The organism is Pedosphaera parvula Ellin514 (genome assembly GCF_000172555.1).
GTDB lineage: Bacteria > Verrucomicrobiota > Verrucomicrobiia > Limisphaerales > Pedosphaeraceae > Pedosphaera.
The window spans coordinates 57,672-173,014 of record NZ_ABOX02000010.1 but is presented as its reverse complement, the minus strand read 5'-3'; the positions used below and the strand labels follow the sequence as shown (position 1 = coordinate 173,014).

Below are 115,343 nucleotides of genomic sequence, written 5' to 3'. Positions count from 1 at the left end.
TGGATGTTGCGACCGGTTTCATCCCAGGTGCCGAAGGTGCCGGTGGCGACGTTTTTCTTCACGCTTTCGGTGGAGCGACCAAGGAAGGAGAATTCCCAATCATGAATGGTGCCGGCACCGTTCGTGCCGAGGTGGGTGATCCAGCCGAGTTCCATCAAGGCGTTCATGATGGGTGCGCCACCGTTTTTGATGATGTGGGCGCCGTAAAGCAACATGACGCTGGCGCGCTTCTTGTGGGCCGTGGCGATGCTTTTGGCTGTTTCCCGAACCACCTGCATGAGGTTGTTGGGAAGAGCGGGCGGGGGAGCGTCGAGATTGATGAGCGTGTCTTCGATGGTGGCTTCGCTGAGCCGTTGCTCGAGGGGAAACACCTTGAGTTGCTTGAGGTCGAGTGGGGTGGGGAGCTTTTTCATCGCTGGAGAATCATTTTGAGCAGTGTGGCGGCATCCCGATAGTCCGGAATGACGACGTCGGCTCCCGCTTTGAGGAGTTGCTGGCGTTTGTGGGGGTCCATTTTGCCTGAACCATTATCGTCCTCATCGCTGGCTACCGCAACCGCCAAACCGCCAAGTTCGCGGGTGTGGAAGATTTCCACGGGACCATCGCCGAAGGAAAGGAGGTGGTGGCCTTCGATTTTTTCGTCGCGCAGGAGGCGGTCGAGGACAATGCGCTTGGAGAGTTCGTTGGAATCCGGGCGGCTGCCGTAAATGTGTTGACCGAAATAGTGAGCCAGGTTGAGCAAGGCGGCTTCCTCCTTGACGCGGTGTTCGATGGTGCCGCTGAGGATGATGAGCTTGATGCCTTGTGCGTGGAGTTGGTCGAGGAACTTGCGCGCGCCGAAGACGACAAAATCATCCTTCGAGGCGCGGCCAGTCAAAATGAGGTTGGTGCGCTCTGCGATGATCTGGTCGAGGCGGGATTGATAGTCGTGCAAGAGGGCTTCGGGAGAAGGAGATTGGGCACCGCGAGCGTGGACGAGTTCGGCGAAGCGGTTGGTCTGGAAGATGGTAGGCTTGCCGTTGAGCGAGAGAATTTCACCGAGCAGAAAATTATGGATGGTAGCTTCGGTTTCGCCTGGAATAGTGGGGTAAAGCGGGCGGAAAAGTTGATACATGAGTTCCGGCCAACCGTGGCGCAGCCAGGAGAGCGTGCCATCGAAATCGAAGACCACATGGCTGATTTGCGGGCGGGGAGAAAAGCTGGGGGTGAATTCAACCGGGCCAGTGAACGTTGGCACAGAAAACATTTGCTCGTCAGTAAAGAGAATTTTGCTTAAAAGTCAATGACGCGACCTCCTATGGAAACGAATAATTATAATTCTGATCGACGCACTTTTATTAAAACTGTGGCCACGGCAAGCGCTGGAATAGCTTTGGTGGGGACTGCTGAAGCGGAGAGTCAAACTCCCAGCGGAGCCAAAACGGGGATCAAGCTGGGTTTTGACAACTTTTCCATCCGGGCGATGGGATGGAAGGCACCCGAGTTGCTGGATTATGCGGCATCGTTGAAATTGGATTCCATTTTGATTTCTGATTTGGATGCGTATGAGAATTTCAGCGAGTCGTATTTGAAGGATGTGAGGGCGAAGGCGAAGGATGTGGGAGTGCAGATTCATGCGGGAACGTGGAGCATTTGTCCGACTTCGAAGTTCTTTAAAAATAAATGGGGAACGGCGGATGAGCACCTGGCATTGGGGATTCGAGTGGCGCAGACTTTGGGGTCGCCAGTATTGCGGGTGATCTTGGGGATGCAGGATGATCGCAAGACCGAAGGCGGGATTGAGGCGCGCATCAAGGACACGGTGAAGGTGTGCAAGGCGGGGCGGAGCCGGGCGATGGATGCCGGGGTGAAGATTGCGATCGAGAATCATGCAGGTGACATGCAGGCGTGGGAACTGGTGAATTTGATCGAGGAAGCAGGGAAGGAATATGTCGGGGCGACGCTGGATGCCGGGAATGCGACCTGGACGCTGGAAGATCCGATGGAGAGTTTGAAGATTTTGGCGCCGTATGTGTTGTCGACCGGATTGCGAGATTCAATGGTTTGGGAGTACGCGGATGGTGCGAAGGTGCAGTGGACGGGGACCGGTGAGGGATTAGTCGATTGGAAAGTTTATTTTAAAAAGTTTGGGGAGGTCTGTCCCGGTGTGCCGGCGCATTTGGAGATCATTTCAGGATTTTCAAAGGAGTATGCTTATTTGAAGCAGGAGTTTTGGCAGCAGTATCCGAAGGCCAGGGCGAATGATTTCGCGAAGTTTTTGATGATGGCGAAGCGTGGGCATGCCATTGAGCCACATCATTCAGCCGACAAAACGGCAGAGCAGGAATATCAAAAGAGTGAGTTGGAGCGGAGTTTGAAGTATTGTAAAGAAGTGCTTGGGCTGGGATTGCGCTAGCCGGCACTGAATTTGTTGTAATGATACCGAGGTTGAAGCTCAGGATACTGAGCATGTTGTTCACGGTTGCCCTGGTTGTGGCGATTGGTTGGCTGGTAACGCGCGAGCCTAAACCGGTGCCGACGTGGAGTTTGCCGGATGGCTCGGTGATGTCGCTGGCAGGGGTGACATACGGAGCGAAGCATAAGCTGCGGTACGATAACCGCTGGCAGGATTATGCGGCGGCCTTACTGCCGTCGAAGTGGCAGGCGGGATTGGGTTCAAGAATTGCATCGCACAGACCGAGTGGTTCGAATGCGGTTGTCGTCTGGTTGTGGCAGGATAATACGGCGAAAAATAGCACCATACCGGGGATGTCGGTGTATCTGGCGACGGCGGATGATAATGGATTGGAGGGACAAGTGCAGTATGGTCCCGATGACTCGTATTCGTTACCAAATGGAAAGACGCTCACAGGTTGGGAGTTAAGGCAGATTCCACGGACGTCGAAGGAAATTGGAGTTCGGATTTATAGAACCCTGGGAAGTCATCTGGAGCCGGTGGGGGAGTTTAAGATTCCCAACAAATCGCGAAAGCCTGGTGTGGCATGGAAGGCGGAGGCGTTGCCGGCGACCCGAAAAACGAATGAATTGGAGGTCACACTGGTCAGATTGAAAACTGGATTGACCGGACTTGAAGCGGGAATAGGCAAGGAGAAAAATGCCAAGGCGTATACCCTCGCGGTATTCGAATTAAAGGATAAGGGGGAAGTAACGAAGAAATGGCAGGTTACGGGGATTGAGGCAGTTTCTCCGAATGGGGAGTTTCGCGAGGGGGAAAGTTCCAACAGTTCGTGGAAGGGGCAGCAACAGTATTATTTTTTTCCAGGAGCATTGTGGCTGGATGAGCCGGCGTGGAAGTTGAAAGTGCAGGTGACACGGTCGGAGGATTATCCGGCGGAGGAGCTTTGGACGATCAAGGGTGTGCCGGTTCCCGGTGAAAAGGGGATTGTGAAGTTTCAGGCGCAAACAAATATTTACGGTGCGGAAATCGGTTTTCAAGGGGTGAGCGCTGCCGGGGCGAAGGTGCCGGAGGACTGGATTGAATTTCCGCGTGAAACCGGTCTGCACGTGGTTGCGCCAAGTTCGATGTCAGACACGCATCTGAAACTAATCGAGGTGAAGGATGATCAAGGAAGAAAGGTGGAAGTACGGGGTGTTTTCAGCGTGGGAAGCACGGGAGGGCGAGGGGCAACATTGAGGGAGATAAATTACGCGTTTGGAGTTCAGATTCCGAAGGATGCGAAAAGTTTGGATGTGACGTTTGCGTTTACGAAGAGTTGGGAGGTGGAGTTTTTGGCGGAGCCGGTGATGGGGGATTAGTGTTGCGTGTTGCGTGTTGGTTCGCGGCAGTGCGGGTGAAATGATTTTAGAGTTCTGGTGGGCAAGGCTTGAGCGGAGCTAGCTTTGCTTTCGATAAAAGAAACAGCGACGCGGTGTGGCCGTGCCGCTGTTATAACATTTCTCAAAATGAATGTCGGAAAGGGAGCGAGCTGTTGGCCGCCTCATGGGTTGGGGGGCGTGGGAGTCACCCGAGGCGGCGCGGAGTCCGGGCGCATCTTCCCTCACCCCGCCCTCTCCCATGCGCAAAGGGAGAGGGTGACCACGTCTGGCAGCGCATGGTTGATTGGGCATGATGGTGCGGATTGCCATTAAGGGTTGAGTTCCCATCAGAGCACAACCCTTTTTTGACATTCTTTTTGGAGTACGGTCTAATCGAAAGTTGTTCCAGGCAGGGACAATCAGACGTCGCAGATCTGGACGCCTTGTTTGAGGGAGGCGAGGACGTCCTGGCGGGCGGGGATGAATTCCTGGGCGACGTGGCCTTTGAAGCCGGTCTCGATGATGGCTTTCATGATGGCGGGATAATAGAGCTCCTGGGAGTCGTCGATCTCGTGGCGTCCGGGAACGCCGCCGGTGTGGTAGTGGCCGAAGTATTGGTGGTTATCCTTGATGGTGTGGATGACATCGCCTTCCATGATTTGCATGTGGTAGATGTCGTAAAGGAGTTTGAAGCGGTCGGAGCCGACTTTTTTGCAGAGTTCAACGCCCCACTTGCTGAGGTCGCACATGTAATCGTGGTGATTGACCTTGCTGTTCAGCAATTCCATGCAGAGGGTGACTTTATGCTTTTCGGCAGCGCTCATGATGCGTTTGAGGCCCATGGCGCAGTTTTCGAGACCTTGTTCGTCGCTCATGCCTTTGCGGTTGCCTGAGAAGCAGATCATGTTCGGAAAACCGGCTTCGGCTACCTTGGGGAGGTTTTCTTCAAAGTAGGTGACGATCTTGTCGTGGTTTTCGAGGCGATTTAAGCCGCTGGTGATGCCGCCGGGAACACCGCTGACCATGGCGCAGATAAGGTCGTGCTTTTTGAGGGTGGGAATGTCCTTGATTTCGAGGAGTTCGACGGATTGAAGGCCCATTTCCTTGCCGGATTTGCAGAGTTCCTCGAGGGGAACATCCTTGTAACACCAGGCGCAGACGGAATGATTGATGTGGCCTTTGAGATCTGGTGCGGCGGCAGCGACGGCGTTGTCGGCGGCGGTGAGGCGTTGCGACAGGGCGGCAGCGGCCGCGATGCTGGCGGCGGTGCCGGCGAGTTTGGTTATAGCGGAGCGGCGGGAGATCGGGGAGTTCATAGTACGGTAGATACTACTTGGAGAGGCTGGGGGCAAGGAAGAATTTAGGGAAAGTGTTGCGTGTTGCGTGTTGCGTGTTGCGTGTTGCGTGTTGCGTGTTGCGTGTTGCGTGTTGCGTGTTGCGTGTTGCGTGGGGCGGTTTTTCTGGTGGCATGGGTAATTCGGTAAAAAAGTTTGTGCTGAAGTTGCAAAATGGATTCTGACTGCATACTCTCCTGCGCGCGAAATGGGAAGCCGGGGCGAACCGGATGGGGATGAACCTGATGAATTATCGGCGGGTACGCCGTGAACTTGAAAATTGAGTTGTAAATTAACGAAGTAAATCATGAAGAAAATCAAAGTATCTGAAATCACCAATGAAACGATCCGCAAGGTTGCTGAAGAGAAGAAGGTGAGCTACGGCTTTGTGGTCGCCGTGGATAATCTGAATCCGGAGTCGAAGCTGTATTATTTTCCGTGGGGGCAGGAAGTGATCGATGAGGCGGGCACGGCTTTTTGGCCTGATGCTCCTGAGTTTGCGGCGTTGAAGACGCGCATTACGACGAAGCCGATGACGGTGATGGATGTGATCAAGGCTCTGCGCGCGGTGGAAAACAAGAAGGCCGTGGTGAAGATCAAGGTGGGAGAGACGCAATCGGCCTTGAGCAGTATTGTGAGCGGTGAGGGGACGTTGGTGTTGTCCTGAGTTTGGGGTAATGGTCTTGGGGGCGTGAAGGCTCCCAAGACCGGTTTGGGGGAGTGGATTTTATCCGCGAATTTCGCGAAGGGGCGCGAATTGGGAGACAGAGAATGCAGGGGAGAGTTCAGGGTGCCATTAAATAGGAATTGAGTGATATGTCGTTTTCTACTGCAACTATTTTCGGTAAGCGGACGATGAACCGCATTGATGCCCGTGACTATGTCGAATGGGCGGTGGAAAGACTGGTGCAAGGCAAGGATGGTTATCATCTGCGGATTTTGGCGGGGCTCGATCCCATGGGGAGTATTTTTGAAGCTGAGGAACACTTTGGTCAGGTTTTACGGGAATTGGGAATTCCGGAGCCTGATGAGGCAGGAAAGTTTAGGGCGTATGCCTGTGATCTGGCGGAACGGATTGTCGCGGGAACTTTGGAGGCAAAGGTGGGGCTCAAAGAACTTTATCGAATATGTGTCGCTACCAATTATGGTTCAGAATTTATGGTCTGGCTTTATTTGGATGATGCACTTGATAATATTGAGGCTGGTGTTTATCCACATACCTACGAAAAGGCGACGGCGGAAAATTTCAATGAGTTAGTCAAGATGGAGGCGAGGCGGTTTGTGGATGGGATAAAAAAGGAGAATGGAGGCGAACCCTGAACTTTGGTGAAGTGTACATGAGTAGAGGCTGGCGAGGGGTTGAGGTGTGTAAAGAATTGGCGAGGATAATGGGGATGCGCTGGATTGGGTTGGTGGGTTCCGCTTCGGGTTGCGTGTGTTGAATTGTTTGGAATCGTGGGCCGAAGCGGGTCCGTTATTTTGCCTGTGGCTATAAACTTTCGGTCCTACGGACCTTCGGAGATTGCGCGTTGGGTTGGAGTGCGTCTGGAGAGTTTGATTTTCAAGGGGTGGTTAACTGTTTTGCGAAAGGAGACAGGGAGCACGGTTCGCGATGATTGGTTCAATTGGCTCCATGGCGCAGGTTGCCGTCGTGGACGTTCTTAACCGGGAGGGATCAGTTGTATCGGGAGTTGCCATGCAGTTTTGCGACTGGCGTAGATACTAATGGCTGAAGCCGCGGTGTTAATGATAGAATCCCAATTATGAGGTTTTTGATTCGTCAGCCCTGTAAGAGATGGACTGACGATTTTTTGAGGTGGTGGTTTTATGCCCACAAGGTTAAACATTTTGTATGAATTTTAAATATCTCCTAGTGCTTTTTTGCTGGCTGGCCGGGAGTGTTTTTGGTGCGCCATTTTTTAATCCCATTGTGAGCAATGGGGCGGATCCGTGGGTGGTGGCCAAGGATGGATTTTATTATTACACGCAAACGACCGGTGCTTCGGTAAAGGTGCGACAGACGAGACGGATAGCCGGGGCGATTGGGATTAGCAACACCACGGCCACGACGGTATTCACGCCGTCGGCTCCCTATAACCAGAACGTGTGGGCACCGGAGCTGCATTATCTCCAGGGGAAATGGTACATTTATTATGCGGCGGATGACGGGACGGATGCCAATCACCGGCTGTACGTGGCGGAAGCATCGAGTCCGCTGGGGCCGTACACGCTTAAGGGAAAGATTGCTGATCCTTCAGATTGCTGGGCGATTGACGGGACTGTGCTGGAAAAGGACGACGGGACGCTCTACCTGGTATGGTCGGGTTGGACGGGGGCGACGCATGGGAATCAAAATATTTACATAGCTCCCATGAGCAATCCATGGACCATCAGCGGTCCGCGGGTGAATCTTTCGACGATCGCATATTCCTGGGAGTATCCGAATTCAACATTCGTGAACGAGGGACCGGAAATTCTCAAACGTAACGGCAAGACGTGCATTGTTTATTCAGCGAATGGGACTTGGACGGATAATTATTGCCTGGGATTGATGGTGAACACGGATGGTAATTATTTGAATGCGGCTTCGTGGACGAAGAATTCCAGCCCGATTTTTAAAACTTATGTGGGTGCCGACGGCGCAGTGTATGCGCCGGGTCATTGTGGCTTTACGCATTCCCTGGATGGGACCGAGGATTGGATTATTTACCATGCGGCGCAGTATCAAGGGGCGGGTTTCACCCGGGATGTGCGTGCGCAGAAATTTACCTGGCTTGCAAACGACACGCCGAACCTGGGGCAGCCGATTCCTCCCGGAGTGCCGGTGGCGTCGCCTTCTGGTGAAGAGCGGGCGTTGGAGAGTGCGACCTTGCTTTCAGATGGCCGATTGGCGGTGTGCACCGTGCCTACGAACGGCGTGGTGCAACGGAATTTTCGGTTGCCGGGTACCGGGAGTTGGAGTGGGTGGGGCAGCCTGGGCGGCAGTGGTTTCAAAAAGATTTCGACCGTTCGTTACAATGATGACCGGCTGGCGGTGCTCGGGATAGGGAGTGATGCGCGTGTGTGGCTGAATGCGGAGATGAGTTCCGGCGGTGCGTGGATGGGGTGGGCGTATCTGGGGGGACCGGCGTTCAGCGAAGTGAAGGGGGTGATTTATTCCGACCAGCGGTTGGCTGGGGCGGCAGTGGGAGATGGAACAGCGATGTGGCTTAATTCCCAATCATCCACGAACGGAAGCTGGGGTGGGTGGGTGAGTTTGGGAGGGAGTAATTTTTGGAATGTTGACCTGGTGAAAAGGCTAGACGATCGACTGGTGGTGCTTGGGGTGGGGAGCACAGACGTGTGGATCAATGCGCAGGCGACGGTCAATGGCAGTTGGAATGGATGGCAGAGCATTGGTGGAACAAATTTTAATTATGCGAGGATGTTGTCGCGGCCGGATGGCCGGTTGGCAGTGTTCGCGGTGGGGAGCGGGACGGCAGCGTGGATTAATTCGGAGCTGACGCCGGAAGGTGCGTGGTCCGGTTGGACGAGCCTGGCAGGAAGTGTTTTGACGCGGTTGGAACCGATTTTGTTGTCGGACGGCCGCATGGCGGTATTCGCGACGGGGGATTATAGCGCAGTGACGGTGAACCAGCAGGCAACCGTTAATGGGGCTTGGAGCGGTTGGGTGACGGTGGCGGGATCAGGATTTGGTTCGACTACCGGTGTGCAGATGCCCGATGGACAGTTGGCAGCCCTGACTCACAATTTTGGCACTGCTGAATACTTTAACCAGCAAAGCGGTCCCAGTCATATTTGGGGCGGTTGGAGCGCGCTGGTGGGCGGGGCGGAGGCGCCGAAGTTAAGCTGTTCACAGGCTGGGGACAGTGTCACGTTGCAATGGTCCACCAATGTTTCCGGTTTCAAGCTGGAACAATCCGTGCAGACGGTTCCTTCCTCATGGGGTGCGCTCACTAATGTTCCGACGGTTGTAGGTACCAATAATTCGGTCACGCTGACGATTGATCCGGCGGGAAAAGTTTTCCGGATGCGTCATCCATGAACGGAGAGAAGTTTTCACGCCAGAAGCCTTAATGGTCGAGGATTTGGAACTTGATCGAGCTTTTTGGATTTTTGGAGATTCATAGGGCTGCGGGCGTAGATGGCGGAGAGGGAGTCGAGGAGGGTGCGGAGGGAATCGGAGGTGCGGCCGCGTTGCCAGACGACGAACAAATCGAAGGTGGCTTCGGGGTCCGCGATGGGTACCATGGCGAAGCAGGCGGTCATGTGTTCCTGCATGTCGGCGGAAAGCAGAGTGACGGCGCCTTCGTTGGAAACGAGTTCGAGTGCTTCGGGCAGGTTGGTGGCGTCCTGAATAAAGCGAGGTTTGAAACGACCAGTCTTGCGGCAGAGTTGGGTGAACCAGCGATTGTAGCCGGGCAAATCTTTTTCAGAACCGCCGACAAATCTTTCGTCCTTGAGTTGTTTCATCCAGACGTTTGGTTTGCCGGCGAGCGGGTGGTCGGTAGGAAGGACGGCCAGCATTGGCAAGGTGGCGAGCTTTTTAATGTGAAAGTCGCGTGACAGGTTGCCTTCCAGGGGAGTCATGGCGAGATCGATTTCGCCGCGTCGGAGTCCGGCGATTTGCTCGCCGGGAGTGAGGTCCAGGAGTTTGAGTTTTAATTTGGGATGCTGTTTTCGCAGCGCAATCAGGGCGGGTTCGAGAAATTTTTTGGCGGCGGAGGCGATGTAGCCGATGCGTAGTTGTTCATTTTCCCCGCGCAGCAATCTTCTGACCTCGCCCATGGCATCATCGAATTGCGCCAAGGCCGGGCGGAGTTTGTTGATGGCCGCGTAGCCGGCGCTAGTGGGTTTGACGCCGGCGGAGGTGCGTTCCAAAAGTCTTCCGCCCAGATCGTGCTCCAGCGCCTGCATCTGACGGGTGAGGGCGGATTGGGAGATGCGGAGGCGCGCGGCGGCCCGGTGAAGACTGCCTTCTTCGACCACCACGAGAAAGGAACGGAGTTGCGCAAGCATGCCATATGGTGATGCAAAAAGTGCATCACTGCAATCACCAACGTGCATTATGCAGGAGGAGAGGAGGCGCGTAGGCTGGGGAGTATGAATACAAAACGCGAGAGCAAGCAAATTGGATGGGCAAACATTGGATTGTGGGCGTTGCAGATATTTCTGGCGCTGGCCTTTTTGGCGGCGGGTTCGGCGAAGTTGTCCGGACAACCGATGATGGTTGCGGTATTTGACAAGGTTGGGGTGGGGCAGTGGTTTCGCTATCTCACCGGGGGCATTGAAGTTATTTCGGCGGTTCTGTTGCTGATTCCACGGACGACCGCCTTCGCAGCGTTCACCCTGGCGGTGACGATGACGGGGGCTGTGTTGGCGCATCTATTGGTTCTTGGCGGGTCGCCTGTGGCCCCTGCTGTGCTCCTTGTGTTGGCACTGGTTATTGCATGGGGACGCAAGACGAGGCGTACAAAGGTGTTGGCCGGGGAACTGCAACAAGCCTGATTACGAATTTAGATTCACGAAAGAACAATCAATCGAAACCTGAAAAATAAGAAGTTATGAACACTACATTGAATCGCGAACAACTGATCAGCCAACTCAATTGGCGCTATGCGACGAAGGAATTTGATACGCAGCGCAAGATCAGCCCGGAAGATTGGGCGACGCTTGAGGATGCGCTGGTGCTTACGCCATCGTCAGCTGGTTTGGAACCGTGGAAATTTGTTGTGGTAGCTGATCCGGCGAAGAGGCAGGAGCTTATCGGGGCATCGTGGGGGCAGCGGCAGATTGTTGAAGCTTCGCACCTGGTGGTGTTCGCGGCGAAGACGAATCTGAGCACACGTGATGTGGATGCTTATATTGACCGGATTGCCAAGACGCGCGGAGTTCCGGTGGAATCGCTGGCCGGATTTCGTGACATGATGATTGGAGGCATCATTCAAGGGAAGCATGATGTTGCGCGGCAGGAATGGGCATCGCGGCAGGTTTATATCGCGCTGGGAAATTTCCTGAACAGTGCGGCGGTGCTGGAAATCGATGCCTGTCCGATGGAGGGTTTTGATCCGGTGAAATATAATGAAATTCTTGGGCTGACTGAAAAGGGATTGAGCGCGGTGGTGGTGGCCGCGGCTGGATATCGGGCGGCTACGGACAAATATGCGGCCTTGAAAAAAGTGCGGTCACCGAAGAACGAGGTGGTGGTGAGGGTTTGAGGTGAGTGAGAAACTGGCAAGAATGACTGGGATAGGTGGCGGTGGGTGCGAGGGGACAATTTCATGGATGGTTTTCCATCTTGAGGCAAGTTGTTTCAGCGCGTTTTGTTCAGGTCATCCAGTGCCACTTGGAGGGCCTTGTTTTGTTGTTCCAATTCCACCAGCCGCCTTTCCATAGGCGCGACTGCTTCCTGAATTTGCTCGGCTGTGAAACGGGGAGTGATGTGCTGAGGGCAATTCCAATCGAATGCTTCGATACGAATCACAAACACTCGCTCGATCACCGCCTTATACGCCGGATCGCGGATCCTTTTGATCCATTCGGCTGCCTGCTCACCTTCAAAGATATCGGTGTAGCCCAAAATCTTCAGGCGTGTCTGCGCAGGATAGTCCATCAAAAACAGAGCCACGCGATTGTCGGTCGTCAGATTGCCGGCGCTGACGAACTGCCTGTTGCCAGAAAAATCAGCGAACGCGATCGTCCGCTCGTCGATGACCTTCAGAAAACCCTTCGGACCTCCCCGATGCTGAACGTAAGGCCAACCGCCTTGTCCAACGGTCGCCATGTAGAAGCTATCGCGCTCTGCAATGAACGCGGATTCCTCCGGACCCAGCTGATCCGGTGAAACTGAGGACTGCTCCAGCCTTGCGTATTGCCGGCGGCTGCCATACCGCGACTGCAAGGCCTTGACGACCGGACTGAACATCAATGATGCGAACCTTCGTGTCATGACCCCTAGTATATCCGAGGGCCGCCTAAATTACGAGCCGGTTGGTTGGGACTGCGAAATGCTGCTCATGAAGGAAGGTTTCGATCAAATTGGCAATCTCGTCGCCGTGGGTTTCGAGTGCAAAATGACCGGTATCCAATAAATGGGTCTCAACGTTCTTCAAGTCGCGCGCGTAGGGTGCGGCACCTTCAGGTGGAAAAATAAAATCATTCTTTCCCCAGGTAATCAAAGTTGGCGGCTGCTGATCCCGAAAGAAGGCTTGGAATTCGGGATAGAGAGGGACGTTGGTCCGGTAGTCGTAGAACAGGTCCATTTGGATGTCTCTATTCCCGGGACGGTCCAGCCCGAGCTGATCCAAGGTCCAGGTGGTTGGATCCAGCAAAGTCAGGTCAGCGACGCCGTTTTCATATTGCCAGCGTGTTGACTTTGGATCGACCAAGACGTGGAGCGCTTTGCGATTTTCGGGTGTCGGGTTGGCCCAGTATTTCTTGATGGGATCCCAGAACTGCAAGAGGCCTTCGTCGTACGCGTTGCCGTTTTGTATAATGAGTGCCTGCACACGATCGGGATGTCGCAACGCGAGGCGGTAGCCAATCGGCGCGCCGTAGTCCATCAAGTAAAGTGAGTATTTGGTGAGCCCCAGTTTTTCCACGAGTTGCTCTATGACATTCGTCAGATTCTCGAACGTGTATGCAAAAGCGTTATGGTCCGGCATGCTGCTTTGGCCGAAGCCGGGATAATCGGGGGCTATCAGGTGGAATGAGCCGGCAAGGCGGGGGATGAGATTGCGAAACATGTTTGATGACGTCGGGAAGCCATGCAAAAGCAGGATAACCGGCGCATCCGCCGGGCCGGCCTCGCGATAGAAGATGTCCAATCCATTCAAAGTAGCGTGTTTGTAATGCACGCGGTTTTGTTCAGAGGTAGATGTGCGGTTGGTTGCGATTTTCATAATTCGGAGTAGTTGTTTTGCCGTTAATGGTGCGGTTGTGCTTGTGCTCCTTTATTTTGCGCTGGCCTGTATCTGAGGACCAACGACGGCGTTTTTCACACCTTTGATATTACGCTCTGGCCAAAGAGTTCGTTTCGCAAGGGGAATGTCTCTTCTTAAGAATTATTATCACCATCATCCAGGTGCAAGAGGCGAGGGGCGGCGCTCAAACAGCAGTCGCCAGATATTCAGATGAAAATACAGAATGATCAGAATTTGAAACTACTTTGCGAAATACTGGCACACTTTAAAACCGTCCTGGTATTCAGTTTCGACTTTTATCCAAATCGTGGTGATAACGAACAGGCATTGCGGAGATAGAATACTAATATCTCCGTCAGCACGGATTCCGATTTTGCGCGGTGTGCACGCGGTAAAGATCGAACGCGGGTCCGAAGGGTTCAGGTTTGAAGGGGCCGGTTTCGCCCGATCAATCACGGCAAGGCCAGACGGTAGGACACGTTGGTGTTGGCCGGGTCAATGGGAACCACGACATGATTGGTTCCCGTCGTATTCGGCACATCAAACCAATTCGAGCCAAGACCGTTGGTCTGGACTTGCAGACGCCCACCCGCGACTGGCCAGGAGATGTCGAGGCTGTTGCCCGACAACTTGGCCACCAGGCGGCGCAGCGAGGCCAATTTGTAAACGATCCCGCCGGTCCCGTTTGCCGAGGTGTTGGTCACGAGCGCGTACAGCTCGCCATCAGCATCCTGCCCGAAGCCATGCACGGTGAGGCCGTTTGGCAAAACCGCCGAACCGCCAAACTGGGGCAATGGAAATGCCTTGATCAGACCGGTCTGAAGATCGGCGTAAAAGATACGGCCATCCGCCCGCACGGGGGCTGTTTTCAGGGCCAGGTCGCCGAAGATATATTTCCCATACAACTCCGGAATCGCACTGCCGCGATAAACGAAGCCGCCAATAATGGAGATGCCATCATTGTGATCGTATTCCAGTGTCCCCAAGGTGCCGGAAATCGGGTCGATGAGACCCGCGGGACTTCCCGGGCTGCGATTTCCTGGCGGAGCCCCGATGGTGCCAGCGGCCCCGGCCGGACCGTTGGTGCGGTTGAAAAGGAAATCTCCTTCCTTGATCGGCCAGCCATAATTGCCGCCCATCACGATGCGATCAATCTCCTCGACGTTGTTTTGGCCAACGTCGGAGTGAATCAGGTCGCCAGTAACGTGGTCGAAGGAAAAGCGATAGGGATTGCGCATTCCATAGGCGTAGATCTCCTTCAACTGGCCCGGCCCTTGGAACGGATTGTTGGCCGGGATGCGGTATTGGCCGTTGGCACTGATCGGATCCGAACTGCCGGGCGTCAGGGCTGGGTTGAGCGGGTCAAACCGCAGGAATTTACCCAACGGTGTGCTCAGGTTCTGGGCGTTGCCGCCCGGCACGATGTGGCTCAATCCGACATCGTTGGCATCGCCGCCATCGCCCAAGGCGAGATACATGTAGCCGTCCGGGCCGAAGGCGAGCGTGCCGCCGTTGTGATTGCCCGCGTTCTTGCCAAAGGAGATGACCTCGCGGCGCGACGTAGGATCAACGACACTGGCGTTCGTGGACGAAATCTTCCACTCGTTGACGACGTTCTTATAGTTGTTGGTGGCGGTAGTCGGGACGGGGTAAGTAGGCATCGTTGCTGCCGGTATTTGTTCGCTGTTGTAGGTATAGAGCGTACGATATCCGGGGCTGGCCGGATTGGTGTAACCAGGATGAAAGGCCAGTCCGAGGAAACCGCGCTCGTCGTTGGCGTTGGTCCTTACCAGCGGCGGCGACACGCGGCTCTGAATGTCGAGAGCCGGTTCAGGGAGCATGGTGCCGTTCTGGATGACTCGCAGCAATCCGTTTTGCTCGATCACGAACAGGCGGCTGTGGTCACCCGGAGGGTTGATGGCGTAGTCGGGCGCGGCCAGGCCGGTGGCAATGGGCTGCAGGAGGAGGCTGATGTCCCCGTTCGTAATCGGTGGCAGGTACCTGCCCATGGTTACATGTACAGGTGCGGAGGTCGCTTTGGCGCCGAGATTGTCCGAGGCCACTGCAGTCAGCGTATGCAAGCCAACCGCAAGGCTGGCCGTGACGCTGTACGGACTGTTGGTGGCGTTGCCCAGTGACAGGAGTCCGTCGAAGAACTGGACGTTCGTCACGGCCCCATCCGTATCGCTGGCGGAGGCCCGGATGGACACCGCAAGGGAACTGCTCAGGATGGCATTGTCAATCGGGTTGGTGATGGTCACGCTCGGCGGCGTATTTCCGTTACTGACCGTCACATTCACGACGCTGGACGTGGTGGAGAGACCGAGGTTGTCCGTGGCCACCGCCGTGAGCGCGTGGCTGCCGGCGGAGAGAGCGGCCGTCACGGTGTAAGGAATGTTGTTGGTTCCGCCAAGAAAGGTTCCGCCGTCGAAGAAGGATACGTTCGTCACGCTGCCATCCGAGTCCTGGGCGGTGGCAGTAATGGGAACAATTGCTGGCGCGGTGAATGATGCGCTGTTGGCCGGTGAGCTGATGGCGACGGTGGGCGGCACATTAGCCGCCGCCGGTGTGGAGCGGTCATAAGTAAAACCACCGGCGAAGTGTCCGCCCAGGTAGGTAAATTTAAGCGAGAGATAAATGTCATCTGATTTTAGATGAAGAACCAGTTGCTGGCCGGGCAGGTTGATCACTGGATTTCCTGCGCCGGCGGTCTCCCAATCGGTGTAAGTCAAGGTTGCGTAGTCGGCGAGTGAGCCCACCGCCCATTCGGTATCGGCAGGGCTGAAATTATGGGTATAAGCCGTTTCAGTGACGCCGTTAAACATGCCCGAGGAGATTGCGCGCGTGAGCGAGACGTTAGGCGTAAGTTGATCTCGATTTGCGGCCTGGGTCGGGTCGGACGCTGGTTGATTGTAGGTGATCACCGGGCCGTTCCAGACGGTAGCCGCACGGCTGCTCAGAGGACTGAACAACGCGATACAGCAAAGACCCATGAGTATGTAATTGGTGTGCGGTTTCATTTTGCGCCTTCTATTTTCAACTAATTTCGACAACCGGGAATATGGACTCATGGCATGTAAGAGGAACAAACATTGGATTTGTTCCCCCGATCCGTTCTTTTTTGGAGATGGTGGATATCGTCACCGCAACTGGCGGTTGCCGCTGAGGTTGTTAACCTTCGCATATGATCGTTTACAAGTATGCCTATGCAGTGTGTCTTGGAAGCAGAATATTTACAGAAAATATGCTATGGTGAGAAAACGGGCTGAGCGGGGATTCGTCAAGAGGGTTTTCCCTACTTGGCTCGGAGAAATCGATGCCGGACGCAGGATGGCGGGAAAAGTGAATTATGAACGAGAAAGATACTGTGTTGATAACGGGTGTCTCCTCCGGCATTGGGAGGGAGACGGCACGACTGCTCTCCGAACGAGGCTTTCGCGTTTTTGGGACGGTGCGGAACCGACCTCCAGCCAACTCAGCAATTTCCGGGGTTGAAACGGTAATGATGGATGTGACGGACGAAGGAAGTGTGGGGAATGCCGTGCAATTCGTCCTGCAGCAGACTGGTAAGATTCACGCATTGATTAACAATGCTGGTTATGCGCTGGCTGGCGCGCTGGAGGAAACGAGCATCGAGGAAGCGCGGCAGCAGTTTGACACTAATTTCTTTGGAGTGTTGCGGATGATCCAGGCCGTCCTTCCGACAATGCGACAGCAGGGTTACGGTCGCATTGTGAACATCAGTTCGGTAGCGGGTTTTCTGCCTCTGCCTTACCGGGGGATGTATGCCGCGAGCAAGCACGCCCTGGAGGGTTACACCGAAGCGCTGGACCACGAGATCAGGCAATTCGGGATTCGAGCGTTGCTGATTGAACCCGCATTCACGAAGACCGAAATCGAAAGTCACGGCAAGGCCGCGTCCACGGTGCTGGACGTTTATTCAAAGCAGAAACAACGAGTGGCAGAGAGCATTCAACGCCAGATTGCCAAGGGAGATGATCCGCGGGCGGTGGCCGAAGTTGTTTATCGCGCGCTCATTGCCCCATCGCCGCACCTCCGTTACCCGGTCGGCAGCGGCGTGGGGTTACGGCGACTGCGGAGCTTCGTGCCGGAGCGGATGTTTGACAGGAGGTTTTCCAAACAGTTTCACCTGGATGAAGCCACCCAGAGGTGAATGAAGGTGGTTCTGTGCTGATAAAGGCAAAACAACCATTGAAATTGTGTCTGCTGAATTTTTAAAATAAACGTAATCTCAACCAAGATCCCTATGCCCACACTGATCCGTTTCCACAAGACCGGCGGCCCGGAAGTTCTCCAGTATGACCAGGTACCGGCTCGCGCACTGCAATCCGGAGAAATCCGGCTGAAGGTCGAGGCCATTGGTCTCAATCGTGCGGAAGTCATGTTCCGCGCGGGGCAGTATGTCGAAGCGCCGGTGCTGCCCTCGATGCTTGGCTACGAAGCTGCCGGCGTGATCGAAGAAGTTGGCCCCGATGTAAAGGGTTTGAAGCCGGGCGACCGCGCGGCAAGTATTCCCGGATTTTCGATGACTCGCTACGGGGCGTATGGCGATTCGGTGGTGCTTCCCGCTGCCCTCATGGCCAAGACACCAGACCGTGTGTCCTCGATCGAAGCTGCCGCTTCCTGGATGCAATATTGCACCGCTTACATGCTCATTGAATATGGTGGGATGAAGCGCGGGGATACCGTCCTGATCACCGCCGCAGCCAGCAGCGTTGGATTGGCGGCAATCCAACTGGCAAATGTGGTTGGCGCGAGACCGATTGCCACAACCAGGAACGCGGACAAGGTGCAGGCCTTGCTTGAGGCAGGAGCAAGCGCGGTCATCAACACGAAGGAAAGCAATCTGGTGGAGCAAATGCGCCAATTGACCAATGGGAAGGGAGCGGACATTATTTTTGATCCGGTTATTGGGCCACAGTTGGAGGCATTGTGCGAAGCCGCCGCGCCGTCCGCTCAAGTTTTTCTCTATGGATTGCTGGATCCGCGGCCGGTTCCATTTCCCTTGATCACAGCGCTTACGAAGGATCTCACGTTTCGTACCTATAAGATGTCGCTGCTCACGGGAAATCCAGAACGTCTGGAACACCTGAAGGCCTGGATAACTCAGCAGCTCGAAAGCGGGGCGTTAAAGCCGAAGATCGCGCGTGTATTTCCCTTTAAACAAATGGTCGAAGCACATCGTTACATGGAATCGAGCGAGCAGATCGGCAAGATTGTAGTCAGCGTGCCGTGAAGCACCCTGACCACAATCGAAACCACCGCATCTGCTTATTACAAGTTATTGGGGAGGATGTAACTCAAGGACCACGGCGCTTTTGTCGCCGACGCGAAGTCCACGGTTGTAAGGATCATATCGGCATCGGTTACGATGCCCGCGGCAGGCTGCTTCAATTCAGCTGCCGTGCCGCGGCTTCTTTCGCCATGAGTTTCGATCAGCCCTACGAACATCCGGGGAAGACATTGAGGGGTTGGCCGGTTTCGAGGAAGGATTTCATGCTGGAGAGCACGCGTGGCCAGCCTCCGGAAACCTTGGCAGTCATGGTCGAACCAGGCTTGAAGTCGCCATGTTTTACCGTGAGGCAGACCACGTCTTTCATAGGCTCAATTTCAAAAGTCACGCGGGAAACATCCGCTGCGTTGTCAGGATCCACCCAGGTCAACACCAAACGTTTTGGCGGTGTGCTTTCCAGGACCTCGCCGACCACCATGACTTCACTCCTGTCATCCCCATCAACGTGCTGCCATTTGGACCCTTTCTTCCAGTCGGAGACATTCTCATTACCTGCCCAATACTTCCGGGCGAATTCGGGTTTGGTAATGGCGGCCCACAGGTTTTCCGGGGTCGTGCGAATATAAGTCACATAAACGAGTTCAGGCTTTTCCATAGTGTTATTCTTTCTGGTTTTCTTCGAGACCCTTTTTGAGATCGCTCAAGGCCTGAAGGCGATGGCGTTCATACTTGCTAATCCAACGCTCGTAGATCTCGTGCAGCGGCGTCGGATTGAGGTAATGCAGTTTTTCACGTCCGTGCCAGACGGTGGCGACAAGATTCGCCGCTTCGAGCAAGGCCAGATGCTTGGTGACAGCCTGTCGCGTCATGTCGAGGTGGGCACACAATTGGGTCAACGTCTGGCCATTGTTCTGGTGCAACTCATCGAGCAATTTGCGACGGCTTTCGTCAGCCAAAGCCTTGAACACTGCATTCATCACACACTTAGAATGTGCAACTATATGGTTGCCTGTCAAGGCTGCTCATTGAGTCGAGGTTTAATCGTGTTTTGGCAATTTGATGAGGTATGAACAATGGACTGATCGGTTCAGAATCATTGAGAGCACAAGGAGCGTCATTAATTTGGTTTGCCCCTCCTCAGCCACGCGCCGCATCTTCTTCTCCGCGAGCGTCTCGACCACTATTCCCGGAAGTTCCACGTGGTGATTTTAATTATTTAATCCCGGTTGTTTCGTTGGCTGGAAATTGAGTGGGCGCCATCGAGTGCCTTGTTCTGAGAGGCGAGCCGGGACAGACGTTTCAGCGCCAGGCAGAGCAGCGTGGCGACGCACAGGATCAGCAGCGATGTCCGAAGGTTGGATGCACTTGCAACCGAGATGCCGACGCCGCTGAACAGCGCCACATACGCCGCGACACAAATGGGACATTTGGGCAGCAAGACCAGCGTGGCGCCTGGAATAATCCAACCGGCGATCTCACCGCCACGCCGCCAGCGCGACGCGGGCCGAGGAGGGTTCTCGCGGGCCTGCGTCGCTACCTGGCGGCAGTGGCAAGTCTTCACGCGTGCGCCTCCGCCGAGTGGCAACACGAGTTGGCGTTTTGCGGAAGGGGCCCGTATTCGTCGTGGCGGCGAATCCAGAAGCCGGTTTCATTGCGCCCGAGTGGTGCGCGGTCGAGCCATTGGTACAAGCCCCAGAGGCCGTCCAGTCCACGCGCATAGGTGGAATAGGTGTGGTAGACGACACCGTCCTCGAGCACGAACGCGCTCATGCCGGGAGTCTCCCGGATGTAGGTCGCCCAGTCCGTGCCGACGCTTGCCGCGAGCTTCGTTCCGGCTTCGGTCACCGCGCTCGCGGCGATCTCGTTCGCGCGTGAACTGACTCCACTCTTGCGGAAGTTGTACTCGATTTCTCCCGAGCGCTGCTGCTCCTGAGTGTATGAGACGTTGAAATCGAGGTTGAAGTTGGTGCTGGACGACGACGCCCAGGGAAATGTCCAGCCCATCCGCCGCTTGTACGCCTGCAACTTCGCGAGCGGCGCGCGCGACACCGCGCAGAGCGTGACATCATGATTCGCGAGGTGGACGACGGAGCCGTTGAAGCCGTCCGCGATTGCCGAGCAGGACGGACAGCCCGCCTGGTAGTCGGGGCCGAACATGAAGTGATAGATGAGAAGCTGCGAGCGTCCTTTGAAGAGATCGGCGAGGAATACCTTGCCGTCGTCCGTCTCGAAGCGGTACTCCTTGTCGATTCGAACCCACGGCAGCTCCTGTCGCCATTGCGCCAGTTCGTCGCTGCGTCGCGTCAGCGCCTTCTCGGCCTCGAGGAGTTCCTTCCGGGCCGCAATCCATTCTTCTCGCGAGACTACCTTGTGTTTTGGCTGCAGACTTACCGGCTCAGACTTCGTTGTTTTTGTACTCATGTTTTTCTTTCCCTGGCTGATCCCGCGACTGCGGGACCGGCCGTTTGTTTACTGTTGTTTGTTTGTTTGCTGGTTGCTTGATTCTTTTAAGACTCACGCTTCATGATGCGGCTCCTCTTTGAGTGGGCTTCCCGCAATCGCTGGCGTGTCCGGCCCAGGAAACCTTGGTTGTCATGGTTGCTCTTGTGCAACTCATCGAGCGATTTGCGAGGGCTTTCGTCAGCCAGAGCTTGAACACTGCATTCATCTGAGATGAATATGCAACCAAATGGTTGCATGTCAAGCGTCATTAAGTGAGTGAGTAAAGTAATGGCAAAAAATAACGGGGATGCGCCTGATTGCGCTGATGGGTGCCGCTTCGGGTTGCCTGGATGGAACTATTTAGAATCGCGGGCCGAAGCGGGGATTCTTTTGGGGATTGATTCCTATAGACATGCCGACCCTACGGGCCTTAAGAAAGTCGCCGGTTTGCCCAGGTCAGATAAGTAAAATGTGGGCTGGAATGACGGTTTGACGAAAGCCATTCGCAAGTCACTCGAAGGGCCTTTCTTGCCAAAACTTTCCCGACTTCACTTAGGATTGCGGCTTCGCGGTTGTCTTCAGAACCAGACACCCATATCCAACGTGTAAATCCAACCCTTATTACCCGGCGAGAAAGGCAACGCGATGTTGCCAGCGGGTGCCTGAGATTCGAAGAGTGCCTGGAAATTCACCCGCATTTCCTTGCGCTGGAAGGGAAACGCTGTCAAGCCGAAGCCCAGCTCCCAGGGGCTGCCATATTGACCGAAGACTTTTGAAGGTGCGAAGTAGGCCTGCAACACCTTTGGCACGATCATCTTTGACGCCTGCAGCTGGAACCCATGGTCGAAGACGTTGTCGACAGGGATGGCCCCCCCCGTCACGTGAAAATTATCCAGACGTCGGAAATAATATTCGCCTTCGAGCGACCAGCCCTTGTACTTCATCCCCGCCTCCAGGTCCACCATCTGATATCTAAGCTCTTGGATACTGCCTGAAGTTCCAAACGGGTGAGGGCTGAAGATCAGTGTGCCATCCGAAAGGAAGAACTGGGTATTCTCGAAACCGTTTTCCTGGGGCTGAGATTGCGCAGACTCAGTGCTGTGGGTGTAATGGACACCGAAGAGCGTCGCCAGTTCCTGGTGTTCTTCATAGTCGCCAAATCCGAGGGTGGGCCCGAATTCTCCGGTGGTCGGCAGCCACCATAGGGCGGTCGCAACTGTATCCAGTTTGTTGTCCAACTGGGCCCCGCTGACACCCAACGTGCTGAGATTGTTTACCAGCGCCACTTTATACTGGAGGCGGGGAGGGGCAATCTTTCCTTCGAGCATGATCCCCGTCGAGTAGGAACCCCGGAAGAACTCATCTGCCATCGTGCGGTGATCGATTTTAATCCAATTCGGGAATGACTGGCTGGTGCTGCGCGTCGTCGGAACTGAGAAAATACCGCCCCTAAAATTCAGCCATTCATAGAATGAGTACGTTGCGTTTCCTCCGACATTGATCTGCGTTTGCTCGCCCATGGAACTATTTTGCGTCCAAACCCAGAATTGGTAGTCAAACCGCTCATCAAATAACCATCCCCGGAACATGATTTGCTCCCGGTTCAACTGGAAGTCCTGGCGCTGCTGGACTGGGTGGGTGCGCCCAAAAGCGTCAGTGTAACTGGGATCTATTCCAAGTTTGTTCAGGTAACGCAGATAAGTAAGAACGCCGAAACCCAGTTCCCCGAGGGGCCCGCGAGCGAGAACGAATCCCTTTCCAGGCTCATAGGGACCCCAGAACTTGGCCCAGCCCTCGGCCTTTGCACCTGCTGAAGGCATTGGCTCTGGCGGAGGCGGGGAGGTTGCCACTTGGGGCGCAGTTAGATCCGTCACCTGATTCGTGGTCGCGACAGGTTGCTGAGCGACGGGTTGTGGGGCGATTGTATCCTTGGACTGGGGAGCGCCCAGTTCCACTTCCAGTGCCTTCATCCGGGCATCGAAATCCCCAAGCTGCCGCTGCAGGTCCTTCTTCATGGACTGGAGTTCCTGCAGTTGCCGTTCTATACGTTCCCGCTTCTGGGCGTCAGTGGATGATTCCGGAGTCGTCTGCGCCTGCATCAATCCGGGCGTGAAAAGCAGGAACGGCAGCACCGCGATTATCCCCAACCGTCCAGAAACCCTCAACCCTTTCCTGGCGAAGTTCATAGTATTGGGGTTAGTGCACGCGTGACGACGCAGAACGGGAGGCGCGTTTCCGGCGGATATGCCGGGATGGCTGAGTTGCCCGGGAACGCCGGGATGGACGGCTCCGATGTTTCGGTTTTCCATTTCCGTTCCCATTTGGGGAAATTGCTTCTTCCTTGGGCATCGCGGGTGGGACGGCTGCTTTTTTGGGCGCCTTCGGTGGGAGGTCGAAAACACGAACACCCGGGATCTCCGCTGCAGGAAACGTCCACTCGCGATTGGCCAGTGAAAGGCGGATCGCCTCCACGCCCCCCGCCCAGCGCTCGTTGACGGTCGCACGAGAAAACTCCGCGTCTTTCCATTGTCCGGAAGTGGACCGATGGGTATCGGTCAGAAAAGCGACGGTCCACTTGCGGTCGTCGTATTGCGTAGCGATCCGCATCACGTCGGGATTGTCTTTCAGATGAGCCGGCATTTTGGCCAGCAAGCGTCCGATGGAGGCACGCAGCTCGCCAATCTCCCTGAGCCGGTCCGTGCTGAACCGCTGCTTGCTGGAATACTGAATGTCCTTGATGCGCTCCAGCACCTGAACCATGTCATGCGGTTTCTCACCCTTGTTAGGAAAGAGATTGACCTGTACGATGAGGGCAGTGGTCAGTGGCTTTTGGTCCCAGACGTAAGTGATCGGCGTGTTGGAGACGAGGCCGCCGTCCCAATACTCCTCGCCATCGATCTCCACTCCGGGAAATGCGGGTGGCAGTGCACCGCTGGCCATCACATGCCTGGATGTGATCCGGATATCCCGCGTATCGAAGTACTTCGATTCACCCGTACGCACGTTCGTTGCCCCGAGGGACAATCGCATCTTGCCTGAATTGAGCAGGTCGAAATCGACGAGCTCTTCCAGTGTTGGTTCGAGTGGGGAGGTGTCGTAGAAACTAAGCTCGTTGGGAGATGCCGACGGCATCAGCAGTGGGGATGGATGGCGAGGCACGTAGAACCCTGGAATGCCACACGTCGCTCCGCTCAAGACACTCAGGCGGTCCAGAAACGGCCGAATCGGGTCGAGCACTGGAGGAGGCGTCAGCGGGGCGTAGGCCGACACGCGGTACCAAAATTCGCGCAATCGTTCGACGCGGCGTTCGGGCGGATTGCCAGCGATGATGGCGGCGTTTATAGCTCCAATTGAGATGCCGACCACCCAGGTTGGCAACATGCCGGCCTCGGCCAGAGCTTCGTAAACGCCAGCATGATAGGAGCCCAAGGCGCCGCCACCCTGCAACAGCAGGATTTCGTGGTCAAAATGACTTCGTTTTATTGTTCGCTGCTTCATGGGAATAAGAGTTGGAGAGATCGCGGTCAAATTGAATTGTCTTTTGCTACCCGCTTCGTTGCGGCTGGCGATCTCTCTCCTGTATTGCAAGACGATACGCAGGCTGGTGTGGCGGAAGATATGGGGTTTTGACCCCAGGCTGAGGCTGGTCGTGAGTCTGGAGATCCTGAGTTATACCGAATGCCAAAATCAATTTCCGAAATGGGGAAAAGAACCGGATGAATGAAGGCGATAAGCCTGATGAACGTGGAGACTGAGAATGGCATGGCCTTGGGGCAATAGTATCTACACAAGTCCGGCAAGTGGCTGTAGTGCGGGTCGAAGGACGCTCATGGGTTGTTGGGTTGGAGACTTGCAGGTGAGAATGCTGCGACCCGGAAAGCGGGGGTTGCGCCATCCTGTTCCGCTTCGGATGGCGGGAGTTGAAAGTTGGCATCGTGGGTCGAAGCGGTTTTTTAGGGGAACGTGTTCCCAGGCCTGCGCCTGCGGCTCCGACCTGGGCTAAGATAAAGCCGGCCCTTTGGGCCTGAAGAAATGGAGGCTCGAGCGAATCGGTACGCTTCGTGCAATTTTCCGACTTGTGTAGATACTCATGCCTTGGGGAGGAGGAATTTCGTTAGTCGTTGGTGCAGGGTGTTTTTGATTTGAGGCGGCGTCGTCGTTGTCGGCCTTCTCAAACCAAAATGCCTCCTGCCCATCCGGAAATTTCTTTCGGCATGCGGTATAACACTCCCTAGCCCTCGCAGCATTTCGGGCTTATTCACAGTTGATGAAAGGCGAAAGCTTTTATCAATAGGAGAAGCATGGATGACTCGGAGCATGGGATTGTAATCGTTGGAGCGGGTCCGACGGGGCTGGCTTTAGGCGCGGAACTGAAACGGATCGGTGTTTCTTCACTGATTCTGGATCGGCTTGCTGTCGGTGCCAATACTTCGCGCGCTGCGGTCATTCATGCGCGCACGCTGGAGGTGTTGGAACCGCTGGGAGTGACTGCCGAATTGCTTAAGGAGGGAATCGTTATCCCAACGTTTCGTATTCGAGATAGGAGTCGCATATTGGCCAGCGTCAGCTTCGCGGATCTGCATACAAAGTATCCATTCACTCTGATGTGTCCCCAGGATTGCACCGAGGCGATTTTGGCGCGGCGGCTTGAATCACTTGGGGGTGTTGTGCAACGTCCCTGTGAAGTGGTGGAGATCCGCCCCGGTGAAAATGAGGTGGAGGTGCAATTTAAAAGTGGCGGGGAGGTTAGAACCATGCACGCACAATGGGTGGTGGGTTGTGACGGTATGCACAGCATAGTCCGCGAACAGGCCGCGATTCCGTTTCTGGGCGGCGCTTATGAGGAAAGCTTTGTGCTGGCTGACGTGGAGATGGATTGGCCTCTCGGCAGGGAAGAGGTGAATTTATTCTTTTCGGGCGACGGGTTGGTGGTTGTGGCGCCACTGCCCGGCAATCATTTCCGCATTGTGGCGTCGGTGACAGAGGCGCCGCCTGAGCCTTCGATTGCAGACTTTCAGCAGATTCTGGAGGAGCGCGGGCCGGAGAAGGGTGCCATGACCATTCATCGAATGGCGTGGTCGTCTCGATTTCACGTCCAGCACCGGATTGCCAAGTCTATGCGGCAAGGGAGAGTCCTGCTGGCTGGCGATGCGGCGCATGTGCATAGTCCTGCGGGCGGCCAAGGCATGAATACAGGGATTCAAGATGCCATCGCGCTCGCTGGTGCGTTAAAAGTAACGCTTCAAGGAAATGTCACCGCCCTGGATGCATGGGAGGAGAAACGGTTGGAGATTGCGCACTCAGTCGTGAAAATGACTGATAGAATGACGAAGATGGCGACGGCTTCGTCGTCTGGCGTAAAGATTTTACGCAATGCGGTGGTGAGCATTATCGGGCATATTCCGTTTGCGCAACATGCGTTGGCGGAGAAGTTGTCGGAGTTGGATAATAGATGAGGGGGAATGGATAATTTGGAGGGTGGGACGGGGGTTGCGGCGGTGCGCACGGTGAGTGTCATTACTTTGGTTTGGCCTTTTCCTTTCGTTTCTGGAGCAAGCCCTTTTTCGAAGGGAATCCGAAGGCCACTTCTTTTCAGCTAACCTGGACAGTAGTTAAGCAGCGTTGTAGCAAAATGTGTCGAGCGGATAAAGGGTTCAATGTTTCAGCCGATAGAATCTTTGCGAGTTTGTTGCGGTTGCATCGACATTCGTCCAGGCTCCGGTGTTGTCCGAGAAGTTGGTGGAGAGGTTGAGCCACAGCCCGGTGGTCAGGTTCGTGGTGTACTGGAGAATGTATGGAGTATTCGTCATTCCCAGCCACGTGAGCGTAGCGGTTCGAGGATTGGAACCACTGGTCCGAACGCTTGAAATAATGCCGCCGGGCGGGAGGAGTGGCAGGTTACTCATGCGGAAAACGGTTCCCAGTCCGCCAATACCCCCGTCCGTCGCTGTGCCGTAAAAATTGCCATCGCCACCGGGAGTTAACGCCGCATTTGCATAGTATCCGCTCGGATAGAAGCTATACTCTGCCGAGTCATCCGCTAAATTGAAATTCGCAACCGATGTGAACTGGCCGCTGGGCGTTATTTTGAAAATGGTCCCGCCACCGTTGTAACCGCCCCATGTAGTCGTACCGTAGAAACACCCATCGACCCAGGGCGTCAAACCCGCGTACGGAGCAGAACCATCGTAATAAGAGTCGAGATCATGCAACGTGGTAATTATACCCGCGGGTGTAACACGAAACACGGTCCCGTCAGAACTATAGCCTGACGTGGTACCATAGAAATTACCATCGCTACCGAGGACCAACGCGCCATACGGAGCGGCCCCGTTGGTATTGTCATCGAACGAAACCAGTGAGGTTAATACGCCATTAGTCGTCACTTTATACACGGTTCCCCAACCACCATTCGTTCCGCCATTTTCCGTCGTGCCGTAAAACGCGCCATCATTGCCCAAGGTCAATGCTGCGCGTGGATTGGCTCCATTGGTGTTGCTGAAGGAGGCGATGACGGTCAATAATCCGTTGGTGGTGACTTTGAAAACTGTTCCCAGGTTGCTGGCCCCGCCTCGATAGGTCGTGCCGTAAAGGTTTCCGTCACCTCCGAAAATCAGGCCGGCATAGGGATTCGCTCCATTGGTTGAGTAAAACGTGGCAAGCATCGTCTGCCCTTTGTTCGTTGTATATTTGAATATCGTGCCATAATTGCTGATGCCGCCTTGATACGTCGTTCCGTAAAACTCGCCGCTGCTGCCGAGAGTCAATCCGGAATAAGGAGTTCCGCCGTTCAGGCCGCCGAAATTCAGCAGTGTGGTAAACGAGTTATCCGTTTTTTTGACTCGAAAGATTGTTCCCCAACCTCCAGCGTCGCCGCCGGCTGAGGTTGTTCCATAGAAATTCCCGTCTGTTCCAACCGTCAACGCCGCATTGGGATTGGCTCCGTTGCAGACAAAAGATTTCAACGTCGACAGACCCCCGTTTGTGGTCACTTCAAAGACGAGTCCATAGCCGCCAAGGCCGCCACCAGGGGCCGTGCTATAAAAGTTGCCGTCGCTAGCCAGGGTCAACCGGCTGTTGGGCGATGCCCCGATCGTCATATTAAACGAAAGCAGAGAAGTCATCGCCCCATTGGTCGTGATTTGGAACATTGTACCACGGCCGATGCTCCCTCCCCCCGCCGTCGTTCCATAGAAATTTCCGTTGGTTGAGAGCGTCAGGGGCCCCACCGGATACGCGCCATTCGAATTATTGAAGTAGAATAGTGTCGTTAATGCTCCATTCGTGGTTACCTTGAAGATTGTTCCAAAATCACCGGGGCCGCCATGAGAAGTGGTGCCGTAAAGTTGCCCGTCCTTGCCCAGCGCCAGTCCGGAACGTGGATATGCCCCATTGGTGTTGTTGAAGGAGACCAGTGAAGTCAATGTTCCGTTCGGCGTAATTTTAAATACTGTTCCGTAATTGCTGGCACCGCCGCGATAGGTCACGCCATACAGATTGCCGTCATATCCAAAGGTCAACTTCGAATCACCGGCAGGATTGTCTCCATTCGTGCCAGCGAATGATGTCAGCGTGGTCAAAACCCCGCCGGGGGTGATTTTAAACACCGTGCCAAAATTGACGTAATTTTCGCCGTCAAAGCCACCCCAGTATGTCGTCCCGTAAAAGTTGCCATCTGCCCCCAGAACGAGGCCATTGGGACTCTGGCCAGACTCCCATCCGTAGAAATTAAACAGAGTCACCAGCGTGCCGCTGGTCGTCACTCGAAACACTGTTCCCGCGTTATTTGTCCCCCCGTCATAGGTCGTGCCGTAGAGATTGCCGTCGTTTCCCAACGTCAGCCCGGAGCGGGGATAGGAGCCATTGGTGCCATTGAAAGAGACCAACGTGGTCAAAGCACCAGTAAAGGGAGTGAACTTAAAAACCGTCCCATAGCCATTGGTGCCCCCTTGCGACGTTGTGCCGTAAAAATTGCCATCCGCAGCCTGCACCAGGTCGCCTTGCGGAGTTAGTCCATTGGTGCCAACGAATGCAAACACGGGCTCCGGTTGAAGTGTCTGAGACCGGGCAATTGCCAGGGTGCAGGCGAAAAAAAGGCCTGCGAATAAATGTTTCATCATGAATGATCCTCCGCTGACTACACACGCGCGGCGCATGGTTTTCAACTACTTTTGTATAGAGGAATGCTATTTTGCCAGCATTGTCAACACCAACCCCGCGCAGCATCCGATTTTTTGAACGGGACTCGAAGGGCAGCGAGGACATTAAAAAATAGGATGGAAGATGTGTGGGCGCGGCGGATGGCGAGTTTCGAATTTCGAATGAAGATGCTCCGCCTTCCGTTGCTCGGCGGCTACGGGGGACGAGGTTGGAGAGGGGATTTTGGCGTGGTGGAATCCTTCGGTTGGGCTGGGAGGAGCAGGTTGGCGTGTGGGGCCGAAGGTGTTCAAAACAATCATTACCCGGGGCTCAGCACTGTAGAGACCAGTGCTTCACCCCGGGCTATAACGTGGGCGGGCTTTCAGCCCTTTCCATAGAGCCTCTGGGGCGAGGCTGGAGGGGATTTTGGGGTGGTGGAATCCTTCGGTTGGAGTGGGAGGAGCAGGTTGGCGTGTGGGGCCGAAGGTGTTCGAAACAACCATTACCCGGGGCTCAGCACTGTAAAGACCAGTGCTTCACCCCGGGCTGTAACGTGGGCGGGCTTTCAGCCCTTTCCATAGAGCCTCGGGGGCGAGGTTGGAGGGGATTTTGGCGTGGTGGAATCCTTCGGTTGGGCCGGGAGGAGCAGGTTGGCGTGTGGGGCCGAAGGTGTTCGAAACAACCATTACCCGGGGCTCAGCACTGTAGACACCAGTGCTTCACCCCGGGCTGTAACGTGGGCGGGCTTTCAGCCCTTTCTATAGCGCCTCGGGGGACGAGGCGGAGAGGGGAATTGTTGGGAATGTTGGAGGACGGAGGGGACGGATGCAGAAAATTCGAATGGCGATTTTTGAGTTTTGAATGGAAAGGGTGAGTTGGTTGAGTGTGATTGCCTGGGGAGAAATGTGATCCGGCTCACACCGGGATGCTACGGGGTATTGAGGCCTGGCGGTGGGATGGAGTCGTGGGTCGCGTGCGCGAAGGGGATCGCGAAGCAAGGTTAGAGACTCCTCACGTCGTCTCCTACGCGAGAGAACGTGCCTGGCGGTTGGATGGAAGTCGTGGGTCGCGTGCGCGGGTTGGGGTGAGGGGAGTGGTTAGATCGTGGGCCGTGTTTTCGGCGTGTGGCGTGTGGACGGACGCAGAAAATTTCGAATGGCGATTTTGAATTTTGAATGGAAAGGGTGAGTTGGATGAGTGCGATTGCATGGGGAGAAATGTGATCCGGCTCACACCGGATGCTACGCGGTATTGAGGCCTGGCGGTTGGATGGAGTCGTGGGTCGCGTGCGCGAAGGGGATCGCGAAGCAAGGTTAGAGACTCCTCACGTCGTCTCCTACGCGAGAGAACGTGCCTGGCGGTGGGATTGGGATTGTGGGGCGCGTGCGCGTATGGAGGCGAAGTTGGGCGGGCACCGAAGTCCGCCCTATCGAGCCAAAAGGGTGGTTGTGATTAGCTGGCGAGTTTTTGGTAGCGGTCGGTGACGTAGTCCCAGTTGATGATGTTGAAGAAGGCGGCGACGTAGTCGGGTCGGCGGTTTTGGTATTTCAAATAGTAGGCGTGTTCCCAGACGTCGATGCCGAGGAGCGGGGTGTGGGTGAGGTTGGTCCCGTAGCGGCCCTTGAGGGCGTCGGCACCGGCGGTGGTGCCGGGTGCGCCGAGGCCGAGGGAGATGGGGGTGTCCTGGTTGGCGGTGGAGAGGATGGAGAGATGTTTGTCTGTTCCGATGACGAGCCAGGCCCAGCCGCTGCCGAAGCGTCCGAGGGCGGACTTGGTGAGTTCGTCTTTGAAGCCGGTGAAGTTCATAAAGTATTTGTCGATGGCCCGGGCGAGTTCGCCTTTGGGTTCGCCGCCACCGTTTTTGCTGAGCATTTGCCAGAAGAGGGAATGGTTGTAGTGGCCGCCGCCGTTGTTTTGGATGGCGGTGCGGACGGTTTCGGGGAGGGCGTGAGGATTATTGAGGAGTTCTTCGAGAGATTTTTTCTCGAGGTCGGGGTGGCCGGCGAGGGCTTTGTTGAGATTGGTGACGTAGGCTCCGTGGTGTTTGTCGTGATGGATTTCCATTGTCTTCGCGTCGATGTGGGGTTCGAGGGCGTCGAAGGCGTACGGCAATGGCGGGAGGGTGAAGGGGGCGGTGCTGGTGGGGACGGCGGCGATGGGGGTGTTGGTGTCGGCGGCAAGTGCGGGGAGGATGGTGGCACAGGCGGCGGTGGCGATGGCGGTGGTTTTGAGAGCGTGGCGTCGAGTGATCATAAGTAAACCCTTTCGGTTAAAAGCTGATTTCTGCGGATACCCTGTTTCCCAGAGGTCAATTGGTTGAGGGAAGATAGACGATGTGGGTGGCGGGTGGCAAGTGCGGGGAAGGAGGGTTTTGGGGGAGCCAAGTGGAATTGAGAGGTCAGCCGAGTTTCTTCAGAATTTTTTTGTGGGCGCTGGGGAAGGGGAGTTGGTGGAGTTCGGCGAGGGTCTTCCATTGAGTAGGTAAATGGGTTTGAGTGTCTGGATTGGCGAGGGTGGCGCGAAAGACTTGGAGTGTGATGCGGTAGCGGGTGATGGTGTGCTTGATGGTGCAGAGTGGAGTGGGGGAGTGTAAAGTAAGGCGAAGAGGATCGATTTGTGTGGCCGGGGTGGGATGAGGGAGGTCGGGGTTTACTTCGAGGTTGGGGAATTCCCAGAGGTGTGCATTGACGACACCGGCGGGGCGTTGGGTGACGAGGAAGCGGTGTTGATGTTCGATAACGAAGGCGAAGAATTTTCGTTGGGTTGCGGCAGTGCGTTCGCCGAGGTTGGGAAGCGATTCGACTTTGCCAGTGTGGTGGGCGATGCAATCTTGACGCACGGGACAGATGAGACATTGCGGTTGGCGTGGGGTGCAGATCAGAGCGCCGAGTTCCATCAGGGATTGATTTAAATGAGAGCAGGCTGAGGGGTGAGACTTGTTATTATTTGAATTGCTTGCAGAGACGACGAGAGCTTCGGCGAGGGACCAGAGTTGTTCGTTGGTGATTTTGTCACGGGGATTTTCTGCGATGCCAAAAAGTCGGGTGAGGACGCGGATGACATTGCCGTCGAGGAGAGGCTTGGGTTGATTAAAGGCAATGCTGGCAATGGCGCCGGCGGTGTAGCGTCCGATGCCTTTGAGAGCGAGAATGGAATCGAAGTCGCTCGGGAATGAGCCGTCGTGCCGGGACATGATTTCCTGCGCAGCTTGTTGCATATTGCGAACGCGGGTGTAGTAACCGAGGCCTTCCCAGAGTTTGTGGATGCGTTCGGGAGCGGCTTCGGCGAGAGATTGGATGGTGGGCAGGTTTTGCATCCAATGTTCCCAGTAGGGGATGACGGTTTTGACCTGGGTTTGTTGGAGCATGATTTCAGAAACCCAGATGGCGTAGGGATCGCGGGTGCGGCGCCATGGGAGGTCGCGAGCGCTTTGTGAAAACCAGTGGAGCAGGGCGGAGGCGAGGGCGTGGATCTTCAAATCCTTTTGGGAAGGCTTGGGCTCGACATTCGGTTTAGCGCGGCGGACACTTTTGCTGCTCACAGTTGCGAAGATTAAGGCAAACCCATAGGATGACACAACGCTGTGAAACCAATTACCAGTCATACCTGCAAATTAACCGATGCTCAAGCGAAGGCGCTCGAGGTTTATTTGAAGTCACATGACTTCGAACTTCGGGAAGTGCCGTACGCGCGATTTGCCGGGGCCAAAAAGGATCTCAATGTGGTTTTCTACGAGAGTGGGAAGCTCGTTTTGCAGGGGAAGGGGACGCAGGATTTCATTGAGTTTGTGCTGGAACCTGAAATTTTACAGGAGGCCAAGCTGGGTTACGAGGAGGTGCTGAATCCTGAGTTGCTGGCGCCCAGATTGGGTGTGGACGAAAGTGGCAAGGGTGATTTTTTTGGGCCTTTGTGCGTGGCAGGGGTGTATGTAAATGAATCGGTCGTGAGGGCATGGAAAGAGGCGGGGATTCGCGATTCAAAGAACATTTCCAGTGATAAGAAGATCCGGGAGCTGGCCGAACTCATCCGCGAAACCCCCGGCTGTGTGACGACTGTGGTGCCAATCGGAAATGAGGCATATAATAGGCTTTATGCGAAAATGAGGAGTGTAAATACCCTTTTGGCTTGGGGGCACGCACGGGTGATCGAGAATTTAATGGGACGGCAGCAAATGATGAAACCGCCTCCGATTCGGGCGATTAGCGACCAATTTGCTGCGAGCAAAGATACTGTGGCGAAGGCGTTAATGAACTTGGGCCGGCAAGTTGAGTTGGTGCAAAGGCATAAAGCGGAAGAGGATATAGCAGTCGCAGCGGCTTCCATTTTAGCCAGAGATGAGTTCGTGAGCCGACTAGGGACTTTGGAAAAGCAGTATGGAATGGGGTTTCCCAAGGGGGCTTCTGTTCTGGTTGACAAAGCAGCAAAAGAATTTGTCAGCCGTTATGGGAGTGAGGAATTGACGAAAGTGGCTAAGATGCATTTTCGCACGGCCTTGCGCGCGCAAGGGTTGCCAGAACCCCCAAAAACCGAGTGGCGGCGAGCTTCCTCTTCTAAGAACAAAGAAAAGGACTAAAAAAGTGCACAGAAGTGATGAAAAAGCGATTGACAGTCGTTATTACCCCAAGTAATTTCGATTTCAGTCATTGGGCCGTAAGACGAAAAAAATCATAGCCCCGGCAAGTTTTTTCGGTAATAAAGCTTGGGGAATGGTTTTTTGTCGCTTTTGTGTGTCAGGATTATAAGGTCATTTATGGCCATGCCCATGTAGCTCAGTTGGCAGAGCACGTCCTTGGTAAGGACGAGGTCATCAGTTCAATCCTGATCATGGGCTCCATTTAAATAGAAGCTGAATAGAGAAAAGTAAAAAATAACACCAGGAGATCGAGTAATGGCAAAAGAAAATTTCAATAGAACGAAACCGCACGTCAACGTCGGAACGATTGGTCACGTTGACCATGGTAAATCCACTCTTACTGCCGCCATCGTGGAAGTGCAAAACCGCAAAGGTTTGGCTCCGAAAATCTCCTACGCTGAAATCACTAAGGGCGGAACTGTGCGCGATGAAACCAAGACAGTAACCATTGCTGTTTCTCACGTGGAATACGAAAGCGCCACCCGTCACTACGCTCACGTTGACTGCCCTGGACACGCTGATTATGTAAAGAACATGATCACCGGTGCTGCGCAGATGGACGGTGCCATTCTGGTGGTCAGCGCTGCTGATGGTCCCATGCCTCAGACCCGCGAGCACATTCTGTTGGCTCGTCAGGTCGGTGTGCCTGCAATCGTGGTCTTTTTGAACAAGGTTGACCTCGTTGATGATCCGGAATTGTTGGATCTCGTCGAAATGGAAATTCGTGACTTGTTGAACAAGTATCAATTCCCAGGCGACAAGACCCCGGTTGTTCGTGGTAGCGCCACTGCCGCCATGGCTGCGAAGCCTGAAGGTGAGAAGGCTATCCAGGACTTGTTGGACGCTGTTGATGCCTTTATTCCGCTGCCGACTCGCGAAGTCGACAAGCCGTTCTTGATGTGCATCGAAGACGTATTCAACATTGAAGGTCGTGGAACCGTGGTGACTGGTCGCGTTGAACGCGGTGAGTTGAATCGTATGACCGAAGTTGAAATCATAGGACTTGGCGAGACTCGCAAGACCACAGCAACTGACATTGAAATGTTCCGTAAGCTGTTGGATAAGGCCAGTGCTGGTGACAACGTTGGCGTGCTTTTGCGCGGCACCAAGAAGGAAGAAGTTGAGCGTGGCATGGTTTTGGCCAAGCCAGGCACAATTAAGCCCCATACCAAGTTCAAGGCTGAAGTATATGTGCTCTCCAAAGAAGAGGGTGGTCGTCATACTCCGTTCTTCAACAAATATCGTCCTCAGTTTTACTTCCGCACCAGCGATGTCACTGGAAATGTGACCTTGCCTGAGGGAGTTGAAATGGTGATGCCTGGTGATAACGTTTCGGTTGAAATCGAGCTTATTGCCCCGGTCGCCATGGAAAAAGGACAACGTTTCGCCATCCGTGAGGGTGGACGCACGATCGGTGCCGGTCGTGTGAGTGACGTGGTCGTTTAAGTTTTGGCTTGAGCTTATGGAGCGTGGGAGAGTATTCTCCCACCTCCTTTTTTGTCTGGTTTGAAACTTAGAGATAGCCACTCTCAAACAGACGAGTAGGGCGGTAGCTCAATTGGTAGAGTAGCGGTCTCCAAAACCGTCGGTTGGGGGTTCGAGTCCCTCCCGCCCTGCCAAAACTGAAGTCGGAGGGGTGGCAGAGTGGTCGATCGCGGCGGTCTTGAAAACCGTTAAGGTGTAACAGCCTTCGGGGGTTCGAATCCCTCCCCCTCCGCCAAGTGTAAGCGTAAGTGTAAAGACTGTGAATAATAACTATTTTATTTATATCTGGATCGCCATAGCGGTTGTGGCCTTCGCGATTTTGTGGAAGCAAGGCCAGTTGTTGCGGCTGTCCAACTACATCCAGGAAACCCGGGAGGAGTTGAAGAAGTGCACTTGGCCGACTTGGGCGGAGCTGAAAGGTTCAACTCTGGTGGTGATGATTTGCATCGCGTTGATTGCCATCTTCACGATTGTGGTTGACTTTGTTTTTGCAAGTTTCGTCCGCTGGGTTTCATAAAAAGGATATCATTATGCGAAGCCAGTGGTTTGTAATACATACTTTGTCCGGACAAGAGCAAAAGGTTAAAGAGAGCATTGAGAAGCGGATTAAAGCCGAGGAGATGGAAGAATACATCAAGGAAGTCCTCGTGCCGATGGAAAAGGTTGTTGAAGTTCGCAACCAGAAGAAGACGGTGTCCACCCGCAAGCTCTGGCCCGGTTATGTCTTCGTTGACATGGCGCTCTTGGACGAAAACAAGCGCATTATCGAGAAACCTTGGTATTTCATTAAAGAGACCCAGGGGGTGATCGGTTTTGTTGGTGGTGAGCCACCTACGCCGACTCCAGCGGATGAAGTCGAGTCCATCAAGTCGCAGATTTCTGACTCGGAAGAGCGCGAGAAGCCGAAGGTCAATTTTGAAGTAGGTGAGACGGTCAAAATCAATAATGGACCGTTCCTTAATTTCAGCGGCGTAATTGAGGAAATTGAGCCCGAGCGCGGCAAGTTGAAGGTAACGGTCAATATTTTCGGTCGTAACACGCCGGTGGAATTAGAATACTGGCAGGTAGAAAAAGCTTAATTAGAGATTTTATGGCAAAGAAGATTACTGGACAGATTAAATTGCAAATTCCTGCCGGGCAGGCAAATCCGGCACCGCCCGTTGGTCCTGCTTTAGGTCAACACGGCGTGAACATCATGGCGTTTTGCAAAGAATTTAATGCGGCTACAAAAGCAGATACTGGTCTCGTCATTCCGGTGGTGATCACCGTTTATCAAGACAAGTCATTTACCTTCATTACCAAATCTCCACCCGCTTCTGTTCTGCTGAAGAAAGCTGCTGGAATTACTTCCGGTTCCAAGACGCCCAACAAGGAAAAGGTTGGCAAGGTAACGCGTAAGCAGGTCTTGGATATCGTAAAGTTGAAGCTCAAAGATTTGAACGCGTCTTCCGAGGAAGCTGGTTTTCGCGTTGTAGCTGGAACTGCCCGCAGCATGGGCATTGACATTGTCGGTTAAATTCAACCGCGGGAGAGCTCATAACTCGTTTGCACCGCTCAAATAAATGCCAAAGAAATACAGTAAGAGATATAGGAAAGGCCTCGAGTTGGTAGATGCAAAGAATCACTACCCCCTCAAGAATGCCGTGGAAGTGTTGGCCAAGTTCCCGAAAGCCAAATTCAACGAAACGGTCGAGGTTGCTTTCAGGCTAGGCGTCGATCCCAAACAATCGGACCAAATGGTTCGTGGCACAGTTCCTTTGCCTCATGGCAGTGGAAAAACAGTGAAGGTCCTTGTTTTCGCCAAGAACGGTGCCGCGGCTGATGCGGCTCGTGCAGCAGGAGCTGAGTTTGTCGGGTATGAGGAAATGATCAAAAAGTGCGTCGAAGGATGGACTGACTTTGATATTGCCATCGCTACTCCTGAGTCAATGGTCGAAGTTCGTAAGTTGGGTAAGGTGCTGGGGCCTCGCGGTTTAATGCCTAATCCCAAGACTGGCACTGTAACTGACGACACTGCCAAAGCGGTGAAAGAAGTTAAAGCGGGCCGCGTTGAGTTCAAGCTGGATAAGTCTGGTAATGTTCATGTTCCCGTTGGAAAGGCCTCCTTTACGCCCGCCCAACTCGCGGAAAATGCCCGTGCTGTTATTGAAGCGGTTGCCAAGGCCCGTCCATCAAGCGTAAAAGGCTCTTATCTCCAGAGCTGCACGCTGTCTGCTACCATGAGTCCGCCCGTGCGCATTGATTTGCGTGAGTTTGTGGCGACTGTTTAACCCTTAATTTCACAAGAACATGCGTGCTGAAAAGAAAAACATTACTCAAGAATATCTTTCCCGCCTGAATGCGTCGCCCTTCTTTATTGTGGTGAACTATCAAGGCTTGAAGGTGGGACCGATCACTGATTTGCGCAAACGCCTGATTAAGGCTGGAGCTGAGGTCCACGTGGTCAAAAACTCATTATTCCGCATCGCCGCCAAGGAAGCCGGTGTGGCAGATTTGAATGGCGCTTTGACCGGACAGATTGCTGTAATTACTGGTCAGAAGGACGTTTCTGCAGCTGCCAAGATCGTTAAAACCTTTAGCAGCGAGTTTGAGAAGCTGAAAGTTAAATTCGGTTATTTGAACAATAATCGATTGGAAGCGTCTGACTTGTCTGCGTTGGCAGATTTGCCGTCCATCGAAGTTCTCCGTGGCAAATTGCTCGGCGTTCTGCAAGCCCCGGCCTCTACGTTGGTGGCCTTGCTCAATACGCCAGGAAGCCAGCTAGCTCGTGTTTTGCAAGCCCGAGTAGACAAAGGAGCGTAATAGGGTATAATTTAGGGCTTTTGCAGCCCGAATGATTTCGGTCCCATTCTAGCCGATGGGATCGAAAATAACAAACAACAAGGTAAATCGTCGGCTTGCAGGCAGTAGGCTTAATGCATCCATGGCCGTGGATGGCGACGAGACTGAAAGGTTAACATGGCTGACTTAGCAACACTCGTAGATCAACTCGGAAAATTGACCGTTATCGAAACCGCAGAATTGGTTAAGCAACTGGAATCCGCCTGGGGCGTTACTGCCGCAGCTCCCGTTGCCGCAGCTGCCGCACCTGGTGCTGGCGGTGGCGCTGCTGCTCCTGCAGCAGAAGCCAAGACTGCCTTTGACGTGATCCTCGTCTCGGTTCCTGCCGACAAGAAGATCTCTGTCATTAAGGTTGTTCGTGAAGTCAAGGCTGGCCTCGGTTTGGCTGAAGCCAAAGCATTGGTGGAAGGTGCTCCAAAGCCCGTGCTCGAAGGTGCTCCAAAGGCGGATGCAGATGCCGCCAAGAAGAAGCTGGAAGAAGCTGGCGCCAAGGTCGAAGTCAAGTAATCGTCCTTTTATATTCAGGGCGGTAGGTTCATTCCTACCGCCCTGAATCGCCTGCAAGACTGATTTTTACGCCGGTACACTTGCAAACTGAATCGGAAGAAGCAGATTAAAGAAGATTTACAATCAAAACTGCGATGAGCGGTTTTAAGTCTGGCAAGAACTCTGTTGAACGCAGGGTGCTTGCCTTCTGTCGTTTATTGAAAACAAAATGTCGGGCAGTGTTGTCCGGCAATTATTAAAGGTCCAAATGCCATCGAGAGTAACTGAACGCATCAACTTCGGGAAAATTAAAGAAATCATCGCCCCGCCTAACCTTATCGAGTTGCAAACCAACTCGTACAAGGAGTTTCTGCAGGCTGAGGTCGCCCCCTCCAAGCGGAAGAACCTGGGATTACAAGCCGTCTTTACCGAGGTTTTCCCAATCGAAAGTTATGATGGCAAGTGTGTGCTGGATTTCCATAGCTATGAGATTGGCGAACCTAAACTCGACTGGCTGGAATGTTTGCGTGAGGGATTAACTTTCGGCGCTCCATTATACGTTACTTTTCTGCTCAAAGAGGAGAAAGGAACCAAGGAAGAAAAGGTTTTCATGGGCGAATTGCCCCTGATGACGCCTCAAGGCACCTTCGTTATCAATGGTGCTGAACGAGTTATCGTCAGCCAGTTGCATCGCTCGCCTGGATTAGCCTTTGAAAAGAGTATCCATCCGAACGGCAAGGAACTTTTCTCCTTCCGCATCATCCCAGACCGCGGTTCCTGGTATGAAGCACAATTTGATACCAGCGACCTGCTTTACGTCTATTTGGACCGTAAGAAACGCCGCCGTAAATTTTTGACAACGACTTTCTTCCGCGCTTTGGGTTATGGCTCTGACGCCGATATACTCAAGCTATTCTATGATATTGAAGAGCTGAGCGTTAAAGAAGCTGAGAAACTGGAAGACCTCCAGAATAAAGTTTTGATTGAGGATGCTCTTGATGCCGACAAGGGCATTGTTGTAGCTCGCGCTTTTGAGCCGCTTTCAAAAGCGGTCGTGAAGCAAATTTCCGAGGTTGGCATCAACAAGATTAAAGTCGTTGATACCACTTCTGACGAAGGGATCGTCATCAAGTGCATGAAGAAGGATCCGGCCAAGAACGAGGACGAAGCGTTAAAGGATATTTATCGTCGTCTCCGCCCTGGGGATCCGCCGACTGCTGCGAACGCGCGTGCTTTGATCAAGCGCCTGTTCTTTGATGCCAAGCGTTATGACCTAGGTCGTGTCGGTCGTTATAAGATCAACCAGAAGCTCGGCATTAAGGGCGGCGACTCGCGCATTTTAACGAAGGAAGATCTCGTGGCAGCGACGAAATACCTTCTGCGCCTGAAAAAGGGTGAAGGTACGTTGGACGACATCGATCACTTGGGAAGTCGGCGTGTTCGTACTGTCGGTGAATTGCTCGCCAACCAGTGCCGTGTTGGTCTGGCCCGTACTGAACGTCTGGTGAAGGAACGCATGACCCTGTTCGATCAGGGCATGGAGAGCATGACTCCGCAGAAGCTGATCAATCCGAAAGCTCTCTCGGCTGTCATTCGCGACTTCTTTGGCCGCAGTCAGTTGTCGCAGTTCATGGACCAGATTAATCCCTTGGCAGAACTGACGCATAAGCGCCGTCTGTCGGCTCTCGGGCCTGGCGGTCTTTCCCGAGATCGTGCCGGTTTCGAAGTGCGTGACGTGCATCCGTCTCACTACGGTCGTATTTGTCCGGTCGAAACTCCTGAAGGTCCAAACATTGGTTTGATTGCGTCGCTCGCGACTTTTGCACGCATCAATGATTTTGGCTTCCTCGAAACTCCGTACCGCAAGGTGGAGAATGGTCGTGTGAGCAATCATATTGATTACCTCACTGCTGACCGTGAAGAGGCCTTCACTGTAGCCCAAGCCAACGCGGTGATTGATGAAAAGGGTCACTTCCTGACGGAACGCGTTATGTGCCGGGCGAAGGGTGACTTCGTTGATGTTGAGCCTGCACGCGTTGACTACATGGACGTGTCTCCAAAGCAGCTCGTATCAGTTGCAGCCAGCTTGATTCCGTTCCTGGAACATGATGATGCGAACCGCGCTTTGATGGGTTCGAACATGCAACGCCAGGCAGTTCCGTTGCTGATTACCGACGCTCCCTTGGTAGCGACCGGGTTGGAAGATCGGGTGGCGCGCGACTCGCGCGCAGTCATCGCTGCAGAAGAGGGCGGCAAGGTCGCCTCAGTGATAGGCAACCAGGTTATCATCACGGCTGATGGCAAATTGCCTGAAACCAAGAAGAAGATTAAACACAGCCCGGAGAACGGGGTTTACGTCTATCAAATTCGTAAATTCATGCGTTCCAACGCCGCCACCTGCATTAACCAGAAGATCCTGGTAAACAAGGGTGATACCGTGAAGAAGGGCCAGGTTATTGCCGATGGTCCTTGCACACAGGGTGGGGAACTGGCGCTTGGCCGTAACGTTCTTTGCGCGTTCATGCCTTGGAACGGTTACAACTTCGAAGACGCCATCCTGATCAGCGAGCGTATTGTAAAGGACGACATCTTCACTTCGATCCACATCGATGAATTCGAGGTGGGCGCACGTGATACCAAGCTGGGACCTGAAGAAATCACTCGCGACATCCCCAACCTTGGAGATGAAGCATTAAAGAATCTTGGGCCTGATGGTGTTATCCGCGTCGGAGCCGAAGTCAAGCCAGGCGACATCCTCGTCGGCAAGATTACGCCGAAAAGCGAAACCGAACTGGCTCCAGAAGAGCGGTTGCTACGCGCCATCTTCGGTGAAAAGGCCGCTGACGTGAAAGACACATCGCTCAAAGTTCCTTCGGGCACTTATGGCATTGTCATGGACGTCAAAGTTTCTGCGAAGAAGGAAGCTGAACAGAGCATGCGCGTTTCCACGGAAGAGAAGCGTCAGTCCAAAGAAGTGGAAGAGGAGTACAAGAAGAAGATGGACGAACTGCGCGAGCAATTGACTGAAGCTCTGAGCAACATTCTTCTTGGTGAAAAAATTCCGTTGGACGTGGTGAATTCCGAAACCGGTGAAATTATCATCCCGGCGAACCGTAAGATCACCAAGACACTGCTGCGCAAGCTGGCAACCGTTTACGATCGCATCGAAATCGATCCTTCGCCTATTCGTAACAAAATTAACGAAATAATTGGCAGCTTCAAAAAGAAGTTTGACGACCTGCAGATGCAATACGACGAAGAACTTGAACGTGCTGAATCCGGTGACGGTGTCGATACCGGCATCATCAAGTCGGTCAAGGTTTACATCGCCTCGAAGCGCAAGCTGTCCGTCGGTGACAAAATGGCAGGCCGCCACGGTAACAAGGGTGTCGTTGCCAAGATCGTCGCTGAAGAAGACATGCCGTTCCTTGACAACGGAACTCCAGTGGACATCGTTTTGAACCCGCTGGGCGTGCCCTCACGTATGAACGTCGGTCAAGTGTTGGAGACTCACCTGGGCTGGGCTGCAAAGCTCCTCGGATTGAAGTTTGCCACGCCAGTGTTCGACGGCATCAAGGAAAAGGATATTCGTGGTTACCTGAAGGAAGCCGGATTGCCGGAACACGCGAAGACCAAATTGATCGATGGCCGCACTGGCCAGGTCTTCGACCAGGAAATCGTCGTGGGTTACATCTACATGATGAAGCTCGGACATTTGGTCGCGGACAAGATTCACGCTCGTGCCGTTGGACCTTACTCGCTCGTTACTCAGCAACCGCTGGGTGGCAAGGCGCAGTATGGTGGTCAGCGCTTCGGCGAAATGGAAGTATGGGCGATGGAAGCATACGGTGCAGCTTACACACTGCAGGAATTGCTCACGGTCAAATCAGACGATGTGCAGGGACGTACCCGCATTTATGAAAGCATCGTCAAGGGTGACAACAGCCTTGAAGCCGGCGTGCCGGAATCCTTCAACGTGCTGGTTAAGGAAATGCAATCACTCGGCCTGGATGTAAAGGTCGGTTACTCCAATCCTGTGGATCAACCGATTGAAGTTCAGCCCTTGACTGCGGTTTAAAATAAATTCGATAACGTAACTAAATTTTAGGCGAGTCAGCTCGCCAGGAAAAAACTAGTATGATTAGCACAAAAGAAAGCGCCCGCGAATTACTTGGTCTGGATAAGGTAAACCAGGTGGAATACGTCGCGATTCAAGTCGCGTCACCGGAAGCCATCCGGTCCTGGTCCAAAGGGGAAGTGAAAAACCCTGAGACCATTAATTACCGCACGTTCAAGCCTGAAAAAGGCGGCTTGTTCTGCGAACGCATTTTCGGTCCTGTGAAGGACTGGGAATGCTCCTGCGGCAAATATAAACGCATCAAGCATCGCGGCGTCGTTTGCGATCGTTGTGGTGTCGAAGTGACTCTGGCTCGCGTGCGCCGCGAGCGCATGGGCCATATCGAACTGGCTGTGCCCGTTTCGCACATCTGGTTCTTCAAATGCATGCCGGCCCGCATCGGGTTGGTGCTGGATATGACGGCTCGCAACCTTGAGCGCGTGATCTATTACGAAGATTACATGGTGATTGACCCGGGTTCGACGCCGCTCAAGCAGAACCAATTGTTGAGCGAACACGAATATCGCGAAGCTCGCGAAACCTACGGCGCTGATGCTTTCATCGCTAAAATGGGTGCCGAAGCTGTTCGAGAAGCCATGATGCGTGTTGACCTAGGCAAGCAGGTGGATCAACTGCAGATCGGAATGACCGAAACCAAGAGCAAGCAGATTCGCAAGAAGATTGCGAAACGCATCAAACTGCTCCAGGGTTTCCAAGGCTCCAAGAGCCGTCCTGAATGGATGATTCTGACTGTGCTGCCGGTGATTCCGCCGGACCTCCGTCCGTTGGTGCCTTTGGAAGGCGGTCGCTTTGCCACTTCCGATTTGAACGATCTTTATCGTCGTGTCATCAATCGCAATAACCGTCTCAAAAACCTGCTCCAGCTCAAGACTCCTGAAGTCATCATCCGCAATGAAAAGCGCATGTTGCAGGAAGCGGTTGACGCCTTGTTCGACAACGGTCGCCATGGTCGCGCTGTCACCGGCGCCGGCAACCGTTCGTTGAAGTCCCTGAGCGACATGCTCAAGGGTAAGAGCGGACGTTTCCGTCAGAATCTGCTCGGTAAGCGTGTGGATTACTCTGGTCGTTCTGTGATCGTCATCGGTCCGGAGTTGAAGCTGCATCAATGCGGGTTGCCGAAGAAGATGGCACTCGTGTTGTTCGAACCGTTCATCATCCGCCGGTTGAAGGAATTGGGTTATGTCCATACCGTGCGTTCGGCCAAGAAGATGATCGAACGCCAGACCACCGAAGTGTGGGATATATTGGAAGAAGTGACTAAGGGGCACTCAGTGCTGTTGAATCGTGCTCCTACGTTGCACCGTCTGTCTGTTCAGGCTTTCGAGCCAATTTTGATCGAAGGCGAAGCCATCCGTATTCACCCGCTCGTCTGTACTGCCTATAACGCAGACTTCGACGGTGACCAGATGGCTGTGCACGTTCCTCTGTCTGTGGAAGCACAGATGGAAGCGCGCATGCTGATGATGGCTCCAAACAACATCTTCAGCCCATCGAGCGGCAAGCCAATCATCACTCCTACACAGGACATCACGCTCGGTTGCTACTACGTAACTGCCGAACCGCGCGCCAATGCCCACAGCACTGGCACGATCAAGCTGTTCGGTTCCAAACGCGAAGTGTTGTTCGCGTATGCGGATGGCGCTGTGACCACTCACGAGAGGATTCGCATGGCGAATCCTGACCTCGGCACCAAGACAGAATATGGTGATGCTGAGCGCAAAGTCATTGAGACTACGGTTGGCCGCGTCATCTTCAGCGAAATCTGGCCTGACGAAATGGGCTTCCCGAACAAAGTGGTGCGCAAGTCGGAATTGGGAGATCTGATCTGGAAGTGCTACAAGATTTGCGGCCATGAGAAAACGGTTGCAACGCTTGATCGCCTGAAGGAGCTCGGTTTCCGGGAAGCTACTCGCGCGGGTGTATCCATCGGCATTGATGACATGATCATTCCGAAGGAAAAGAACCAGGAGATTGTCACTGCGCAGAAGCAGATTGCTGAAGTTGAGAAGCAGTATCGCAAGGGTGTTATTACTCCAGGCGAACGCTACAACAAGATCATCGACATCTGGACGCATTGCACTGACCAAATCGCGAACGTCATGTTGCGCACGTTGGATCACAATCAAGGCAAGCAGGAATACAATCCTGTGTCGTTGATGGTGGATTCCGGCGCTCGTGGTAATCGCCAGCAGGTCCGTCAGTTGGCCGGTGTTCGCGGGTTGATGGCCAAGCCATCCGGCGACATCATTGAGAAGCCGATTCTTTCAAACTTCCGCGAAGGTCTCACGGTGCTCGAGTATTTCATCTCGACTCACGGTGCCCGCAAAGGTTTGGCGGACACGGCGCTGAAGACTGCCGACTCCGGTTACATGACTCGTAAGCTGGTGGACGTCGCTCAAGACGTGATCATCCGCGAACATGATTGTGGCACCACCAATGGCATCTGGGTGCAGGCGATCTACGAAGGTGAAGATGAAGTAGTCAAGCTCAGCGAGCGTTTGATCGGTCGCTACTCTTGCGATGACATACATAATCCTTCAAATCCGAAAGAAATGTTTGTCAAAGCCAATGAGGAAATTGATGAGATCAAGGCCAAGAAGATTGATAGTACCGGCGTTGAAAAAATCAAGATTCGGTCGGTGCTGACCTGCGAGAGTAAACATGGTGTTTGCATGCTGTGCTACGGCCGCAATCTGGCCACGGGTAACCTGGTCAAACTTGGTGAAGCCACCGGCATCATCGCCGCACAATCAATCGGCGAGCCTGGAACTCAGTTGACGATGCGTACCTTCCATATCGGTGGTACTGCCTCGCAGGTGTTCAAGCAGCCGCAGATCAAATCGAAGCATGACGGTATTCTGCGTTACAACGAACTGCGTCTCGTCCAGCTGGAAGACGGCAATAACATCGTCCTGAACAAGAACGGTTCCGTTGCCATCATCGGTGATGACGGTCGTGAGTTGGAAACGCACAACCTGGTAATCGGTTCTGTCATCTCCGTGCCAAATAACGGCAAGGTGAAGAAGGGTGAAGCCTTCGTGCAGTGGGATCCATATAACGTTCCAATTCTCTCGGAGAAGGCTGGACGTGTGAAGTTCCACGACATCATCGAAGGTGTGACGATGAAGCAGGAAGTGGATGAAACCACAGGCCAGGAAGCCATGGTCATCATCGAACATAAAGAAGATTTGCATCCGCAAATCGTGATCACGGATGAAAAGGGTGAGGCACTGGCCAATTACCCGATTCCTTCAGGTGCGCACATCGTTGTGAACGCTGGTGATAAAATCGTCGCGGGTACTTTGATGGCGAAGACACCACGCAAAACTTCGAAAACGAAGGACATCACCGGTGGTTTGCCGCGTGTAGCCGAGTTGTTCGAAGCGCGTCGTCCGAAGGATGCTTCGGAGATTTCCAAGATCGACGGTATCGTTGATTTCGGACCGAGTGTTCGCGGCAAGCGCTGCATCGTGATCAAGAATCAGGCGACTGCATTGGAAGAGGAACATCTGATTCCAATCGGCAAGCACGTGATTGTCTTCAAGGGTGATTACGTCCGCAAAGGTCAACAGCTGACAGAAGGTCCAGTTGATCCGCACGAAATTCTCGATATCTGCGGGCCGCAAGAACTGCAGGAACATCTCGTGAATGAGGTGCAGGAAGTCTATCGTCTCCAAGGTGTGACAATTAACGACAAACACATCGAGATCATTGTTCGTCAAATGCTGCGCAAGGTGCGCATCACCGAGCCGGCAGACACCACATTCCTGTGGGGTGAGCAAGTTGACAAGATCGCATTCGAGGAAGAGAATGCACGAGTCGAGAAGATGGGTGGTAAGCCTGCCGAAGCACAGCCTGTGTTGCTGGGCATTACCAAGGCATCATTGGAGACCGAGAGCTTCCTGAGCGCAGCTTCCTTTCCAGGACACGACCCGCGTGTTGACGGAAGCCGCCACACTGGCGAAGGTAGACAACCTGATTGGCTTTAAGGAGAACGTGATCATGGGTCACATCATCCCGGCTGGAACAGGTTTCGATTATCATCGGAGAATTAAGTTGAAACCATTGGTTGAAGTTGAAGAAGAGCCGGCTCCAGAGCCTGCAATTGCAACGGAAAATCCACTGGTCGCGAGTTAATTTGAAAAAAAAATTAAATACTAGTTGCAACGTGAAGTTGCTTTGATATTATCCGCGCTCCGTTTCCTCGATTTCCGAGGAAACGAGCGCAAACGCTGAAGCTGAAATGCCGACTATAAATCAACTGGTCCGAAAGGGCCGTAACAAATTAAAGCGCAAGTCCAAGTCGCCCGCCTTGGAAGTAGCGCCATTCCGTCGTGGTGTGTGTATCCAAGTGATGACACGTACGCCCAAGAAGCCCAACTCCGCAATGCGGAAAGTGGCCAAGGTGCGTTTGACCAACGGTTTCGAAGTAATCGCTTATATCCCTGATGAAGGGCACAACCTGCAGGAACACTCAATCGTGCTCGTGCGTGGTGGGCGTGTTAAGGATTTGCCGGGCGTGCGTTATCACATTGTGCGTGGCACGTTAGATGCCGCCGGAGTGGAAAAGCGCCGCGTAAGTCGTTCCAAATACGGAGTTAAACGGCCCAAGGCAGCCAAGACTGCAGAAAAGAAATAACGTTTTATGTCCCGACGTCGTCAAGCAGTAAAAAGACCTGTTGTCAAAGATGCGAAGTATGGTAATGTCCTCGTCTCGCGTTTGGTCAACACGGTTATGAAGAGTGGCAAGAAGAGCACTGCACAGCGTATTGTGTACGGTGCCTTCGACCAGCTCTCGGAAAAGAATCCGACCGCAAATGCTTTAGAAATTTTGCAGCGTGCGGTTGACAACGCCAAGCCGCGGTTGGAAGTTAAGCCTCGTCGCGTTGGTGGTGCAACATATCAGGTGCCTGTGGAGGTAACTCCAGATCGCCAGTTTGCGTTGGCGCTCAGATGGCTGGTTGACTTTGCAGACGCCCGTAAAGGTATTCCGATGAGGGAAGCCCTCGCGGCGGAAATTATGGAAGCCTATCAAGGGCAGGGGAATGCAATTCGCAAACGCGATGAAGTGCATAAGATGGCGCAGGCCAATAAGGCGTTCGCTCATTTCCGTTGGTAGTTAAACAATAATCAAAACGCGCCCCGAAGGCCGAATAATCTCGGGGCGTTTTTATTCTCCAAATTTTAGATGGAAGCTGTAGTTGAAAATAAATCGGTAAACGCGCCCAACCGGCCTTACACCCTGGAGCGGACGCGCAATATTGGTATCGCCGCACACATTGACGCTGGTAAGACCACTACCACCGAGCGTATCCTGTTCTACACGGGGCTGATCCACAAGATTGGTGACGTAGATGACGGCAATACGGTTACGGATTGGATGGAGCAGGAGAAGGAGCGTGGCATTACCATCACCTCTGCCGCCGTTACGTGCTTCTGGACCCAGAAAGCAACGAAGGCGAATGAGAATGATATCTACAAAGCATTCCTGAATGTTCCCCATCGCATTAATATCATCGACACCCCCGGTCACGTTGATTTCACGGCTGAAGTCGAACGCTCGATGCGCGTGTTGGACGGGGCAGTAGCGGTATTTTGCGGAGTGGCAGGTGTGCAGCCTCAGTCGGAGACTGTTTGGCGACAGGCGACCAAGTACAAAGTTCCTCGCATTGCATTCGTCAATAAGATGGATCGCACCGGGGCAAACTTTGAGAATGCACTGAATGACATGCGCAAGAAGTTGAATGCCTATGCATTCCCCATCTTCCTGCCTATTGGTGCTGAAGAGAATTTTGAAGGCGTTGTTGACGTGGTTAACCAGAAGGCAATTGTTTGGGGTGCTGGTGATATCGCCAATGAAGGTCTGAATTACGAGATCAAGGATATTCCTGAGCATCTTAAGGAAAAGGCTGCGGCTGCCCGTCAGGAACTCATCGATGCTGTCTCCAACAAGGATGACTCGCTGGCTGAACTGGTTTTGGAAGAAAAGCCCATTGATGCGCCCACACTTAAAGCTGCGATCCGTCGGTTGACTTGCAAGATTGAACTGATCCCGGTTCTGTGCGGTTCAGCTTTCAAAAAGAAGGCGGTCCAGGTCTTGGTTGATTCCGTGATCGACTATTTGCCGAGTCCTTTGGACGTCCCTGGTGCCGAGGGTACCGAAGTTGGGACTGACAATGTTGTTAAAGTTGAAACCAGCGATAACGCCAAGTTCTGTTCTCTCGCATTCAAGCTCTGGACCGATCCCTATGCCGGTAAATTGGTATTTTTCCGCGTCTATTCGGGTCAGCTCAAGAAGGGTGATACCATTTATAATCCGCGCACGCGCAAACGTGAACGCGTCAGCCGCCTAATGGTCATTCAGGGCAGCGAACGTAAAGACGTGGATCATGCGCACGCTGGAGATATTGCTGCTCTCGTCGGTCTCCGTAATATCACGACTGGCGATACGCTGTGCGACGAAGATTTCGATGTAACCTTGGAACCTCCTACCTTTCCAGAGCCTGTTATCAGCATGGCTGTGGAGCCTAAGACCAAAGCGGATCGCGATAAGATGTCTGAAGGTTTGCAGCGTCTCGCTGAAGAAGATCCGACTTTCCGTTGCTTTACCAATGAAGAGACCAGCCAGCTCATCATCGCAGGAATGGGTGAGTTGCACTTGGAAATCATCATTGATCGTTTGAAGCGCGAATTCAAAGTCGATGCCAATACTGGCGCTCCGCAAATCGCCTATCGTGAGACAATTACGAAAGGCGCTGACGGAGAGGGCAAGTTCATCCGTCAATCTGGCGGTCGTGGTCAATATGGTCACGCCTTGGTCAAGGTTGCACCAAATGAAAAAGGCAAGGGTGTCGAAGTCAATAACAAGATTGTTGGCGGTGCGATTCCGAAGGAATATGTCCCGGCGGTTATTGATGGCATTGAAGAAGCCATTCGCAGCGGAGTTTATGCTGGATATCAAGTCATCGATATCAAAGTAGACGTTATTGATGGTTCTTTCCACGAAGTTGACTCCAACGAATTGGCCTTCAAAATGGCTGGGATTTTCGCCTTGAAAGACGCTTTCAAAAAGGCAGGTCCAATTTTGCTCGAACCGATTATGAAGGTGGAAGTTACCACTCCTGATGAATATCAGGGCGACCTTTTGGGCGATATTAACCGTCGTCGCGGCACCATCATCGGTATTGATGCGAAAGGTGGGCAGACGATCTTAAACGCAAACGTTCCTTTGGCCGAAATGTTCGGTTATGCGACCGCTATTCGTTCGCTTTCGAAAGGACGTGCATCTTATTCAATGGAACCCTTGACATTCGAACAGGTTCCGAACAGTGTTTTGACCACAATTTTGGACTCGGCGAAATCAAAGCCGGCGGCTCGTTCATAAACCAATAACTATATAATTGTTCTTTCTATGGCTGGACAACGCATACGTATTCGACTGAAGGCTTTTGATCATCGAGTGATTGACCAATCCGCGCGCGACATTGCAGACACAGTTAAGCGCACTGGAGCCAGGGTTGCAGGACCTATTCCTCTTCCGACACGAGTTGAACGGTTTACCGTTTTACGCTCGCCTCACTCCGATAAGAAGTCTCAAGAAACCTTTGAACAACGCACGCACAAGCGGTTGCTGGACATCATCGAACCCACTGCAAAAACAGTGGACGAATTGAAGAAGCTTAACCTTCCTGCTGGTGTGGACATTACCATTAAGATCTGATTTATATGCTCGGCTTACTTGGAAAAAAATTGGGACAGACGCGTGTCTATGATGACAAGGGCGTGCTGTGGCCTGTGACAGTGGTTTTGGCGGGCCCCAATCGGGTTCTGCAATGCAAGACTCAGGATAGTGACGGTTACAACGCAGTTCAACTTGGTTTTGACGACCAAAAGGATCAGCGCGTGACCAAACCTTTACTCGGTCACATTAAGAAGCACAATGGTGCTGCCGTGAAGCGCATCCGTGAATTTCGCGATTTTACTCTCTCGGTTAAACCTGGTGACGTAATTGGCGCGACAATCTTTGCAAAGGGTGATTTTATTGACGCGATTGGAGTTACCAAGGGACGTGGATTTGAAGGTGTTATGAAGCGCCACAACTTTGCTGGTGGTGATATGACCCACGGTGCCAAGGGTTGGCATCGTCGTGCTGGTGCAATCGGTCAACGATTGTTCCCCGGCACAGTTATGCGTGGTATGCGCATGCCTGGTCACATGGGGCAGGTTCAGCGCACCACCCAGAATCTGGAAATCATCCAGGTGCGGGAAGCGGATAATCTGCTTCTGATCAAAGGCGCAATTCCAGGCGCGAAGGGCGACTATGTCGTAATTCGTGAATCCAAAAAGAATCCCAAAGGTTCGGTGAAGGCTGAACCGAAGGCTGATGCCAAGAAGAAATAAGGCAAGCACATGAAATTAAAGATTCAAGATATTAAGGGCAACAGCCAGGGCGAGATGGATGTTAAGTTTTCACTCGTTACAAATGGTCGTGGCACACAGGCCGTTCATGATGCCGTTGTGGCATACCGGGCTGCACAGCGCAGTGGGACAGCGTGCGCGAAAACTGTTGGCGAGGTTGCGGGAAGCAACAAGAAGCCTTGGAAGCAGAAGGGGACAGGTCGCGCTCGCGCTGGTTCAGTCCGTTCTCCTTTGTGGCGCGGTGGTGGTGTGGTGTTCGGACCCAGGCCTCGTGATTTCAGCAAGAAGATTTCGCGTTCGACGAAGCAATTGGCGTTTCGCAAAGCTTTGACTGAGCGTTTAAACGCGGGGGATGTTCTCGTGGTCGACAATTTCAAGCTGGCCTCTGCCAAGACGAAGGAATTTGTTGGTGTTCTGACTGCCCTCAAGGTGGAAGGCACTGCTTTGGTTGTCGCTGACGCGTTGGATGCCAATTTATCACGTGCCTCTCGCAATGTGGCGAAAGTTGAAGTTGCAACCAGCGATTCGGTTAATACTTACCAAATCCTGCGCAGTGACAAGTTGGTGTTTACTCGCAGCGCGTTTGAAAAAGTAGAGGAGCGTTTGGGTAAGGAATAAGCAAGCATATGAACTCTTTCGAAATTGTTAAAACTGTCCGCCTGACTGAAAAGGGGACCCAGCAGTCTGAAAAGCTGAATCAGTACACCATTGTGGCTGATCGTCGCGCCAACAAGATTCAGATCCGTCAAGCGGTTCAGGAGCTGTTCAAAGTTAAAGTCATCAAAGTAAATACTTTGAATGTTCGTGGCAAATCCCGCCGCAAGCGTACCACCCAAGCCGGCCAGGCTCCGAATTGGAAGAAGGCCCTCGTCACTCTGAAAGAGGGCGATAAAATCACATTGACCTAATCATTTGACGTTATGCCAGTAAAAGTTTTTAGACCATTAACTCCCTCGACGCGATATATCACGATCGCATCGTATGATGAGATTACCAAGACCAAGCCTGAGAAGAGCTTGATTTATACCCGGAAAAAGACGGGTGGGCGTAATTGCTACGGGCGTGTTACTGCGCGCGGCATTGGCCGCGGCAATAAGCAAAAAGTTCGTACTGTCGATTTCAAACGGAATAAGCACGGGATCGAAGCATCGGTGGCTGCCATCGAATATGATCCAATGCGAACAGCGCGTCTCGCTCTCCTGCAATACAAGGATGGCGAAAAACGTTACATCATTGCTCCCGTTGGCTTGGAAGTTGGTGCCAAAGTAATGAGTGGGCCAGGAGCTGCTCCAGACCTTGGTAATTGTATTCCCTTGAAGTCTGTTCCTGTCGGCTTGGCCATCCATAATCTGGAAATCATTCCAGGCAAAGGCGGCCAAATGGTCCGCACTGCTGGTGGTTCGGCAACGCTGATGTCTCGTGATGAAGAATACGCGCAAGTGCGCCTTCCTTCCGGGGAAATCCGCCGTATCAATGTGAACTGCCTGGCAACCATTGGTCAGGTCGGCAACATCGAGCACGAAAACGTAATTTTGGGAAAAGCCGGTCGTTCCCGCCATCGTGGGATTCGTCCAATCAACCGTGGTGTTTCCCGTAATCCTGTTGACCATCCGAATGGTGGTGGTCAAGGCAAATCAAAGGGTGGTGGCGGCTGGCAGCAGCTTGTTTCCCCTTGGGGTGTGGCTGCGAAGGGTAAGAGGACTCGCAATAAGCGTAAACTTTCCAACAGATTTATTTTGGTTCGCCGTGATGGCAGGCCAATGAAGAACAAATAGCATATGGGACGCTCGATTAAAAAAGGCCCGTTCATTGACGGCCATTTGATGGATAAAATCGTCAAGGCCAAAGAGGCCAAGACAAAGACGCCGATCAAGACTTGGTCACGTCGCTCAATGATTACTCCTGATTTTGTGGGTCTGACGTTTAACGTCCACAATGGCAAGGTTTTTAACCCGGTGTTTGTGACGGAAAACATGGTTGGCCATCGTTTGGGTGAGTTTTCATTGACTCGCACATTTAGGAAACACGGTGCCCACACAGCAAAAGCGGAGGCGAAATAGTATGGAAGTACAGGCCATTACCAAAAACGTTCGTATGTCCGCGCAGAAGATGCGGGAAGTTGTTCGCCAGATTCAAGGTTTGCCCGCGATCCAAGCTCAAGCTGTGCTGGCTGTGGTCCCTCGCAAATCAGCTCGTTTCGTAGCCAAGACTTTAAAGTCTGCCATTGCGAACGCCGAAGATCAGGCGCGCCACAAAAATATCAATCTGAATCCGGAAAACCTCCGTGTTCTTGAAGCTGTAGCTGGAACAGCCACCACACTCAAGCGCTTCGTTCCGAAGGCTCGCGGTTCTGCCGGACCTATCTTGAAGCGCAGTTGCCACATTAAAATTGTTTTGTCAGACGAGTAATTGTTATGGGTCAAAAGTCTAATCCAATCGGACTGCGCATAGCGGTCAATAGAGAATGGCGGTCCAAGTGGTATGCTGGCAAAAAGGAATTTGGCAAGCTACTTACCGAGGACCGACAAATTCGCGACCTTCTGAAGAAGAAGCTCGAGTCTGCTTCCGTCCCCCGTATTTTGATCGAACGCGCTGCCACCCGCTGCCGGATCACCATCTTGACTGCACGTCCTGGTGTCGTGATCGGTCGCAAGGGCGCCGAAATCGACAAGCTTAAGGAAGAGTTGAGCAAGATGACCGGCAAGGAGATTTATGTGGACATCATGGAGATCAAGACTCCAGAGTTGGACGCGCAATTGGTTGCTGAGAATATTGCTCTGCAGTTGGAACGCCGCGTATCCTTCCGTCGTGCGATGAAGAAAGCTCTCCAGACCACCAAGGACTTTGGTGCTGAAGGCATCAAGCTTCGCTGTGCTGGACGTTTGGGCGGTGCTGAACTTGCACGCGTGGAACAATATCATTGGGGGCGCGTACCCTTGCATACTTTGCGTGCGGATATTGATTACGGTTTTGCCGAGGCCAAGACGATGTACGGCAAATTGGGAGTGAAGTGCTGGATTTGTAAGGGTGAAACCAAGAGCGATCGGGCTCAAGCGCAGGCTCCGGCCATGGCAGCTGTTGCTGCCCCCGCTGCTGCTTAATTTAACAGAAGAAGGATTTTGATATGCCAATGATGCCTGCAAGAGTGAAGTACCGCAAGATGCACCGCGGAAGCCGCACGGGGATGGCCACGCGTGGACAAACCGTTGCATTTGGCGAGTATGGATTGCAGTCCCTTGAACGTTGCTGGCTTGACACCAAGCAAATTGAAGCTGCTCGTGTCGCCGTGACGCGCTTTATGAAGCGCCGTGGTAAGGTTTGGATTCGGGTGTTCCCCGACAAGTCCTTCACCAAAAAGCCCTTGGAAACCCGAATGGGTAAGGGCAAGGGACCACTGGAATCCTGGGTTGCTGTTATCCGTCCAGCCAATGTGCTGATTGAGGTTGACGGTGTAACCGAGGCTGTCGCGCGTGAGTCGATGCGTCTGGCTGCCACTAAGCTGCCGATTAAGACGAAGTTTATCTCCCGTCACAAGATCAGCTGATTGAGAGTTTATGAAAATGTCGGATCCCAAAATTAAAGATGGAACCCTGGTTGAATTGACGGCCCTTGGCCGTGATTTGCGGCAGGAGATGTTCAATTTGCGCTTGCAACAAGCCAGCAGTCAGTTAGAAAAGCCGGCTCGTTTGCGCACCTTACGGAAAGACATCGCCCGTGTCGAAACCCGGATTTCGCAATTACGCAAGAAAGCGTCATAACTGAATTTGTATGGCTGATACAACGAATACGGAAATTAAAGAACGTAGCCAGCGCAAAGAGCGCGTAGGTGAAGTGATCTCGAACAAGATGGCGAAGACCATTATCGTGCGAGTGGAGCGTCGATTCCCACATCCGCGCTTCAAGAAGGTCGTCACCGGCTATAAGAAGTTTTATGCCCACGATGAGAAGAGTGAAGCCAAGGTTGGCGATCTCGTGCGCATTGAAGAAACCCGACCGCTTTCGAAGACGAAGAGCTGGCGCCTGGTTGAGGTAGTTGAACGCAATACGGACGCTGCTCCGGTGGCCGCCTAATCATTAGAGAATTATGTTACAGATACGTTCCATTTTAGATGTAGCCGACAATAGCGGTGCCAAGCGGGCGGCGGCGATTGGTGTTATTGGGCGCAACAAGCGTTATGCCATCATTGGCGATGTCATCAAGGCGCATATCAAGGAAGCGTCCCCAGATGGCACTGTGAAAAAGGGTGATGTCGTGGATGCTGTGGTGGTTCGGACCAAACAGGCCATCCGTCGTAATGATGGTTCCTATCTGCGTTTTGACAGCAACGCCATCGTGATCATTGATAAGGAACACAATCCTCGTGGTACCCGTATTTTCGGACCCGTGGCTCGTGAACTGCGAGACAAGAAGTTCATGAAGATTGTATCCCTGGCCCCAGAAGTGATTTGAAGATATGACAAAATTTCATGTTAAAAAGGGCGACGAAGTGGTAGTTATTGCCGGCTCTGAAAAGGGCAAGCGCGGCAAGATCCTTTCAGTCGAGACAAAGAAAGAGCGAGTGGTGGTTGAAGGTGTGCGCATGATCAAGAAACACATGCGTAAGAACCAAAACAATCCTCAGGGCGCAATCATCGAGCGTGAAGGAACAGTGCATGTTTCCAACGTGATGTTGGCGGACCAATTCGACGCTCGTTCCACCAAACGTGGAACGGCAACGGCCAAGGCTTAAGTAATTTAAACAGTATCTATTAACAAACGGACGCTCCGGCAAAACCCGGAAAAAAGCGAAAAATGAAACCAAGACTCTACGAAAAATACATTAACGAAGTACGCCCCGCTCTGACGGAAAAGCGGAAGTACAAGAACGTTCATCAAGTGCCCCGGATGGAGAAGATTGTGGTGAACATGGGTGTTAGCGCCTCCCTGGAAAAGGGCGCAGTTGAAGATGCCGCCAAGGACATGGCAATGATCACTGGTCGCAAGCCAGTCATCAGCCGTTCGCGGAAGAGCATCGCTAATTTTAAACTTCGCGAAAATCAGCCAATTGGCTGCCGCGTGACACTTCGTCGCGAAGCGATGTATGAGTTTTTCGACCGCCTGGTGGCCGCTGCGCTTCCTCGCATTCGCGATTTCCGCGGCATTTCGCCCCGGTCATTCGATGGCCGCGGAAATTACTCTCTGGGCGTTTCCGATCAGACGATCTTTCCGGAAATTGAGCTTGAGAAAATTAAGAGACAACAAGGCATGGACATTACGATTGTCACCAGCGCACCTACAGATGGCGAAGCGATGGACCTCTTGAAAATGATGGGGATGCCGTTCGCCGAAGGAAAATAGATTTATGGCTAAAACATCATGGTTGGAGCGCAACAAGAAAAAGGCCGACACGGTCAAGAAGTATGCCGCTTTGCGCGCGGAATTGAAAGCCAAGGGTGATTATGCAGCACTGTCAAAGTTGCCGCGCAATGCGAGCCCAACACGAGTGGTAAATCGTTGCGCGATGAGCGGACGCCGCCACGGTTACATGCGCAAATTTAGCTGCTCCCGTTTAACTTTCAGGGAAGCTGCTCTCAATGGATTGATCCCGGGAATGACGAAAGCCAGCTGGTAATAGTATGACTGACACGATTTCTGACATGTTGACTCGCATCCGCAACGCTAGCCGTGTGCAATTGCCGGTCGTTGAAGTTCCTCATTCCAAGATGAAGGAAAGCATTGCTCATATCCTTAAGAAAGAGGGTTATGTGGGCGAAGTAGTGGTGGAGACGGCAGCACCCAAAAAGATCAAATTGACCTTGAAGTATGAGGGCAAGCGGAGTGTGATCGAGGGTTTGCGCCGGGTAAGCACTCCTGGTCTGCGCCGTTATGTGGGCTCCACGGAAATTCCTCGCGTTCGCGGAGGATTGGGCATCTCGGTTGTTTCCACTTCCCAGGGAGTGATGACCGGAAATCAGGCCCGCAAGAGCAATCTGGGCGGCGAATTAATTTGTTATATTTGGTAATTTTAAGGCAAAGCTATGTCACGCATTGGAAAACAACCGATCGCCATTCCCGCCAAAGTTAAGGTGAATGTGAATGGCCGCAAAGTTTCGGTCGAAGGGCCGAAGGGTAAATTAGATTTGGAACTCAACCGCCGCACGAGCTTAAAAGTTGAAGGTGACAAGGTTGTCGTCAGCCGCGATGGCGATGACGCCGAAGCGAAGGCCATGCACGGTCTGAGCCGGGCCTTGGTAAACAACATGGTAAAAGGTGCGAGCGAAGGTTTCGTGAAGCGCCTCATAATCCAAGGCGTTGGCTTTAAAGCTGCCGTACAAGGCAAAGTTGTGAACCTGAGCCTTGGTTATTCTCATCCTGTCCTTTATCCTATCCCTGACCAGGTCAAGGTTACGGTGGAGGAGAATACTAAGTTAACGATTGAAGGTCCTGATAAACAGCTGGTTGGGAAGGTAGCCTCCGAAATCCGGAGCTTTTATCCTCCTGAGCCTTATAAAGGCAAAGGTGTCCGCTACGCTGATGAACACGTGGTTCGTAAGGAAGGTAAGACTGTACAATAATTAAAAGAATGGTTACGGCAAATCCGTGACCCTAAAACAATGAGAACTGAAAAGAAACAAAGACTCGAGCAGTTACGGCGTTGGCGCATTCGCAAAAAAGTTGTTGGCACCAAAGATCGCCCCCGGATGAGCGTGTGCTTCAGCAACCAAAACATTTACGTTCAGTTTATTGATGACAGCGCTGGTGTTACGGTTGCGGCTGCATCGACTATGAGCAAAGCGACTCCTAATCGTGAGAAGTTGGCCGCGAATGTTGATTCCGCAAAGTCAATCGGGACGCTGGCGGCTCAGGCAGCCCAAGGGAAGGGCATTAAATCCGTAGTTTTTGATCGTGGCAGCAAGCGTTATCATGGTAAGGTGAAAGCCCTTGCGGATGCGGCGCGTGAAGCAGGTCTGCAATTTTAATTTAACCAAGAGAATATTGTGGCTGAAATAACGAAATCTGATGTAGGTGATAATCGCGGTGGACGCGGCGCGGGCCGTTCACGCCGCCATCGTGGTCCTGGTGAAGGTGGTGATGCTAGCGGCGGAGGCGATTCGCAGGAACTCGTCGAGAAGGTAGTGTTTATCAATCGCTCCGCCAAGGTGGTGAAAGGTGGCCGGCGTTTTAATTTTAGCGCCCTTGTTGTCGTTGGCGACAAGCGTGGACGTGTCGGCATTGGTTTGGGCAAGGCTGGCGAAGTGGCAGACGCCATTCGCAAGGGTGGGGAACTGGCCCGCCAGCACATGGTTGGCGTATCATTGAAAGATGCCACCATTCCACACGAAATCTTTTCGCACTATGATGGCGCCAAGATTCTCCTTCGTCCCGCATCACCTGGAACTGGCATCATCGCCGGCAAAACAGTCCGTGCCGTGTTGGAGTCTGCCGGTGTTAAGGATATTCTGAGCAAATCGCTCGGGTCCAAGAATCCGGCAAACGTTGTCAAGGCGACATTGCGTGCATTGCAACAGCTTCGCTTGCGCGAAGATATTTATCGTAGCCGCGGTTTGGCGGTGAAGAAGCCTGAAGCTCCGACAGCTCAGCCCACAGAAACAGTAGTAACTACAGCTTAATTTTAGAATATGCGTTTACACGATCTTAAACCCCGTCCTGGAGCGAAGCATCGCCGCAAGCGTATCGGCCAAGGTGAAAGCAGCGGCCATGGCAAGACGAGCGGACGAGGCGGAAAAGGTCAATCTGCCCGCTCTGGTAGCTCGATCCGTATCGGCTTTGAAGGTGGTCAGATGCCCTTGATTCGCCGTATTCCGAAGCGCGGTTTCAACAATGCTCAGCACACCATCGAGTTCATTCCCGTCAACTTGGAGTCTTTGAACCAATTTGAAGACGGCGCTCGTGTTGATGAAGTTGCGTTGCGGACTGTTGGCCTGGCAAATGGCCGGTTGCGCCGAATCAAAATCCTTGGCTCAGGTGAAATCACCAAAAGACTTACGGTCACAGCTCACGCTTTCAGCGCCTCTGCTCGCACTAAGATCGAGGCCAAAGGCGGGAAATGCGAAGTCGTCGGTAATAAGTCCGCCACGCCCGCAAAAGCCTAGGATATTTAATTACTGATCCATGTTTGCTTCCATAGTCAATACCTTTAGCAATTGCTTCAAAATTCCGGAACTGAAGTCACGGATTTTGTTCACGATGTTAGTGCTCGCGATCTGTCGCCTGGCTGCGTTTATCCGCATTCCTGGCTTGGATGGAGCAGCATTATCGGCCTACTTCCAGAGTTTGCCTCAAAGTGGGTCGTCCATGCTAGGCATGTATAGCTTGTTCACTGGCGGTGCACTTGAAAACTGCGCCGTGGGTGCACTTGGAATCATGCCTTACATCAGCGCTACGATCGTGCTTCAGTTATTGACTGCTGTCGTTCCCTCCCTGAGCAAGCTGGCTCGTGAAGAGAATGGCCGTACACAAATCATAAAGTATGGACGGTATTTGACCGTCTTGCTTTGCGTTGGGCAAGGGTTGTTCATGGCCATCGGCTGGGAAAATCCTCAGAGCATTTTTCCTGGCTTCAAAGGCAGTCTCATTCTGAGCGAGAACATTTGGTGGTATCGTATTCAGACGGTTTTGATTCTGACCACTGGCACGATGTTGCTTATGTGGTTGGGTGAACAGATTACGGAGCGCGGCATTGGAAATGGTATTTCCCTTATCATCACCATTGGTATCATGGCTCGTTTACCATCAGCGGGACGTGCTCTGATAGATATGTTTTGGCCATCGGGTGGCGTAGAAGCCAAATATCATCTATTGGGAACCGGCACGATCCTTGTAGTTCTTCTCGTGGCTGTGGTGGCTGGGGTTATAGCAGTCACCCAAGCTCAACGTAAAATACCAGTGCAATACGCCCAGCGTGCTGTTGGCCGCAAGGTTTATTCTGGCGGCACTTCATTCCTTCCGTTGCGCCTGAATTTTGCTGGTGTCATGCCGATTATCTTCGCCCAGGCCATTTTGATGGTGCCCCAAAAGGCATTTCAATTTCTAGGTGGAAGCTATCCTACGCTGGGCTTTCTCAAAAAGATTTCCATTGCCTTAAATGAAGGGGCATTTTGGTATTTGTTTCTTTATACCTTGATGATTTTGTTTTTCTCTTATTTTTGGACCGCGACGCAATTCAACGAACTTCAGATTGCGGATGATTTGAAGAAGAACGGTGGCTACATACCCGGTGTTCGCCCTGGCCAGGCTACTACGAACTTTCTGCACAATGCGATGAGTCGTATCACGCTCGCGGGAGCCGTGTTCCTGACAGTCATCGCTGTAATCCCAATCATTTTGTCCAGGCAAATGAATATTCCATTTCAAGTGGCAACCTTCTTCGGGGGGACCAGCATGCTTATTCTGGTGGGTGTTCTTTTGGACACCATGCGCCAGATGGAATCACACCTTGTCATGCGCAATTACGATGGTTTCCTTAAAGGTGGCAGGGGTGGTCGCGGTGGTGGGCCAAGGCTCCGAGGCAGGTTTTGATGTAAAGAAGAGGTAGCGAGAATTGAGTTTTATGCTACTTTTTCAAGCTCGAGCTGGCTAAACATGATCATTTTGAAAAACGACCGGGATTTGGAAGCTATGCGGCCCGCATGTGCCGTAGCCGGTTCGGTTTTGAATGATGTAGCTGCCTGGATCAAGCCCGGGATGACGACGAAAGAGATTGATGCTTATGCAGCTACCCGTATTAAGCATTATGGCGGGAAGAGTGCCTTCCTTGGATATCGCAAATATCCCTGCCAGATTTGTATTTCGGTGAATGATCAGGTTGTTCACGGCTTGGCGAGTAATCGGCAGGTACAATTTGGCGATATCGTGAGCCTGGATGTTGGCGTAGTCTATAACGGGTTTATTGGTGACACGGCCCGGACGATTGCGGTGGGTGGCTGTAGTGTTGTCGCGCAAAAGCTTATGGACGTGACTGAAAAGTCGCTGCATGAGGGTATTGCTCAAGCGATAGCGGGCAACCGGGTGATTGATATAAGCCGGGCCATTCAGAACTACGCGGAAGGTAATGGATTCAGCATTGTGCGTGAGTTTGTGGGGCATGGTGTAGGGCGTTCAATGCATGAGGAGCCGCAGGTTCCGAATTTCGTGGATGGAAAGTCGTCCCCGAAACTGCGGCCGGGAATGACGCTGGCAATTGAGCCCATGGTGAACGCTGGATTGCCGGGCGTAAAAATTTTGAATGATGGCTGGACAGTGGTGACGCAAGATGGTTCACTGTCCGCCCATTTTGAGCATACGGTGCTCATCACCGAGGGTGAGCCGGAGATTTTGACATGGCCCGAGAAGACGCCATCAAAGCAGAAGGTTCAGTAGTGGAAGCGCTTCCGAACACGGTGTACCGCGTGGAGTTAGCCAACGGACATCAGGTCATGGCGCATTTTAAACGTCGGGCAATGGCGAGGGAAATTCGCCTGGTGCCTGGAGACAAAGTAATATTGGAAATGACGCCTTTCGATTTATCGACGGGTTGCATTATTTGGAATCAAGAAAAAGTATGAAAGTTCGCGCATCAGTAAAAAAGCTTTGCGAAAATTGCAAGGTCATCAAGCGCAAAGGCGTGATCCGTGTTATTTGCACGAATCAACGTCATAAACAGCGGCAAGGTTAGGATCTAATATGGCACGTATCATTGGTGTAGAAATTCCGGGTGAGAAGCGGATTGATATTTCGCTTCGATATATTTACGGCATTGGGCCGGTGAATGCGAAAGAGATCTTGGAGAATGCCAAGATTGATCCGAGCATCCGAGCCAAAGACCTGAGTGAACAGCAAATGTCACAAATTGTTCACGCAATTCAAGAAGGCAAGTATGTCATTGAAGGTGACCTACGCCGGGAATTGGGCATGAATCTGAAGCGTTTGCAGGGCATTAAATGCTACCGTGGCGTTCGCCACCTGCGTAGCCTGCCTGTGCGTGGGCAGCGCACTCAAACCAACGCCCGTACGCGTAAAGGTCCACGCAAGACGGTCGGTGTGCAACGGAATCCGAACGCCAAGACTGGTATTCACTAATTTATTTTTATGGCTGAAGAGACAAAGAAAAAGACGGCTCCCAAGAAGGAAGCAAAACCAGAAGCCGCTGCCGATGCAGCAAAGCCGGCAGGTGAGGCCGGTGCTGCGAAGCCTGCGAAGAAGGCTGCTCCTGCTGCCGAAGGTGCTGCTGAAGCTCCCAAGGCTGGTGCCGCTCCGGAAGGTCCTGTGGCTGCTGCCGCCCCAACCGCTGCGGAACTGCTGGCTGACGATCTAAGCGGCAAGAAGATCATCAAAGCCAAAGGTGCCAAGAACATTTCGAACGGTATTGCGAACATTCTGGCGACATTTAACAACACCCAGGTATGCATTACCGACATGCAAGGTAACATCCTTGGTTGGTCCAGCGCTGGTCGTGTTGGATTCAAAGGCTCCCGCAAGAGCACGGCTTACGCCGCTCAGCAGGTCGCTCAAGACGCTGCCCGTCAGGCTATGGCCCACGGCATGCGTGAAGTTGAAGTGCGTGTAAAGGGTCCTGGATCCGGTCGTGAATCGGCCATTCGCGCGCTGCAAGCAATCGGTTTGGAAGTCAGCGTAATCAAAGACGTGACCCCGGTTCCTCATAACGGATGCCGTCCTCGTAAAAAACGCCGCGTCTAACAGAAACTCTCAACTAATTTTAAGATATGGCTCGTTATACAGGTCCCCGCGTTCGCATCAGCCGTCGTTTCGGCATACCCATTTTTGGTCCAACAAAATACCTCGAACGCCGCAATTACGGTCCGGGCGTGCACGGTCCCAAGTCCCGCCGCAAACATACCGATTACGGTCTTGGTTTGATCGAGAAGCAGAAGCTTCGTTATTACTACGGGCTCATGGAACGTCAGTTTCGTGGTGTCTACGAACGCGCCTTGAAGCGTCGTGGTGTTACCGGTGAACAGATGCTGCAGATTCTCGAAACCCGCCTGGACAATGTGGTGTTCCACCTTGGCTTCGCGAATACGCGCGCTGCTGCCCGTCAATTGGTAAGCCACGGTCACGTCCGGGTCAATGGCCGCAAAGTGAACATTCCCTCGTTCGCCTTAAAGGTGAATGATGTTATCGAAGCAAAAGATTCGAATGTTTCACGTCAGCTCGCCACCAAGAATTTGGAGACTTCCACCAACCGTTCGGTTCCTGATTGGCTTTCCTTGAACAAGGAAGCGCTAAAGGGTGTGGTCATGCGGATTCCATCACGCGATGAAATCCAGCCGATCGCCAACGAACAGGCCGTGGTTGAATTTTATTCCCGCTAATTAAACCCGCTCTCAGTCGAGAGCACAAATGGCAAATACACGGACCATCCCGGGGCGGGAATAACACCCGGGTTGGTCAGATTAAATTTGCCAAAAGGAAAAATAGTATGCCAGTACGTTTAGGACGTTTTGAAATGCCGAAGCGGTTGACGAAAGATGAGACAACCTCAACCGAAACCTATGCCAAATTCGTGGCGGAACCATTTGAAACTGGTTACGGTCACACGATTGGCAATTCGTTGCGCCGAGTTCTTTTGTCCTCCCTGGAAGGGGCTGCAATCAGCTCAATCAAGATCGATGGTGCGATGCACGAATTCACCACGGTTGACGGTGTCGTGGAAGATGTCACCGACATTGTTTTAAATTTGAAAAAGGTGTTGTTCAAGGCTCACAATCGTGAACCCCAGACGCTCTTGCTTTCTGCCAACAAGGATGGCGAAGTGACTGCCGCGGACATTCAAGTCAATCAAAATATTGAGTTGGTAAATCCAAAGCAGCACATCTGCACGCTCGACAAAAAGAAGAAGTTTGAGATCGAGCTCGAAGTGAAGGTCGGACGTGGATTTTGCCCTGGTGATGAAAACAAAAAGCCTAATCAGGCCATTGGTGTCATTGCCATTGATTCGCTGTTTTCACCTGTGACACGAGTTCGTTACGCTGTTGAAAGCGCCCGTGTCGGTCAGCGCACAGATTATGATCGTTTGATCCTCGAAGTGTGGACTGATGGCCGCATTTCTCCTGACGACGCTTTGACCCAGGCCTCTGCGATTCTTCAACATCATCTCGACGTTTTCGTCGGTTACGACAAGAATGCTGTCGAGTTTGAAGAGGTGGTTGACAAGCAGGACGAAGAAAAGACCAAGCTGAAGAAGCTGTTGGGCATGAGCGTGAATGAAATTGAGCTCAGTGTTCGTGCAGCAAACTGCTTGAATAATGCCAACATCACCACTGTAGGTCAGCTGGCGATGAAGACCGAGGCCGAGATGCTCAAGTATCGTAACTTTGGCAAGAAGTCTCTCAACGAAATAAAAGAGAAGCTCACAGCCCTTGGATTGTCCCTGGGTATGAGTTTCGACCCGGAAGCGTTGGATACTCCGAAAGAGGAGACTACCAGCGTGACCACAACCGTGGAATAAGAGTTTATGCGTCACCTTAAGAGAACCGCCAAATTGGGCCGCACTGGTACACACCGGAATGCGATGCTGAACAATATGGTTTGCAGTCTGATCAAGCACAAACGTGTGACCACCACTTTGGCGAAGGCCAAAGCCGCACGTTCCGTGGCCGAGAAAATGGTCACATTGGGCAAGAGCGGAACAATCCATGATCGCCGCCTCGCCGCTTCCCGTTTGCATCAGGAAGATGCCGTTAAGATTCTTTTTAACGAGATCGCCCCGAGCCAAAAAGACCGCCGTGGCGGGTATACCCGCATTGTGAAGCTGAACCAACGCCAGGGCGATGCCGCCCAGCTCGCGATTCTTGAATGGGTCGACGTGCCAGCCGGTGGTGCAGCAGCACCTGAGGCCAAGCCTGAAGCGGAAACAAAAGCCGCTGAAGCCAAGGCTTAGTTCAATAACTTAGCAGCAAGCAAAAGCCCGCTCGCAAGAGCGGGCTTTTTGCTTTATTCACGAGGCGAAGAGGGAGGAAGTTGAAGGTGAATCAGCATTTAAGCCTTGGCGTCAGAAGTAATTACGTGTAGGTAAGATTGCTACTGACCCAGTTCACTATTTTGTAACATGACTGCCTCGAATCCCTCCGCCATTCAAGGCCCTTGGTGGCGCCAATTGAATCGTTATCACTGGTTCGTTTTTCTGGTCGCCTCGCTTGCCTGGTTGTTCGATTGTCTGGATCAACAGCTCTTTCTGCTGGCTCGAAACGGCGCCATGAAGGCTCTTTTGCCTGCGGGAGCGGATCTAAGGCTGTACGGTGGGTATGCAACCACCATCTTCGTCGCAGGCTGGGCTACGGGCGGTTTGATTTTCGGTGCAGTGGGTGATCGCGTCGGCCGTGCAAAAACCCTCGCCATCATGGTGCTGATGTACGCGGTTTGTACTGGGTTGTCCGCATTTTCCAAAGGGTGGATTAGTTTCGCAGTTTTTCGTTTTGTCACGGGGTTGGGAGTGGGTGGCGTATTCGGCCTGGCAGTTGCTTTAATCGCAGATGGGTTGCCCGAAAAAGCGCGCACCGGGGCTCTGGGAACGTTGCAGGCGCTTTCAGCAATTGGCAATATGGCCGCTGGTTGCATAGCTATTTTTCTTGGCAATTTGGAAGGAACACGCATCGAGGCCGGCCAGTCCTGGAAGTACATGTTTCTAATTGGTGCGTTGCCCGCGTTTCTCTGTGTTTTTATTCAGATTCGTCTTAAAGAGCCGGAAAAATGGGTAGCAGCACGAGCGGCGGGCAAAGTTACCGGAGTGAAGTTTGGATCCTATGCATCCCTGTTCGGCGAGCCACGCTGGCGAAAGGGAGCGCTTCTGGGAATGATTTTGTGTATCGCGGGCGTCGTTGGATTATGGGGGATAGGATTTTTTAGTCCCGAATTGGTCGGTGATGTAATTACCCGGTCGCTTAAGAACGAAGGCATCAGCCCGGATAAAATCGCTCAGCAAAGAACGATCTGGACGGGAGTGAACATGATTGTTCAGAATTTCGGATCTTTCCTGGGGATGCTTTGCTTTACGAAAGCCGCCCAGACTTTCGGTCGCAAGCCTTCATTCGCGGTTGCTTATGTCTGTGCCTGTATTGCCACCATAGGGTATTTTCATTTCTTCAACAGCAAGTCCGATATGTGGATGAGTTTTATCATGGGTTTTTTCCAACTTGCGTTGTTTGCCGGTTTTGCAATTTACCTTCCGGAGCTTTTTCCTTTGCGGTTGCGTAGCACTGGGACCAGTTTCTGTTACAATGTGGGGAGGTTCATTGCGGCTTCCGGGCCGTTTACATTGGGCAAGCTACAAGCCAGCCTGGCTGCCGGTGCGACGACGGATGCAGCAAAGTTAACAGCATTTCGCAATGCGGCTTGTTATCTGAGCGCGGTGTTTTTGCTGGGACTGGTAGCGCTTATCTTTTTACCTGAAACCAAAGGGCAACCGTTACCGGAAGATAGTGTTGGTTCCAAGGATGCAAAGCCGGCGTCGGCAACCAGCCCTGTCCATTAGCAAATGTTTGTTATTTAGCCAGGTCGAGGCAAACGAGGTGATCTTCGCTGCGGAGATAGAGCTTTTTGTTAGAGAGAATTGGAGCGGCCCAGCAGGGGTGATGTAGCTGCGGGATCTGACAACGGCAAATTTCTTCAAGCTTTTCGGGATTAGGTTTAAAAATGCCCAACAGGCCGCCTTCACCCAGGGCAAAGAGTTTGCCATCGGCAAGGATACACGAGCCGCGACCGAAAACAGAAGGTTGCTCGGAACTGTGGTGAGGCCAGCTTTCTTCCCTATCCCACATTAATCTACCCGATTTCAATTCCACGCAACGGAAGCGGGCGTCGGGCTCGTTTCGACCGCTAAAGGCGTAGAGATAACCGTTCTTATAAATGGGTGTGCTCCAATGGATTTCAAGCACTGGATTGCGCCAGACCTCCTCGACGTCCTTACCGTCAGGTTTCACGCGCAGGAGCACTGATCCGATTTTGTAGTAGGCAGCGGAGATGAAAATCAGGTCGTCCACAACAATGGGGTTCATCGCATTGACGGATTCCGGCACTTGCGCGCGAAACCAGAAGCTAAAATTCACCGCTCCGTTGGTGGGATTCAAGGAGACGAGGCCTTGACGTGTCAAACAGAGGATTTGGCATCGGCCATGAATGGTAGCCGCAACCGGGGTGGAATAGCTGGCCTGCTTTTCGGTTGATTGCCATTTGACGGTGCGTTCGCCGGGCCAGCCGATCATGGGGCGACCTTCCCAATTTGTTCGCCCCACGCTTTCCCAGATGGTTTTGCCGGTTTTGAGGTCGAAGGCAACAAGCCCTGAATTCGGTTGGCCTCCGACCACGACAACGAGTTTGTTGTCTTCCAAAATGGGAGAACTGCCGACACCGAAGAAGGCTTCAGGAACATTGAAGTCAAAGCCGGTATCACGCTGCCAGACGAGTTTGCCGTTGGCGAGTTCGAGGCAGGTGAGTTTGCCTTCCGCACCGAAGGTGTAACAGAGATTTGAGACCAGCAGGGGCGTGGCGCGGGGGCCGTTATTGTAACCGTAGGGATCGATGAATTTGCTGGGATAATTGTAATGCCACAGTGATTTGCCAGTGAGGGCATCCAGGCATTCGACAATTTCCTCCCCGGCGACTCGATGGTGGAATACGAGCCTATCGCCAAGGATGGAAGGCGCGCCATAGCCGGTGCCGATGGATTTGCCCCAGATCACAGGGGGACCATTCGTTGAAAACCTTTCAATCAAACCTGTTTCTGTAGAAACCCCGTTTGCTTGTGGTCCCAGGAAGCCGGGCCAATCTTCACCGAAACTTTGTGAAGTAATCAAACAATTGACGCAAGCAAGCACGAGATAGAAGAAGGATAGGGACTGGAGGTAAGACCTAAGGCTGCACGCTGAGGTTTTCACGGACGGATTCTGATTGATGTTTGTCAAAATCGCAAGTCCATCGGGATGAGATCAGGTAAAATGGATGGAGTGGGGGAGCTTTTTTAGGCATTAATCACGCCTGAAAGCCGCTCCTCCCACTCCATTTCCCACGATGCGCTTTAGGCGCATTTCCATCCCTGTGCTCCTCCCTGGCATCCCGCAGCGAAGTGCTTCGCTGGACGCGGGTAAATTCTTTCCTTCACTCAAGCTTTGCGCCGCATGAAACTGTTTATCTCGATTATATTACCGTCCGGATCTTTAAAATGAGCGGTGCGAACAGTCCAGGCAGGTCGATCGATCGGTGGAACCAGTATGGCGATGCCTTTCTTCTGGAGTTCGAGGCAGGCAGCATCGACATCTTCAACGTTCAAGACCAACGTGGGTCTGCCCAGGCCGTTGTCTTCTGATGGTTGCAATTCGGCGCTCAGCGCGGCGGCCATGTTCTTGCGGTCGAACAAAGCCAATGTAACGGTGCCGGTATCGAATTCGCCGTATCCGCTTTGCTCATCCGAGAAGCGCACCGGGAGATTCAAGGCATCGGAATAGAAGGCAAATGATTTCGCATAATCTGAAACCAAGATGCGGACGTGGGTAAATTTGACTTTCATAATTGCGGTCGCAAGGCATGAGCAAAGCCGCCTAGTCTGCGAAGGCGGGCTTCAGGTGCGAACTGACAAAGGAAACGCTTTTAACTGCTGTTTATTTGCTTCGTTAAAATCAACGATTTGCCCGTGGGAGCGCAAACCCCGGCTGACACTATATTACTTTCAATCAACTATTCAGACACCGATGCCGGGGAAACGTTGCAAAAAATCTTAATAAATTTGCAGATGGTTCTGTCAGAAGCCAAAACCCAGCTCCGGCAAAGTCAGGTTTAGCTGAATGAGGGGAGGCTTAGAGCCGCAGGAAAATCTTCCTGCGATAGAGGAACTGGACGAACCAGAAAGCCAGCAGAAGTCCGGTAATCGAGAGGACCATGTCGCCAGAGCCTTTGGCTACGTGGAGATCTAAAAAGCTTTTTACATCACCGCCAACGAGGCGGGTTGCCAGACCCCGAAAGCCGCCGATAAAATTGCTGGTGAGATAGATAGTTATGGAGTTCATGCCCATCCAGACAAAGGGCTGACACCATTTTTGATATTTCCAGACATCCACCACCTGATAGAAAATTCCGAGCAGTATGGCGCTGAAACCGCCAGCTACGAGGACGAAGGAAGAGGTCCAAATCTTTTTGACCACCGGGAACTGGATGCTCCACAGAAAGCCCAGAATCACTCCCGCAGCTCCCAGAGAAAGGAGATAAATCACTTTCCAGCGATCACAGTAGTTTGTGCTTCTCAGCAGAAGCCCGGCAAGGATACCCAGGAGACAGGTGGCCACGGCGGGGATGGTGCTGAGCAGTCCCTCGGGATCCCAATAGGTATCATATTTGCGTCCGCCGAGGTATTTGAAATCCAGGTGATTGGCGACATTATAGCCCATGTCATATTTGGCAGTCACCCAATTCGTGGTGTTGTAAAAAATTTTCGCAGGGTCACTGACGCCGGTGTCCTGCATGATTTTATCCACGTCATTATCAACCAGTTCGTGCTTTTCCTTGTAATGAGCCATCCGAATGTCGCGAATGGGTACGAAGGTCATAATCGACCAATAGCCGATCAAGAGAGCTGCCGCGATAGCGACCATGGCGCGGGGTTTAAAAAAGCAAAAAATTAACCCGCCGACGAAATAGCAGAGGGCAATGCGATTCAGCACCCCTAATAGGCGTATATCAGGCCAAGCCGATCTCACACCGCCGGAATAGATGAGTGCGACGACAAATAATAGAGCGCTTCGGCGGAACACACGTTTGACCGCTTCGGCGCGGCCAAGTTGCTGGATGGCCTTCGTCAGAGAGAAGACGACCGACACACCCATGATGAAGACAAATAGTGGGAAAATGAGATCATAGAAATGAAAGCCGGCCCAGTCACAATGGTCGAGTTGCAGGCCTAGAAAGTCCGTGACACGATTTTGCGAAAGGCGATGCAGAGCATAGACAAGCGAGTCGGCTCCGATGATCCAGAACATGTCGAAGCCGCGCAGGGCATCCACCGACATGAGCCGCTGAGGAATCGACGCAGTGCTGGCGGCTTTGGCGGGAGAAGCTTCGATTACGGGTGCGGTTAGTTCGGTCATGTAAAGCGCGGTTTTATCAAAACGAGGTGTAGGTCAAAAGGTCGCCCATTTCAAGGTTAATCAGAAAGGTGGAGTGGTGGTTGAGCCTGCTTGATTAAAGAAGGTAGCGATTTATTCAGCCTCCAGAAGCAAGAGCCAGTCTTTAGATTGAGGCGGTCGGGTTGGAATGGTCCACTTTTGATCAGCATCGGCTTTGGCAATCCCCGCGCTGGCGGAGTTTCCGTTTTGCGGGTTGATGAAGGTGGCGCGATAATTTATTCCAGCCTCAAGCTTTTCCACTTTGGCCGGTGCTTTGGTAGCCAGATAAATTAGCCGAATTTTTTTCACAATTCCGGCGGCCCCTGGATTCAGATGGTAGTTAGGAGAGGTCAAGATTTTCCATGGTCCCTGGCCAGGTTCGGCAAGGGATTTGGCAGAAGTCCAATTCCTATCGTCGAAGTTGGCGTCCTGCCACCCGGACGATTCCTGTTCGCTACAGAACCAACTGGCATCGGAGACAATTTGTTTCCTGGAATCATCATTGAAATGGATATCCAGATTGACGAGAAGTCCGGCGGGATTTTTCTGTGTGGTGCCAGATTGGATATTTACTGCGTGGATGGCTAGAATGTTTGGTCCTGATTTCAAGAGAGACGTCACTTCCAATTCACGATAAGGATTCCAACCTACCAAACCGCCCAACCGGGTGCCGTTCAAGAAGACCTCGGCATTATCGTCCACAGCAAGATGCAGAAGCGCCTGCGTGATCTGGGATGTTGATGTAAGCGTGAAACTTTTGCGAAAGCAGCGGCGCCCGGATGGTGCGGCAAAGGCCGATTCTGCGTCTGGCGACCAGATCCAATTTCCCCATTTGAAGGAGCCTTCCGATGAGTCTTGAGAAACCCATTCGGGGTGGCAGTCGAATTCCCACCATTTGTATTTTTCTAATATGTGCCGGCCCAAACCCATCTGACCTGATCCCGGAAGTCTCATCGCCTCCTGCCAGCAAGTATTGCCCCAGTTGTTGTTGCCGGGAGAAGTGCCGAAGGGTTGATTACGCTGGTTGATTTGCCAGACGCCATTGGCTCCGTAGGAATGACCGGCGGTGCCGCCGAGAAGGCAGCGCCATTCCATGTAGCGTTGCACGTCGGCCTCGCAGTTGCCGAGAATGCCTTCGTAGCAAACCTCCGCATCGATAGTTGGCATGCGTGGAGAAGAACTGCGGGAGCGCCGCACCAGAGAGATGGTATAAGGAACGCTGGCTCTATCGTCATGGCCCGATTGCAGCATTTCGAAATCGAGCAGATTGGGATCCGACACCTGCTGACGGCCAAGTTCGATGGGGGGATGGATGGAGAGCGGTCGATGATAAGGATCCACCTGCCTGACATAGCGGGTCACTTTGGTCCACGATTTGAGCAACTGTGCCTGGTCTTTGGCGCGGGTGTTGGAAAGATACCAGGGGCGGGTGGCTTCACCGGCGATACACCAGAACATGGGATAAGCTCCATACCGTGCTACCAAATAGCGCCAGTGTTGCTTCATCTTTTTCTCACCCATCCAGGGAAGGTAATAGCCCCAGGCTCCGAACAGGCAGGGAGCAAGGCCAGAGTCCACCAGGAAGGCGATACGTTGATCAGCGGCCTGGAAATATTTGGGATTGATGCGGGTGAAGTTTGTTTCCCATGGGAAGCCACCTTCGTTCGCGCTTCGTTCATCAAAAGCTCCCATATCCGGATAAAGACCGGCAACCACCTGAACCACATTGAAGCCTTTGGCAACGCGGTCCTGTGTCAAGGTGTTGAACTCTTCGGACCACTTGAGGCGTTTGCAGAGCGACATATACCAGGAATCGGAAAGCCAAAAGAAGGGAGTGCCGTCAGCATGTTCGAAATGATTTTTATCCTTCGCGACCTGGATGGGGCCGTGCAGGTAAAATGCATTGGTGCCGACATAGGGTTTTATTTCCACCTTTCCCGCCACAGCATGGAGGGAGGTGTTCCTGGAATCGGAACATACTGTCGAGAAATGGTGAATGCCGGTTTCGGTCGAGGAATAGCGCACATGCCAAATATCCCCGCCGTCCCAGAAGGCCGGGACCAGGAGTTTTTTGCCGGAAGGGGTGGTGAATGTGACATTCAACTCGATTTGATTGAAAGGATCTTTGTAAGGCCTGGTTGAGGTGAAGGTCCATTCCACCATCTGATTGGCGAGGGCTGATCCAGGACCATCAGCGTTCAGGGCAAAGGCAGTTCCTTCCAGGCAGATAAAGAGCGCCAAAAGGGCTATTGGCATTTTCAGATAAGCCATCGAATACTTTTATGAGAGGAAGATGACTGTCACAAGGATTGTTTGTAGAGGAAGGCGTCTAAAGGCGGAGAAACACTTTTCGGCGATAGAGGAAGTGAACCACCCAAAAGACCAGGATGAGAACGACAACGGAAAGAGCGAGATCGTGGTAGTTGCCGAGGAAGTTCTTGACGTTGCCACCGACGAAGCGTTCACCATGGCGGCGGAAGTTAACGATGTTTGCCACCAGATAGATCGTGATGGCATTCATACCAAGCCAAATGAAGGGTTGGGCCCATTTCTGGAATTTCCAGATCTCAATGATTTGATAGAACAGGCCGAGAAGGATGGCGCTGTAACCGCAGGCAAGCAGAACGTAGGTGGAAGTCCAGAGAAGTTTGATAATGGGGAATTGGATGGACCAGATTAAACCAATGACAAGACTGGTGATTCCGCTGCCGAGGAGCCAGTAGACCTTCTTTTGATCATCAACAGTTTTGTTGGTCAGCAGCAGGCCGGCGAAGATGCCGAGCAGGCAATTGGCAACGGCTGGCATCGTGCTGAGTAAGGTCCCTTCAAACTTCTGGCCAGGCAGATAATGTTGGTCGAGATAATAGGCAAGGTTTTTGCCTTGGTCGTACGAGGCTGCACCGACGCCGGGAACAGGGACGAAGGTTAACAGAGCCCAGTAACCCACCAGCAAGCCAATGCAGATGGCGATAAGTGCTTTGGGCCGAAAAAAACAGAAGAGCAGAGCAGCGAAGAAATAGGCCACGGCGATGCGATGAAGTACACCGGCCAGGTAGATGTTCTTGAAACCGTTCGAGACCCCGCCCATGTAAAAGATGCCAAAGAGGAACAGGATTACGGAGCGAAACGCAATACGCTTGACCGCGGCGACTCTGCCCGAATGTTCAATCAGGCGGGTGATTGAAAACACGATTGATACGCCTGCCAGAAAAACAAATAGTGGAAAGATAAGGTCGTAAAAATGGAACCCGGCCCATTCGCAATGTTCCATTTGGTTTGCGAGTGCATGGGTGGGGGCTGAATCGTCAATTTTTTGGAACGACCGAACCAGCTGATCGCCGCCCATGATCCAGAACATGTCGAAGCCGCGAAGGGCATCGATGGAGATGATGCGTGTGTTTGCCTTTTGATTCAGGGTTGCTGTGGAGCCAGCCTGGTTGGAGAGGGCAGGCGCTTCGGAGGTTGAAGTAGGGGCACTCATGAGAGGAGCGGGCTGCTCAGAATTTTTCGGACAACAGGAAGCCACAACTTTGGAATCCAATCCTCTCCAATGGGGCCAACACGGTCAACCTGCCAACCGGCAAATCGGAATTCGTTGTGCATGGACCAAACCCTTTCGTAATTTGTGGAATGGAGCAAGACAGAGCAGACAGGAACATGGGTGCAAAGATATTCTGCCACATCCAGTCCTGTGCCAGGATCTTCAGAAGCTCCGGGCCGAGGATTCAGATCGTGGTCCAATGAAAATAGACAAGCGGCATCCAAGAACTGGGAACACTCTTTAATCATAGTGGGTGCGTCATACCAAAGTTTGACGTTGAGGCGCGAATCCAGAGATGCGATGGCAGCGTGAAATCCGGCGATGCGGTCGTCATTGTCTTCCAAAATTAAAATCGTGTTCCGAGCCATGAATCATTTTGCTGGTTTCCTCAAATCCAGGCAGAAGAGTTTGTCTTTGCTGCGAGCATAGAAAAGTCCGTCGGCGATAGCAGGGTAGGAGCGGATGTGATTGGGAAGAACCTCGGCGCGGGCGATTGGTTGAAAACTGTCGGGAGATGCTTTAGCGCGGATGAGTTCACCGCGTTCGGTGACGATGAGGAGTTGATCGCCAGCGAGGGTGAGCGTGGCGGCCCCGAAATCGTCCTGTTTCCAGCGAACCTTTCCGGTTTTAAGTTCCACGCACCGCAGGCTTGGGCCCGGTTGAAAGCCGGGGTCGGTGCGGCCATCGATGCCATAAAGGAAGCCGTCGTGATAGATGCTGGTGGCGTAATGGTTTGAGAGAACATCCTGGGCGGCCCAAACTTTCTCTGGTTTACCATCCTTAATGCGGAGCAGCACAGCACCATTGCCATAGCTGCCGGATATGAAAATGAGATCGCCAATGACTTGTGGAGTAGCGGCAGTTACGGAGGCTCCCAGCGGCGGGCGGAACGGATATGTGAAGTAGACTTTGCCATCCACGGGGTTTAGAGCAACCAAGGCGCTGCGAGTCAGAAAGAGGGCATAACGATTACCGTTGATGGTGGCGACGGTTGGGGCGGAGTAGCTGGCTTCGTCGTTGTACGATTTCCATAGCGTTTTGCCGGTCGATTTATCGAAGGCGACAATACTGGCATTGTCCGTTCCTCCGACATTGAGCAGCACTGCATTCCCTTCGACCAGAGGGGAGCAGACGATTCCAAAGAACCCTTTGCGAGCGCCGAATTCCTTTCTTGTATCCACGCTCCATTGCTTTTTGCCGTCCGAGAGGTTGAGGCAGTTCAGCATGCCTTCAGCACCGAAGGTGCAGACAAAGCCGTCGGCGATGCAGGGAGTGGCGCGGGGGCCTTCATCAAAGCCGAAATCGTCGGAGTAGTGAGTGGGGTAGGCGAGGTACCAGAGTTGTTTGCCCGTGTTGGCATCCAAGGCTTCGATGGTTTCCTTGTCGGCGAGGCGATGGAAAAGAATCAATTTATGATCGGTAACAACAGGTGCGGAGAAGCCCTGGCCGATGGACTTTTGCCAGAGGATGGGCGGGCCTTCCCCGGGCCAAGCATCGGCGAGGTCACTCCCTGAGTAAACTCCATTGCGAGCAGGGCCAAGGAATTGCGGCCAGTTGGTGCTCCACGCTTGGTTTGCCATGGCAAGGCAAACAATGATGAGGGAGGCAAATCTGGCGGTCATGCCTGCAGACATTACAAGAAAAGCCAGGAGCACTAAAGGAATATCATGGCGAGAATCAGAGCAAGAATGAGCACGGCGATGACCCACCAAAACCGGGACATTCCACGTGGAACGGGTTTGGATTTCCCGAATTCCCGTTCAAGATAGTCATCGTAATCAAAATTATCGTCAGGAAGGCCCAAGCCGCTGGCATGCGCCTCTCCTGACCAGCCGGTCTCCGCGCAGGAGCCGCATCCGGGGCAAGCTTTTGCATTCGGCGGAACTTCCGCACCGCAGTTGGGACATATTTCAGGGGCTATGGCCATTTGTTGCTAAGAGTATAGACCCACCTGGCGAGATTTGGTGTCGGAAAAAAAGAAAGTTATTCATCCGCATCGGTAGCCATGTCGGGGTTTGCCAAAATGCAGAGATGGAGCTGTTTGAAAGCCTTTAACTTTATCCGGCCCATTTGCTGAAATTGAGCAGATCAAACATCATGACGAATGCTCTTTGTCAGCCGACGGGATTGTCTTGATTGCATACAATTCGAATTTTGTTGGCTCATTGTTGGAGTATAAGTTCAACTGAAACAGTAACTGCTGTAACTCTGTAGTTAGTGTTACATAACACTTTTATGGGCACCAGTTATGATGAGCAACCCATAGACGGAAGGGCAACGGAGCTGTTTTCGGGAGGAAAAGCCAGTTTTGTGTGGCTCTGAGAGGTGTTGTGTGCCATAATTCGCCATTGCCGCGCTATGATCAGAAGAACCCTCTTACTCGTCGGACTGGCTATTCTTACTGCCATTGGTTGTTACTACACGTTTTCCACCGGGAAGTCGAAGCACCCGGTCGAGGCTGCTCATGCACCTGCCGCTCCAGCAGTCACTCCGACGGGTGTGGCCAAGCCTCCAGTGGCGCAATTGACGAGTGTTGTCGCAGCCAGCACCAATTCGGCGGTATCAGGTCAGGTGAAGTCGCGGGAGCTTGATCCAGCATTAAATCCGTATGCGGCGGCATTGCACGGTCCGGGGAAGTCGAAGCGTGCTTGGGATGCTAATTTTCTCAAGAGCCTCGGACATCCGCAGTCGGGCGAGCCGATTCGTTTTGAGTTGACCGAAGGGCGCATGGCTTCGGGCACGATCCAAATCACCCAGTATCGTGATGGCGAGTTGACTTATGTTTCCGGTGAACTCGCGGAGCCGGAGAAAGGCAAGTTCTTCTTTTTGACACCGCCAGCGGAGGGGAAGGCGGGCAAGGCGGTGGGAGTCGTTGAGTTGCCAGCGAGCCAGACGGCGTATCGCATCGAGCCGACGGGAATAAATGGTGAACCGGAGTTGTGGCAGCGGCGGATGGATGAGGTGCTGTGTCAAGCGATGCCATTGGCGGAGGACACGGGCAGCACCAATGAAGTTGCAAACATGCCGCCATTGCGACCTGATCTTGACCCATTATTGTATGTCCCTTCTTACAACAGCAACATTGTCTCGCTGCAAAGTTACCCGGGATCGCCAGCAGTATTATTATTGGATTTCTTCGGTGGTTATACAATTACGTGGGGTGGGGCGGCTTATCCGAAGCCCAGCGTGAGCAACGCGCAGATCAAGGATTTGTGGAAACGGGTGGCGGAGGATTACATGGCGTTCAACATCAATGTGACCACGGATCTCCGTGTATACCAAAATGCGCCTGCCACGAGCCGTCAGCGCTGTGTGTTCACGCCATCAACCCCGGCAATCGGTCCCGGAGCAGCTGGCGTGGCTTACATCGGTTCCTGGAACTGGGGAAGTGATACTGTTTGTTGGTCGATCTATACGACCGGTAAGAACGGGGGAGAGGTGGGAGCACACGAGCCGGGACATACGCTTGGCTTAAGCCATATGGGCACAAATATTGGCACGAATCATACCGAGTATTATACCGGACAAGGGGCCGCGCCGACCGGTTGGTGCCCGATCATGGGTGCAGGTTATTATCAGCCGGTGACCACTTTCTCCAAGGGTGACTACGCCAATCCGAGCAATACGCAGGATCAGGAAAACATGATCACGACCCAGAACAACAATGTGAGCTATCGCCCGGATGATACCGGGAGCACTTTGGCGACCTCACGCTATTTGGAAATTTATTCGGATCTCACTGCTTCGGCGGAAGGGGTGATAGAAAAGCAGGATGACACGGATGCGTTTCAATTTACGACCACGGGCGGCCAGATAAATCTGACAGCCAGCCCCGTGGGGGATTGGGCTGACCTGGCGGTGATGGCCACACTGGCAGATGCGACCGATACAATCATTGCGAGTAACAATCCACAAACGGTTTTATCGGCAACCATCAACACTAATCTGCCGGCGGGAACCTATACATTTCGTGTTACCGGGGCGGGACGCAACAACCCTTTGGTGGATGGCTTCAGTTCCTATGCGAGCAAGGGTTACTACTCGATTGCAGGTTCTGTGGGAGGTGGTTACCTACCGACGCGATTGAGTGTGATGGAACATTCGGCAAATGGCACGGTGGTGGGAATAGTCGCCGCCAATAATACGAATGATGCTCTTATCTACACCATTGTTTCCGGAAATACGAGTAACACCTTCTCAATCAATGCCAATGGCATCATGACCGTGGCCAACAGCGCAACCCTTGATTATGCCCGGCTGGCAACCAATACGATGTATGCGGTTCAGTTTGAGTTATTCGTGAACATCGCCGACCAGACCGATCCCACGCAAACGGAGGTGAGTCGGCGTGTAGTCATCGCAGTGCAGAATTCCGCGGTGAATAATCCAATCGCGTTAACCGGTTTCAATGCCAGTGTCATTGCTCCCTACACCGCCACGCTAGCCAGCAAGAAGGCGACTGCGTTCGACATTCCCAACAACATTGCTTTTTATGAAGCCGGTCTGAACGGCAACGCGCAAGTTTCCGGGAGCGGAGGCAATCAAGGGCTGCCAGGAAGCGGAACGATACTAAGTCCGAACGATGGCACCGTTTTTCAACTGGGGCCGTATGGAAAGACGAACGTGCTGATGCTGGGAAGTCCTTATCCCACCACGAGAACCCTGACATTTCTGAATCCGCAGGCGTACAATTCACTTTCAATTCTTGCGTCCTCGGCCAACGGTGGCGGCCTTGGCACATTCGTTATCACTTTCACAAACGGGTCGACGAGCCAAGTGCTGAATTACAACGCCCAGGATTGGTTTAACAATACCGGCAATGTCGGCATACAAGGCTTTGGCAGATTGCAACTGAATAGCGGACTTTTCACCGAGGATAACGGCAGCGCAAATCCGAATTTGTATCAAACCACCATTGATCTCTCGGTGTTGGGATTGAACCAGGCGGTAGCGTCCATTGCTTTCACGAAGCCAGCGGCAGCTGGCAGTTCGGGAATCTTCGCGGTGAGTGGCGTGCCGATGCCGGCGCAGGTGAGTATCGCGAAGCAACCGGTTTCAGTCACCAACCAGACGGCCGGTGCGAGTTCGATTTTCACAACAGCGGCGATGGGGACTCCGCCTTTGGGTTATCAATGGTATAGCGGAACCCCGGGAAGTGAAACGCTCCTGCCGGGGCAGAATGGCAATAGCCTGACGGTGACACCAGTGCAGGTGAACCAGATCACCAATTACTATGTGGTGGTGACGAACAGCAGCAGTGCCGCGACAAGTTCCGTGGCCACGCTGACGGTGTACCGCAGTCCGGTGATTGTGCAACAGCCGGGGCCAACGAATTCCACATTATTCACCGGAGGCAAGATCAGTTTTTCACTGGGAGTCACCGCCTCGACGCCGGTCACATACTCATTGGCATTGAATGGAGCGAACATTTCCAGTTCGGCAAGTTCCACCTTCAATTTGAACAACCTGCAGGCGGCCAACGCAGGCAATTATACACTGATCGCGCAGAATTCGTTTGGAAGCGTCACGAGCCGGGTTGTATCAGTCACGGTGCAAGCCGCGCCGACAAATCCGTTTTGGCAAAATGTGTTGGCAAATAATCCCATGGGTTATTGGCGTTTGGACGAGAAGACGGGGACGATTGCGCATGACTATGTGGCCGGCAATAATGGGACCTTTAACAGCGTAACGCTCAATCAGCCGGGTAATAATACATTGGATACTCATACGGCGGTGAAGTTTGGCCCGGCCATCAACAGTTATGTGGGGGGCATACCGATTGATTTTTCCACGACCAATAACCCGGCATTCTCAGTGGAGGCCTGGGTGAAAGGGGCAGCGCAGTCAACGGATGCGGGCATTGTGACCAGGGGAACCGGGTCAGGTGGCGAGCAATTCAATCTCGATACCGGAGGAACAAGCCATGCCTTCCGGTTCTTCGTGCGTGACGGCGCAAGCAGCACGGCGCGTCTGGCGAGCGGCAACGTGGTGCTGAATAATGCGTGGCATCACGTAGTGGGCGTTTGCGATGAGCCGAATGGGATAGTGGTGCTTTACGTGGACGGTGTTTCGAATGCAGCGGGCACGATTCCCAGTGGCAGCGGACTCAAGAGTTCGGCGAATGCGATGACCATCGGTTCGCGTCAATCCGGCACCACGGCTTATGACAGCCAGTTTAACGGCAGCATTGAGGAAGTGGCGGTTTATAATTATGCCTTGAGTGCGGCGCAGGTGCAGGCGCACTTCGGTGCGGTGACGAATCGTTCGCCGAGCTTCCTGGTCAATCCATTTACCGTGGCTGGAGTTACTGCCGGGCAGAATTATTCCGTGAACATGGCGACCAACGCGAGCGATCCGAATGCGGATACGATGACCTTCTCCAAGCTCAGCGGACCGGGTTGGTTGACTCTGGCGGGCAACGGGCTGTTGTCAGGAATGCCGGTCTCAGGCGATGTTGGTACTAACGTGTTTCTGGTGAAAGTAGCCGACCCGGCAGGAGCATTCAATACGGCAACGATGAATCTGGTGGTGGCTGCTGCGCCGCTGATCACCTCGACGATGGGCTTGCAGGGATCCAATGTGGTCCTGAACTGGACGGGCGGGATTCCGCCGTACCGGGTGCTGGTGGCGACGAACCTGACCGTTCCAATCAGCTGGCAAAATTTTGGTGCGCCGGTGAGCGGGAACAGCCTGTCCCTCACGCCGAGTAATGATGCGGCATTTTATCAGATTCAGGGGCAATAAGCTTCAGAAATTCGGTTGAACGGCAAGCGGGCTCATTTAGGTTCCGAGCCCGAGCCTGCTTTGAAGACTAACCGCTCAACTGCTGATCATGGTTTGAATTGAACGTGCAGATCAACCGGAGAAGTGGGGTTCTCGATGGTTATGCGCTCCCCTTGATATGTGAGATTGGCTTTCCGATTTGATTTTACCGAGGAAATTATTTTTTGCGAAGGAGCCCGGAGGCGCAGCTCGATCTTTTTGGGCATATGCCGTGTGGGGGGGAGAATGTGGATTTGCATCGAACCATCCTTTTTAGGTTCTATTTTATAGCTAACCTCACCGAATTCCGTTGGGGCGGCGTTGACCACGACCCGGTTGCCAGGTTCCAACCAGGCCCTCGGGATGCCATCTCCAATGCATAACACATCGCCGTCTTCGCGCAGCAACATTTGCCGAAGCAGATGGAGTTGTTCGGTGCAGGAATAGAGATGCGGAAGAGTGTAATGGTTCTCGCCGGTTTCAATCATGGTGACTTCAACCGGAGAATAAGTATCGCGTGTCATGCCAAAAGCCAGCATGCTCCAAAAGCCAAGCAGGGTCTTTCGCACTTCACCTCTTTTCAATTCATTTAACAGATAACCATAAGTATAGGCGTGGTCGATGCCTCCTTCAAATTCGCATACACCAGCAATGAGGCCGCCCCGCTTTTCCAAGGCATCCACAATCCAGGTTGTTGGTTTGTCGTCTGGCGCGAGCAGTCCAATGCCAAGAGCGGGACTCACGGTAAGTCCATAATAGCCGCCGCCTTTGTACCTTTCGAGTTTCAACAGCCGGCGTGTTTCAGGTTCAAACGGCAAAAGGGTTTGTCCTTGATGATCGAATGCTGCGCTTTGCATGGAATCCAAAATGTCCTGTCGGTAGTTTGCTGCCTCCGCGGCGTACCTTCCTGCTCCTGGTATTTTAATTTCTTCAAGGACTTTCGCGGCTTCTTCCAGCCCTTTGGCGCACCACATATTTCCGAGGTAATTATAGACTTCACCGGAGTAATCATTATAGGGACGGAATTTGATCAAACCTCGAACCAGTCCATCTTTGGAAGTTCTCTCTCTTTGCTGCATCAGCCATTCGCATTGCTTGATGATGCCTGGGCTCACTGTGAGCAGCCACTCCTTGTCCCCGGTCATCTGATAGTGTTTTGCCAGACCCACAAGAAATCCGCCCGGGTCGGTCAGCCCGCAGACCTGTGTGTAGAGGCCATTTGATTGCTGAAAATGAATTTGTGTATTGAGAATTGAGGCGGTGTAGGAATGCAGGCCGTACATATCCATGGCCATGGAGTGCATGGAGACGCTGTTGCCGAACATTTCCTCGTAGAAGCCGGCGCCATCATGTGGCTCGATGTATCCATTAACGGTATCTGCGTTGAGTAGAGAGTAAGCAACCCAGGCACGATATGCTTCCATGACGCGGGTATCGGGCACATCAAACCGGTGGATGAGCGCCAATCGTTTCTCCCAGAAGCGGGATACCTCTTTGAGTTTGGAATCGAATTCCCTGGTGGTGATTGCTTTGGCTGATCCGGGATTTGGATATTCAAAAGCAACACAGAATTCTGTTTGCCTTCCCTTGCTCTGCGGCAGGTTCCAGGTGTGGCAAGTATTCGTCGGTGAGACCAATGCGATTTTTTGAGGAAGGGGAGTGCCATTTGAGGAAATCGCAATCATTCGCGCATAGGCAATCAACGGCTTTTCAACACTGAAATTCTCCGACCAGCCGAAGATAGTAAGCTCATAATCGATGCCGTCGCGGCTCGTTTTTAATGTGTCGATTGGCAGATAACCGTTCATCAGTCGCCGTTTGAAGGGAATGCCATCACGACCCAAAGGAGTGATCGGATCACCGGTTTCAAACCATGCCACCGGAGCCGCCCAGGGACTCACATCCAATCTTCCCAGCCGATCAACACCAATATCCAGCGGATGGGCAGGGACGCCAACCACTTCACGGGGGGCCTTCATTGGCGGATAAAATTTTACGACTTTTTCATAGGTCGGGTCTTCATCGGATTCGTTCAGGATCGAAGTTACGGGATCGATCTTCGGCTTGCGGAGTTCCTGGAGCTGGATCTCTGAGAGGTTTGACTCGGCCTCCGGAGTTTGTTCGATGATCACGTTGCTGACCCGTCCGGATATTCTTTCGGTCGAACTGCTTTTAATATCGTAGCTGGCGAGGTCGAATGGCTTGTCTGCGTTCTCATAATATTTTCCGATGGCCATCAATTTGGGCGGGCCGGTGAATTCCTTGGGTCTTTCAATGGTGCGCAGTTCGGTCCAGTTTTTTCCGTTATCATTGCTGAATTCAAAGCGGACGTAATTGCCTCCGAGCTTGATACGGACCAATCGGCTGCTGCCGAAATCAATGCCTCTGTGATCAACCTCATTGTCTTGTCCACCGATTACCGCCGTGCTGAAGAGGCGACCAAAGGGGGTGGGAGATATCTGGCCGACGGCGCACCAGTTTTGCTCATCCCACACCAGATAAATGGAAGCCCACTGGGAAATCCTGGCACTCAGCGTACACAGATCAGTATCGAGCGTTTGTTGAAGGTGGGCTCTTGAATGTGTTGCTGCATTAAATTCGAGGCCGTCATTTTTTATTTCAATCCGTGAATCCGGCGTGGCAGTGCTGGTCCAGGTTGAATTTGAACGCGCGGAAGGAAGCAGGTTATTGGAAGCGAGACTGAACTTCTGACCATTTGTGTTATCGAAAGCTTTTGTGCCCTGATTTGAGAGAAGGAGAAATACAACAAGGCAAAATTTCAGTGCGGTTGAGCATACTGTAATGAGCCTTTTTTCAAATGAATTGGAATGTATTTTCACCGGAGTAGTGTTTGGGCCATTATTTATCATTTTGCATGAAGATGGTTTCGCATCTCCGTTCTTATGTTGGTGCAGCAAAGCAGGGTGAGACAGTCGTGCCAGTTGCTTATATGGATTCTGACGGACTTGATGATATTTAATTCAAATCGCAATCAAATATTCCTGAGAGGCAAATCGATCGTGTGATAATTCAGGGGAGATAAGAATTCAGGCACTCTCGGATGGACGCGGATTCACACAGATTAAAAGTGACAATTTTTAAATGTTTTTTCGACAAATTCCGCTCCAAGAGTAAGACAGATGCGTACAATCCTGCAGAGGTGAAGGGTTGGTCTGCGGCGTGAAAGGAAGGTTGGCCGACGTCGCGGCGCGGGTGTTACACCTGAGGGAAAACTACTGCAACCATTGGTGATTGCAGTAGTTTTGTCAGCCGCATTTGAAAACGGCTGAAATTGCTTTTTACTTCTTAGCTTTTCCCGCTGGAGCTGTGGCTTGTTTCTTCTTCTGGTTTGCGGTGCTGGCCTTGGCCTTCTGTGTGGATTTCTTTTGTACTGATTTCGGAGACTTGTCGCCCATGATCTTATTTTCTTTCGCTTTTGGTTTACTCACCTGCGGTATAGTTGTTTCACCGAAGGCGACTGACAAGGTAGGTTGGCAGGTGGTGGATGTAAACAACTGATGCGCGAGTCTGCCTGGGACGGGATGGCAGGATGATTTTCATCTGTCCCGGGAATCAGGTTAGACCTCAATGAAGTGTTTTGGCTTCAGGCAATCATTTTGAATAGCCGATCCGTCAAATTGATGCACAAATCTTCGACAGTGTTTGCTTGTTGTAATGAATCCATTCTCAACCAACTACTGGGCTGAAAAACCGGGCGTCCGGGATGAGCCGCCTCAAAGGCGTTTGATGGAGATATTGCGCCAGCGGCAGACTTTGCCGACGGGCCAACCTTTTCCGCCGTGGATTTGCAGGCCGATGTGGCCTTCACGACCGAGAGTTTGGAGGACGTGTTCCTTGTCATACTCGGGCAGGGGACAGGTTTCGCCGTTCCAGTGACAGACTTTCAGGTCGTTGACCCAGGTGGTGATCTGCGGATATTTGCCGACGCAGCGAATGCGGGCGGTGTTCCAGTTGTTTATTTTCCAGGCTTTGAGCCACTCTTCCGGAGTGCAGGAATATTCGTAGACGCCCTTGGGCCATTTCTTTGCGCGGGGATCGGTTTTTGTGGTGAAGCTCTTCGGCTCGCCGTCGGGGCCGCGTTCTGCGAAAATTTGGAAGGGTTTCATAGCAAACGAGCGGTCCATTTCGCCGCGCAAATGGCCGACGTTTCCGCCTTCGTGATAGTCGACGTAATACTGGAAGCCTTCGCCTTTGTCAGTGCAGCGGAAGAACACGCCGGTGTCCGGGCCGTAGTCGGGGTTCATGTCGAGTTGCAGTTCAAAGTCGCCGAATTTCTCATCGCTCAGGAGCATGCCGCCGTTTCCGGAGCCGGGAGGATCTTGTTCGCCCTGAAGCACGCCATTTTCCACCCACCAGTGGCCGCCGGTACCGTGGCCGATTTTTTGGGGTGGCTTGTGCCAGCCTTTGAGTGACTGGCCATCAAATAATTGTGTGGAGCTTTGTTCTGCGGCCCATGCCGGTTGGCATAGACCGACGCCTGCGATGCCGCAGGCTTTAAGGAATGTGCGTCTAGTTAGGGGTGTCATATAAATTGGCGTTTTTGTTTTCGAGATTGTGGTTGCTGGCGTTTCAGCCAAGTTTCCAAGGGGAACGGAAAGGGCGGGTGAGCAATTGGCTGGCTTCGGGGTCGCCTTGGATGCACTCGGTTTGGACGTCCCATTTGAGCTTGCGGCCAACAAGCATGGAGATCAATCCGAGGTGGCCGGGAATGGCGGAGTGATGAGCGGTCTCGACAGGGGTGATCGTTGCTTTACGGGATTTGATGCAGTCGAGGAAATTCTGACGGTGGTCGGTGGAGACGTAGAGTTTCACCTTGCGCATTTCTTCCGGCAGGTTTTTGTAGTCGCGCCAGTCTTCGTTGGAAGCTTCAAAGGCGCCCCGGTTGACCCAAACCCAACCTTTTGTCCCGATCCATTTAACGCCGCTGCGGATGTCTTCGTATCCACCAGCCATGATCATCGTGATGTTTCGCGGGTAACGCAACTCGATGCGGTATTTGGTGCAGGTGTTCCAGACGGCATCCTTGGGCGGGAACTCGCCGTGGCCTTCGATCTCAGACGGGCCGGAGTTGTCAAAGTCGCATCCCCAATGGGCGATGTCACAATGATGGCCGACCCAGTCCATCAACTGGCCGCCTCCAGTGTTATAATTCCAGCGCCAATTGCGGTGAACCCGGCCTTGGATATAAGGCATCATCTGCGAGGGACCGATCCAGGCATCATAATCCAGATCGGACGGAGGATCGCTGGGGGTCATGGACTCGGCGGCGTTCCCGGAATTATTGTTTCCACCGGGGAGGCCTACTTCGATGCGGGTGACGTCGCCAATGAGGCCGTTGCGCACGATCTCAGCAGCTTTGTGAAAATTTGCTTCGGAACGCTGCCATGAACCGGTTTGCCAGATACGCTTGTTTTCCTGGACCGCCTTGACCATGGCCTGTTGCTCAGCAATGGTGCGACCGAGGGGTTTCTCGCCGTAAATGTCCTTTTTGTGACGGGCGGCTTCCACTGCGACCAGCTCATGCCAGTGATCCGGCACGGCGAGCATGACGGCATCAATGTCCGTTCGGGCCATCAGTTCGCGGAAATCGTGATAAGCTTTGCAGTCCTTGTTCTGGTAATGCTTGTTGACAAGATTCACCATTTTTTTCAGGTGTTGCTTGTCAACATCACAGGCCGCGACGACCTGGCAGTCTTTCAGACCAAGAAAGGCTTTGGAGTTCGCGGTGCCCATGTTGCCGCAACCGACCAGCCCCAAATTGATGCGTTGGGAAGGGGCTGGACTGTTCTCCAGACCGAGTGCGCGACCGGGGATAATCGTGGGGAAGGCCAGAGCCGCACCTGCAAAACCAAGAAACTTGCGACGCGTGACCTTCGAATCAAAAATGGGACTGCTCATATTACTTTCGATACAGGAAAGGACGGTTGCTGGCAGGCGCAGGTTTCATGGTTGAGTGGAAATTAATGGAAAGGAACGGGAAGGCAAGAGGTAATTGATTTTGGTGGTTTTGTGTTTGGGGTAGGTAGTGGTAACTACACACCTGACATGCACCGGTTGATGGCAGCTAATCATTTGCGAACTGAAGTCCGGCGCACTCCATAAAGGATAAAGAGCGGACACGGGGGTAATAAAACGGTAACATTGGTTTCATAAGTTTTAGGGATATGAAAACAAAATTACTGTTGGCCTTGGGTTTGGTGGCTTTTCTGGGGATGGCGTCGGCAGGGGCGGCATCCGCGGACGAACTGTTGGAGAAGGGCATCTACACGGAGGAAACCAAAGGCGAGTTGGAGACGGCAAGCCAGATTTATGAGCAGATTGTCGAGGATGCGAAGGCGGACCGGAGCTTGGTGGCGCAGGCGCAGTTGCGGCTGGGATTGTGCCAGTTGAAGTTGGGGAACCGGCCCAAGGCAATCTCGGCGCTGGAACGGCTCACGCAGGAATTTCCGGACAAGGACAAATTGCTGGCGCTGGTGGACGATCAGATGCCGGCATTGCTCGAGGAATTGGTAAAGCAGATCGAGCAAAATTACATCCAGGAAGTGGATCGCAGCGAATTGGTGGAGACGGCCATCCGGGCGATCATTGGCAAGCTCGATGCGCGCGGAGGCTTTTTGCGGGTTGGCGACATGGAGTTCCTGGGCACCAACGCGGTGGCGGAGATGAATGTAAATCTGGAGCAGCAGATTGCAGGGGTGGGTGCGACGTTGAAAGTCGATGAGGCGACGGGAGAAATCGTAATCACCGCGCCGTTGCGACATTCGCCGGCATGGAAGGCTGGCATCAAACCTGGGGATCGCATCGTGCAGATCGATGGTGTGAAGGTGCCGGACGAGGAGAAGCTTGCGGGAGCCGTAAAACGAATTCGAGGCCCAGTGGGCACAGTGGTTCGGCTGACGGTCAAACGTTTGGACCAATCCCTCGAGTTCAAGCTCACGCGAGATAACGTTCGTTTGTCCAGTGTCAAAGGCGATCATTACAAAACCGACGATACCTGGAATTTCATACTGGATGCGGAGCACAAGCTCGGCTATGTGAAGTTGACTTACGTTGGCAAGCAAAGCCCGCAGGAAATGGAAGCCGCGCTGAAAGGGCTCCAGGCCGGAGGCATCAAAGGGCTGATTCTTGATTTGCGGAACAATCCTGGTGGCAGTTTGTCGGAGGCGATCGCCATTGCGGACCAGTTTGTTGAAAGCGGGACTATTGTGACCGTGAAAGGGCGTTCGGGGGAAAAGGCTTATGAGGCGAAAAGGGAAGGCACTTATGGCGGCTTTCCGATGGTGTTGCTGGTGAATCGCCACACGGCTTCTGCCGCCGAGATTATTGCGGCCTGCTTGCAGGATCATCAGCGGGCGGTGGTTGTCGGCGAGCGGACTTATGGTCAGGCGATTGTGCGCGCACTTTTTCCGTTGAAGAGCGGCGTGGGGTCATTGAAGCTTCCCGTATCGGCTTATTATCGGCCGAGCGGAAAAAATGTGAATCGCTTTCCGGGATTTACAGATGCCGACGATTGGGGCGTGAAGCCGGATGAAGGTTATGAAATCATCTTCACCGATGACGAATTGAAGCAATACGAAAAAGCCCACAACGAGGAGAATCCGTCGGAGGCGTCCAAGGCCGAATTCCGTGATCGTCAGCTGGAAAAAGCGCTGGCTTATCTGCGCGCACAACCGTGATCCGGTTCATTAGAAGATTATTCAGTCGCACCGGCCAGAACAGCGAACTCTGGCCGGTGGTGCTGTTATTGTTTGCCGTGGTGGTACCGGCGGTGTGTTTGGTGTGGTTCATGAACGCCGCGATGAAGAATGAACGCCTGGCGGCGCGCCAGAAGTTGGCCGACAGTTATCGCGCGCAGCTTTCCTCCATCCAGATGCAACTCGAGCGCCATTGGGAGGAAAAGTTGGACGAACTGGAGAAACTGGCGCGAACAACGTCTCCGGCAGCGGCCTTTGCCAGATGCATCCAATCCGGCTTTTCGGACAGCGTGCTCATTGCCAATGAACAAGGCGATATTGTGTACCCCAATTCGCCGTCGCCTGTAGCTGCCGGCGAAGCAGGCCCAAAGTGGGCGGAGGCGAATCACAGCGAATATGTTCAAAAGGACTTCGGCGCGGCAGCGAGTCTGTATCGTGCCCTGGCCAGGGACGCGACTAACACGCACCTGGCGGCCCGGGCGTTGCAGGCCGAAGCTCGATGCCTGGTGAGTGCCGGGCGAAAGGAAGAGGCGATTCGACTCGTGAAGGACATGTTTGCCCAGGAACGGTACTGTAATGCGGCCGATCCGCAGGGACGGCTGATTGCGGCAAACGCCGAATTGATGGCGTTGGAACTTGGGGCCGATGACGTGATAGCGCAGCGATTGAAGCAGCGGCTGATGGATTACGACAATCGGGTGCTGGCTGCGCCGCAGCGGCGCTTTTTGATGAAGGAATTGCGGAGGCTGCGTCCCGATATGGAATTCCCGACGTTGGCGGCTGAAGAATTGGCTGCACAGAGCTTGCCAACAAATCTGTGGAAGTTTACAACTGCCAATCGTCGCGTCGTGGCGTTGATGCGATTCGATAAACTGCAATCGCACTTGCGGACGGTTACCGATGCGCCCGTTTCACTCGCCCCGCCGGGAACTGAGCATGATGCCGCATTCGTTTCGGTGCCTGCGGGAGCGCGATTGGCCGGGGCGCGGTTGATCATTCCGCTTGGTCATCCGATTGAGCAGCCCACGCATATTTATTTGTGGACGGGCATGTTGGTGTTGGCGGCGATGGGTGTGCTGACGCTGTTTGCGATCCGCCTGCTGCGCCGGCAGGCTGCCCTGGCTCGAATGAAGAACGACCTCGCAGCCACTGTTTCGCATGAGCTTAAAACGCCGTTGTCCTCGATACGCGTGCTGGTGGATACGTTGCTGGACGCCGAGAAGTTGGACGAAGGCACAGCCCGGGAATATCTTCAACTCATTGCACGGGAAAATGAGCGGCTCAGCCGCCTGATCCAGCATTTTTTGACCTTCTCTCGCATGGAGCGAAACAAGCAGGCCTTTCACGTCATGCCACTGGCGGTGCGCCCGATCATCGACATTGCCGTCGAAGCCATGCCCGGCGGCCGGCTGGAATTGCAAGTGCCATCTGATCTCCCGCGCGTCATGGCCGATGCGGACGCGGTGGCCACGGCCCTCATTAACCTACTCGATAATGCCTGCAAATATTCCGAAACTGGCCGGCATGTTGTCCTACGCGCCGAGGCGAGGAATGGCAGCGTTTTGTTTTCAGTCCAGGATCACGGAATCGGGATCGCTGCTCGCGAGACGAAGAAGATTTTCGATCCGTTCTATCAAGTCGATCAGCGCCTTTCCCGCAAAGGCGGCGGCTGCGGTCTGGGATTGAGCATCGTGCAATCGATCGTCCGCGCGCATGACGGCTGCGTATCAGTCGAAAGCGAGCCCGGGCGCGGCAGCACGTTCACTATTACCCTGCCGACCGCGAAGGAGTCCGCCGATGCATAAGCCCTCCGTGCTGATTATCGAAGACGATCCGGCCCTGCTGCGCGGGCTGAAGGATAACTTTGAGGCTCAGAAGTACCGCGTCCAGATCGCGCGCGACGGACAGGAAGGACTCGGCGCTGCGCTCAACCAACCGCCTGACCTCGTGCTGTTGGACATCATGCTTCCCAAAATGAACGGCTACGAGATTTGCCGCGCCATTCGGGCGAAGCGATTCGATATGCCGATAATCATGCTCACCGCCAAGGGCCAGGAAGAGGACATCATTCGCGGCCTGGAATTAGGCGCGGATGATTATGTGACGAAGCCCTTCAGCATTCGCGAATTGCTCGCGCGCGCGGCGGCATTTTTACGCCGACGGAAGGGGCATGCAGCGACGGTGTTTGAATTTGGTGACTGCAAGCTCGATCTCGCCGCGCACAAACTTTATCAAGGCGGAAAGGAAATCGAGCTGACCACCAAGGAATTTCGACTGTTGGAATTTTTCGCGACGCGTCCGGGGCGCGCCCTCACCCGCGACCAAATTCTGGATGGGGTTTGGGGAAACGACATCGTCGTCAACGACCGCAGCGTGGACCGTTGTGTGACGACGCTGCGCGCGAAAATCGAGACCAATCCGCATCAGCCGGTATTGATTCAAACCATCCGGGATGTGGGATATCGGTTTGAATCCTGACTATGACAGCACTCCAAAAAGCAATCATTGGCGCCACCCTTGTCGCGGTTGCTGGCACGCGCAGGTTTCATGGTTGAGGCGAAAGTAATGGACCGTGATGGGAAGGCAAGGGGGAAGTTGCAAAGACCTGTTGGGAATGACCAATGTTAAAATGTCCAATGACCAAGGAATGGCTGGTAGTAGATGAAGTGGCCTGGCTGGTTGCGTGTTGCGTGACTGCAGTGGAGTGGATGGAAGGCGGGGATTGCGCTGTCCTGTTCCGCTTCGGATTGCGTGTGTCGTGCTGTTTGGAATCCTGGGCCGAAGCGGGGATTTTTATTTGGTAAAATGCTATAGATGGGCCGACTCTACGGGTCTTAGGCAGATTGTCGGTTTTTCCCAAGTGAAATGTTTGTACTAAGACAGAGGATGACGATAGACGGTCGAAAGCCGGATGAATGGTCTTTCAAAAGCTTTCCAACTTTAGAATTAATATGAAATTCCTGCATAGATGTTCTCTGTGTGTTTACTGGTTGCTCGTCACATTGAGTGTGGGGCAACTGCCGGTTCATGCGGCGCGGTTGGAGGTATTGAAGTTTTCCAGCCATGCGTTGAAGGGCAATCCGCTGCACGATCCGGACACGCGACAGGTGGCGGTTTTTATTCCGTCCCAATATAGCAGCAACGAGCCACTGCCGATTATTTATTATTTGCCGGGGTGGGGTGGTTCTTCGGAGCGATTTATTAAGGATGCGGAGAAGTGGTGCACGTTCACCCAGAAGCTGGCGGATGAGGTCACGCCTGTGTTGCTGGTCGTGGTGGATGGGCGGAATCGCTGGGGCGGGAGCCAATACATCAATTCTCCTGCGCAGGGGAATTACGCGGATTATGTTTGCGATGAGATTGTCAAAGAGGTTGAATCGCGTTTCGGTGTCACTCCCTTTAAACCACAGCGCATTGTTGCGGGGCATTCGAGCGGCGGTTTTGGTGCGTTGCGTTTGGGGATGTTCCGGCCGAAGCTTTTTGACGGGGTGGTGGCGCTGAGTCCGGATTCGGATTTTCCGACGTCCCATTTGCGTTTCGTGCAGGCGCCGGCGGTTAGCAATCTTACGCTTGCCCAGGTGAAGGCGTTTGCCGCTACTGACAATGCGCAACCAATGCCGAAGGATGGTGACTTGCGGTATGCCCTTGGACTCTCCGCGGCTTACGCGCCGCGCGGATGGTGGCATCGGGGGGAATTTGAATGGCCCTACGACGGCCATGGACACTTTCGCGAGAAGGTCTGGCAAAAGTGGCTGGATAATGATCCGCTGACGATCGTGGAGCGGAAGCACAGTGCCTTCCTACCGAGGCAAACGGTTTATCTCGAGGGAGCGGCGCTGGATGAATACCAGGCCAATGTTGGTGCACGAAAAATTTATGAAGTGATGAAGAAGCGTTCTTCATCGTGCGTTTTCTATGAACCACCAGGGCATCATAGTGATCATGTGGCGGAACGGTTGGAGCGGGGGGGGGCGTGGAGTTTTGGACGGCCGGTGAAGGACATTAAGTAGAGCAGCGTTAGTTGACATCGTTGAAGAATGACCAAGCTCCAAAGAATGCCCAATTTCCAATAGTCAAATTGGTCGCTCACCATAGACGAAACCTGTATTTAGCAGTCCCGGCGGATTTGTTGATCGAAAGAGGTTGATTTCAGCGGGGCGGCGTGATACCACAATTCAGCCCCACGACTCAGGAGACCAAACTCTATAATATGGATACTACCAAAAAGGCTTTAGCGCTCTTGTCCACATCTGCTCTTGCCGCTGGCGCGGCGCATGGCGCGGTCCTTTATACGCCAGTCAATATCACGCTCTCCGCAAGTGGAAAGCTGAACCTGGATCTCAACCAGGATGGTGCGCCGGATTTTCAAATGGGTTTTAGTGGCGCTCCGAAACCGTTCATTAACAATTCGGTTGCCGGGGCAACGCCGTCGTATGTCCTTTCCGGGAGCGCAAACCAAGGGTTACCCTTGACTGTGGCGGGCACGATGATTGATGGGAGCTATCAAAGCGCGCAGTCAACGGGTTATTTTAACAAGAACTCGGGTGGCACGGTGGTGGGAGGTTGGACCGCCTCTGGGGACATTGAAGGTTATGTGGGGTTGGAGCTGACAGACGGGACGGGCACGCACTACGGTTGGGCGCATTTCATCTTCAATGCCAATGGTGTGCCTGACAATAACAAGGACACGGGCACGCTCAGACTGGTGGATGCCGCGATGGAAACAACTCCAGATGTTGGCATTTTGGCGGGACAGACGGCTGAGACCGGGGCGCCGGTGGTGACGGTGTCGCCTGCGTCCCAGACCGGTTACCTTGGCGGGAATGCGCAGTTGACAGTGATTGCGCAAGGTTTTCCGGCGCCGACTTTTCAATGGCGTGCGGGGGCGGTTGGCAGTGGTGTCTATACCAATCTCCCGAATGGCGCAGGAGTCACGGACGGGGCGTTCAACACGTTGAAGCTTCAGAACCTGACGCTGGCGAATGTGGCGGATTATGTGGTGGTGGTTTCAAACGCACATGGTGCTGTCACCAGTTCGATACCGGCAAAGTTGACCGTGCTTCCTGCGAGCGACAGCCCGGCTACACTCGTGCATCGGTATAGTTTTCATGATCCGGCAGGAAGCTCGACATTTGTGGACTCGGTTGGCGGTCTGGATTGGAATGGTGCTCTTCAGGGAAGCGCAGCGCTGACGGGGTCCAGTCTTCACTTGGACGGGTCGTTCGGCTGCTTCGCGTCGCTGCCGCCTTATATTACCAGCAATTACACCCAGATGACGGTGGAGTTCTGGACCGACATTGCGCCGGGCAACCCGGTCTGGACACGTGTTTTTTCCTTTGGTGATCAAACGGGAGGCGGTACGAAAAACTCAGGAGTGGATTACTGTCCATACGCTGGCGGCAATTACCAGAACCTTGATTTGTCAGACTTAACCGGGGCAAGTACTTACGCCAACAATAATGCCGGCCTTAATGGCACGACCAACAACCACATCACTGTGATTGTGGATTCCGTTAAAGGGGCATTGTGCTATTACAACGGAGTCTCCGTCGTCTCCACGCTGAATGGTGCGGTTCCTTCCCTGGCCAACAGCAATGACGTCGATAATTGGATTGGGGCATCATTGGTTTCGAGTGATCCCTACCTGGCCGGGACGATTTACGAATTCCGTGTTTATCAAGGCGTTCTGCCAGTCCAAGCCATCGCCTTAAATGATGCAGTGGGACCTGCTAATTACATTCAGTTGTCGGCCAATCCCACCCTCAAGGCCGCTTCCAGTGGCGGGAATGTGGCTCTCTTCTGGCCGGCGTCCAACTTTGGTTTCGCCGTCCAGTCGACATCGACTTTGAGTGGTGCCCCGAGTTGGACCACGCTGACCAACGCGCCTGCCTTGGTGGGAACTAATTGGCAGGTGAGCCTGACGAGCACGGGAGCAGCGAGATTTTTCCGATTGGTGCACTGAACGGGAACATTTGTTTCAACCGCGGATGGACGCGGATGAACACAGATGGGGAAGGCTGAAGGTAACTGCTGGTTCGGAATGGTTCTTTAGTTTTCCTCCGCGGATAATAGCCGGAAGTGCTAATTGAGGTGAGTAAAATATTAGCACGAATCAATGGGATGTGCTTGATTGAGCTGCTGGGTTCCGCTTCGGATCGCGTGCGATGAGCTGTTTAAATTCCTGGGCCGAAGCGGGGATTCTTTTGGGGTTTGGTCCCTATAATCATGCCGACCCATACGGGTCTTAAGAAGTCATCGGCTCGTCCCTAGTGAGACGGGTAATTTGGGCAGGATGACGGTTTGTCGGCAATTATTCGAAAACATCCCGAACGACCTTCCTGCAAAAACTTTCCCAACCTCACTTAGCCCAGCCGTCTACCGTAGGTTGCGGCAGCGCGGTTGTTGGGCTGAAGTTGCAGGAGGACTTGCATGGCATCGCGGGCTTGGGCCCATTTGCCTTTGGCGACGAGTGCCCGCGCCAACACGAAATGGGCTTCAGAGAGGTAATAGTTCAATTGAATGGCTTTCAGCGCGGACTCTGTTGCTTCGGCTGCGAGTTGTTTCCGCAATTGCGCTTCGGCCAACCCCGCCCAGGCGAGGGCATCGTTATCGTCCAACTTGAGTGCCTGTCTGGCCAGGTCTTCCAGTGCATTCCATTCGCGAAGTCGTAACAGCAGCAAACCGAGTCGACGCAACGCGTCCGGATGCGTGGGATGGAGTTGCCGCGCTTCGTTTACCAAGGCACGCGCCTCCTGGATTTGTCCTTTGGCCAGGCAAAGTTCAGCCCGAGGCAGGAGCGACCAAATCCCGGCGGGTAAACCTTCCAACACCACTTCAAGTGTCTCGGTTGCTTCAGAAAGTTTCCGGAGCGTTAGTTGGCATTGGAACAGCGCATGTCCCAGTTCTGGCCGCTCCGGAAAGCTGCGAAACAATCCTTCGAAAATTGGTAGTGCATCTTCGTATCGCGAGGCTTCCAAATAAGATTGCGCGAGATTCCAATCCGATTCCCCCCGGAGCGTGGCAGCCGCTGCAGAATTACCTGGCGCACCAGGGACTTCGGCGGCATGCGGCGAACTCACTGACTGTGTTGGCTCCCAGCTTGCGATTCGTGCAATTTCGGGCGGCTTCACAAAGCTCTCCACTAACACACGCCCCTCCATGTCATCGCCGATGGGCAGCCCGAACCACGTGAGCACCGTGGGAGCCACATCGAGAACTGACGCGCCGAATATCTGTGCATTGCCGGTTAATCCCCGACCGCAAGCGGCAAAGATGCCGCGGGGCGACTTCCATTCGTCATCAGTGGCGCGCATATTGGCCGGAGGCGCCGGACACCTGGCGACACCGTGAGCGGAGACCACCATGGTGGCTGTGTCGCTTCCGGCTGCGCGGACGAGATTGCCCAGCATCTGATCCAGCAGGCGGCAGGTGCCGCGAATCACGTTTTGATAGAGCGCGGATTCTGCCTCGGGAATGGATTCCGGGGATGACAAATGGTTGGCGAGAAACATTCGGCTTATCGCTCCCAGAGCAGGAAAGTGAACGGCGGCAATGTCCCAGTTGCCACCGGAGAGCAAGGTCATCATCGCCGCCTGGTGTGAAAAATCCGCGGCCAGGAAGACGCGCAATTGGCCGAGGCGACGGTCGCGTTTCTGGTCGATTTTCTTCCACTCGGGCACGCACAACGAAATGATATCTGCCTGGACATCTGCGGGACTCATTCGCCAACCATCCAACCGGACACCGATTTCCTCCGGCCAGTAAGTTCCCGGTGCGGCGGGTGGCCACGGTTTGATGCCCGGTCCTGCGGTCGGTTGGGCGTACCGGTCGGATACGATTATGGTGTTTTCAGCGCGGCCTCCGTGGGTCGCGGGCCAGCCTACGATCAGACTTCGCTTTCCTGCTTGAGCGAGCATTTCCCAGAGCGCCAGCGAGCGCCGTCGCGCGGCCGTCACTGGAACTGTCTCGTTTGCAACCGTGATGCTTTCTATCGGGTGACAGATGCGATGTTGCCAGGGGCGTTTTCCCGTGGCGATGGAGGTCCATTGCGCCACCGGCGTCAGCGGTTGGGTGGAGAGCAGTTGGCCAGATGCGCCCCCTTCGACGATGCGGCGGAGCACTGGCATTTCTCCAGCGTCGATCAGAGAGTGCAGAATTTTCCAATCCGCCGCTTCCCAGCCGATCAGCAATAGTCGCTTGCCCATCATGTAATGGCTCCGTTTTGCGTCGTCGTCAGGGTTTTCGTCATGAGGTGGGATCGCGCCACTTCCCGCCCGCCCATGCGCAGGGCGAGATTGGCGGTTTGGCGATGTTCGGTCTGGCCGCTGCGAAACCAAATCCAGCGAATGGGGCCGTCGGGGGCGATGCGTTGAGCGTCGTGATAGAGCAGGAACAAACTGGCCAATGAACGCAAGAGGGGATTACTTTCCTCAACGACTTGGACATCAATGTAGAGTCGCTCACCGATGCGGCGGGTCAGGAACACGCCGAAAGGCCGCTGGCCGTCGAACAGAATGCAGGACAGGTCGGGTTCGAAGCCAAAAGCAGAACCGGACTGCCAATAGCTGCGGATTTCGTCGGAGGGCATGAGCCGGTGGCTGGCAATTAAATCGAGGGCGATTTCCGGAGGATGATTTCGAATGGACTCCGTGCGCCACCCGGCAGGAAACTGCGAGCGGTGCTTTTGTTGGAGCTGCATCACACGCGTCCATGCGACCCGATAGGAAACCTCGAAGGAGCGTTCGGAATGCAAATGCTCGAAGCCATGGCTGCGCAGGATTTCGAACCAATCGTTATCCTCGGTGAGCAGAGTCACACATCCGATTGATTTCATTCCCGCCTGGCGCGCGGATTCCTCCAGCCTTTCAATCAACAAGCCAGCGACCGTGGCTCGAGCTACTCCCGGTTGGCAGGCGAGCTGAAAGCGCCCAATCGTTCCCTCCGGCCACCAGGCGGCGGCGGCGATGAAGCGCTCTATCGGATGGCTCCGAGCTACTGCCATCAACCGGGCTTGCGGGTTGAGCGGCACTTCGCGGAGCAGATACAGCACGCGCTCGACCTCCGCGGGAGCGGGTTCGCGTATCGCCAGGTCGGGTATCCCAGCCTTGTTTATCAGGGACGTTGTCACGTGATGCTGCCGATTCTTTTTGGTTTGCCTGTGGGTCTGGACTCCAGAATGCAAGCAAGTGTGGTGGTTGTCAGCGCTTTTATTTTATGAAGGATGGTCGGCTTGAGCGGGGATGGCAGGATGATCATTCAACCGTCGAGCAATGGGGTCGGTCGCTTCAGTTTGCCAAACAATCATTATCACCTCTGCCGTGGAGCGGAGAAGAGTTTGATTTTCTCTTGGTTTTGAACTGTTAGACGACCGGATGCATCAACCGTGATGTTCCCGCACTTGCAGGTAACATCCTTTTTCGGCATCGTCGGAATTGCATTCCCGCAGGTGAGGCATTGGTAATAGAGGTTCTTCTCGCCCACATAAGTTTTAGCCGCGTCAAACTCTCGATACTTTCGGTTTTCTCTTTCCCATTTCTCCTTTCTCCACTTCCTTTGGTCTAACCATGAAGCGAGCTTTCCCAAGGTCAACCGATTTGCTCCAATAGAAGCGATTCCTAGCAGGGCGGCAATTGTCCACACCCAAACAGTGCTCAATCCGGTTTTGTTGGCCAAGAGTGATCCAGCCACGGCGGCGACACCGATTGCGATAAAAAATGGAAATAATTCAAAAATAGTCATTTGCCCGTGCCAATTATCTTTGGATTGGCCTGTTGCTTGGACTCCAGAGTGTGCTCAAGCGTGTTGACTGTCAGTGCTTTTATTTATGAATGATGGTCGGCTTGGGCTCGGATGGCAGGATGATATTTTATCTGGCGCGGGAACCAGGTTCAACATCGATGAATTGTTTAGATTCAGGTGACCCATTTTTTTTTACGCTTTCTTGATGGCAGTTAATGAATAGGTCAAGGGAAGTTTGTGCTCGAGGCCTTTGATATAATACCTGCCATTCTTCTCGATGGCATCCGGAAACGTGGCATATGGTGAAAAGTCGTATTCTTTGAAGTCCTTGATGATTAGGCCGTGGCTTTCAAGGGCGCCAAATAATTCGCCGAGGCTGTGATTCCAGCAGTGGGACGTGCCCAGGTTTTTGGACTCAGGATCGGCGTATGATTTCTCGTTCTCTCCAACAATGGGATCCGATTTGAAGTAGGAATACTCAATTTTCGAATGATCGTCGCTTAACATCCATAACACCGGATGAAATTCTGCGAAGCAAAATTTGCCTTTCTTTTTCATGAAACGAGAGACAATCCGAGCCCAGTTTCCGAGGTCAGAATGCCACCCGATGACCCCGAACGACGCGTACACGATGTCAAATTTCTTGTCGAGAGACTCATCAAGGTGATTGACGTCGCAGTGGATGAACCTGGCGTCCAGTCGAGACGCCTCTTTCAGCTCTCGCGCCTTCTCTATGGCCACCTCCGAGAAGTCAACTCCAGTTACCACAGCGCCCATTCTAGCCAAAGAGAGCGTGTCCTTCCCAAAATGGCATTGTAGATGCAAGACAGACTTTCCCCGCACATCGCCGAGCACCTGCAAGTCGATGGGGTTGAGAGAAGATTTCCCTTTCAAGAAACCGGGCACATCGTAAAACTTCGAATGAAAATGAACCCTGGCAAGATTATTCCAAAGTTCTCGATTCGATCTCACTCGCTTTGCTTCGTGCGTTGACATTTTTGCCCTTCAAAAAGTTTTGATAAACTAGAACGCTTCCCAGGTAGCCAACATACGAGAGAACCAACCCTTCAATGGGCTACTTGAACACGGCCGATTGTATGTTGGTGGCGGTCCCTGTTCAAGCCGCTGGGCAATCCACCGCCATTGGTTTCCGCTGTCGGAACTGGTGGAATCGGTGCGAGGGCGTTGATGTGCGAAAAACCCGAATTCTTTCGTCCCTAAAATTCTTGTCTCTCTTCTTGTAAATGGGGAGGATTGCAGGATGAAGACGTTACCCATCCATTACTTCCTCAAACCCATAACGCCTACAAAAGAAACCCCTGTCCGTTTCTTGACGAAACTGATTTGTGCGGTTGTCCTGATCGCTGCTTCGGCTTCTCCATTGCAGGCGAGCTTGGACTTCTATGACTCGTTCAACTACACCAATGTTAATGCGCAACTGGCGACGGTGGCGGGAACCAATTGGGTGGCCTACGCGGGTGGTGGCGTCCATCCGACGAACTTCTTGGGCAGTTTGAGTTATCCGGGATTGCTCACCGGGTCGGGGGACAATAGTGTCCTTCTTAATGGAGCGGGCGAAAGCGGCACCGCCGCCCGCAACCTCTCTCAGAAGCCCTATAACATCGCCAATGCGCCAACGCTCTATTATTCCCTTACGCTTAAGGTCACTAGCATCATTGCGAACGATTGGGGCACGGCGGCAGGCAGTTGGACGAATGGTTCATTCATGTTGGGATTCAACCAGAAGCTGCAAACTGGCACCGCGATAGGACTCGGCGATGCGGCAGCACCTTTGCTCATCCGCACTGGTGACCCGAACAACACTACCGGCGCTGCGAGTTTCCAAGGCTATCAACTCGGTGTGGGCGTCACCGCAGCAAACACCAACCGCACGTTCGACCCCAATCATGTCTACACGACGAGTGACACTCTTTTCATTGTGGTCTCCTACACCTTCAATTCCGGAACGACGAATGATGATGTGGCGAAGCTTTACGTCAACCCGGTTCCAGGAAGCCTGGAAAGTGCAAACACCCCAGTGGTCACCGCGGCCTCCTTGGGCGGAGATGTCAGTAACAACCAGATACAATCATTTTTCCTTCGGAATAACAGCGTGGAACCCAGCAGCACTCAAATTGACGATCTCCGCGTCGGCACGACCTGGGCGGATGTGACGCCGCTGGACCTTGCCTTGCGCATTCAGGCGGCCTCGCCCAATACCGTGATTTCCTGGACGACCAACAGCACCGGTTACATTTTGGAAACCAACGCCACGTTGGACTCAACGAATTGGGGAACAATTGCGAGCCAAATTGGCATCGTGAACGACCGATACTCCGTCACGAATTCCGCTTCGAGCGGGAACCGGTTCTACCGTTTGCGTAAGTAGCCTGAATCGTTCCAGTTTGAGTTCGCTGGGCAAGTGAGGCGGCAGTGTTTGAAGATAATTGCGGCATCGCTTGAGCCAGTCGCAGTAAACCTGTTCGGCGTTCAATGCAGGATGCCTTGCCGAATGACATCTGACACTCGAAATATTGTTCGTATATGGGAATTATTGCGACACGTGTCGCATATTAATTGTTAGGCGGCTACTACACTGACATGAAACGAAGGACTATAATCGGAATTTCGGTAGCAAGCATTCTCTCTCTCATCGCGGGGATTGCGTGGCTTGTTCACGAACATAGGAAAGCACTGGATGCGCAATGCATCCATAATATGATATGCATTGATAGTGCGAAGCAACAGTGGGCACTGGAGAAGTTTCGTTCTGAGCGAGGGAGTAGCGGCCGGGCCGAGGATTACAGGACCGTTTACTCGAATGCAGTACCGACAGTGGATGATATTCTTCCATACCTCGGCCGCAATGCGCCTCCCATGCCAAAGTGTCCGCGGGGCGGAGTACTCATGATCGGACGGGTTGCAGATCTTCCAACATGTTCATTCCCGGGCCATGTATACACAGAGGAGACAGCGAAATGGGCGAAGAAGTTCGATATAAACTTTTCATATCCGGAACACTGGAGCCGCCTAACCATGCGCTGCTAAACCCTTCGCCGAGGCATAAGGTCTAGGCGACTCGAGCGTTTTCCATGAAAACTCTTTTTCAAACCTTTCTGGTGGTGGCGGTCGCGAGCGTTGCCAGTGTGACTGGTGACGCCGCAGACCGCTTGCCACCTCCTGTGTCTGCCACGTTCGTTTCCAAACATGAGGGCAAGCCGCCCATGAAGTTTATCCGCGCGGCCCTCGTGCTGACCAATCGCACCAAGACGCCACTCTGGTTCGTCCTGCCCTACAATTGCGACCAACCGCCGGGACTGAACAAGCCTGTCCGAATCCCGGAGGGCTTCGAGCCGACTTGGATTCCTGCGGATGGCTTCAATACGGGAGAATATTACAAGGCTGAGTCAGGCAGCAAAGGGAAGGTGATCCGAATCACAGTTCTGAACGTCACTGATGACAAGGGCTTTCGGCTCTTCAGGCTTCCACCCGGCGGCAGAGTGGAGTTTGAGAGCTACGAGTTCCAGATGTGGTCCGATTATGTTCGTTCCTTCAAAGTGTGGACCGCCGACGAAATCAAAGTGAATGGCAAGGAGACTTTGGAGAATTGGCTGCCTTACCAAACACTTTCGGATGCCCGGACATTCGTGCCGGCAAAGACTCAGGCGGACAACCTCAACTGGGACACCAAGACATCCGCTAATCGGACCGACTTTCGCAAAGAGCCCGTTTCACAGCTTGATCTGAAAATCACTGGCACCTGGGAAATTCCGCTTGAGAACTTCAAATGAAACGCAAGTCGCCTAACACCGCGCGAGCCTGTGTGAAAAGTATTTTACTTTTTGTAAATGGCGTGGGGTTGGCGAGGTGTTCACCGGATTTTGAGGTTTTTCTTTTTGAAGTTTTCCGGGAGGCCAAATTATTGATCTGGGAATGGGAGCGTTCCAGGTGGTTATGGGCGTCGCCAGTGGCAAAAGAGGGCTTTCGCCCTCCTTTTATTCCTTCACTGCCACGGCCTTGATCAAATCCTCGAGGCTGACGATGTTCAAAACGCGTTTCAGGTTGTAGGCCAGCACGGTTAAACTCATTTCCGCCCCCACTCCGGCCAGTCTTTTGCATAAAAAATATCCACGGTATGAACCGGAGTGGTAGGTAACAAACAATCCGGAGTGATGGGTTACACTTCCGAGCACGGTCGTTTACGCGGATGGGGTGGGAAGGATTAGTGAAGCTGGTGGCGGAATTGGCGGGGTGGGAGGATTATGGAAACTGATACTATGTGAATGTATGGGTTTATTGGTTGACAGCGGTTGGGGGTTTTGTAGTCTGGGAGGCATATGAAAGGGGAGATAAAGAAATGTCCAATGATAAATTCCCAAGCACCCAATGTGCGGGTCGTGTGGTTACGAATTCCGAGCGGGAGTTTTTGCGAGACAGGGATTGATACGTGTAAGTGGTTCGGACGGTAATAGACGCCAATAGTCGGTATTAGTCGGTTAAAAATTTTTTATGATGAAATGGTCTGCAGGTTATTCATTGGTATGGGGCCGGCAGGAGGCGGGGTGGAGGGGCGATTTGTGCCTGGGTGGAAATGGAGGAGGAGCGTCGGAGGGCGGAGTTGGGAGGGAAATGGCAGGCAGCGACAGCTATCGGCACTTAACGGCGATTCGACAATTTTTTTCCAGGAGTGTGGCTTGGGAGGATTCAAAGCGAGGGTGCCGGGGAATTGGTTGAACTGAGCTAAACTGACTTAAACTGGGTTAACCTGATAAAAAAATATTGGAGACAGAATGAACAAGGGATTTACCGGTTGGATGCAACGTGCGGAGGGGGATGCATCAAAAGTGTTTCGAGGGTTCGCCGACGATGCCCCATTCCTGGTCGATGAAATGGTCGTCGATTTCTTCGGGGTCGATGCTCCAGCGGGAGGCAAGGAGATGGACCTTTTCGGAATTGCTGGCGCTCGGTTCGGACGAACTGAAGGGCAGTGCTTCACCGGGATCGGTATAGGTGTAGCATTTCATGGCCAGATCGATTTCTGCCTGGGTGGTTGGACCCTGGTTCCAAAGTGTTTTGCCAGCCCAAGCATAGCCGCGCAGGACATGGCCGGATTCCATTTGGGCCCAGGCATGGTAGTTCAAGACCGTATTGGCGATGAAATATTGGACATGGCCGACTTTCCTGCTGAGATCGAGGAGGAAGCGGAAGCAGGCGTCGATGTCCTCTCCGGGATCAGGCAGGGCCGAGCCGATGACGAGCACCCAACCATTTACAGGCGGGGAGACGAAGAGTTTTTGGTCGCCATCGCCCGAAATGCCCTCGAGCCAGGAGCAAGGTTTGGGGTTATGCAAGGCGAGCGCGGATTGGATCGTCAAAAGGTTCTTATTTTTGATGGCCAGCCAACAGGTTGGGCGGTGGAGCAATGAATTCTTAACCGCTGAGTGACAATAGGGACGTGGGGACTTGGGTAAATCCAAATCGGCCGTATGACCGGGAACGCGGGAACGTCTCCAATGAATAATGGCGATCGTCATTAGTACGCCAACCGCCAAGACGAACCAAAGGAGCGATATCAGAAACGTCGCGATAACCTTGTGATCCATGGCACCCATACCTCAATCTACGTCAGGATTCGGCATGTTCAATTGGAAATCAGCAGGAAAAGTGTTTCTTCTGAATTTCCCCATATTCAGGGGCGTCGAGTATGCATGCCGCAAACAAAATGGGGATATGGCTCGAACCTGATTGCCCAGAATATCTTGTAGGGACTCGTTCATGTACTTGCTTCGCAAGGTCGGGAACAGTTTACTGTAAGCATTAAACCATAACAATCGACTAATGAAATCTGATTTGTCTCATATGAAGCGCGGTGGACGGGCTGTGGCTTTTTTGCTCGCCACCGTTATTAGCGCGACAGTTGGCAGCTTTGTTGGGGCACTACCCAAGCCAACGTTGGATTTAAAGGATGGTGACCGGGTGGTTTTGATTGGAGACACACTGATCGAGCGGGAACAATCCTACGGGTACGTTGAGGAGCGACTTACCGTGCGGTTTCCCGAAAGGAATGTGACCTTCCGCAACCTGGGGTGGAGCGCTGATACGCCGGAAGGGATTTCACGCGCCAGCTTTGATTTTGATAAACCGGGAAAAGGATTCGAAAAGCTGAAGGAGCAGATTGAGACATTGCAGCCGACGGTCGTGATCGTGGGTTATGGAATGGCCAGTTCTTTTGACGGAGAAGCGGGATTGCCGAAGTTCAAGGCTGACCTGAACAAACTGTTGGATACCATCCAGACCGTTTGCACCAACAAGTCGTTGCGCTTTATCATGCTGACGCCAGTTCGCCATGAGGCTTTGGGTGCGCCTTTACCTGATCCCACGGAGCATAACAAGAACCTGGCGTTGTATGCCAAGGCGGTTAATGAAATTGCGACGGAACGGAAGGCTTACTACGTTTCGCTATATAATAATTTGCTGGGTGACGGGACCTTGGTACGTCCTCCCCATGCCAACACGGAGAACGGCATCCACCTTTCTGATTATGGTTACCTGCGGATGGCTGAAGCGATGGAGAAAGGGTTTGTCTGGGAGCCGAATCTTTGGCGTGTGGAAATCACGGCCGAAGGAAAGATTACAGACGGCAGCTATGGGACGAAGGTTTCCAAACTGGAAAAGGGTGCCGACCAGGTGCGGTTTACGAGCATTGATTTGCAGTTGGTAGAACCGGTGTTGCGGGACAACCATGGGTTGGTTCACACGGCAGATGCGCCTTCACTGGTTCAGGTGCATGGGTTGAAGACTGGACACTATGAATTGAGAGTGGATGGAAACGTAGTTGCATCCGGGACCGAGAAGGATTGGGAAAAAGGAGTCGCGATTACTCAAGGGCCGCAATGGGATCAGGCCGAGGAATTGCGCAAAGCCATTCTAAAGAAGAACCGGCTTTATTTTGATCGCTGGCGTCCCCAGAACGAAACCTATCTCTTCGGATTCCGCAAATACGAACAGGGTCAAAATGCCAAGGAGATCCCGATGTTCGATCCTTTGGTGGCGGAACAGGAGCAAAAGATCGCTCAATTGCGCATGCCTGTGGCGCATAATTTTGAGTTAGTTCGTGTGAAGAAGTCCGAAGCAAACGTAGCCAAGAATCAAGTGAAACCGGACAATTCGTTTAGGGAGAATACAAAGCCGTTGCCATTGCCTGATTTTGATGTGGCACCCGGGTTTGAGGTTAGTCTCTATGCCGAAAGTCCTCTCATCGCCAAGCCGACCCAGATGAACTTTGATCCGCAAGGTCGGTTGTGGGTGGTGGGTTCGGAAGTTTATCCCCAGATTCAACCAGGGCAGGAAGCCAACGACAAAGTTCTTATTCTCGAGGATACGAAAGGAGTCGGTAAGGTGGACAAGTCGACGGTTTTTGCCGATGGCCTGCTGATTCCCACGGGCGTGGAGCCGGGGGATGGTGGAGTCTATGTCGGACAGGGGACGCAGTTGATTCACTTTAAGGACACGGATGGCGATGGCAAAGCAGACCAGAAGCGAATTGTGCTTTCAGGATTCGGCACGGAGGATACCCATCATATCGTGCATACGCTGCATTGGGGGCCGGATGGGATGCTTTATTTCGATCAATCAATATACATCCACAGCCATATGGAAACGCAGAATGGAGTGGAGCGTTTGAACAGCGGCGGCATCTGGCATTTGCGTCCGTCGACGGTGGAGTTGGGAGTTTATTTGAAAGGTTTCTGCAATCCGTGGGGACATCAATTTGACGATTTCGGGCAGTCGTTTGTGACTGATGGTGCGGGTAATCAAGGGATTACTTACGGAATTCCTGGAGCAACCTATTTCACTTACGCATCGATGCGCCGGGAGTTGAAGAGTGTCAGTCCGGGGAACTATCCGAAGTTTTGCGGATTGGAAATCATCTATAGCAAGCAATTCCCGGATGATTGGCAGGGGAATGCGATTACCTGTGATTTCCGGGCGCATCGAGTGGTTCGCTTTGCGGTGGATGAGAAGGATTCGGCTTATGCTTCCAAGGAATTGCCAGACCTGATTCGCAGCACCAACGTCACCTTCCGGCCGATTGATGTGAAACTTGGGCCGGATGGCGCGCTTTATATTGCGGATTGGTCCAATCCGATTATTCAGCATGGCGAAGTGGATTTCCGCGATCCGCGTCGTGACCATGAGCATGGGCGCATCTGGCGGGTTGCGGCCAAGGGACGTCCCTTGCTGAAACGGCCGGAGCTGGTAAAAGCTTCGAATAAGGAGTTGTTCGAACAGCTTGTTTCGCCAAACAAATACAATCAACAACAGGCCAAACGCGTATTGGTGGAGAGGGGGGTGAAGATTGTTCCTGACCTGGTTAAATGGACGAAGGAGCAAAAGGATGAAACGGCCCTGCTACAGGCGTTATGGATGTATCAAGCAGTCGATGTGGTGGAACCTGCGTTGTTGGACAGAATGCTGGAGGCAAAGGATGGACACATCCGGGCCGCGGCGACGCGTGTGGTGAGTTATTGGCATCCACGTCTCAAGAATCCAATGGAATTGCTCGAGAAACGGTCAATGGATGATTTTCCGAGAGTGCGCATCGAAGCAGCAAGAGCCTTGGCTGAAATGCCGAGTGCTCGCTCAGCTGAATTAGTGTTGAACATTTTGAACAAACCGATGGATCCATTCCTGGATTATGCGGTGTGGCTGAGCATCAATGATCTGGCAAAGCCATGGTTGGATGCCGTGCAGTCGGGTCAATGGAATCCGGCAGGGCGGGAGAAACAGTTGGAATTTGCTTTGAAGGCCATTGAACCGGCTCAGGCAAATATCGTGCTCGGGCAGGTGTTGAGCAAAACGGCCATCCAGCGCGATGGGAATGGACCGTGGATTGAGTTGATTGGCCAGGCGGGAAGTGAGAAGGAGTTGAAACGGCTTTTTGATCAACTCCTGGATGGCGGTTTGGATGCGGAGGCTTCGGTGCGAGCTTTGGCCGCGCTTTCCGATGCGATGAAACAGAGAAATGCGAAGCCTTCAGGAGATTTGGACGGTGTCAGCAAGTTGTTTGCTGATTCCGACGAGAAGATCCGCAAGGTGGCTTTGAGATTGGCCGGGACCTGGAAATGCAGCGGGTTGAGCGACCAAATTCTGGCGATTGCAACTGACAAAAAGTCGACTGAGGGCACGAAACGTGCGGCATTTGATGGTTTGCGGGAAATGGGTGGCAAAGAAATTGTTGCCAAATTGCTGCCGCTGGCCAGCAAAGAAAATGATGCCGTGGTTCGGCGTGGTTCTGTGATGGCCCTGGCCGGCTTGGACATGGAACAGGCCAAGCAGCCACTCATTTCATTATTGAGTGATGCGAAGACCGAAAAGGAAGCGGTGGAGTTGTGGCGTTCATTGTTGGGTATCAAAGGTGCATCGACAGCGGTGGCGAAGGCATTGCCGAAAGAAGGCTTGCCCGCAGTCATGGCGAAGGCTGGTTTGAAAGTTGCGCGTGAAGGCGGGCGCAACGAACCGGATTTGGTGGTGGCGCTGACGCGAGGCGCAGATTTGGAAGGCGAAGGACAGGGCTTGTCCGACGCTGAAATGCGGTTGCTCGCCAAAACCTCCATTCGAGAGGGGGATGCAAAGCTGGGTGAGCAAATTTTCAGACGCAAGGAAATTGGCTGTGTTAATTGTCATGCCATTGGTGGCGTGGGTGGAAAAGTGGGGCCGGATTTGACCAGCATTGGAGCCAGTGCACAGCCGGATTACCTGGTGGAATCCGTTTTTTATCCGAACCGCAAAATCAAGGAAGGATACCATTCCCTGCTGATTGAGACGAAAGATGGAGAGGAAATATCCGGCATCCTGGTTCGTGAAAATAACGAGCAACTTGTCTTGCGTGATACGACGGATAAGGAAGTTTCGATTCCCAAGAACAATATTAAGAATCGGAAGATGGGAAATTCCTTGATGCCGTCGGGATTGATTGACTCCTTGAGCAGCAGTGAGCGGCTTAACTTGTTCCGTTTCCTTTCCGACCTTGGCAAGCCGGGCACATACGACGCTTCAAAGGGGAATGTGGCGAGGTTGTGGAGATTGTATCCGGCGACCATAGATGTGGCGCAGTTTGGAGATGACAAGGTGTTGAAAAGCAAGTTAACCGATGGCGGCTGGACTCAGGCTTACACGCTGGTAGACGGGCATTTGATGAAGTCTGATTTGCAGGCCGCGCTGGACTCGGTAAAGGATCGTGATCCAAAGGCAGTTTATGCGGCGGCACAATTGCAAGTTCCCAGGAATGGCACCGTGCATCTCGCGCTGACAGGGGCGGATGGTTGTGGGATGTGGGTGGATGGCAACCCGATGGCGACCGGCAAATTACCCGAACTTACGGCTGGCAACCACGTGGTAATCGTGAAGCTCGACTCGAAGAAATTACCGGACGCGGTGAGGCTGGAAACTCCGGATGGAACTTTCCTGACCAATTAATCAGCGCACCACCAGTTTGCAAAACGGTAAAACATAGGCTTGCAGGAAGACGAGAATTCCGACGAGTGCAGCGAGTGCGATGCTGTGAAAGAAAACGAAGCGGAGGATGCTCCCTTCGCCGCCGTACCAGTTCGTGGCCGTGCTGGCGACAACGATGCTTTGGGCATCGACCATTTTGCCCATGACACCGCCGGAGCTGTTGGCCGCTGCCATGAGTGTGGGCGAGATTCCGGTTTGTTGAGCCGTAATCTTTTGGAGACTGCCGAAGAGAACATTTGAAGCGGTATCGGAGCCAGTGAGGGCAACGCCGAGCCAACCGAGGAGTGTGCCAAAGAATGGGTACAGTTTGCCGGTTTTGGCGAGTGCGAGACCTAATGTGACATCCGTGCCGGAATAGCGCGTGACATACCCAAGAGCGAGCATGGCTGCAATTGTGACCAGGGAGTAGCGCACGCGGACCAAAGTCTTCCAATAGGTACGAATGAGCTCTTTGAAAGAGAAACCCATGATGAAACCACTGATAATGGCAGCGACAAGAATTCCTGTTCCCGTGGCTGATAAATAATTGAGGGTAAAGATCGCAGGCTCTGCCATAGTTGGCTTATTGGGCGTGGGAGGTACAACTACTGGCGGCACGCGGACGATGGCGTTGTGCAAAGCTGGAACTTCCCATTTGGGAGTCGAGAGGGAATCGAGACCTGCCTTGACCTTCGGCACACCCCAGATGAAAACGAAAGCGGTTAGGAGAATCCATGGGGTCCAGGCGCGAGCAACCATGCCGCCATGGTGAGGAAGTGAAGTTGGTGCATCGGATGCGGTTTGAGTATCGTGCTTCCAAATTGCCTTTGGTTGCCAAAAACGTAAGAGGATGGCAACCGCGGCCATGGCGCAAAGCGAAGCGATTATGTCCACGAGCCAGGGGCCATGGAAGTTCGAAACGAGGAATTGAGGTATGGCGAACGCAAGCCCTGCTGTCAGAGCTGCCGGCCAGATTGCGATCATGCCGCGGAATCCGGCAAAAGCCCAGACCACCCAAAAAGGAATGAGCAAGGAAAAGAAGGGCAACTGCCGTCCAATCATTGCGGAGAGCGCAAGCTCGCTGATGCCGGTAACTTTGCTGAGGGCGATGACCGGTGTTCCCAAAGCGCCGAAAGCCACTGGTGCTGTGTTGGCAATCAGTGACAATCCTGAAGCCTGGAGCGGTTTGAATCCGAGTTGGATGAGAATGGCGGCGGTTACGGCGACCGGAGTGCCGAAGCCGGCCGCACCTTCGAAGAAAGCACCAAAACAAAAGGCAATGAGGATTACCTGGATGCGCGGGTCAGGAGCCAGGGTTGCCAGGCTGCTGCGGAGAATGGTGAAGTAGCCGTTCTCAACCGTGAGTTGATAGAGAAAAATCAGGTTTAAGATAATCCAACCGATCGGAAACAAGCCATAGGCTGCGCCATAAAATGTAGTTGCGGCTGCAAGTTTCACTGGCATGTGAAACACCAAGATTGCCACCGCGAGTGCGACAAGCAACCCGCCGATGGCGGCAAAATGAATGCGGATTTTGAAGAGGGCTATGGATCCAAGCAGAGCTGCCACCGGCAGAGCAGCTAAAATTGTGGAAAGGGCAGCATTGCCCAACGGATCATATTGTTGTGACCAGGTCATCGGTGATTGTGTCGCAACGTAAGGGAAAAGGGTTGCTTATCACAAGCTCCTAATGCAATCAGAGATTCAATTGATTAAAAGCACGGCGAATGGTCTCGAGACGACGGCGATTCACTCCCAGATCCGAGTAACCGACACGGGAAGCGGAGCGAACGTGGATGACATTTTCAGCCAATAAAAATTCGACGTCATCCACGAAACGCAGGATTACGCTACGGAATTCAAGGTGAAGATAGTTTGAGGAATCGGTGATAATCGTAACCCGTTTTTGGGTTAGCAGGGCTTGTTTGAGCCGGCTCCAAGCCTCTGAACGGGAACCGTTGAATTGGAAAGGTTCGATGAGATGTTGTTGATCAGCGTTTTGACTGCAGGCGCAGTTGGGTGAATCAGGGCAGGGACGAAGCTTGCCATCAATCAAACCTACAGGCTTAAGTTGGGATGATGAACTGCTCATGGAAGTAGCGAATCCTGGTCTTTACTTTGCAGTGACCGACCTGGTGATCCAATCCAGGTATCGTTCCGTTCCAAAGTTCACGGGGAGCACAAGAAATTCGGGCGTGTCGTACGGGTGCTCAGCTAAAATGAGTTTTTCCAGAGCTGGCAGCTTGGACTTAGTGCTTTTCATAATCACTAAAACCTCAGCACTTTTTTCAACTCTGCCCTGCCACCAGTAGTGCGACTCAATTTTTGGTATCAGATTGGCGCAGGCCACCAGGCGCTTTTCCAAGGCTAATTTTGATAATTGCCGGGCGACATTCAGATTTGGTGCTGTGACCAACACAATTGCGAATTTGGAAGCGGCCTTCATCGTTAGTGAGAGAGAGTCGATCGTTGTGATTTAGCAACTTGATAAGGATACTCGTGTACGAACTGCATCGCGAACCTTTTCTCTGATTGGCGATATGCCGGAGGGCGTGGGCGGCGCATTAAGCGAAGAGGAATTGCGCGATCTTCTGTCGTACTTGCAGGCTTCGAAATAGACGCTTTTCAGCTTCTCACGGTGCCGAAGCTCAGGCAAGTTTGGGGGGAGACTTCCCAGGCGGGAGGGTTCGGAACCAAACTATGCGCGTTTTGATTGCAACGATTACGGCGGGTGCTGGTCACCTGCAGGCGGCGGCGGCGTTGGATGAGGCCTGGCGAGCGATGCGCCCAAAGGATGTCGTGGAGAAGGTGGACTTGCAAAAATTCTTCTCGCCGCTGCACAAAACCGTTCATTCTGCCGGTTACGTGAAACTGGTGGAGCATGCGCCGGACCTGTGGGCGATGCTTTTCAAGAAGACGGATAACCCCAAGCTGGTTCGTCGCCTCACGAAGTTTCGGCGTGCAATTCCTCCTGCGAGCACCTTGCGAACCATTAAGTATATCAAGAAATTCAAGCCGGACGTTGTATTCTGTACGCATTACTTGCCGGTCGAAGTAATGTGGCGGGCGAAGGAGAAGTGGGAAGGCAAACCACCTTTGGTGGCGACGGTCGTTACCGATTTTGAGGCCCATGCGCTCTGGATGGGGCCAAGCTCTGACTTTTATTGTGTAGCGGCTGAGGAGACCAAGGCGCGACTAGTGGCGAGAGGCGCCGTGTCAGAAAATGTGATCGTCACCGGGATACCGATTGCGGGAAAATTCTCGTCCCAGATCAATGGAGCCGAAGTCAGAAAGCGTTATGGATTGCGGGATGATCTGCCGATTCTGCTAGTATTAGGCGGAGGATTTGGCATGGGGCCGGTGGCTGAGATTCTGGCTGAGCTGGATAAAGTGCCACAACAATTTCAGACCTTGGTCGTGGCGGGAAGGAATGAAGAGTTGCGTCGTGAACTGGCGGTGCAGGACAGAAAACATCCGACGCATGTGCTTGGCTTCGTCACCAACATGCATGAGTTGATGTCGGTTTCAGACCTTGTGATCTCGAAGCCCGGGGGGCTTACTTCTTCCGAGGCATTGGCGATGGGCAAGCCGATTTTTATTTTGAATCCGATTCCGGGCCAGGAGGCGGCGAATAGCGACTTCCTGCTTGAGCGTGGCGCGGCGGCCAAGGTGAATCGAGTGGAGGATCTTCCGTATCGCATGGGGCAATTGCTGGGCTCGAAGAAAATGGTGGAGATGGCGCAGTGCGCGAAGGCGCTGGGAAAGCCTTCCGCAGCGATGGATATTTGCCGTGTTACCCTGGAGCGGTTGGAAGCAGGGAGTGGCAAGCGAGTTTCAGCGGACTAGACAGGCTTGGCATTTGAATGAAAGTTCCGGGACTTTATCGCGCGATGCGGTGGATAGGCCGGATTGGTCTGAAGGTGTACTTCAGGCGCATTGAAAGATTTCATGGTGAGCGTGTGCCGTTGCAGGGGCCGGTCTTGCTCGCTTGCAACCATCCCAATTCGTTGACGGATTCCTTCGTGGTTGGAGCGGTGGTGCCGCGTAAGGTCAACTTCGTGGCCACAGTTCAACTGTTTCAATTCAAGCCGTTGAAATGGCTGCTTACGAACTGTGGAGTCATTCCAATCAATCGCGTGAAGGATGATCCACGTGCGATGCGGTCGGTTGCTGATACCTTTGAGGCTTGTTATCGGGTCCTGGAGAAAGGCGAAGCCATTGGGATTTTTCCAGAAGGAATTACCCATGATGATCCTCAATTGAAGACCGTAAAGACCGGTGCGGCCCGAATGGCGTTGGAACTGGAGCATCGGCATGGCGGCAAGTTGGGATTATTGTTGGTTCCGGTTGGATTGAATTTTTCCGCCAAGGAAAAGTATCGCAGTGATGTGCTCGTGAATTTTGGAGATGCAATTCGCGCCGCGGATTTCCTGGAAGGTTATCCGGAGCGGAAGAAGGAGTGTATTCATGCGCTTAACGAGAAGATCGAGCGAAGCATTCAATCTTTAATTTTACATATACCGCAATTGGAGCAGGCGAGGATCGTGGAGGCGGTTAAGCGGCTTTATTTGGAACGTTTGCTGGTGGCCGATCGTGTGATGGCTGAACCGATGTCGGCTCGGGCTGCAGAGTTGAGAATCAGCCAGAATGTTGCCAGAACTGTCGAACACATTTATCAAACTGCGCCAGAAAAGGCTGCTGCTTTCGCGCAGAAATTGGATCTATACGAAGGGGGACTCAAGCGATTGCAGCTTTCAGCGCAATGGTTGGAAGAGCCGCGCAAGAGAACCCTGGCAAGGCTGAGCGTTTGGTGGGCTTTGTTGGCAATCATCGAAACGCCGGTTGCCATTTATGGCTGGGCGCATCGCTTGATTCCTGTGCTGGTTGTGAATTGGGCGGTTGGGCGTTTTGCGAACACCGACAAACATAAGGTGCAGATATCAACGACGATTATTCTTTCGGGGCTGGTGATTTTTGGCTTGTGGTATGCAATCTGTGTGAGCGTATTCCATCTGTTCTTTGGCTGGCATGCAACTTTGTGGTATGCCGCTTCACTACCCATCAGCGGGATCATAGCGCATCATTATTATCGGAAGATGCGTCAGTTGAGTGCCGGTGTTTGGGATACATTTACCTTGTTGCGCGCACCCGGTGCGGCGAAGCGATTACTGAAGCTGCGCAAGGAGTTGGTCGATGAAATCGAGGGTGTCCGGCGAGAGCTTGGCCAGGAGTTTAGTTTTAAGGATTGAGGCGTGATATCACGGTTGTTTTGCTTCTGAGACTTTCCTAGCCGGTTGCTGATCGTTGGGAACGGGAAACTTTGCTTGAAGAAGTTTTTGAAGCTTTTCCTTTTCGGTCACGTATTTTGGGTCATTAGCGAGATTGTGCCATTCGTGTGGGTCGTTATCGTGGTCATAAAGCTGGGCACCGTCTTTGCCATAATTCCATTCATTGTAGCGCCAGCGTTCAGTTCGCACGCTACGGCCCATATTTTGTTTGTGGAGGACTTGAGTATAAGCGGGGTGATCCCAAGTTCCTGCGGGCTCACTCAGTAGCGGACGGAGGCTGATACCTTCGAGATTCGAAGGAGGTTGGAGTCCGCAGAGGTCGGCGAGCGTGGGATAAATGTCAAGGAGTTCGACGGTTCGAGGGGAGACTTTGCCATTTCCCTTTGCGCCAGGAAGATAGACCATCAAAGGCACGTGCACAGACTCATCGAAGAGACTCTGCTTTTGCCACTGGCCATGTTCGCCAAGCAGCCAACCGTGATCGCCGAAGCAGACAACGATGGTTTTATCTGCCAGCTTCAGATTTTCCAATTCGTTCAGAACGCGACCGACCTGTGCATCAACGAAGCTGATGCTGGCGAAATAAGCCCGCTTGAACAAGCGGAGCTGATCATCGGTGAGACCATAATTCAATGGCTTCACCGTCAGAGCCATTTCAGGAATGTCTTTAAAGTGTTCCTTTGGTCCGATTGGCAGCTCGATTTTTTCCTTCGGATAAAGATCGAAATATTTCTTCGTGGCGATGTCGGGGACGTGCGGACGGTAAAAGCCGGCGGCAATAAAGAACGGTTTGTCTTTGTGCTCGCGCAGGAGGCGGATGGTTTCGGTGGCAACTTTGCCATCGGTTTCTTCTTCATCAGTGCCGCCGATTTGCAGGTAGGCGAGAGAAGCGCCGAGGTTGTGAACGAAGGGAGTGAAGTTAATCACGTCCGCTTCCTCATCCTTGTCGCGGCCGCGTGGATTGACGAACTCATTCCATGAAGGCTTATCATCAAGCCCACTCGTACCGATGTCGCCGGGAACGCCGTAGTGGTAAATTTTGCCGACGCGTGCGGAATAGTAGCCATTATTTTTGAAAAGTTGCGGCAAGGTGACGATGTCAGGGAAAACTTTACGGATGGGCATGCCGTTGCCGTAAATTTTGGAAGTGTCCGGACGCACTCCGCCGAGGAGGGAGGAACGGCTGGGATTACAAAGCGGATATTGGCAGTAGGCGCGATCGAAGCGGACGCCTTTTTGCGCCAGGCGATCAATGTTCGGGGATTTAACGAGCGGATGATCGTAGCAACCCAAGGAGGTATTCAGATCATCAATGGCGATAAACAGGACGTTATATTTTTTGTCACTGTCCGCAGCATTTGACTGCACGCAAAATAGGAGGGCAACGAGAGAAAAGATGAAGACACGAACTACCTGAATATAAGGCTTTGCCGAAGATGTCATAGTCTTAATTGTGTCAATTCGGGTTAAGGAATCAAGAACTGCGTGAGGGAGTGAGGACATTTACCTGCTTCACCGGGTGGAGCGTAAAGCCCAGGTGGAACCGAGGTAATCCTGTGTTATTGTGATTTTGTATGCTACTGCGAAAAGAAGGGGAGGATGTTATCGCCATCACTCAACCAGCGCATGCCTGGGTTGCGGGACAATTGGCGAGGCACTGGGGTAACAATGCTTTCGGAAGCTTTGAACCGCATGAGGAGGTGAGCCTGGCGGCAGCGTTGCATGATGTCGGTTTTCTAGACTGGGAAATGGCACCGACACTCAACTCCAAAACTGGATTACCACATACATTTCTGGAACTGCCGGCACAGGCGCATCTGGGCATTTGGACTAAAAGTATCCAACAAGTATTGAAATACGACAGG

The 115,343-nt window shown here is 53.1% G+C and carries 102 protein-coding genes, 3 tRNA genes and 1 pseudogene (2 of these 106 cut by a window edge); 70 read left to right on the top strand and 36 right to left on the bottom strand.

Features of this window, described 5'->3' with window-relative positions; translation table 11 throughout:
* Nucleotides 1–413, bottom strand: the 5' portion of a protein-coding gene (locus tag CFLAV_RS10435; protein WP_007414674.1) for a GSU2086 family protein. Its footprint begins 694 nt before the window's first position; the window shows 413 of its 1,107 coding nt (coding positions 1–413); it begins with the start codon at nt 411–413; its stop codon lies off the left edge, out of view.
* On the bottom strand, nt 410–1,246 hold the full coding sequence (locus CFLAV_RS10430; RefSeq protein ID WP_007414673.1) for an HAD family hydrolase: 837 nt from the start codon (nt 1,244–1,246) through the stop codon (nt 410–412). The genes CFLAV_RS10435 and CFLAV_RS10430 overlap by 4 nt, the downstream gene beginning before the upstream one ends.
* A gap of 51 nt (nt 1,247–1,297) precedes the next feature.
* Between CFLAV_RS10430 and CFLAV_RS10425 the strand changes: the two genes are divergently transcribed.
* Nucleotides 1,298–2,395, top strand: a complete 1,098-nt coding sequence (locus CFLAV_RS10425) for a sugar phosphate isomerase/epimerase family protein (RefSeq protein WP_007414672.1) — start codon at nt 1,298–1,300, stop codon at nt 2,393–2,395.
* A gap of 53 nt (nt 2,396–2,448) precedes the next feature.
* Nucleotides 2,449–3,756 (top strand): hypothetical protein, encoded by a 1,308-nt coding sequence (locus tag CFLAV_RS32150; RefSeq protein ID WP_007414671.1) that lies wholly within the window; start codon nt 2,449–2,451, stop codon nt 3,754–3,756.
* 419 nt (nt 3,757–4,175) lie between these two features.
* Here CFLAV_RS32150 and CFLAV_RS10410 read toward each other — a convergent pair whose 3' ends face one another.
* The gene (locus CFLAV_RS10410) at nt 4,176–5,072 is read right to left on the bottom strand and encodes a hydroxypyruvate isomerase family protein (RefSeq protein ID WP_007414670.1); all 897 of its coding nucleotides are present in this window, start codon (nt 5,070–5,072) and stop codon (nt 4,176–4,178) included.
* Nucleotides 5,073–5,397: 325 nt separating this feature from the next.
* Between CFLAV_RS10410 and CFLAV_RS10405 the strand changes: the two genes are divergently transcribed.
* The 3 genes from CFLAV_RS10405 (at nt 5,398) to CFLAV_RS32145 (ending at nt 9,135) form a co-directional block, all read left to right on the top strand.
* Entirely contained in the window at nt 5,398–5,757 is a 360-nt protein-coding gene (locus CFLAV_RS10405; RefSeq protein WP_007414669.1) for a hypothetical protein, read from the top strand.
* A gap of 149 nt (nt 5,758–5,906) precedes the next feature.
* On the top strand, nt 5,907–6,410 hold the full coding sequence (locus CFLAV_RS10400) for a hypothetical protein (protein ID WP_007414668.1): 504 nt from the start codon (nt 5,907–5,909) through the stop codon (nt 6,408–6,410).
* Between the two features lie 532 nt (nt 6,411–6,942).
* Entirely contained in the window at nt 6,943–9,135 is a 2,193-nt protein-coding gene (locus CFLAV_RS32145) for a family 43 glycosylhydrolase (protein WP_007414667.1), read from the top strand.
* A 14-nt stretch (nt 9,136–9,149) separates the two neighbouring features.
* Here CFLAV_RS32145 and CFLAV_RS10390 read toward each other — a convergent pair whose 3' ends face one another.
* Nucleotides 9,150–10,109 carry a LysR family transcriptional regulator gene (locus CFLAV_RS10390; RefSeq protein ID WP_007414666.1) on the bottom strand — a complete coding sequence of 320 codons (960 nt, stop codon included), beginning with the start codon at nt 10,107–10,109 and terminating at the stop codon, nt 9,150–9,152.
* An 84-nt stretch (nt 10,110–10,193) separates the two neighbouring features.
* Here CFLAV_RS10390 and CFLAV_RS10385 point away from each other — a divergent pair, with 84 nt between their 5' ends.
* Together CFLAV_RS10385 and CFLAV_RS10380 are read left to right on the top strand one after the other, a co-directional pair.
* On the top strand, nt 10,194–10,598 hold the full coding sequence (locus CFLAV_RS10385) for a DoxX family protein (RefSeq protein WP_007414665.1): 405 nt from the start codon (nt 10,194–10,196) through the stop codon (nt 10,596–10,598).
* A gap of 56 nt (nt 10,599–10,654) precedes the next feature.
* Nucleotides 10,655–11,308 (top strand): NAD(P)H-dependent oxidoreductase, encoded by a 654-nt coding sequence (locus CFLAV_RS10380; RefSeq protein ID WP_007414664.1) that lies wholly within the window; start codon nt 10,655–10,657, stop codon nt 11,306–11,308.
* A gap of 95 nt (nt 11,309–11,403) precedes the next feature.
* On the opposite strand, the gene CFLAV_RS10375 is transcribed toward CFLAV_RS10380, so the two are convergent.
* The 3 genes from CFLAV_RS10375 to CFLAV_RS32140 all read right to left on the bottom strand — a co-directional run bounded on the left by CFLAV_RS10375 (nt 11,404) and on the right by CFLAV_RS32140 (nt 16,032).
* The gene (locus tag CFLAV_RS10375; protein ID WP_040547872.1) at nt 11,404–12,039 is read right to left on the bottom strand and encodes a pyridoxamine 5'-phosphate oxidase family protein; all 636 of its coding nucleotides are present in this window, start codon (nt 12,037–12,039) and stop codon (nt 11,404–11,406) included.
* Nucleotides 12,040–12,064: 25 nt separating this feature from the next.
* Nucleotides 12,065–12,991: an alpha/beta fold hydrolase gene (locus CFLAV_RS10370; RefSeq protein WP_007414662.1), complete on the bottom strand. Its 927-nt coding sequence runs from the start codon at nt 12,989–12,991 to the stop codon at nt 12,065–12,067.
* Between the two features lie 473 nt (nt 12,992–13,464).
* A complete protein-coding gene (locus CFLAV_RS32140) occupies nt 13,465–16,032 on the bottom strand; it encodes a PQQ-dependent sugar dehydrogenase (RefSeq protein ID WP_007414661.1) in 2,568 nt (855 codons plus the stop codon).
* Between the two features lie 329 nt (nt 16,033–16,361).
* Here CFLAV_RS32140 and CFLAV_RS10360 point away from each other — a divergent pair, with 329 nt between their 5' ends.
* Together CFLAV_RS10360 and CFLAV_RS10355 are read left to right on the top strand one after the other, a co-directional pair.
* Complete coding sequence (locus CFLAV_RS10360) at nt 16,362–17,186, top strand: oxidoreductase (RefSeq protein ID WP_007414660.1); 825 nt, start codon at nt 16,362–16,364, stop codon at nt 17,184–17,186.
* A 93-nt stretch (nt 17,187–17,279) separates the two neighbouring features.
* A complete protein-coding gene (locus CFLAV_RS10355; RefSeq protein ID WP_007414659.1) occupies nt 17,280–18,269 on the top strand; it encodes a zinc-dependent alcohol dehydrogenase family protein in 990 nt (329 codons plus the stop codon).
* A 205-nt stretch (nt 18,270–18,474) separates the two neighbouring features.
* Here CFLAV_RS10355 and CFLAV_RS10350 read toward each other — a convergent pair whose 3' ends face one another.
* The 6 genes from CFLAV_RS10350 to CFLAV_RS10325 all read right to left on the bottom strand — a co-directional run bounded on the left by CFLAV_RS10350 (nt 18,475) and on the right by CFLAV_RS10325 (nt 24,206).
* Nucleotides 18,475–18,921 (bottom strand): SRPBCC family protein, encoded by a 447-nt coding sequence (locus tag CFLAV_RS10350; protein WP_007414657.1) that lies wholly within the window; start codon nt 18,919–18,921, stop codon nt 18,475–18,477.
* 4 nt (nt 18,922–18,925) lie between these two features.
* Nucleotides 18,926–19,243, bottom strand: coding sequence for an ArsR/SmtB family transcription factor (locus CFLAV_RS10345; RefSeq protein ID WP_007414656.1), 318 nt, complete (start codon nt 19,241–19,243; stop codon nt 18,926–18,928).
* A 239-nt stretch (nt 19,244–19,482) separates the two neighbouring features.
* Nucleotides 19,483–19,827: a hypothetical protein gene (locus tag CFLAV_RS32135; protein WP_150107353.1), complete on the bottom strand. Its 345-nt coding sequence runs from the start codon at nt 19,825–19,827 to the stop codon at nt 19,483–19,485.
* Nucleotides 19,824–20,687, bottom strand: a complete 864-nt coding sequence (locus tag CFLAV_RS10335; protein WP_007414654.1) for a DUF899 domain-containing protein — start codon at nt 20,685–20,687, stop codon at nt 19,824–19,826. The genes CFLAV_RS32135 and CFLAV_RS10335 overlap by 4 nt, the downstream gene beginning before the upstream one ends.
* 599 nt (nt 20,688–21,286) lie before the next feature.
* Complete coding sequence (locus CFLAV_RS10330) at nt 21,287–22,894, bottom strand: hypothetical protein (RefSeq protein ID WP_007414652.1); 1,608 nt, start codon at nt 22,892–22,894, stop codon at nt 21,287–21,289.
* A gap of 10 nt (nt 22,895–22,904) precedes the next feature.
* The gene (locus CFLAV_RS10325; protein WP_007414651.1) at nt 22,905–24,206 is read right to left on the bottom strand and encodes a patatin-like phospholipase family protein; all 1,302 of its coding nucleotides are present in this window, start codon (nt 24,204–24,206) and stop codon (nt 22,905–22,907) included.
* 803 nt (nt 24,207–25,009) lie between these two features.
* Between CFLAV_RS10325 and CFLAV_RS10315 the strand changes: the two genes are divergently transcribed.
* Entirely contained in the window at nt 25,010–26,164 is a 1,155-nt protein-coding gene (locus CFLAV_RS10315) for an FAD-dependent monooxygenase (protein ID WP_007414650.1), read from the top strand.
* Between the two features lie 198 nt (nt 26,165–26,362).
* Here CFLAV_RS10315 and CFLAV_RS32130 read toward each other — a convergent pair whose 3' ends face one another.
* The 3 genes from CFLAV_RS32130 to mutY all read right to left on the bottom strand — a co-directional run bounded on the left by CFLAV_RS32130 (nt 26,363) and on the right by mutY (nt 32,388).
* The gene (locus tag CFLAV_RS32130; RefSeq protein ID WP_160164550.1) at nt 26,363–28,828 is read right to left on the bottom strand and encodes a choice-of-anchor tandem repeat GloVer-containing protein; all 2,466 of its coding nucleotides are present in this window, start codon (nt 28,826–28,828) and stop codon (nt 26,363–26,365) included.
* 1,471 nt (nt 28,829–30,299) lie between these two features.
* Nucleotides 30,300–31,100, bottom strand: a complete 801-nt coding sequence (locus CFLAV_RS10300) for a superoxide dismutase (protein ID WP_007414644.1) — start codon at nt 31,098–31,100, stop codon at nt 30,300–30,302.
* Between the two features lie 145 nt (nt 31,101–31,245).
* Complete coding sequence (mutY, locus tag CFLAV_RS10295; protein WP_160164549.1) at nt 31,246–32,388, bottom strand: A/G-specific adenine glycosylase; 1,143 nt, start codon at nt 32,386–32,388, stop codon at nt 31,246–31,248.
* A gap of 42 nt (nt 32,389–32,430) precedes the next feature.
* Between mutY and rnhC the strand changes: the two genes are divergently transcribed.
* From rnhC to CFLAV_RS10065, 46 genes and pseudogenes are all read left to right on the top strand, one after another.
* Nucleotides 32,431–33,420 carry a ribonuclease HIII gene (gene rnhC, locus CFLAV_RS10290; RefSeq protein ID WP_007414642.1) on the top strand — a complete coding sequence of 330 codons (990 nt, stop codon included), beginning with the start codon at nt 32,431–32,433 and terminating at the stop codon, nt 33,418–33,420.
* A gap of 185 nt (nt 33,421–33,605) precedes the next feature.
* Nucleotides 33,606–33,681, top strand: a tRNA-Thr gene (locus tag CFLAV_RS10285).
* Between the two features lie 54 nt (nt 33,682–33,735).
* Nucleotides 33,736–34,926, top strand: coding sequence for an elongation factor Tu (tuf, locus tag CFLAV_RS10280; RefSeq protein ID WP_007414641.1), 1,191 nt, complete (start codon nt 33,736–33,738; stop codon nt 34,924–34,926).
* 97 nt (nt 34,927–35,023) lie between these two features.
* Nucleotides 35,024–35,099 (top strand) — tRNA-Trp (locus CFLAV_RS10275).
* An 11-nt stretch (nt 35,100–35,110) separates the two neighbouring features.
* A tRNA-Ser gene (locus CFLAV_RS10270) sits at nt 35,111–35,200 on the top strand.
* A 24-nt stretch (nt 35,201–35,224) separates the two neighbouring features.
* A complete protein-coding gene (secE, locus tag CFLAV_RS10265; protein WP_007414640.1) occupies nt 35,225–35,482 on the top strand; it encodes a preprotein translocase subunit SecE in 258 nt (85 codons plus the stop codon).
* A 13-nt stretch (nt 35,483–35,495) separates the two neighbouring features.
* A complete protein-coding gene (gene nusG / locus CFLAV_RS10260; RefSeq protein WP_007414639.1) occupies nt 35,496–36,044 on the top strand; it encodes a transcription termination/antitermination protein NusG in 549 nt (182 codons plus the stop codon).
* 11 nt (nt 36,045–36,055) lie between these two features.
* Nucleotides 36,056–36,481 (top strand): 50S ribosomal protein L11, encoded by a 426-nt coding sequence (gene rplK / locus CFLAV_RS10255; protein ID WP_007414638.1) that lies wholly within the window; start codon nt 36,056–36,058, stop codon nt 36,479–36,481.
* Nucleotides 36,482–36,527: 46 nt separating this feature from the next.
* Nucleotides 36,528–37,235: a 50S ribosomal protein L1 gene (gene rplA, locus CFLAV_RS10250; RefSeq protein ID WP_007414637.1), complete on the top strand. Its 708-nt coding sequence runs from the start codon at nt 36,528–36,530 to the stop codon at nt 37,233–37,235.
* Nucleotides 37,236–37,254: 19 nt separating this feature from the next.
* Nucleotides 37,255–37,767 (top strand): 50S ribosomal protein L10, encoded by a 513-nt coding sequence (rplJ, locus tag CFLAV_RS10245; protein WP_007414636.1) that lies wholly within the window; start codon nt 37,255–37,257, stop codon nt 37,765–37,767.
* Between the two features lie 156 nt (nt 37,768–37,923).
* A complete protein-coding gene (rplL, locus tag CFLAV_RS10240; RefSeq protein WP_007414635.1) occupies nt 37,924–38,313 on the top strand; it encodes a 50S ribosomal protein L7/L12 in 390 nt (129 codons plus the stop codon).
* Nucleotides 38,314–38,560: 247 nt separating this feature from the next.
* Complete coding sequence (gene rpoB / locus CFLAV_RS10235) at nt 38,561–42,370, top strand: DNA-directed RNA polymerase subunit beta (RefSeq protein ID WP_040547959.1); 3,810 nt, start codon at nt 38,561–38,563, stop codon at nt 42,368–42,370.
* 59 nt (nt 42,371–42,429) lie between these two features.
* A pseudogene (gene rpoC / locus CFLAV_RS10230) lies at nt 42,430–46,567 on the top strand (DNA-directed RNA polymerase subunit beta').
* A 106-nt stretch (nt 46,568–46,673) separates the two neighbouring features.
* Nucleotides 46,674–47,069, top strand: a complete 396-nt coding sequence (gene rpsL / locus CFLAV_RS10225) for a 30S ribosomal protein S12 (RefSeq protein WP_007414631.1) — start codon at nt 46,674–46,676, stop codon at nt 47,067–47,069.
* A gap of 6 nt (nt 47,070–47,075) precedes the next feature.
* Nucleotides 47,076–47,549, top strand: a complete 474-nt coding sequence (rpsG, locus tag CFLAV_RS10220; protein WP_007414630.1) for a 30S ribosomal protein S7 — start codon at nt 47,076–47,078, stop codon at nt 47,547–47,549.
* A gap of 69 nt (nt 47,550–47,618) precedes the next feature.
* A complete protein-coding gene (gene fusA, locus CFLAV_RS10215; protein WP_007414629.1) occupies nt 47,619–49,814 on the top strand; it encodes an elongation factor G in 2,196 nt (731 codons plus the stop codon).
* Between the two features lie 27 nt (nt 49,815–49,841).
* A complete protein-coding gene (gene rpsJ, locus CFLAV_RS10210) occupies nt 49,842–50,150 on the top strand; it encodes a 30S ribosomal protein S10 (protein ID WP_007414628.1) in 309 nt (102 codons plus the stop codon).
* 5 nt (nt 50,151–50,155) lie between these two features.
* Nucleotides 50,156–50,830, top strand: coding sequence for a 50S ribosomal protein L3 (rplC, locus tag CFLAV_RS10205; protein ID WP_007414627.1), 675 nt, complete (start codon nt 50,156–50,158; stop codon nt 50,828–50,830).
* A gap of 9 nt (nt 50,831–50,839) precedes the next feature.
* Entirely contained in the window at nt 50,840–51,466 is a 627-nt protein-coding gene (gene rplD, locus CFLAV_RS10200; protein ID WP_007414626.1) for a 50S ribosomal protein L4, read from the top strand.
* A gap of 8 nt (nt 51,467–51,474) precedes the next feature.
* Nucleotides 51,475–51,756 carry a 50S ribosomal protein L23 gene (rplW, locus tag CFLAV_RS10195; protein ID WP_007414625.1) on the top strand — a complete coding sequence of 94 codons (282 nt, stop codon included), beginning with the start codon at nt 51,475–51,477 and terminating at the stop codon, nt 51,754–51,756.
* A 12-nt stretch (nt 51,757–51,768) separates the two neighbouring features.
* Complete coding sequence (gene rplB / locus CFLAV_RS10190) at nt 51,769–52,623, top strand: 50S ribosomal protein L2 (protein ID WP_007414624.1); 855 nt, start codon at nt 51,769–51,771, stop codon at nt 52,621–52,623.
* Nucleotides 52,624–52,626: 3 nt separating this feature from the next.
* Nucleotides 52,627–52,908 carry a 30S ribosomal protein S19 gene (gene rpsS / locus CFLAV_RS10185; protein WP_007414623.1) on the top strand — a complete coding sequence of 94 codons (282 nt, stop codon included), beginning with the start codon at nt 52,627–52,629 and terminating at the stop codon, nt 52,906–52,908.
* Between the two features lies 1 nt (nt 52,909).
* Nucleotides 52,910–53,257, top strand: coding sequence for a 50S ribosomal protein L22 (gene rplV / locus CFLAV_RS10180; RefSeq protein ID WP_007414622.1), 348 nt, complete (start codon nt 52,910–52,912; stop codon nt 53,255–53,257).
* A gap of 5 nt (nt 53,258–53,262) precedes the next feature.
* Nucleotides 53,263–53,949 carry a 30S ribosomal protein S3 gene (gene rpsC / locus CFLAV_RS10175; RefSeq protein ID WP_007414621.1) on the top strand — a complete coding sequence of 229 codons (687 nt, stop codon included), beginning with the start codon at nt 53,263–53,265 and terminating at the stop codon, nt 53,947–53,949.
* Nucleotides 53,950–53,972: 23 nt separating this feature from the next.
* Nucleotides 53,973–54,392, top strand: coding sequence for a 50S ribosomal protein L16 (gene rplP / locus CFLAV_RS10170; protein WP_007414620.1), 420 nt, complete (start codon nt 53,973–53,975; stop codon nt 54,390–54,392).
* A 10-nt stretch (nt 54,393–54,402) separates the two neighbouring features.
* On the top strand, nt 54,403–54,606 hold the full coding sequence (gene rpmC / locus CFLAV_RS10165; protein WP_007414619.1) for a 50S ribosomal protein L29: 204 nt from the start codon (nt 54,403–54,405) through the stop codon (nt 54,604–54,606).
* Between the two features lie 10 nt (nt 54,607–54,616).
* Entirely contained in the window at nt 54,617–54,919 is a 303-nt protein-coding gene (rpsQ, locus tag CFLAV_RS10160) for a 30S ribosomal protein S17 (RefSeq protein WP_007414618.1), read from the top strand.
* A gap of 13 nt (nt 54,920–54,932) precedes the next feature.
* The gene (rplN, locus tag CFLAV_RS10155) at nt 54,933–55,298 is read left to right on the top strand and encodes a 50S ribosomal protein L14 (RefSeq protein ID WP_007414617.1); all 366 of its coding nucleotides are present in this window, start codon (nt 54,933–54,935) and stop codon (nt 55,296–55,298) included.
* Between the two features lie 4 nt (nt 55,299–55,302).
* Nucleotides 55,303–55,578, top strand: a complete 276-nt coding sequence (gene rplX / locus CFLAV_RS10150) for a 50S ribosomal protein L24 (protein ID WP_007414616.1) — start codon at nt 55,303–55,305, stop codon at nt 55,576–55,578.
* A 62-nt stretch (nt 55,579–55,640) separates the two neighbouring features.
* Complete coding sequence (gene rplE / locus CFLAV_RS10145) at nt 55,641–56,186, top strand: 50S ribosomal protein L5 (protein ID WP_007414615.1); 546 nt, start codon at nt 55,641–55,643, stop codon at nt 56,184–56,186.
* 4 nt (nt 56,187–56,190) lie between these two features.
* Nucleotides 56,191–56,460, top strand: a complete 270-nt coding sequence (rpsN, locus tag CFLAV_RS10140) for a 30S ribosomal protein S14 (RefSeq protein ID WP_007414614.1) — start codon at nt 56,191–56,193, stop codon at nt 56,458–56,460.
* Nucleotides 56,461–56,464: 4 nt separating this feature from the next.
* Nucleotides 56,465–56,851: a 30S ribosomal protein S8 gene (gene rpsH / locus CFLAV_RS10135; protein ID WP_007414613.1), complete on the top strand. Its 387-nt coding sequence runs from the start codon at nt 56,465–56,467 to the stop codon at nt 56,849–56,851.
* A gap of 15 nt (nt 56,852–56,866) precedes the next feature.
* Nucleotides 56,867–57,403: a 50S ribosomal protein L6 gene (gene rplF, locus CFLAV_RS10130; RefSeq protein ID WP_007414612.1), complete on the top strand. Its 537-nt coding sequence runs from the start codon at nt 56,867–56,869 to the stop codon at nt 57,401–57,403.
* Between the two features lie 39 nt (nt 57,404–57,442).
* The gene (gene rplR / locus CFLAV_RS10125) at nt 57,443–57,808 is read left to right on the top strand and encodes a 50S ribosomal protein L18 (protein ID WP_007414611.1); all 366 of its coding nucleotides are present in this window, start codon (nt 57,443–57,445) and stop codon (nt 57,806–57,808) included.
* A gap of 18 nt (nt 57,809–57,826) precedes the next feature.
* Nucleotides 57,827–58,459 carry a 30S ribosomal protein S5 gene (rpsE, locus tag CFLAV_RS10120; RefSeq protein ID WP_007414610.1) on the top strand — a complete coding sequence of 211 codons (633 nt, stop codon included), beginning with the start codon at nt 57,827–57,829 and terminating at the stop codon, nt 58,457–58,459.
* A gap of 9 nt (nt 58,460–58,468) precedes the next feature.
* Entirely contained in the window at nt 58,469–58,942 is a 474-nt protein-coding gene (gene rplO / locus CFLAV_RS10115) for a 50S ribosomal protein L15 (RefSeq protein ID WP_007414609.1), read from the top strand.
* A 19-nt stretch (nt 58,943–58,961) separates the two neighbouring features.
* The gene (gene secY / locus CFLAV_RS10110; protein ID WP_007414608.1) at nt 58,962–60,368 is read left to right on the top strand and encodes a preprotein translocase subunit SecY; all 1,407 of its coding nucleotides are present in this window, start codon (nt 58,962–58,964) and stop codon (nt 60,366–60,368) included.
* A 63-nt stretch (nt 60,369–60,431) separates the two neighbouring features.
* On the top strand, nt 60,432–61,208 hold the full coding sequence (gene map / locus CFLAV_RS10105) for a type I methionyl aminopeptidase (protein ID WP_007414607.1): 777 nt from the start codon (nt 60,432–60,434) through the stop codon (nt 61,206–61,208).
* Nucleotides 61,169–61,393, top strand: coding sequence for a translation initiation factor IF-1 (gene infA / locus CFLAV_RS10100; protein WP_007414606.1), 225 nt, complete (start codon nt 61,169–61,171; stop codon nt 61,391–61,393). The genes map and infA overlap by 40 nt, the downstream gene beginning before the upstream one ends.
* Nucleotides 61,390–61,503 (top strand): 50S ribosomal protein L36, encoded by a 114-nt coding sequence (gene rpmJ, locus CFLAV_RS10095; RefSeq protein ID WP_040547855.1) that lies wholly within the window; start codon nt 61,390–61,392, stop codon nt 61,501–61,503. The genes infA and rpmJ overlap by 4 nt, the downstream gene beginning before the upstream one ends.
* 8 nt (nt 61,504–61,511) lie before the next feature.
* Nucleotides 61,512–61,907: a 30S ribosomal protein S13 gene (gene rpsM / locus CFLAV_RS10090; RefSeq protein ID WP_007414605.1), complete on the top strand. Its 396-nt coding sequence runs from the start codon at nt 61,512–61,514 to the stop codon at nt 61,905–61,907.
* 9 nt (nt 61,908–61,916) lie between these two features.
* Nucleotides 61,917–62,525, top strand: a complete 609-nt coding sequence (gene rpsK / locus CFLAV_RS37580; protein WP_007414604.1) for a 30S ribosomal protein S11 — start codon at nt 61,917–61,919, stop codon at nt 62,523–62,525.
* A 26-nt stretch (nt 62,526–62,551) separates the two neighbouring features.
* Nucleotides 62,552–63,160 carry a 30S ribosomal protein S4 gene (gene rpsD, locus CFLAV_RS10080; RefSeq protein ID WP_007414603.1) on the top strand — a complete coding sequence of 203 codons (609 nt, stop codon included), beginning with the start codon at nt 62,552–62,554 and terminating at the stop codon, nt 63,158–63,160.
* A 107-nt stretch (nt 63,161–63,267) separates the two neighbouring features.
* Nucleotides 63,268–64,296 (top strand): DNA-directed RNA polymerase subunit alpha, encoded by a 1,029-nt coding sequence (locus CFLAV_RS10075; RefSeq protein ID WP_040547853.1) that lies wholly within the window; start codon nt 63,268–63,270, stop codon nt 64,294–64,296.
* A 6-nt stretch (nt 64,297–64,302) separates the two neighbouring features.
* A complete protein-coding gene (rplQ, locus tag CFLAV_RS10070; RefSeq protein ID WP_007414601.1) occupies nt 64,303–64,728 on the top strand; it encodes a 50S ribosomal protein L17 in 426 nt (141 codons plus the stop codon).
* Between the two features lie 168 nt (nt 64,729–64,896).
* Entirely contained in the window at nt 64,897–66,318 is a 1,422-nt protein-coding gene (locus tag CFLAV_RS10065) for an MFS transporter (RefSeq protein ID WP_007414600.1), read from the top strand.
* Nucleotides 66,319–66,328: 10 nt separating this feature from the next.
* On the opposite strand, the gene CFLAV_RS10060 is transcribed toward CFLAV_RS10065, so the two are convergent.
* From CFLAV_RS10060 to CFLAV_RS10025, 8 genes are all read right to left on the bottom strand, one after another.
* Nucleotides 66,329–67,525, bottom strand: coding sequence for an outer membrane protein assembly factor BamB family protein (locus tag CFLAV_RS10060; RefSeq protein WP_202796875.1), 1,197 nt, complete (start codon nt 67,523–67,525; stop codon nt 66,329–66,331).
* A 419-nt stretch (nt 67,526–67,944) separates the two neighbouring features.
* Nucleotides 67,945–68,349: a VOC family protein gene (locus CFLAV_RS10055; protein WP_007414598.1), complete on the bottom strand. Its 405-nt coding sequence runs from the start codon at nt 68,347–68,349 to the stop codon at nt 67,945–67,947.
* A gap of 286 nt (nt 68,350–68,635) precedes the next feature.
* Entirely contained in the window at nt 68,636–69,919 is a 1,284-nt protein-coding gene (locus tag CFLAV_RS10050; RefSeq protein WP_007414597.1) for an acyltransferase family protein, read from the bottom strand.
* Between the two features lie 111 nt (nt 69,920–70,030).
* Nucleotides 70,031–72,208 carry an apiosidase-like domain-containing protein gene (locus tag CFLAV_RS10045; protein ID WP_007414596.1) on the bottom strand — a complete coding sequence of 726 codons (2,178 nt, stop codon included), beginning with the start codon at nt 72,206–72,208 and terminating at the stop codon, nt 70,031–70,033.
* A gap of 58 nt (nt 72,209–72,266) precedes the next feature.
* On the bottom strand, nt 72,267–73,418 hold the full coding sequence (locus CFLAV_RS10040) for an acyltransferase family protein (RefSeq protein ID WP_007414595.1): 1,152 nt from the start codon (nt 73,416–73,418) through the stop codon (nt 72,267–72,269).
* Nucleotides 73,415–73,846: a cyclic-phosphate processing receiver domain-containing protein gene (locus CFLAV_RS10035; protein WP_007414594.1), complete on the bottom strand. Its 432-nt coding sequence runs from the start codon at nt 73,844–73,846 to the stop codon at nt 73,415–73,417. Before CFLAV_RS10035 ends, CFLAV_RS10040 begins: the two co-directional genes overlap by 4 nt.
* A gap of 3 nt (nt 73,847–73,849) precedes the next feature.
* Nucleotides 73,850–75,100 (bottom strand): PQQ-binding-like beta-propeller repeat protein, encoded by a 1,251-nt coding sequence (locus tag CFLAV_RS10030; protein ID WP_040547851.1) that lies wholly within the window; start codon nt 75,098–75,100, stop codon nt 73,850–73,852.
* Between the two features lie 32 nt (nt 75,101–75,132).
* Nucleotides 75,133–75,405: a zinc ribbon domain-containing protein gene (locus CFLAV_RS10025; protein ID WP_007414592.1), complete on the bottom strand. Its 273-nt coding sequence runs from the start codon at nt 75,403–75,405 to the stop codon at nt 75,133–75,135.
* A 431-nt stretch (nt 75,406–75,836) separates the two neighbouring features.
* Here CFLAV_RS10025 and CFLAV_RS10020 point away from each other — a divergent pair, with 431 nt between their 5' ends.
* A complete protein-coding gene (locus tag CFLAV_RS10020; protein ID WP_007414591.1) occupies nt 75,837–80,222 on the top strand; it encodes a LamG-like jellyroll fold domain-containing protein in 4,386 nt (1,461 codons plus the stop codon).
* Between the two features lie 86 nt (nt 80,223–80,308).
* On the opposite strand, the gene CFLAV_RS10015 is transcribed toward CFLAV_RS10020, so the two are convergent.
* Entirely contained in the window at nt 80,309–83,080 is a 2,772-nt protein-coding gene (locus CFLAV_RS10015; protein WP_150107352.1) for a hypothetical protein, read from the bottom strand.
* Nucleotides 83,081–83,516: 436 nt separating this feature from the next.
* Here CFLAV_RS10015 and CFLAV_RS10010 point away from each other — a divergent pair, with 436 nt between their 5' ends.
* Nucleotides 83,517–83,759, top strand: a complete 243-nt coding sequence (locus CFLAV_RS10010) for a hypothetical protein (protein WP_040547849.1) — start codon at nt 83,517–83,519, stop codon at nt 83,757–83,759.
* A 215-nt stretch (nt 83,760–83,974) separates the two neighbouring features.
* On the opposite strand, the gene CFLAV_RS10005 is transcribed toward CFLAV_RS10010, so the two are convergent.
* On the bottom strand, nt 83,975–84,838 hold the full coding sequence (locus CFLAV_RS10005; RefSeq protein WP_050785684.1) for a 3-keto-disaccharide hydrolase: 864 nt from the start codon (nt 84,836–84,838) through the stop codon (nt 83,975–83,977).
* Nucleotides 84,831–86,159 carry a Gfo/Idh/MocA family protein gene (locus CFLAV_RS10000; RefSeq protein ID WP_007414588.1) on the bottom strand — a complete coding sequence of 443 codons (1,329 nt, stop codon included), beginning with the start codon at nt 86,157–86,159 and terminating at the stop codon, nt 84,831–84,833. The genes CFLAV_RS10005 and CFLAV_RS10000 overlap by 8 nt, the downstream gene beginning before the upstream one ends.
* Before the next feature lie 266 nt (nt 86,160–86,425).
* On the opposite strand from CFLAV_RS10000, the gene CFLAV_RS09995 reads away from it, so the two are divergent.
* The 6 genes from CFLAV_RS09995 to CFLAV_RS09975 all read left to right on the top strand — a co-directional run bounded on the left by CFLAV_RS09995 (nt 86,426) and on the right by CFLAV_RS09975 (nt 93,917).
* Nucleotides 86,426–87,937 carry a S41 family peptidase gene (locus CFLAV_RS09995; RefSeq protein WP_007414587.1) on the top strand — a complete coding sequence of 504 codons (1,512 nt, stop codon included), beginning with the start codon at nt 86,426–86,428 and terminating at the stop codon, nt 87,935–87,937.
* Nucleotides 87,934–89,760 (top strand): sensor histidine kinase, encoded by a 1,827-nt coding sequence (locus tag CFLAV_RS32125; protein ID WP_007414586.1) that lies wholly within the window; start codon nt 87,934–87,936, stop codon nt 89,758–89,760. The genes CFLAV_RS09995 and CFLAV_RS32125 overlap by 4 nt, the downstream gene beginning before the upstream one ends.
* The gene (locus CFLAV_RS09985; RefSeq protein ID WP_007414585.1) at nt 89,753–90,433 is read left to right on the top strand and encodes a response regulator transcription factor; all 681 of its coding nucleotides are present in this window, start codon (nt 89,753–89,755) and stop codon (nt 90,431–90,433) included. The genes CFLAV_RS32125 and CFLAV_RS09985 overlap by 8 nt, the downstream gene beginning before the upstream one ends.
* Nucleotides 90,434–90,576: 143 nt before the next feature.
* A complete protein-coding gene (locus CFLAV_RS34850) occupies nt 90,577–90,759 on the top strand; it encodes a hypothetical protein (RefSeq protein ID WP_007414584.1) in 183 nt (60 codons plus the stop codon).
* Nucleotides 90,760–90,906: 147 nt separating this feature from the next.
* On the top strand, nt 90,907–91,965 hold the full coding sequence (locus CFLAV_RS09980) for an alpha/beta hydrolase (RefSeq protein ID WP_040547847.1): 1,059 nt from the start codon (nt 90,907–90,909) through the stop codon (nt 91,963–91,965).
* 200 nt (nt 91,966–92,165) lie between these two features.
* Nucleotides 92,166–93,917: an immunoglobulin domain-containing protein gene (locus tag CFLAV_RS09975; protein ID WP_007414582.1), complete on the top strand. Its 1,752-nt coding sequence runs from the start codon at nt 92,166–92,168 to the stop codon at nt 93,915–93,917.
* Between the two features lie 400 nt (nt 93,918–94,317).
* Here CFLAV_RS09975 and CFLAV_RS09970 read toward each other — a convergent pair whose 3' ends face one another.
* The 3 genes from CFLAV_RS09970 to CFLAV_RS09955 form a co-directional block, all read right to left on the bottom strand.
* Nucleotides 94,318–96,162, bottom strand: a complete 1,845-nt coding sequence (locus CFLAV_RS09970) for a tetratricopeptide repeat protein (RefSeq protein ID WP_007414581.1) — start codon at nt 96,160–96,162, stop codon at nt 94,318–94,320.
* Nucleotides 96,159–97,082: a GNAT family N-acetyltransferase gene (locus CFLAV_RS09965; RefSeq protein WP_007414580.1), complete on the bottom strand. Its 924-nt coding sequence runs from the start codon at nt 97,080–97,082 to the stop codon at nt 96,159–96,161. The genes CFLAV_RS09970 and CFLAV_RS09965 overlap by 4 nt, the downstream gene beginning before the upstream one ends.
* An 803-nt stretch (nt 97,083–97,885) precedes the next feature.
* Nucleotides 97,886–98,665 carry a class I SAM-dependent methyltransferase gene (locus tag CFLAV_RS09955; RefSeq protein WP_202796874.1) on the bottom strand — a complete coding sequence of 260 codons (780 nt, stop codon included), beginning with the start codon at nt 98,663–98,665 and terminating at the stop codon, nt 97,886–97,888.
* A gap of 289 nt (nt 98,666–98,954) precedes the next feature.
* Between CFLAV_RS09955 and CFLAV_RS09950 the strand changes: the two genes are divergently transcribed.
* Together CFLAV_RS09950 and CFLAV_RS09940 are read left to right on the top strand one after the other, a co-directional pair.
* Nucleotides 98,955–100,082 carry a hypothetical protein gene (locus CFLAV_RS09950; protein WP_007414577.1) on the top strand — a complete coding sequence of 376 codons (1,128 nt, stop codon included), beginning with the start codon at nt 98,955–98,957 and terminating at the stop codon, nt 100,080–100,082.
* Between the two features lie 703 nt (nt 100,083–100,785).
* The gene (locus tag CFLAV_RS09940; RefSeq protein ID WP_007414576.1) at nt 100,786–101,484 is read left to right on the top strand and encodes a hypothetical protein; all 699 of its coding nucleotides are present in this window, start codon (nt 100,786–100,788) and stop codon (nt 101,482–101,484) included.
* A gap of 204 nt (nt 101,485–101,688) precedes the next feature.
* On the opposite strand, the gene CFLAV_RS34845 is transcribed toward CFLAV_RS09940, so the two are convergent.
* Nucleotides 101,689–101,886: a hypothetical protein gene (locus tag CFLAV_RS34845; RefSeq protein ID WP_150107351.1), complete on the bottom strand. Its 198-nt coding sequence runs from the start codon at nt 101,884–101,886 to the stop codon at nt 101,689–101,691.
* A gap of 645 nt (nt 101,887–102,531) precedes the next feature.
* On the bottom strand, nt 102,532–103,068 hold the full coding sequence (locus tag CFLAV_RS09930; protein ID WP_150107350.1) for a hypothetical protein: 537 nt from the start codon (nt 103,066–103,068) through the stop codon (nt 102,532–102,534).
* 463 nt (nt 103,069–103,531) lie between these two features.
* Between CFLAV_RS09930 and CFLAV_RS32120 the strand changes: the two genes are divergently transcribed.
* The gene (locus tag CFLAV_RS32120; protein ID WP_007414573.1) at nt 103,532–108,172 is read left to right on the top strand and encodes a PVC-type heme-binding CxxCH protein; all 4,641 of its coding nucleotides are present in this window, start codon (nt 103,532–103,534) and stop codon (nt 108,170–108,172) included.
* On the opposite strand, the gene CFLAV_RS09920 is transcribed toward CFLAV_RS32120, so the two are convergent.
* From CFLAV_RS09920 to cutA, 3 genes are read right to left on the bottom strand one after another with little or no spacing between them, the layout of a single operon-like run.
* Entirely contained in the window at nt 108,173–109,828 is a 1,656-nt protein-coding gene (locus CFLAV_RS09920) for an L-lactate permease (protein ID WP_007414572.1), read from the bottom strand. It lies immediately after the preceding gene.
* Nucleotides 109,829–109,886: 58 nt separating this feature from the next.
* A complete protein-coding gene (locus tag CFLAV_RS09915; RefSeq protein ID WP_007414571.1) occupies nt 109,887–110,282 on the bottom strand; it encodes a DUF1499 domain-containing protein in 396 nt (131 codons plus the stop codon).
* Between the two features lie 21 nt (nt 110,283–110,303).
* Nucleotides 110,304–110,636 carry a divalent-cation tolerance protein CutA gene (cutA, locus tag CFLAV_RS09910; RefSeq protein WP_007414570.1) on the bottom strand — a complete coding sequence of 111 codons (333 nt, stop codon included), beginning with the start codon at nt 110,634–110,636 and terminating at the stop codon, nt 110,304–110,306.
* Nucleotides 110,637–110,890: 254 nt separating this feature from the next.
* Between cutA and CFLAV_RS09905 the strand changes: the two genes are divergently transcribed.
* On the top strand, nt 110,891–112,036 hold the full coding sequence (locus tag CFLAV_RS09905; protein ID WP_007414569.1) for an MGDG synthase family glycosyltransferase: 1,146 nt from the start codon (nt 110,891–110,893) through the stop codon (nt 112,034–112,036).
* 17 nt (nt 112,037–112,053) lie between these two features.
* Nucleotides 112,054–113,439, top strand: coding sequence for a lysophospholipid acyltransferase family protein (locus tag CFLAV_RS09900; protein ID WP_007414568.1), 1,386 nt, complete (start codon nt 112,054–112,056; stop codon nt 113,437–113,439).
* A 9-nt stretch (nt 113,440–113,448) separates the two neighbouring features.
* On the opposite strand, the gene CFLAV_RS09895 is transcribed toward CFLAV_RS09900, so the two are convergent.
* Entirely contained in the window at nt 113,449–114,921 is a 1,473-nt protein-coding gene (locus CFLAV_RS09895; RefSeq protein ID WP_150107349.1) for a sulfatase, read from the bottom strand.
* Nucleotides 114,922–115,052: 131 nt separating this feature from the next.
* Between CFLAV_RS09895 and CFLAV_RS09890 the strand changes: the two genes are divergently transcribed.
* Nucleotides 115,053–115,343, top strand: partial view of a DUF3891 family protein gene (locus tag CFLAV_RS09890; RefSeq protein ID WP_007414566.1) — the beginning only. 489 nt of this gene lie beyond the right edge of the window; 291 of the gene's 780 nt are visible here — the first part of the coding sequence; the start codon lies at nt 115,053–115,055; its stop codon lies beyond the right edge, outside the window.

Bases quoted from the DNA above. Each gene is read 5' to 3' on its own strand.
- CFLAV_RS10430 (WP_007414673.1), bottom strand. From the start codon at position 1,246: ATGTTTTCTGTGCCAACGTTCACTGGCCCGGTTGAATTCACCCCCAGC.
- CFLAV_RS10425 (WP_007414672.1), top strand. From the start codon at position 1,298: ATGGAAACGAATAATTATAATTCTGATCGACGCACTTTTATTAAAACT.
- CFLAV_RS32150 (WP_007414671.1), top strand. From the start codon at position 2,449: ATGTTGTTCACGGTTGCCCTGGTTGTGGCGATTGGTTGGCTGGTAACG.
- CFLAV_RS10410 (WP_007414670.1), bottom strand. From the start codon at position 5,072: ATGAACTCCCCGATCTCCCGCCGCTCCGCTATAACCAAACTCGCCGGC.
- CFLAV_RS10405 (WP_007414669.1), top strand. From the start codon at position 5,398: ATGAAGAAAATCAAAGTATCTGAAATCACCAATGAAACGATCCGCAAG.
- CFLAV_RS10400 (WP_007414668.1), top strand. From the start codon at position 5,907: ATGTCGTTTTCTACTGCAACTATTTTCGGTAAGCGGACGATGAACCGC.
- CFLAV_RS32145 (WP_007414667.1), top strand. From the start codon at position 6,943: ATGAATTTTAAATATCTCCTAGTGCTTTTTTGCTGGCTGGCCGGGAGT.
- CFLAV_RS10390 (WP_007414666.1), bottom strand. From the start codon at position 10,109: ATGCTTGCGCAACTCCGTTCCTTTCTCGTGGTGGTCGAAGAAGGCAGT.
- CFLAV_RS10385 (WP_007414665.1), top strand. From the start codon at position 10,194: ATGAATACAAAACGCGAGAGCAAGCAAATTGGATGGGCAAACATTGGA.
- CFLAV_RS10380 (WP_007414664.1), top strand. From the start codon at position 10,655: ATGAACACTACATTGAATCGCGAACAACTGATCAGCCAACTCAATTGG.
- CFLAV_RS10375 (WP_040547872.1), bottom strand. From the start codon at position 12,039: ATGACACGAAGGTTCGCATCATTGATGTTCAGTCCGGTCGTCAAGGCC.
- CFLAV_RS10370 (WP_007414662.1), bottom strand. From the start codon at position 12,991: ATGAAAATCGCAACCAACCGCACATCTACCTCTGAACAAAACCGCGTG.
- CFLAV_RS32140 (WP_007414661.1), bottom strand. From the start codon at position 16,032: ATGAAACCGCACACCAATTACATACTCATGGGTCTTTGCTGTATCGCG.
- CFLAV_RS10360 (WP_007414660.1), top strand. From the start codon at position 16,362: ATGAACGAGAAAGATACTGTGTTGATAACGGGTGTCTCCTCCGGCATT.
- CFLAV_RS10355 (WP_007414659.1), top strand. From the start codon at position 17,280: ATGCCCACACTGATCCGTTTCCACAAGACCGGCGGCCCGGAAGTTCTC.
- CFLAV_RS10350 (WP_007414657.1), bottom strand. From the start codon at position 18,921: ATGGAAAAGCCTGAACTCGTTTATGTGACTTATATTCGCACGACCCCG.
- CFLAV_RS10345 (WP_007414656.1), bottom strand. From the start codon at position 19,243: ATGAATGCAGTGTTCAAGGCTTTGGCTGACGAAAGCCGTCGCAAATTG.
- CFLAV_RS10335 (WP_007414654.1), bottom strand. From the start codon at position 20,687: ATGAGTACAAAAACAACGAAGTCTGAGCCGGTAAGTCTGCAGCCAAAA.
- CFLAV_RS10330 (WP_007414652.1), bottom strand. From the start codon at position 22,894: ATGAACTTCGCCAGGAAAGGGTTGAGGGTTTCTGGACGGTTGGGGATA.
- CFLAV_RS10325 (WP_007414651.1), bottom strand. From the start codon at position 24,206: ATGAAGCAGCGAACAATAAAACGAAGTCATTTTGACCACGAAATCCTG.
- CFLAV_RS10315 (WP_007414650.1), top strand. From the start codon at position 25,010: ATGGATGACTCGGAGCATGGGATTGTAATCGTTGGAGCGGGTCCGACG.
- CFLAV_RS32130 (WP_160164550.1), bottom strand. From the start codon at position 28,828: ATGATGAAACATTTATTCGCAGGCCTTTTTTTCGCCTGCACCCTGGCA.
- CFLAV_RS10300 (WP_007414644.1), bottom strand. From the start codon at position 31,100: ATGATCACTCGACGCCACGCTCTCAAAACCACCGCCATCGCCACCGCC.
- tuf (WP_007414641.1), top strand. From the start codon at position 33,736: ATGGCAAAAGAAAATTTCAATAGAACGAAACCGCACGTCAACGTCGGA.
- nusG (WP_007414639.1), top strand. From the start codon at position 35,496: ATGCGAAGCCAGTGGTTTGTAATACATACTTTGTCCGGACAAGAGCAA.
- rplK (WP_007414638.1), top strand. From the start codon at position 36,056: ATGGCAAAGAAGATTACTGGACAGATTAAATTGCAAATTCCTGCCGGG.
- rplA (WP_007414637.1), top strand. From the start codon at position 36,528: ATGCCAAAGAAATACAGTAAGAGATATAGGAAAGGCCTCGAGTTGGTA.
- rplJ (WP_007414636.1), top strand. From the start codon at position 37,255: ATGCGTGCTGAAAAGAAAAACATTACTCAAGAATATCTTTCCCGCCTG.
- rplL (WP_007414635.1), top strand. From the start codon at position 37,924: ATGGCTGACTTAGCAACACTCGTAGATCAACTCGGAAAATTGACCGTT.
- rpoB (WP_040547959.1), top strand. From the start codon at position 38,561: ATGCCATCGAGAGTAACTGAACGCATCAACTTCGGGAAAATTAAAGAA.
- rpsL (WP_007414631.1), top strand. From the start codon at position 46,674: ATGCCGACTATAAATCAACTGGTCCGAAAGGGCCGTAACAAATTAAAG.
- rpsG (WP_007414630.1), top strand. From the start codon at position 47,076: ATGTCCCGACGTCGTCAAGCAGTAAAAAGACCTGTTGTCAAAGATGCG.
- fusA (WP_007414629.1), top strand. From the start codon at position 47,619: ATGGAAGCTGTAGTTGAAAATAAATCGGTAAACGCGCCCAACCGGCCT.
- rpsJ (WP_007414628.1), top strand. From the start codon at position 49,842: ATGGCTGGACAACGCATACGTATTCGACTGAAGGCTTTTGATCATCGA.
- rplC (WP_007414627.1), top strand. From the start codon at position 50,156: ATGCTCGGCTTACTTGGAAAAAAATTGGGACAGACGCGTGTCTATGAT.
- rplD (WP_007414626.1), top strand. From the start codon at position 50,840: ATGAAATTAAAGATTCAAGATATTAAGGGCAACAGCCAGGGCGAGATG.
- rplW (WP_007414625.1), top strand. From the start codon at position 51,475: ATGAACTCTTTCGAAATTGTTAAAACTGTCCGCCTGACTGAAAAGGGG.
- rplB (WP_007414624.1), top strand. From the start codon at position 51,769: ATGCCAGTAAAAGTTTTTAGACCATTAACTCCCTCGACGCGATATATC.
- rpsS (WP_007414623.1), top strand. From the start codon at position 52,627: ATGGGACGCTCGATTAAAAAAGGCCCGTTCATTGACGGCCATTTGATG.
- rplV (WP_007414622.1), top strand. From the start codon at position 52,910: ATGGAAGTACAGGCCATTACCAAAAACGTTCGTATGTCCGCGCAGAAG.
- rpsC (WP_007414621.1), top strand. From the start codon at position 53,263: ATGGGTCAAAAGTCTAATCCAATCGGACTGCGCATAGCGGTCAATAGA.
- rplP (WP_007414620.1), top strand. From the start codon at position 53,973: ATGCCAATGATGCCTGCAAGAGTGAAGTACCGCAAGATGCACCGCGGA.
- rpmC (WP_007414619.1), top strand. From the start codon at position 54,403: ATGAAAATGTCGGATCCCAAAATTAAAGATGGAACCCTGGTTGAATTG.
- rpsQ (WP_007414618.1), top strand. From the start codon at position 54,617: ATGGCTGATACAACGAATACGGAAATTAAAGAACGTAGCCAGCGCAAA.
- rplN (WP_007414617.1), top strand. From the start codon at position 54,933: ATGTTACAGATACGTTCCATTTTAGATGTAGCCGACAATAGCGGTGCC.
- rplX (WP_007414616.1), top strand. From the start codon at position 55,303: ATGACAAAATTTCATGTTAAAAAGGGCGACGAAGTGGTAGTTATTGCC.
- rplE (WP_007414615.1), top strand. From the start codon at position 55,641: ATGAAACCAAGACTCTACGAAAAATACATTAACGAAGTACGCCCCGCT.
- rpsN (WP_007414614.1), top strand. From the start codon at position 56,191: ATGGCTAAAACATCATGGTTGGAGCGCAACAAGAAAAAGGCCGACACG.
- rpsH (WP_007414613.1), top strand. From the start codon at position 56,465: ATGACTGACACGATTTCTGACATGTTGACTCGCATCCGCAACGCTAGC.
- rplF (WP_007414612.1), top strand. From the start codon at position 56,867: ATGTCACGCATTGGAAAACAACCGATCGCCATTCCCGCCAAAGTTAAG.
- rplR (WP_007414611.1), top strand. From the start codon at position 57,443: ATGAGAACTGAAAAGAAACAAAGACTCGAGCAGTTACGGCGTTGGCGC.
- rplO (WP_007414609.1), top strand. From the start codon at position 58,469: ATGCGTTTACACGATCTTAAACCCCGTCCTGGAGCGAAGCATCGCCGC.
- secY (WP_007414608.1), top strand. From the start codon at position 58,962: ATGTTTGCTTCCATAGTCAATACCTTTAGCAATTGCTTCAAAATTCCG.
- map (WP_007414607.1), top strand. From the start codon at position 60,432: ATGATCATTTTGAAAAACGACCGGGATTTGGAAGCTATGCGGCCCGCA.
- infA (WP_007414606.1), top strand. From the start codon at position 61,169: ATGGCCCGAGAAGACGCCATCAAAGCAGAAGGTTCAGTAGTGGAAGCG.
- rpmJ (WP_040547855.1), top strand. From the start codon at position 61,390: ATGAAAGTTCGCGCATCAGTAAAAAAGCTTTGCGAAAATTGCAAGGTC.
- rpsM (WP_007414605.1), top strand. From the start codon at position 61,512: ATGGCACGTATCATTGGTGTAGAAATTCCGGGTGAGAAGCGGATTGAT.
- rpsK (WP_007414604.1), top strand. From the start codon at position 61,917: ATGGCTGAAGAGACAAAGAAAAAGACGGCTCCCAAGAAGGAAGCAAAA.
- rpsD (WP_007414603.1), top strand. From the start codon at position 62,552: ATGGCTCGTTATACAGGTCCCCGCGTTCGCATCAGCCGTCGTTTCGGC.
- CFLAV_RS10075 (WP_040547853.1), top strand. From the start codon at position 63,268: ATGCCAGTACGTTTAGGACGTTTTGAAATGCCGAAGCGGTTGACGAAA.
- rplQ (WP_007414601.1), top strand. From the start codon at position 64,303: ATGCGTCACCTTAAGAGAACCGCCAAATTGGGCCGCACTGGTACACAC.
- CFLAV_RS10065 (WP_007414600.1), top strand. From the start codon at position 64,897: ATGACTGCCTCGAATCCCTCCGCCATTCAAGGCCCTTGGTGGCGCCAA.
- CFLAV_RS10055 (WP_007414598.1), bottom strand. From the start codon at position 68,349: ATGAAAGTCAAATTTACCCACGTCCGCATCTTGGTTTCAGATTATGCG.
- CFLAV_RS10050 (WP_007414597.1), bottom strand. From the start codon at position 69,919: ATGACCGAACTAACCGCACCCGTAATCGAAGCTTCTCCCGCCAAAGCC.
- CFLAV_RS10045 (WP_007414596.1), bottom strand. From the start codon at position 72,208: ATGGCTTATCTGAAAATGCCAATAGCCCTTTTGGCGCTCTTTATCTGC.
- CFLAV_RS10040 (WP_007414595.1), bottom strand. From the start codon at position 73,418: ATGAGTGCCCCTACTTCAACCTCCGAAGCGCCTGCCCTCTCCAACCAG.
- CFLAV_RS10035 (WP_007414594.1), bottom strand. From the start codon at position 73,846: ATGGCTCGGAACACGATTTTAATTTTGGAAGACAATGACGACCGCATC.
- CFLAV_RS10030 (WP_040547851.1), bottom strand. From the start codon at position 75,100: ATGACCGCCAGATTTGCCTCCCTCATCATTGTTTGCCTTGCCATGGCA.
- CFLAV_RS10025 (WP_007414592.1), bottom strand. From the start codon at position 75,405: ATGGCCATAGCCCCTGAAATATGTCCCAACTGCGGTGCGGAAGTTCCG.
- CFLAV_RS10020 (WP_007414591.1), top strand. From the start codon at position 75,837: ATGATCAGAAGAACCCTCTTACTCGTCGGACTGGCTATTCTTACTGCC.
- CFLAV_RS10000 (WP_007414588.1), bottom strand. From the start codon at position 86,159: ATGAGCAGTCCCATTTTTGATTCGAAGGTCACGCGTCGCAAGTTTCTT.
- CFLAV_RS09995 (WP_007414587.1), top strand. From the start codon at position 86,426: ATGAAAACAAAATTACTGTTGGCCTTGGGTTTGGTGGCTTTTCTGGGG.
- CFLAV_RS09985 (WP_007414585.1), top strand. From the start codon at position 89,753: ATGCATAAGCCCTCCGTGCTGATTATCGAAGACGATCCGGCCCTGCTG.
- CFLAV_RS34850 (WP_007414584.1), top strand. From the start codon at position 90,577: ATGTTAAAATGTCCAATGACCAAGGAATGGCTGGTAGTAGATGAAGTG.
- CFLAV_RS09980 (WP_040547847.1), top strand. From the start codon at position 90,907: ATGAAATTCCTGCATAGATGTTCTCTGTGTGTTTACTGGTTGCTCGTC.
- CFLAV_RS09975 (WP_007414582.1), top strand. From the start codon at position 92,166: ATGGATACTACCAAAAAGGCTTTAGCGCTCTTGTCCACATCTGCTCTT.
- CFLAV_RS09970 (WP_007414581.1), bottom strand. From the start codon at position 96,162: ATGATGGGCAAGCGACTATTGCTGATCGGCTGGGAAGCGGCGGATTGG.
- CFLAV_RS09950 (WP_007414577.1), top strand. From the start codon at position 98,955: ATGAAGACGTTACCCATCCATTACTTCCTCAAACCCATAACGCCTACA.
- CFLAV_RS09940 (WP_007414576.1), top strand. From the start codon at position 100,786: ATGAAAACTCTTTTTCAAACCTTTCTGGTGGTGGCGGTCGCGAGCGTT.
- CFLAV_RS32120 (WP_007414573.1), top strand. From the start codon at position 103,532: ATGAAATCTGATTTGTCTCATATGAAGCGCGGTGGACGGGCTGTGGCT.
- CFLAV_RS09920 (WP_007414572.1), bottom strand. From the start codon at position 109,828: ATGACCTGGTCACAACAATATGATCCGTTGGGCAATGCTGCCCTTTCC.
- CFLAV_RS09915 (WP_007414571.1), bottom strand. From the start codon at position 110,282: ATGAGCAGTTCATCATCCCAACTTAAGCCTGTAGGTTTGATTGATGGC.
- cutA (WP_007414570.1), bottom strand. From the start codon at position 110,636: ATGAAGGCCGCTTCCAAATTCGCAATTGTGTTGGTCACAGCACCAAAT.
- CFLAV_RS09905 (WP_007414569.1), top strand. From the start codon at position 110,891: ATGCGCGTTTTGATTGCAACGATTACGGCGGGTGCTGGTCACCTGCAG.
- CFLAV_RS09900 (WP_007414568.1), top strand. From the start codon at position 112,054: ATGAAAGTTCCGGGACTTTATCGCGCGATGCGGTGGATAGGCCGGATT.
- CFLAV_RS09895 (WP_150107349.1), bottom strand. From the start codon at position 114,921: ATGACATCTTCGGCAAAGCCTTATATTCAGGTAGTTCGTGTCTTCATC.